The sequence below is a fragment of the Streptomyces sp. NBC_00076 genome (genome assembly GCF_045041235.1).
Lineage (GTDB): Bacteria > Actinomycetota > Actinomycetes > Streptomycetales > Streptomycetaceae > Streptomyces.
Genome location: NZ_CP108242.1, coordinates 5,595,087 through 5,708,159 on the forward strand (window position 1 = coordinate 5,595,087; position 113,073 = coordinate 5,708,159).

Genomic DNA, 113,073 nt, shown 5'->3' on the forward strand with positions numbered 1-113,073 from the left:
ACGCCCATCAGCCGGGCGAGCAGGGCGTGTTCGAAGTAGGCGGCGTTGTTCGGGCCCGGGGTCAGGACCACGACGCGCGGATCCTGGATGCCGTCGGGCGCGGCGGCGCGCAGGGCGGCGAGCAGCCGGTGGCAGTAGCCGTCGACCGGCAGGACGTGCTGCTCGGCGAAGAGGGAGGGGAAGATCCGGGTCATCGCCCGGCGGTTCTCGATGACGTACGAGACTCCGCTGGGCACCCGCACGTTGTCCTCCAGCACCCGGAAGTCCCCGGCCTCGTCCCGGACGAGATCGATGCCGGCGACATGGATGCGTACGCCGCCCGGCGGCTCGACGCCATGGGCCGCACGGTGGAAGTGGGGGGAGTTGAGGAGCAGCCGCCAGGGCACCACACCGTCCTCGAAGGCGCGGGCGGGACCGTAGGCGTCGGCGAGGTAGGCCTCCAGGGCCCTGACTCTCTGACTCACCCCGCGTTGTATGAGGTCCCACTCCAGGGCGTCGAGGATCCTGGGCACCAGGTCCAGCGGCCAGGGGCGCTCCTCGCCCGCGAAGGCGTAGGTCACGCCCCGGTCGGTGAACGCCCGGGCCATCTGGTCCGCCCGAAATCGGAGTTCACTCGGTTCGATCGGTTGCAGCGCCGCCAGCACCGGCTCATAGGCGGCCCTGACCTCACCCGGCCGCTCGAACATCTCGTCCCACGCGTCGGCCAACGCGTATGCGTCAAATATGTCCGCCATGACCTGACGCTAAGTGCGGTGGGTAACACGCTGATCACTGCTTCGTTTCCGGCAGTTCACGTGCGGAACGAATGGGTCCGAGGGTGCCCGTACAGACGGGTTCGTGGCTTTTGGGTGGGTTCGCGGAGGCGCCGTCAGCTTGTTGCGACGAGCCGGTCGGGGGCCCGGGAATAACAGGTCGAATGGACGCTTTTCGGCGGTCGTGGCGCGGAGAGCCGTGTTGCGGTGCCGGTCCGGTCCGCGCATAGTTGCGCTGCGGAAGACGCTGGAACCGGGGGGTGAACGGGGTGATGGCCGGGCACGCGGCGGAGCAGCATCCACACGGTGCCGACCGTCTGTGCGAGGCCGGGGATCGCGTGTATTCCCGGGCCGTACGGCGGGGCCGGGTGCCGCGCTGCGACGCGGAAGCGGTGCCCTGTCTGCTGGAGCTGGCCCTGCTGCACCCGGACCCCGACGACATGGACTGGCTGGTGCCGACCGCCCCGCAGGAGGTCATGACACGGCTGCTGCGCGGGCTGTACGACGAGGTCAGCACGAGCCAGCGGCGGGTGGGTTCGGCGGTCGCGGCCTTCGAGTGGTACGCCGGTCTCGGCGGCCGGCCACCGCAGGCGACCGCCGCTGAGGGCAGCGCGATCCGGGTCCTGGACGGACTGTCCCGCATCCAGGCCGCGATGGACGAGGCGACCGAGGCGTGCACGAGCGAGGTCCTGAGCGTGCAGCCCGGCGGCATCCGCCCCGAGCACGAGCTGACGGAGGGGCTGCACCGGGCGCTGGCCCTGCGCGGCCGGGGCGTGCGCATGCGCGACCTGTACACCCACGTGGCCCGGCACGGTCAGGGCCTGCTCACCTACCTGGAGCTGATGGGCGGCGCGGTCCAGGCGCGCACGCTGGACGAGGTGATCGAACGCCTCATCCTCTTCGACCGCACGGTCGCCTTCATCCCGGCGAACGCGGACCGCACGCTGGCCCTGGAACTGCGCCACCCGGCCCTCGTCGGCTACCTGGTCACGGTCTTCGAACGCCTCTGGCGGCTGGCGATCCCGCTCACCGCCCCGCTGCCCGACACCGGCATCGAGGGGATCTCCCACCGCGAACAGTCCATCGCGGCCCTGCTGGCGGAGGGCCACCAGGACGCGGTGATCGCGGAACGGCTGGGGATAAGCGTCCGCACCTGCCGGGCCCACATCGCGCGACTGTCGGACACTCTGGGCGCTGCCAGCCGCACCCAACTCGGCGTCCGCATCGCCCAGGTGGGCCTGGACGGCCCGGCGCGGACGGAGGCCACCCGGCTCACTCTGCCCGATCAAGGATCCCGGACTGGGCGATGAGGTAGCCGAGCTGGGCGCGGCTTCCGCTGCCCAGGGCGGAGGCGAGCTTGGCGATGTGGGCGCGGCAGGTGCGCACGTTCATGCCCAGCCGACGGGCGATCGCCTCGTCGACGTGGCCTTCGACGAGAAGCTTGGCGATGGAGTGCTGGATCTCCGTGATGCCGTCGGGAGCGGCCTCGTAGGGGGCGCCGGTGCTCAGCGGGACGGCACGGTCCCACAGGTACTCGAAGACCTTGATCAGATAACGCACGAGGCCGGGGTGGCGAAGCTCCAGAGCGACCTGCTGGTCGTCCCGGGTGGGGATGAAGGCGACGGTCTCGTCGCAGATGATCACCCGTTCCACCAACTCGTCGATGGTGCGGTACTCCGCCTTGCCGGCCGCGAGGTGGGAGGCGTAGGCCAGCTTCTCCTGGCTGTAGCGGGCCGTGTGCTGGTAGAGCGTGCGGATCCGTACGCCTCGTTCGATCAGCGGCCGGTCGCGTTCCATTCCCTGCAGCAGGCTGGCCTCGGACATGCGGTCGCTCGGCTGGACCGTGAGCATCTCCGACCGGCACTGGTCCGTGGCCATGTTGAGCGCCGTGTTGATCCGGTCGCCGCCCTCCAGCACCGTGAGGGAGTCGCTGGTCGTCGTCACCTGAGTGCTGAGGGCCATGAACGGCTCGAAGGCGTCCGAGAGTTGGACGGACCGGCGGCGGCGCTCGCTGATCTCGCGTTCCAGCGGGTTGAGCCGCTGGGCCAGTGCCACCGCCGGGGGCACCGGGCGCAGCAGTTCGGGGTCGTCGGGATCGGGGTGAAGGAGGGCGAACTCCATGAGGCACGGGGCGGTTTCCGCGTCGGTACGGGCGACCCGTCCGACCCGCAGAGCGGTGGCGTAAAGGCGACTGCCTTCCTCGCACAACTCCGTCATCGCATGGGGATGTGTGCCTTTAGTGCGATTCGTTGCCAAATCTCCACCCCCCAGGGTCCTGAACGTGCAGGAACATGATGCATCGATTGTGTGGCCATGACGTGCCCGAATGAGCCATCGTCGTATTCGACGGGGGATAAGGGGACTTTCAAGTGAGGACGAAGCCGACTATGCGTAATAAAATGCTTCGCTCGGTACTTGTCGCCGCCTTCTCCGCCGTCGTGGCCCTAGGAGCGCTGGGTAGCGCGAACGGTGGGAAGGAAGACGTTCGGGCGAACAGCAGCTGGCCGTCGGTGGCCGTGAACGCCGACGTCACGGGCACCACCGGTGAGGCGGGTGCTGTGGCAGAAGAAGCCGGGAGCTGACGTGACCACTCCACCGGACGACCGCTCCTTCCGTCGCGAAATGGCGACCGCCTACCGCTCGGGCTGGCACTTCATCGACCTGGCCACCGCGATCCCCCACGCCGGTGACTCGTTGATGGTGACCGTGTTCGGTGAGCCGGTCGTCGTGACCCGGGACGAGGACGACGAGGACGTACGGGCGTACCGGTGTCTGCGCAAGCCCCGCGGAGCGCCGCAGCCCGTGCGGTGTGCCATCCGGTACGGAATGATCTTCGTGAATCTGGATCAGCGGGATCACCGTCTGGTGGAGCCGGACGTCCCCGACATTCAAACCATCTCAGCCACCCCCCGCAGTGCCTGACGCGATTCCCCCGTCGTAACAGATCGCTCAGGTGCTTCCCCCCGCAGCGGCGTCACCGTGACCTGAACACGGTGACGCCGCTGCAGTTTTCGCGGGACATTTCGGGATCTCGACCCAATCCTGTAGTGGCTGGAACTGGTCGATCATCGGCGGGTTCCTACGCGTCTTTACCGACCGCTCGTGCGCTTTCCATCCGGGGTACCCGTCTCCTGGGCGGGTCCCGTCCGCCCCGCACCTTGAGTGGAATAGACTCAAGTTTGTGTACGCTGCCTGAGTCAGCAAGCTGAGCCGGCGCGCTGAGTCGGCACGGGATGACGCCAGGAGGAGAACGCGAACGTGGACGCCGAGCTGACCAACCGGAGCCGGGACGCGATCAACGCGGCCGGAAACCGCGCCCTGTCCGACGGGCACCCGGACCTCACCCCCGCCCATCTGCTCCTGGCCCTGCTCCAGGGCCAGGAGAACGAGAACATCACCGACCTGCTCGCCGCGGTCGACGCCGACCAGGTGGCCGTACGTTCCGGCGTCGAGCGGGTGCTGGCCGGCCTGCCGAGCGTCACCGGGTCCACCGTCGCGCCCCCGCAGCCCAACCGCGAGCTGCTCGCGGTGATCGCGGACGCCGGCGAGCGGGCCACGGACCTCGGGGACGAGTACCTCTCCACCGAGCACCTGCTCATCGGTATCGCGGCGAAGGGCGGCGCGGCCGGCGACGTACTCTCCGGTCAGGGCGCCACGGCGAAGAAGCTGCTGGAGGCCTTCCGGAAGGCAAGGGGAGGACGCCGGGTGACCACAGCAGACCCCGAGGGCCAGTACAAGGCCCTGGAGAAGTTCGGGACGGATTTCACCGCCGCCGCGCGGGAGGGCAAGCTCGACCCCGTCATCGGGCGGGACCAGGAGATCCGGCGGGTCGTGCAGGTGCTGTCCCGCCGCACCAAGAACAACCCGGTGCTCATCGGCGAGCCCGGCGTCGGCAAGACCGCCGTGGTCGAGGGGCTGGCCCAGCGGATCGTGAAGGGCGACGTGCCCGAGTCCCTCAAGAACAAGCGGCTGGTCGCGCTGGACCTGGGCGCGATGGTGGCGGGGGCGAAGTACCGGGGCGAGTTCGAGGAGCGGCTGAAGACCGTCCTCGCGGAGATCAAGGACTCCGACGGGCAGATCATCACCTTCATCGACGAGCTGCACACCGTGGTCGGCGCGGGCGCCGGCGGGGACTCCGCCATGGACGCGGGCAACATGCTCAAGCCGATGCTGGCCCGCGGTGAGCTGCGCATGGTCGGTGCGACGACCCTCGACGAGTACCGCGAGCGGATCGAGAAGGACCCGGCGCTCGAGCGACGCTTCCAGCAGGTGCTGGTCGCCGAGCCGACCGTCGAGGACACCATCGCGATCCTGCGCGGTCTCAAGGGCCGCTACGAGGCCCACCACAAGGTGCAGATCGCGGACAGCGCGCTGGTCGCCGCGGCCACCCTCTCCGACCGGTACATCACCTCCCGCTTCCTCCCCGACAAGGCCATCGACCTGGTCGACGAGGCGGCCTCCCGCCTGCGCATGGAGATCGACTCCTCGCCCGTCGAGATCGACGAGCTCCAGCGTGCCGTGGACCGGCTGAAGATGGAGGAGCTGGCCATCGGCAAGGAGACCGACCCGGCCTCCCGCGAGCGGCTGGAGAAGCTGCGCCGCGACCTCGCCGACAAGGAGGAGGAACTGCGCGGCCTCACCGCCCGCTGGGACAAGGAGAAGCAGTCCCTCAACCGGGTCGGTGAACTGAAGGAGAAGCTGGACGAGTTGCGCGGCCAGGCCGAACGCGCCCAGCGCGACGGCGACTTCGACACCGCGTCCAAGCTGCTCTACGGCGAGATCCCGTCCCTGGAACGGGACTTGGAGGTCGCCTCGGAGGCCGAGGAGGAGGCGGCCAAGGACACCATGGTCAAGGAGGAGGTCGGCGCCGACGACATCGCCGACACCGTCGCCGCCTGGACCGGCATCCCGGCCGGCCGCCTCCTGGAGGGCGAGACGCAGAAGTTGCTGCGCATGGAGGAGGAGCTCGGCAGGCGGCTGATCGGCCAGGGCGAGGCCGTGCGGGCCGTGTCCGACGCCGTCCGCCGCACCCGCGCCGGCATCGCCGACCCGGACCGCCCGACCGGCTCGTTCCTCTTCCTCGGCCCCACCGGCGTCGGCAAGACCGAACTCGCCAAGGCGCTCGCCGACTTCCTCTTCGACGACGAGCGGGCGATGATCCGCATCGACATGTCGGAGTACGGCGAGAAGCACACCGTGGCCCGCCTGGTCGGCGCCCCGCCCGGCTACATCGGCTACGAGGAGGGCGGCCAGCTGACGGAGGCGGTGCGCCGCCGCCCGTACAGCGTGGTGCTGCTGGACGAGGTGGAGAAGGCCCACCCGGAGGTCTTCGACATCCTCCTCCAGGTGCTGGACGACGGTCGCCTCACCGACGGTCAGGGCCGCACGGTCGACTTCCGCAACACCATCCTGGTGCTGACGTCCAACCTGGGCAGCCATTTCCTGGTGGACCCGATCACCAGCGAGCAGGAGAAGAAGGAACAGGTGCTGGAGGTGGTCCGCGCCTCTTTCAAGCCGGAGTTCCTCAACCGGCTCGACGACCTGGTCGTCTTCTCGGCGCTCTCGAAGGACGAACTGCGCCGGATCGCCCGCCTCCAGGTCGACCGTCTGGCCCAGCGACTCGCCGAGCGCCGGCTGTCCCTGGAGATCACCGACGAGGCCCTCGCCTGGCTCGCCGACGAGGGCAACGACCCCGCCTACGGAGCCCGCCCCCTGCGCCGCCTCGTCCAGACCGCCATCGGCGACCGCCTCGCCAAGGAGATCCTCTCCGGCGAGATCAAGGACGGCGACACGGTCCGGGTGGACGCCTTCGGGGAGGGGCTGATCGTGGGCCCGGCAACGGGGAAGACTCTGTAGTACGTCCGCGGTACGTCCGCACCGACCGGATCCCGTCAGCCGAGGGCTGACAGGCCCCGTCGGGGCTTGCCACCCCCCTCCCCGCATGGGGGAGGATGGCGGGATCCGTACGAAGGGAAAATCACGGTGACCATCGACCCGTCCTCGATTCCGAACTTCGGGGGCCAGCCCGAGCCGCAGCCGCAAGGACCGGCGGGCCCCGTCGTCCCGGATCAGGATCTTGTGAAGCAGCTCCTCGACCAGATGGAGCTCAAGTACGTCGTCGACGACGAGGGTGACCTCGCGGCGCCGTGGGAGCAGTTCCGTACGTACTTCATGTTCCGCGGCGAAGGGGACCAGCAGGTCTTCTCCGTGCGGACGTTCTACGACCGGCCCCACAAGATCGACGAGAAGCCACTGCTGCTGGAGTCCATCGACGACTGGAACCGGCGCACCCTGTGGCCCAAGGTCTACAGCCACACCCACGACGACGGCACCGTCCGCCTCATCGGCGAGGCGCAGATGCTGATCGGCACCGGTGTGAGCCTGGAGCACTTCGTCTCCTCCACGGTCAGCTGGGTACGCGCAGCCATCGAGTTCGACAAGTGGCTCGTGGAGCAGCTGGGCCTGGAGGAGGAGGTCAACGACGCTGAGAAGCCGGAGGACGACGAGGAGTAGTCCTCGGACCGTCGCCGCAACGGTGTCCGGCGAGTGCCACCAGGCACCCGCCGAACGCGGGGGAGAGCCCGGCCAGGGCGCCGACCACCGAGGTCGGGCGCCTGAGCCGGGCTCTCGCCGTTCGCCGGTGAGCCGGCCGCGGAACCTGTCCTGACCGGTCGCACAGACGTACCGCCGGGCTCGGTGAAGCGGCACTGTCCGTCGTATCCTGACCACTCACGGGAAGGAGTCGTCCATGAGCGTCGACGCGATCGTGCACACCGAGTTCCCCAAGGGGTACACGGTCCTGTTCGGAGCTGACGGAAAGGTGATCATGACTCCGCAGAGCGAAGAGCACTCCAGCACGATCAGATCGATGCAGATCGACTCCGCTCTCGCCCTCGGCCGTCACGCGAAGGTCACCTCCGACGTCTACATCGACTTCCCCGCCGACGAGAACTCCGCCCCCGATCTGGCGATCCTTCGCGAGGACGCCCGCCGGGAAGGCAAGCGCTACAGCTTCGAGGACGTCCTGCTGATCTCCGAGGTCGTCTCGACCTCCTCCGCGCGCAAGGACTACGACGACTGCACCGCGAAGTACGGCCGCTACGGAATCCCGATCTACCTGGTCGTGGACCCCTACGCGCAGGAAGTCGTCCTCCACACCGAGCCCACGGCCACCGGTTACATCGCGGCACACACCCACAAGTACGGCACGGGGAAACTCCCCATCCCGCTGGCCGACGGCCGCACCTTCACGCTCGACCTCGACGAACTCCCGCGCCCGGAGCCCGAGGCGGACGCTCGCTGACGAAGGACTGCCGGGGCGGCGTCGTCGGGGGTGAGGGCGTCCCTCCTCTGAGGGGCTGGAACGTCATCCACGGGACGACGGAGGCCGCGACCGGTTGGGAGGCCAGGACGCCTCGACTGTGATCCTGGTGTACGCCTCCCCGAGCCACCCGAAGGACACCGAATTGGTCAACGGCCCAGGGCTCTATTTGCGCAGTGTCTTGAGGCGGCGCACCGCCTCCTCCAGGACTGCTGTCCGCTTGCAGAACGCGAACCGTACGAACGGGGCCCCCTCCTGCCGGTGGTCGTAGAACACCGCGTTCGGCACCGCGACGACCCCGGCCCGCTCCGGCAGCGTGCGGCAGAAGGCGACGCCGTCGCCCTCTGCGGACAGCGCAGTGCCGAGGGGACGGATGTCGGTGGTGACGAAGTACGTGCCCGCGGGCCGGAACACCTTGAAGCCCGCCTCCGCGAGCCCCGTCGCCAGCAGGTCGCGCTTGGCCAGCATGTCCGCGCGGAAGTCGACGAAGTACGAGTCCGGCAGGGCCAGTGCCTCGGCAACCGCGTACTGGAAGGGGCCCGCCGAGACGTACGTCAGGAACTGCTTCGCCGAGCGCACCGCGCCGACCAGCCCCGGAGCGGCCGTCACCCACCCCACCTTCCAGCCCGTGAACGAGAACGTCTTGCCGGCCGAGCTGATCGAGACCGTCCGCTCACGCATCCCCGGGAAGGTCGCCAGCGGCACGTGCTCGGCCTCGTCGAAGACCAGGTGCTCGTACACCTCGTCGGTGATCACGAGCAGATCCCGCTCCACGGCCAGCTCGGCGATCGCGGTCAGCTCCGCACGGGTGAGGACGGTGCCGGTGGGGTTGTGGGGGGTGTTGATCAGCAGCAGGCGGGTGCGGTCGGTGACGGCGGCGCGCAGCTCGTCCAGATCGAGCCGGAAGCTGCCCTCGTGCGCACGCAGGGTGACCGGCACGCGCGTGCCGCCCGCCATGGCGATGCCGGCCGCGTACGAGTCGTAGTACGGCTCCAGGGCGACGACCTCGTCCCCGGGCTCGACCAGGGCGAGCAGCGCGGCGGCGATCGCCTCCGTGGCGCCCGCGGTGACGAGCACCTCGGTGTCCGGGTCGTACGACAGCCCGTACCGCCGCTCCTGGTGAGCGGCGATCGCCGTACGCAGCTCGGGCACGCCCGGGCCGGGCGGGTACTGATTGCCGCGACCGTCCCGCAGCGCCCGTACGGCCGCCTCCCTGACCTCCTCGGGGCCGTCCGTGTCGGGGAAGCCCTGGCCCAGGTTGATCGCCCCGGTGCTCGCTGCCAGGGCGGACATCTCGGCGAAGATCGTCGTCCCGAACTCGGCGAGCCGGCGGTTGAGGAGGGGGCGTGCGCTGGAGGTCATGCCGGTCATCCTGCGCCCAAGCTCTGGAGTTCCTCAACTTACGTTCGGTGAGTGACACCTGCGTTGGGACCCGGCGCACCGTCTCTGAGCAGGGGGAGAGCATCGGCAACTGTCGTCGTCTGTCGCCGTTGGCCGCTCTCGGACGGCCCACAGACGGCCCGGCCCGCTAGTGCTGTGACCACGTAGGTTCGCCGAGTTGGTTGGTCATGGCGGTTGGATGTGCGGTGCTGTTTGGTCCGGAATTTGAGAACGGCCAGCGTGTTCGCGGCGCCTTTCTTGCGGGGGTGACGCCCCACAGGGCGTCGTCGCCGCCCGAACTCGGAGCCGTGACGCCCACGTGCCTACACCGGCGTCGGGCGCGAGATGGTCAGGTAAGTGGCCGTCCCAACTTCGCCGACTGTCGGTTGTGTCCCTTCGTGTCCCACCACTCTTCCAGATGGGCACGGACGAGGTGCACGAGCTGCCGCAGTCGGTCGGGAGGCGGCGCGGGCGAGGTGAGTACGTCCACCCAGGACTTGTCGTCCCAGGGCAGAGCGACCACCCAACGCTCGTCCGGGTGGCCTTCGCGGCCCACAGTCAGCCAGTACGTCAACGTCGCGCTGCGGTCCGGATGGTAGTCGACCGACATCTTGATGACGTCGAAACGGAGCCCGTCAGCGGTGACGTACGAGCGACTCAGGGCCTGATCGGCTGGTGTCTGTTCCTCCACAGGTACAAATTACCTTTCACCTCAGCCCACGCCCCAAAGCGGTGTTTAGCAGCGAGCAGCGCCAGCGGCGGCCGGTTGATCAACCTTGTAGGCCGTCAGGAGGTCGTTGGTCCCGGCCGGGGTACCGATGATGGTGCGGAACTTCTCCACTCGCCCGCGCGGGCACTGAATCGTGTAGGTGGAGTAACCACCGCGGCCATTGGCATCCCCGGAATAGATGGCATTGTCTATCTTCCGGTCCATCGTGCTGTTCCAGCCGTGTCGCGCCTTGATGTGCTTCCAACCCCACGTGCTTGTGCCACAGCGCAGGGTGAAGAACTGGGGCCCTCGGTAGTACTTCTTCAGGACGTAGTTGCGGCTGTGGCTCCTGCACTTGGCGTCAAAGCTGCCGGCCGCTGCTGTGACGGACTCCCCGGAGGCGGAGGACGCGGCGGACGCGGAACCGGCTGCCGGGATCAGCAGGGCTGACATGGCGGCAGCAGCAGACAGCGCTGCCTTGACGGAAGTGTTGAAAAGCATGTGTTCCCCTCTGTTCTCCCCGTGGTCAGCGGGGAGTTGATGTCAAGCGCCTCATTGGCGACGCCGCTGCACCGTTTCATCAGTGACTGCACACCGTCAAACAAATACTTGTCAGATGGGCCGGGTCTGGTCGTTGGCGGGCAAGAGCGCCCCGGACACCGACGGACAGGCCACGGTCGACCTCGACGGCTTCCTCGTGACCGCGCACATTGGACGCAGCGGCGACCTGGAAGAAAGACCTACGCTCATCACCCGCTGACGGCTAGAGACCTTCAAGCGCTGGCGTTACGGCGGCTGAAGGTCTCTGGCGCAGGACTCTCTGTTGTCCAGGTCGTGATCAGCACCCTTGGGGTAGCAACCCTCAGGAGGCGTGTGCACGTTTGGTGGCGATGGCGGCCAGGGTTCCCAGGGCGAGACAACTACTCATCACGGCTGCCATGGGCGCCGGGCTCTGGGTACCGAATAGCCCGACCAGGGGGGATGCGGCCGCGCCTAAGAGGAACTGGCTTCCGCCCAGGAGAGCGGAGGTGGCTCCCGGGGCAGCGCGTCCGCGGCTCTGAGCGACGGTGATCACGGCTGGGAAGAAGATGCCGAATGCGCTGATAGTGATCAACAGGCATAGCCAGGTCAGCTGCGTGGTGCTGCCAGCGGTCGCCTGGATGAGGAGTAGTGTTGCCGCCCCCGTTGTCGCCAGCGTCCCGCTGATGATGAGGAGAGCCTCGGGGGTCCGGCGTTTTGCCAGGTGGCCGTAGGCCAGGCTCCCCGCCATGTTGCCGACGGCGTTGACGCCGTAGACGAGGCTGGAAAGAGCCGGGGAGAGACGGTAGATGTCCTGGAAGACGAAGGTGGTTCCGGCGATATAGGCGAAGACGGCGGCCCCACCGCAGGCGAGGGCCAGCACCGGTGCGAGGATGGCGCGCTGTGCGGCGACCTCTGCGATGGCGCGCAGGCTGGCGGTCATCCCGCCAATGAGGCGGGCGTGGGACGGGTGGGACTCGGGGATCCAGCGCCATACGCCCAGCGACAGGAGTATGCCAATGAGGGCGAGGACGGCGAAGACGTAGCGCCAGGACACCGCGAGCAGCAGGGCGCCTCCGGCTAAGGGGGCCAGGACCGGGGCCGTGGCGGTGATCGCTCCCAGGCGGGAGAAGACCAAGGGGAGTTCACGGTCGTCGTAGAGGTCGGCCACGACAGCGCGGGAGACAACGATCCCGGCCGCTCCCGCGACGCCCTGCCCGACTCGTGCCGTGTTGAGCACCTCAACCGTGGGCGCCAGAGCACACACGACGGAGAAGACAGTGAACAGCACGGATCCGCCGATGAGGACGGGTCGGCGGCCGACCGCATCACTGAGGGGGCCCAGAACGAGTTGCCCGACGATGATTCCGGCCAGGAACCCGGTCAGCGACATTTGCGCGCCGGAAGCATCGGTTGCCAAGGAGCGGGCCAGGTCGGGGAGGGCGGGGACGTACATGTCTGTGGCCAGCGGGCTTGCGCCGCTCAGTCCGGCCAGGACCAGCAACAGCGGGAGCCGTTTCGGAAGTTCGGTGGACGGGCGCTGATGACCGGCTGATGCCTTACCGGTTGAGTGAGTAGTCATAGCGCCGGGGCCGCCCCCTCGACCTGCCCTGACGCCTGCGCCGGCCCCCGGCACCCATCGACGGCCACCTCAGCCTCCGCCACCTGCTCCAGCAGCCCGGCGGCGATCTGCAGCACACCGCGCTCGGCCGGTGACAGGGTCTGACGCAGTGCAGCCGCCAGCCAGGCGTTGCCATCGCGTACGTGCTCCCGCAGCGCCTCCCGCCCCGCTTCCGTGACCTCGATGTTCTGGCGACGGGCATCCACCTCGCTCTTCGAACGGCGAATTCGCCCGTGTTCCTCCAACTCGTTGAGCACCCGGGTCAGTGACTGGGTCTGCAGCCCTTCGATGGCGGCCAGTTCCGACGGGGTCAGTGGGCCGCTGTGCCGAAGGTTGGCGAGCACGGATGCGGCCAGCCGCGTCAAGGAGCGGCTGTTCCCCGGCTGCTCGACGCGTAGCCGGGAAGCCAGGCGGGACACGCCCCACCGCAACGCCTCGGCCAAGACCAGATCCTTCGATGCCTCTTCTGGAACATCAACCATGCTTACCAAGCTAACGCTTACTGCATAGCTCTTCAATCGCTGGACTTTGAGCAGATTTAGTAAGTGCGAGCTTCCCGCCTGGGCGGTCTGTCGACACATGCTGCACCAGATGCATCATCGTGACGGCGGTCACTGCTGGGCGGCACAGAGCATTGGAGGTCGAGCCCGGTCTTGGCTACGAGGCCGTCGATGAGACAGGGGCGGTATTGCATGCTTTTGAGCCGGGTCTTCACCAGCTTGGTGAGTTGGTCGAGGCTCTGTTTGGTGAGGTTGGCTAGCGACCTCTTCAGGAGCGACCACACACCCTCCACCGGGTTGAGCTCGGGCGCGTACGGCGGTAGTTGGTAGACGGTCAGCCATAATCGGGCGGCGATCAGCTCGCGCATGGTGCGGCTGACGTGCGTGTTCAAGTTGTCCCACACCAGCACGATCGGTCCACCGAGTTGCTGGTGGGCGGCGTCCAGCAGACGGGCATAGTCGGTCTCGGTGAAGCCCTTGCAGCGGCCTTTGGCGGGGCCGCGGTCGAGGTGAGTGCGGTAGATCAGCCGTGGCCGGTGGCCGGCTTTGGCGCAGATCAGCGCCGCCATCGAGACACGCTTGGTCCCCGCTGCGGTCACCCGCACCACCGGGGTGTTACCCCGGCGGCCCCAGGTGCGGCCCTTGGGCGGCCTCAGGCCCTGGCCGGCTTCGTCTTCGAAGCAGAGCCAGGCGCCCAAGTCCGCCGCCTTCTTTTTATGACAGGCCACTGCTCGTCCTTCCAGGCGGCGATCTTCGCCTCGTCCCGCTCGGTGGCCCTGCGGGAGGGGACCTGCACGCTCCAGCCGATGCGGTGCAGCAGCAGGTCCAGCCCGGCCAGGGTGTATTCGACGCCGAACTGTCGGCGCACGATCTCGGCGATCCGGGCCAGCGTCCAGCACTGGTCACTCCAACCGGAGGCGGCCGGGCCGACGTCCAACACCGTCTCCAGCACACGCAATTGTCCCGGGTCGAGCTTGCAGCGGGCACCGCCGGGGCCCTTGGAGGCCAGGGCCTGCCGCCCGCCCGAAGACAACGCCCGCCGCCAGCGGTTCGCCGGCATCCGGGTCACCCTGAACCGTCGGGCCACCTCCCGGTCGCTGGCCCCGGCCTCGATCAGGTCAGCAGCTGCGAGTTTCGGACTTGCTCACGCCGAGACCGTTCCTTGGCAGTCAATCCACCACCATCGGGATATCTCATTCCTCCGGCATAGCGCGGCACACGACAGCCGTCACGACCCGGCGTAACCCGAACTGTTAAAGATCTCTAGTAGGGCGGTAGGTACATTGTGTGACATAGCTGTTACATGGGTTATGTCATTTTTGCCATCGATCTGGAAAAGATGTCTTCCTGTCGCCTAAGGGGAGGGCGGCTCGGCTGGAAGAGGGGGGAGATCTATGGGCGGAACGGACGGTGGGAAGGCCGGAACAGACGGCGGGAAAGTGCCAGCGTGGGTGAGCGCCGTGAGCGCGGCGGTGGCTACCCTCGTGGCCATCGCGGCACTGTATTTGTCGTGGCCTGACGACGAGACACTGCCCGAGTGTGGAGAACAGTCGGGGTACGACGTGACGCTCCGTCCTAGCACGCAGACCGTGCAGGACGTGGGGACGGTGACTGGGGAGATGGAATGCCGACGGCAGGAATCGCAGCACCTCATGTGGATCGGTCGAACATCCATCAAGGACGCTAACGGCAGTCATCCGAACTTTTACACCAAGGGACCCCTCGACGAGCCGGGCCAGTACAGCGAGACCGTGGAGCTGGCGCGCTGGCCCAAGGGCACCAAAATGGAAGTGGCGGTGTACGTCATGGACGATGCCGCGTACAAGGAGTTGCTGGACCGCAAGGGTTCGGATGGCGCGGTCCCGAACTACCTGCCTCCCGGCGTGCGACCCATCTCCAACAAGGCCTATGTCATCAAGGCAAGCTAGGTAGACGCTGGTCGCGTCACTTGTCGTCCAGCTTGTCGGATCACTTGCCGCGAGCGTGCCTGCCGCGCCATCGACTCTGCGTTTCAGCGCATCTTCGGGGTAGATCACGGCCCACAGACGGCCCAGTGAGGTGCGGACGGCCCCTGAACTGCCCTTCTGTGCAGGTCAGGGGTCGTCGCCCCGAGAGAAGCCTCTGAAGTTCCTCAACTCTGCTTTGGCTCGTGTGACGGAGGGGCATCTCCTCGGCACGCACCCAGCGAGGCGCCCACGGGGGGTCGCTTCGGGGGAATCGGAAGGAGGGTGGAGCCATGGTCATCGGCATCATCCTGGCGGTTTTCTGCATCGTCCTGATCGGCGCGTTCCGCGCCGCGGCCGGCAACCGCCGGCGGAGCGCGGTGCGCGCGGGAGGGCGTGGCGGCCGGGTCCGCCGGTCGTCGGGGAGCGGGTCCGACCGCAGCTGGTGGGCCGCGGGCGGCGCGTCGTTCGGTGACAGCGGCTCGGGCTCCTCCGACGGGGGGTCGTCGGGCGGGCACCACGGCGGCCACTCCTGCGGAGGCGGGTCGTCCTGCGGAGGCGGCTCGTCCTGCGGGGGCGGCGGCGGGGGCGGATGCGGGGGAGGCGGCGGCTGAGGCGGGCAACCGCTTCCGGGAGGCAGCTGACACGGGGCAGCTGAGCTCCCGGCGGGGGAAGCGGGTACGCCACCGAGTCCCCCGGCCGTCGTCACCCACCGCACACCGCGTCACTCATTCCATACGCCCGCCGGGCAGCGCGCCCGGCGGGCGTAGCACTGCTCCGGCGTACGCTCCCGCCGCCTCGGCGCACGCCGGGGCTGAACAGTTGAGCTGTGGAGCCCTCTGAGGGATGGAAACCCCACGAAGTTGGGTAAAAACACTGTGGCGGCGCCACAGTTCATGATTCCCTCTTACACGCCGACGCGGCCCTCGGACCCCACGCGGACCCCTCCCTGACACTCCGACTGGGCCGACCGGGCCGAATCCCCGGTGTCGACCGGGGTGCGTCGTACCCACACCTCCCTTTCTTTGCGTGCTAGCGGAGCCGATCCATGCTCACGACCCTGAACACCTCCTACACCGACACATGCGCGGCCGACCTCGCCTGGACCCTGGGGCGCGAGCCACTTCCCGCACTGGCCACGCTCGACCTCGAACTGGCCGGGTCCAAGCTCCAGTTGCGACTCCTCGGCGCGTCCCACCAGGTGCTTCTGGAAGAGGCGCGGGGCAGCTGCTCGGAGACCGTGGCATGCATCCCGGGCAGCAGCACACCCCTCCCGCTGGGCGTGGCCAAGCGCGTCGGCGAATGGGAGTACGAGTTCGCCGCCCGCGTGGAGCTCCTCTCGCCGAGCCAGTTCGCGGCGCGCGCCCAGGAGTTGCTGGCCCTGGTCGCCGACCACCCGGGCGGCCTCGCGGGCGTCTTCCCGGGCAGCCCGCACGCCTTCACCGCGCTGCTGGCCCACCGCCACGAGGGACAGGTGCACTGGCGTACCTGGCACGCGTATCCGCAGGACGGGCAGTTGGTGGCCACGCGGACGAAGGTCGGCGCCCGGGTGACGGCGGCTCAGCCCGGCCGACGGGAGGCGTGTCTCAGCCCGTCCGGCTTCTGAGAGCACGGCTGTTCAGGCCGTCACGCCGTGCGGCGGCCGAACGGCACGGGGCCCGGGTGCCCACGGCGGGGTCCGGCGGCGGCCTTCCACCGGGGCGCCGACTCGGACGTCCACATGGGCGCCCACTCAAACACCGGGCGCCCGATCGACCCAAAGTTCCACACGTGTGGGTGACGAAGCGTGCCGTTGCCGTGACGTAACGTCGCAGCGTGATCGAACCGCACGCGCCCGCCCCGCCCGGCACCACGCCGCCCAGGGCAGGCCCTGCGCGGCTGCCCGTCCGCCCTGACACGGGCAGGTTCTTCGTCCTCGCCTGCGTCTTCGTCTGTGCGGCCTGCGGGCTCGTGTACGAACTCGAACTCGTCGCCCTGGCCTCTTATCTGATCGGCGACTCGGTCACCCAGGCCTCGGTCGTCCTGTCCGTGATGGTCTTCGCGATGGGCATCGGCTCGCTCGCCGCGAAGCGTCTGCGCTGGCACGCGGCGGCCGCGTTCGGCGCACTGGAGGCCGCGCTCGCCCTCGTCGGCGGATGCAGCGCGATGGCCCTGTACGCGGTGTTCGCCTGGACCGGCGCCTGGGGCGGCCTGTGGGCCGGCGGCCCGCGCTGCCTCCTGGTCGCCTTCTCCCTCGCCATCGGCGTGCTGATCGGCGCCGAGGTCCCCCTCCTGATGGAGCTGATCCAACGCATCCGCCGCCAGGACGCGGGCGGCGCGGTCGCGGACCTGTTCGCCGCGGACTACGTGGGTGCCCTCGTCGGCGGCCTGGCCTTCCCCTTCCTGCTGCTGCCGCTTCTGGGCCAGCTGACCGGTGCCCTGCTCACCGGCACGGTCAACGCGGTCGCCGGCGCCGTGCTCGTCCTCGGCCTGTTCCGCCGCGACCTGACCCGCCGGGCCCGCTGTCTGCTCCTGGCGGCCAACCTCGCCGTGCTCGCCCTCCTCGCCACGGCCGCCGTACTCGTCGACGACTTCGAACGGGCCGCACGACAGGCGGTGTACGGCGACGACGTACGGGTGGCGATGCAGACGGACATCCAGGAGGTCGTCCTCACCGGCGGCACCGACGGCCGGCCCGTCGGCCTCTTCCTCGACGGCCGGCTCCGGGTCAGCGGCCGGGACGAGCACCGCTACCACGAGGCGCTGGTCCAGCCCGCGATGAACGGCCCCCACGCGCGCGTGCTGGTCCTCGGCGGCGGCGACGGACTGGCCGCGCGGGAGGCGCTGCGCCACCCGGACGTGCGCACCGTCGACATCGTCGAGATCGACGAGGCCGTCGTACGGCTGGCCCGTCAGGACCCGGCGCTGGCGGAACTCAACGGCCATGTGTACGGCGACGCGCGCGTCCACGTGAACACGGCGGACGCCTTCGGCTGGCTGCGCCGGGCGCCCTCGGCCGCGTACGACGTGGTGATCGCGGACCTGCCCGACCCGGGCATCACCGCGAGCACCAAGCTGTACTCGCGGGAGTTCTACGACCTCGTTCGCCGCGTCCTGGCGGACGACGGCCGGCTGGCGGTGCACGCCGGGCCGGTCGCCTCCCGCCGGCGCGTGTTCTGGACGGTGGACACGACGATCCGGGCGGCCGGACTGCGCACCGCGCCCTACCGCGTCGGCGGCCGCGACTCCGGCTTCACCGCGGGCCCCGACCGCACGGCCGGCCCGGAACGGGCCCCGCGGGACTGGGGCTTCGTCCTCGCGTCCGCCGCGTCCCGACCGCCCCTGCGGCTCGCCCCGGACGGACCGCGCCCGCGCACGCTGACCCAGGCGTCCCTGACGGCGGACGCGCGGGCGGCGGCCGGGACGAGGATCCAGGGGCTGCCGGTGTCGACGCTGGTACATCCGCGGTACTGACACCACGGGTAACGCGTGGTCACTTCGCGCGGTCACTTTCGACCAACCAAGGTGCACGACGGCGCCCACTGGGTAGAGTCCGCTGATATGGAGCATGAGGTGTTCGTTCCGGTTCCGGCCGAGCGGCTCAGGAAGGCACTGGCCGACCCCGCGCGAGTCGCCCGGGCGGTTCCGGGGCTCCAGCAGGACGCCGGCGCCGAACCCGGCACTGGACGGCTGAAGGTGCGCGTCGGCAGCCACTCCATCACCTACCGCGGCTCGGTGCGGATCTCCGGGCGGGACGACGGTTCGTACGCCGTCGAGGGCGACGCGACCGAGGCCCGCGGCACCGGCGCGGTGAAGCTGACGCTCACGATCTTCGTCCGGGACACGGACGGTGGCTCCACGGCGACCTTCGAAGGAACCGCCTCCGCGGACGGCCGGGTCACGGAACTGCCGCCGGAAGCGGTGGCCTCGGCCGCCACCCGTCTGCTCAGCAGGTTCGCGGAGAACCTGGGAGCCGTGGAGAGCCCGGGGACCGCGGCGGAGGGAGAGCGGGAGACGCCGAAGGGGCAGGGGCCTGAGGAGTCGCAGCTCGCGGAGCCTCCCACGCCTCCGACCCCTCCCACCCCTCCCGAGCCCCCGACGCCTCCCGAGTCGTCCCCCGCCTTCGAGGCCGAGGCCCCTGGGTCGTCCCTCCCCGAGCGCTTCGAGGACGCCGGTGGACCGCCCGCCGAGGCCGCGCACGCGCGTCGGACGATGATCGGTCGCAGTGCGGAGGAGGTCGACCACGCGCCGCCGCGGGGCCGCTACGCCCCCGTCCCGGCCCCGCAGACGATCTCCCCCAACCAGACGCTCCGCTGGGCCGCGCCGGCGGCCGCGGTGGCGCTGGCCTCGGCCATCGTCGTCACCAGAGCGCTGCGCAAACGCCGGTGACCGCCCCCTTGATCACCCCAGTAGGGTCGTCCCGTGAGCAACGAAGACATCACGCTGACCGCGGGTGACGCGGAAGTGACCGTGCGGCCGGGCAATGGCGGCCGGATCGGAGGGCTCCGGGTCGACGGAGTCGAGCTCCTGAGGCAGGGCGACCGCTTCGGCTGCTTCCCGATGGTTCCCTGGTGCGGCCGGACCAGGGAGGGCAGGTTCCGGGACGGCGGGTCCGTCCACCAGATGCCGCTCAACTCCCCGCCGCACGCCATCCACGGCACCGCCCGCGACGGTGCCTGGCGCACCGCCCGCGTCACCGGGGACGAGGCGGTCATCACGTACGACCTGGTCGAGCCGTGGCCCTACCCGGGCCGGGTCACGCAGGTGGTCGGCCTCACCGGGGACGCGCTGACGCTGACCATGTCGGTGGAGACGTACGGCTCCTCCTTCCCGGCCCAGATCGGCTGGCACCCGTGGTTCAACCGGAACCTGGGACAGGAGGACGTACGGATCGACTTCAGCCCCGACTGGCAGGAGGAGCGCGGCGACGACCACCTGCCCACCGGCACCCGTCTCGACCCGAAGCCCGGCCCCTGGGACGACTGCTTCGGGATGCCGGGAGGCGTCGACGTCACGCTGACCTGGCCCGAGCGGCTGGAGCTGAAGGTCACCAGCCCCGAACAGTGGGTCGTCGTGTACGACGAGCAGGAGGCGGCCGTGTGCGTGGAGCCGCAGACCGGGCCGCCCGACGGACTGAACACTCTTCCCCGGCTGGTCACGCCGCTGGAGCCGCTCGAAGCCACCACCACGTGGACTTGGCGTCGCCTCTAAGCTGACAGGCATGACTGACGTTCGCGGCGAGCTGCTGCAGCAGATCAAGGACAAGGCCGTCGTGCACGGCAAGGTGACCCTGTCGTCGGGTCTCGAGGCCGACTACTACGTCGACCTGCGGCGCATCACCCTCGACGGCGAGGCCGCCCCGCTGGTGGGGCAGGTGCTGCTCGACGTGACCGCCGACCTGGAGTTCGACGCGGTGGGCGGGCTGACCATGGGCGCCGACCCCGTCGCCGGCGCCATGCTGCACGCGGCCGCCGCCCGCGGCCGGAAGCTGGACGCCTTCGTCGTGCGGAAGGCGGCCAAGGCGCACGGCCTGCAGCGACGGGTGGAGGGTCCGGACATCGTGGGCCGCCGGGTCCTGGTCGTCGAGGACACCTCCACCACCGGCGGCTCCCCGCTCGCCGCCGTCGAGGCCGTGCGCGAGGCGGGTGCCGAGGTCGTCGCCGTCGCGACCATCGTCGACCGGGCGACCGGCGCCGCCGAGAAGATCCAGCAGGGTGCGGGCGTCCCGTACCTCTTCGCCTACTCCAAGGACGAGTTGGGCCTGGACTGAGTTGTCCACAGGTGCCGGGTTATCCACACCTTGGACACCAGGGAGGGCCCAACGGGTCAAGTCTGGAAAGATGGGGCCGACGATGACGTCACCCCCAAGGTCTAGGTCAGGGCCGTAGTACGCAGAACGCCAACCCGCACATACCAAGGAGCGGACAGATGCCCATCGCAACCCCCGAGGTCTACAACGAGATGCTCGACCGGGCGAAGGCAGGCAAGTTCGCCTACCCGGCCATCAACGTGACCTCGACCCAGACCCTGCACGCTGCCCTGCGCGGCTTCGCGGAGGCCGAGAGCGACGGCATCATCCAGATCTCCACGGGTGGCGCCGAGTTCCTGGGCGGTCAGTACAGCAAGGACATGGTGACGGGCTCGGTCGCGCTCGCCGAGTTCGCGCACATCGTCGCCGAGAAGTACCCGGTCACCGTCGCCCTGCACACGGACCACTGCCCCAAGGACAAGCTCGACACGTACGTCCGCCCGCTGATCGCGATCTCCGAGAAGCGTGTCCAGGCCGGTCTGGGCCCGCTGTTCCAGTCCCACATGTGGGACGGTTCCGCGGAGACCCTGGCGGACAACCTGACCATCGCGCAGGAGCTGCTCGAGAAGGCCCGCGCCGCCAGGATCATCCTCGAGGTGGAGATCACCCCGACCGGCGGCGAGGAGGACGGCGTCTCGCACGAGATCAACGACTCCCTGTACACGACGGTCGACGACGCGGTGCGTACGGTCGAGGCGCTGGGCCTGGGCGAGAAGGGCCGCTACCTGCTGGCCGCCTCCTTCGGCAACGTCCACGGCGTGTACAAGCCGGGCAACGTGGTGCTGCGTCCCGAGCTTCTGAAGCAGCTGAACGACGGCGTGGCCGCGAAGTACGGCAAGCCGGCCGACTCCCAGCCCTTCGACTTCGTCTTCCACGGCGGCTCCGGTTCCTCGGAGGCGGAGATCGCGACCGCGCTGGAGAACGGCGTCGTCAAGATGAACATCGACACCGACACCCAGTACGCCTTCACACGTCCGGTCGCGGACCACATGTTCCGCAACTACGACGGCGTCCTGAAGGTCGACGGCGAGGTCGGCTCCAAGAAGACCTACGACCCGCGCACCTGGGGCAAGCTGGCCGAGGCGGGCATGGCCGCGCGTGTCGTCGAGGCCACGCGGAACCTGCGCTCGGCGGGCACGAAGATCAAGTAGCCCCTTCTTTTACGGCGGCTTGAGGTGGGCCCGGTGCCATGGCACCGGGCTCGCTGTATACCTGGGGCATGCCCGATGTCCGGCTGGCCTCCCCGCAGGGCAAGTGGATCCTGCTCACCACCGTCCTCGGCTCCAGCATGGCCCTGCTGGACTCGACCGTCGTCAACGTCGCGCTGCCGCGCATCGGCCGTGACCTCGACGCGGACCTCGCCGCCCTCCAGTGGACGGTCAACGCGTACACGCTGACGCTGGCCAGCCTGATCCTGCTCGGCGGCTCCCTGGGCGACCGCCTCGGCCGCCGCAAGGTCTTCGTCGTCGGCGTCGTCTGGTTCGCCGCGGCCTCCCTGCTGTGCGGCATCGCCCCGAACGCCGGTGTGCTGGTCGCCGCCCGTGCCCTGCAAGGGGTCGGAGGCGCGCTCCTCACCCCCGGCTCCCTCGCCCTCATCCAGGCCTCCTTCCATCCCGACGACCGGGGGCGGGCCGTCGGCCTGTGGTCGGGGTTCGGCGGGGTCGGGGCGGCCGTCGGACCCTTCGTGGGCGGCTGGCTGGTCGACGGCCCGGGCTGGCGGTGGGTGTTCCTGCTCAACGTCCCGCTGGCGCTGCTGTGCGCGCCGATCGCCGTCCGGCACGTTCCGGAGTCCACGGACAGCCGTACCCACGGCCGCTTCGACGTGCTCGGCGCGGTCCTCGGCGCGGCGGCGCTCGCGCTGGTCACGTACGCGCTGATCGAGGCCCGCTCGGGAACCCTCGTCGTCGTCGTGTCGGCCGTCGCCGGTCTGGCCGCCGCGGTGGCCTTCGTGTACGTCGAGAAGCGCCGCCCCGATCCGATGATGCCGCTCGACATCTTCGCGTCCCGCCAGTTCACCGCGGTCAACCTGGTCACGCTGTGCGTGTACGCGGCCTTCGGCGGGTTCTTCTTCCTCGCCGCGCTCCAGCTCCAGGTGGCAGTCGGCTACTCGGCCCTCGGCGCCGGTACCGCCCTGCTGCCGACGACCGCCATGATGCTGCTGCTGTCCGCGCGCTCCGGTGAGCTGGCGCACCGGATCGGGCCGCGGATTCCGCTGACGGTGGGACCGCTGCTGTGCGCCGCCGGGATGTTGCTGATGCTGCGGGTCGGGCCGGGGGCGTCCTACGTCACCGATGTGCTGCCCGCGCTGCTGGTGCTGGGGCTGGGGATGGTGGCCCTGGTGGCTCCGCTGACGGCGACCGTCCTCGGGTCCGTGTCCACCGCGCGGGCCGGGCTGGCCAGCGGCATCAACAACGCGGCGGCCCGGGCGGCGGGGCTGATCGCGGTGGCCGCGCTGCCGCTGATCACCGGAATGGGCGAGGAGGCGTACCGGTCACCGGCGGCCTTCGACGCCGCGTTCGGGCGGTCCATGGTGGTGTGCGCGGTGGTGCTGGTGGCCGGGGCCGCGGTGGCCTTCGCGACGGTACGCAAGCCTCCGCCGGGCTGCCGGACGCCGGAGTGCCTGACACACGGGTCCGTGCTGGCACCGCCGCTGGAGGGGGAGCGGGCTCGGGGGCGTCTGTCCTGACCGGGGACAGGGCTGCGGGCTGTCGCGCCCCGGATGGAGGAGACTTGTCCCATGTCCATTCACGAGAACCTTCTCGGGGGCCCGCCCCCGACCCACCTCCCCGACGACCCGGAACCGCGGGAGCTGCTCGCCGGCGGTACCGCGCCCGCCGATGTCGCCGCGAAGTACCCGACCTCCTCACTGGCCTGGGCCCAGCTGGCCGACGAGGCCTTCGAGCGGGGCAGCGTCGTGGAGTCGTACGCCTACGCCCGTACGGGCTACCACCGCGGCCTGGACTCGCTGCGCCGAAGCGGCTGGAAGGGTCACGGTCCGGTCCCCTGGGAGCACGAGCCGAACCGTGGCTTCCTGCGCGCCCTGCACGCCCTCGCCCGCGCCGCGCAGGCGATCGGCGAGCAGGAGGAGTACGAGCGCTGCTCCCAGTTCCTGAAGGACTCCTCCCCGGCGGCCGCCCAGACCCTGGGCTGAGTCGTCCCTCCCTCCGGGCCCGCCTGTGTGATCAGGCGGGCCTTGCCTTTTCCGGGGACCATCGAAGAAGATGCCCGGCGGGGACCGGGGCCCCCGTGTCGGTAACGGCAGGGGCGGACCGCTACCCGGAGTACACATCAGGAGACAGCGATGTCCCACGAGGCTCACGAAACGCAGGAGCCCGAGACCCCGCATCTCGACTTCCACGGCACGACCCCGTACGAGGACTACGTACAGGCGGACGTGCTCACCCACCTCCAGCACCCCCTCTCCGACGATCCCGGAGAGATGGTCTTCCTGGTCACCACTCAGGTGATGGAGCTGTGGTTCACCGTCATCGTCCACGAGTGGGAGACCGCGGCGCGCGCCCTGCGCGAGGACGACGTTCCCGTGGCGGTCGCCGCGCTGAAGCGTTCCGTACGGGAGCTGGAGGCGCTGAACGCCTCCTGGAGGCCGCTCGGACAGCTCACCCCGGCCCAGTTCAACGCGTACCGCAGCGCGCTGGGCGAGGGCTCCGGCTTCCAGTCCGCGATGTACCGCCGGATGGAGTTCCTGCTCGGCGACAAGTCCGCCTCCATGCTGGTCCCGCACCGGGGCGCGCCGCGTGTGCACGCGGAGCTGGAGAAGGCGCTGCACGAGCCGAGCCTGTACGACGAGGTCCTGCGGCTGCTGGCCCGGCGCGGGCATGCCGTGCCGGGGGCGGTACTGGAACGTGACGTCTCGCGGCGGTACGAGCCGTCCGACGAGGTCGAGGCCGTCTGGACGGCCCTGTACTCCGGCGACGAGAGCGACGAACTCGCCCGCCTCGGCGAGGCGTTGACCGACGTGGCCGAACTGGTGTGGCGCTGGCGCAACGACCACCTGGTCGCCACCCGCCGCGCGATGGGCTCCAAGGCCGGCACGGGCGGCTCCGCCGGGGTCGCCTGGCTGGAGAAGCGCGCCCGGAAGAACGTCTTCCCGGAGCTGTGGACGGCGCGCTCCCATGTCTGAAACAGCATCTGAACTCGCTTTCAAGGCACGCGAGTTGGACGCCGGTGACGAGCTGGCGGGAGTGCGTGCGCGGTTCGTCCTGGACGAGGCCGTGTACCTGGACGGGAACTCGCTCGGCGCGCTGCCGGCTGCCGTCCCCGGGCGCGTCGAGGATGTCGTACGGCGCCAGTGGGGCGAGCTGCGCATCCGTTCCTGGGAGGAGAGCGGCTGGTGGACCGCGCCCGAGCGGATCGGCGACCGGATCGCCCCGCTGATCGGCGCGGCGACCGGGCAGATCGTGGTGGGCGACTCCACAAGTGTCAACGTTTTCAAGGCACTTGTGGGCGCGGTACGGCTGGCGCGGCTCGCCGGAGGTGAGGCACGCGACGAGATCGTCGTCGACGCGACGACGTTCCCCACCGACGGGTACATCGCAGGATCGGCGGCCCGGATGACGGGCTGCGCCCTGCGCCCGGTGACGCCGGCGGAGGTCCCCGGGGCGCTGGGCGACCGGACCGCCGCCGTGCTGCTGAACCACGTCGACTACCGCACCGGCCGGCTGCACGACCTGCCCGGTCTGACGGCCGCCGTGCACGCGGCGGGCGCGATCGCCGTCTGGGACCTGTGCCACAGCGCGGGCGCCCTCCCGGTCGGGCTCGACGAGCACGGCGTCGACCTGGCGGTCGGCTGCACCTACAAGTACCTGAACGGCGGCCCCGGTTCACCGGCGTACCTGTACGTGCGCGACGAACTGCAGGACCGTTTCGACTCCCCGCTGCCCGGCTGGAACTCGCACGCCGACCCCTTCGGCATGCGGCCGGACTACACCCCGGCCGCCGGCGCCCCGCGCGGTCGCGTCGGCACGCCCGACATCCTCTCCATGCTCGCCCTGGAGGCGGCCCTGGAGGTGTGGGACGGCGTCTCGATCGAGAGCGTCCGCACCAAGTCCCTCGCGCTGACGGACCTCTTCCTGGAGTGCGTGGCCCAGTACGTTCCGGCCGGCCGCGTGGAGTCGCTGACGCCGGTACCCCACGCGGAGCGGGGCAGCCAGGTCGCGCTGCGCTGCGCGGATGCCGGCCAGGTCATGGAGCGGCTGATCGAGCAGGGCGTCGTCGGAGACTTCCGGCACCCGGACGTCCTGCGCTTCGGGTTCACACCGTTGTACGTCGGATTCGCGGATGTGGAACGGGCGGCGGGGGTGCTTGCGGGGATCCTGCGGGGTGGGGGCGGCTGACGGTGACGGGGTGGTCGGGTAGCGGGCTGACGGGGTGGTCGGGTAGCGGGCTGACGGTGACGGGGGTGGTGCGCGAGGTGGGGCCGGTCGAAGCGCTGTTCGGCTCACCGAGCGTGACATCCCCTGGTCCGTGCACGTCATGGGCCTGATACCGTCCCCGCCAACGGCCGAAATCCCTCCTGGGGATCTTGCCCGGTCCGTCAAATCCGTTACGCCGCTGAGAGGTTGGAGCATGCCGGACGACGCCGCAGCTCGCGATGGAGTAGCTGCCCGTGCCGCTGCCGAAGAGGAGTCGGCCTTCTCGCACCCGGCGGTCGACCCCGACACCACCGCCGCGTACGGCGATCACCCCGACCAGGTGATCGACTTCTACGCCCCGCACGAGGGGGTGGGCCCGGGCGGTCCCGCGCCGCTGGTCGTCGTGCTGCACGGAGGCGCCTGGCGGGCACCGTACGACCGCCGCCACATCTCCCCGTTCGCGGGCTACCTGGCGCGTCGGGGCTTCGGGGTGGCGAGCGTGGAGTACCGGCGCGGGGGTGCGGGTGAGGAGCAGCAGGGCGGCGGTGCGGGTGAGAGCCCGAGCGGCGGTGTCAGTGGGGGCGGGTCCGGGCCGGTCGCGGGACGCTGGCCGGACACCTTCGACGATGTCGCCGCCGCGCTGGACGCGCTGCCCGCCCTCACCCGTTCGTCCCTCCCGCAGGCCGACCCGCGCCGCATGGTGGTCACCGGCCACTCCGCGGGCGGCCACCTCGCCCTGTGGGTGGCGGCCAGGCATCTGCTGCCCGCCGACGCCCCGTGGCGCATCGACCGGCCGTCCCCGCTGCGGGGCGTGGTCGCCCTCGCCCCGATCGCGGACTTCGCGGTCGCGGAGAAGCTGGACGTGTGCGGTGGCGCCTGCCGTCAACTGCTGGGCGGCGACGAGGGGTTCACCGAACGCCGGCCCTACGCCGACCCGGCGCTCCTGCTCCCGACGGGCATCGCGACGACCATCGTCCAGGGCCGCGCGGACGGGGTCGTCCCGGAGGCGGTCGCCGAGGCGTACGCGGACGCGGCGGCGAAGGCGGGCGAGGTGGTGGGCGTAACGCTCCTGGAGGACGTCGGCCACTTCCCGCTGATCGACCCGGTGGCCGACGCGTGCGCGGTGGTGGGGGAGGAGATCGCGCAGTTGGCGTGGTGACCTGTACGGCGCCCGTGGCCGGCCCTTCGGCACGATCGAGGCCGTGAGGTTCCCGCTGTCCCCGACCCGCCCCGGTCGTACCCGTAGTACTTGAGAGCTACAGCGCAGGTGAGCTCCCTGGCGTGACGCGGACGACGAGCACGGATCCGTAACTTCCCTTCCATACAAGCCCGGTGACCGGGCGGGATGGAAGGAAGCCGACGGTGGGGCTTGAGGCGGGGGCAGGGGTACGGGCATGGGCAGGGGCAGCAGACGGGGGCGGAGGCAGAGCGGGGGAGGGACCGGCCGGGGGCGAGCAGCGCAGGGGCGCTGGAAGTGACGGGCCGCGCCAGGGAGCACGAAGCGGCGGGCCGCGCCGCGGACTTGGCGGGCGTCGTGTTCCTGGCGGGCGCCGCGCGCAGAGGTGGCGTCGTGCGCTGAGGTGGCGCCGTGCGCAGAGGTGGCGTCGTGGTCTTCTCGCCGTTCTCGTCACCGCGGCCGTCGTGGTTCCCCTCTCCGCCGCCGCCCGACCGGAGATCCCCGCGCCGGCCCCCGTCGTCCTGGCCCCGGTGACGGCGGCCACGCTGGACGAGGCGTACGCGGCGAACCGGGCCAACGCCGAGGAGGCGTCCCGGATGGCCGACGCGCACGGTGACCGGGCGCGTGCGGCGACGGACCGTGCGATGGCCGCGCCCTCCCGTCATTTCCTCATCTTCGACGGCCGTGGCTCCGGTCGTACGGCGGAGGTCCTCGGTGACCTGGCCCACGCCGACCGTGTCGCCGTCCTGGTCCCCGGCTCCGACACCTCACTCGACACATACGACCGCTTCCGCGCGACGGCGACCCACCTGTGGACGGAACTGAACCGGCGGGGCGGGAAGATCACGGCTACCGGAGCCGGGACCGGAGGGGCAGGGGCCGGCGCGAGCGTCGACACCCACTCCGATCCCAACCTCCGCACCGCGGTCGTGGCCTGGCTCGGCTACGAGACGCCGGCCACCATCAGCGCCACCGTCGCCACCAGCGGTCGTGCCGAGCAGGCCGCCCCGCCGCTGCGGGAGTTCATACGGCAACTGCGCGGCATCGTCGGCGAGAAGGCCCGGCTCTCCCTGCTGTGCCACTCGTACGGCTCGGTCGTCTGCGGGCGTGCCGCCGCCGGCCTGGACGTGGACGACATCGCCCTGGTCGGAAGCCCCGGCACCGGCGCCGACACCGCCACCGCCCTGCACACCCGGGCCCGCGTGTGGGCGGCCCGCGGTTCCGACGACTGGGTGGGCGAGGTGCCGCACGTCAAGGCCGACCTGTTCGGCACGACCGTCGGCTTCGGCACCGACCCGATATCCCCGACCTTCGGGGCCCGGGTCTTCGCCGCCGGCGACGGCGGCCACAGCGACTACTTCGCACCGGGCTCGGTCTCGCTGACCAACCTGGCCCGGATCGTCCTAGGCGAGACCTCGGAGGTCACCCGTGCGTGAGACGAAGACCCCGCACCGCGTGTGGGCGGGCATACGACAGGGCGCCGACCGAGTCGACGCCGCCACCCCAGCCGAGCGGGACCGCGCGGTCGACGCGCTGCGTGCCCTCGCGATCCTCGGCGTGGTCCTCGGCCACTGGCTGGTGACCGCCCTGGTCGCCGACGGCGGTCGACTGCGCACCGCGAGCCCGCTCCAGCACATGCCCTGGCTGGCCCCGATCTCCTGGGCCTTCCAGACACTCGCCGTGTTCTTCCTGGTGGGCGGTCATGTGGCGACCCGCGGCTACACCTCGGCCCGCGCCCGCGGCACGACCTACCGAGGGTGGCTGGCGGCCCGGCTGTCCCGGCTGTTCAGACCGGTGGCGGCCGTCCTCACCCTGTGGACGGTGACGGCGACGACCCTCCTGCTGACGGGCGCCGAGTTCGCGACGGTGCGCACGCTGGTCAAGCTGGCGCTGTCCCCCTTGTGGTTCCTGTTGGTCTTCGCCGTCCTGACGGCGGCGACCCCGCTCCTGCTCCGACTCAACCCTCTCTGGCCGCTGGCCGTCGTTCTCCATGTGGACCTTCTGCGCTTCGGTCTGGGCGGCCCGTCCTGGCTCGGCTGGGTGAACGTGGCGGCGGGCTGGCTGGTGCCCTACACCCTGGGCGCGGCCTGGACGCGGGGCGAGTTGGACGGTCGCCGCGCGGGCGTGCTGCTGCTGACGGGCGGCGCGGTGACGACGGCACTGCTGGTCGCGTTCGCCGGCTACCCGGCGTCGATGGTCGGCGTCCCCGGCGCCGGGGTCTCCAACCTGAACCCGCCGACGCTGGCCGTGGTCACCTTCGGGCTCGCTCAGTGCGGCCTGGCCCTGCTCCTGCGGGACCGGCTGCGCCGGACGACGCGACGCCCGCTGGTCTGGGGGGCGGTGGCGTTGGTCAACCTCTCCGCGATGACGATCTTCCTCTGGCATCAGACGGCCCTGATGGCCACCACGGCCACCGGACTCCTGGCGGGCCACTTGCCCGGCCTGCACACCGTCCCCGACGGGCTGGACTGGGTGGCGGCCCGCCTGGCCTGGCTCCCGGTCCTCACCCTGGCGCTGGCCGTCTGCTGGGCGGCCTTTCGCTCCCACGAACAGGGGCCCCGACGCACTTCCGGCCGCCGCTCCCGAGTCGTCCGCGTCCACCGAGGCCCCCACTCCAGGGCAGCGAAGGCGGCACGCGGTGCCTAGGGTTGCCGACGTGATGAAAACGGGGGCCCAGCACGTGATCGTGAGCCGTGTCTTGCGCTGGCTGCGGGTGCTGCGCCAGGACCTGTGGACGGTCCGGGCGAATCCTCTGCCCCCGTCCGTATGGCTGCGTTGGCTGCCGCATGGTGTGGTGTGCCTGGCCGCGTTCGGCATCGGGCTCGGTGACATGGCCCAGCTCCAGGACAACGGACAGCTGGGCTCGGGGGTCGCCGTCCTGATCGGCGCCGGGCAGGGCGTCGCGACGGCATTCGCGCTGTGGCGGCCCATCCCGGCGTGGTGGCTGTCGATCGCGGCCACCGTGACGGGAGCCGTCGCGGTGCACAGCCGGCTGGGCGCGCAGGCGGGGGAGCACTTCACCTGGCCCTGGACCGGGGCCGGGATCGTCGCGCACCTGTTCGTGCTGCTGCTGCTCTCGCTGCGGGTGCGCACCCGGGTGTCCGCCGAGGCGCTGGCGCTGACCACACTGGTCACCTACGTCCTCCAGGGCATGTGGGGCGCCCCGACCCACTCCTCCACGGGGGTGGTCGCGGTCTGTCTGTCCGTGGTCGTCGTGGTTCTCGGCATCGCCCTGCGGGGCCGCCGCGAGGCACGCGCGGAACTCGGCCGGCAGACCACGATGACCGCCGAGGAACGGGCGCGGCGCACACTGCTGGAGGAGCGCAACCGTATCGCTCGCGAACTGCACGACGTGGTGGCCCACCACATGTCGGTCATCTCGATCCAGGCGCAGGTCGCCCCGCACCTCGTCGAGAACCCGCCGGACGAACTCAAGGAGAACCTCGCCGGCATCCGGCAGAACGCTCTGGAGGCGCTGACCGAGCTGCGCCGGGTCCTGGGTGTGCTGCGCGCGGAGCACCCCGACCGGCCGGCCTTGCCCGACCAGGCCGGCACCGGCGCCGCCCCGCACGCCCCGCAGCCCACCCTCGACCGGCTGCCCGCGCTCGTGGAGAACACCCGGGCCGCCGGTCTGACCGTGACCCTGAAGGTCATCGGCAAACGGCGATCCCTGCCGCCCGGCGTGGAGTTGTCGGTGTACCGGATCGTTCAGGAGGCGCTGAGCAACGTACTGCGCCACGCGCCCGGCGCGACCGCCCGCGTCCAACTCGACTACGGAGCGAACGGCGTGGCCGTGAGCGTGGTCAACTCGCGGCCCACGAGGCCCGCGCCGCCGTCGCCGGGTACCGGGCACGGGCTGCTCGGCATGCGGGAGCGGGCCGTCATGCTCGGCGGTGCCGTGTTCGCGCACCCCAACGAGAACGACGGCGGTTACACGGTGTCCGCGTTCATCCCGGTGGCCGTCCTCGCCGACGGCCTGACCTACGCTCGTCGGACGCCCGACGCGACGGGTGCCTTGACCGGCGACACACAGGGCCACGTCGTGTACGTGGACCCGGCCACCGATCCGAAGGGCGACACCGCATGACGAGCGGCACCATCCGCGTACTGATCGCCGACGACCAGCAGATGGTCCGGCAGGGCTTCACGGTGCTGCTCAACACCCAGCCCGACATCGAGGTGATCGGCCAGGCGGTGGACGGTCTGGACGCGATCGCCCAGGTCGCCGAACTCGTCCCGGACGTCGTCCTCATGGACATCCGCATGCCGGAACTCGGCGGCATCGAGGCCACCCGCCGGATCACCGACGAACGGCCCGACATCAAGGTGCTGGTGCTCACCACCTTCGACCTCGACGAGTACGTGTACGAGGCGCTCAGAGCCGGGGCGTCCGGGTTCCTGCTGAAGGACGCGTCCGCGGACCAGCTCGCCGAGGCGGTGCGGGTGGTGGCGGCCGGCGACGCGCTGCTCGCGCCGGGCATCACCCGGCGGCTGATCGCCGAGTTCTCCCGCCTGGGCGACCGTCCTCGCACCCCGCTCAAGGAACGTGTCGGCGGTCTGACCGAACGGGAGACGGAGGTGCTGGCGCTGATCGCGCAGGGCCTGTCGAACGCGGAGATCGCCGAGCGTCTCGTCGTCGCCGAGCAGACGGTGAAGACGCACGTGGGCCGCATCCTGGTGAAGCTGGGCCTGCGCGACCGCACCCAGGCGGCGGTGTTCGCGTACGAGTCGGGACTGGTGCGTCCGGCCGGGTACTGAATGACCTGCGCCGACCACCGAACTGGCCCTGGCGGAAGGCGCCTCGCTCCTGCGGCCCGGAGTCGCCGGTATCCGTACCGGCGGGGCCGCCGGTATCCGTAGTACCTGAGAGGGATGCCGAAGGACCCCTCTCACTGGTGACGACCGCGGCCTTGTCCTCCACCTACCGTTCTGTATGTGACCGAGACGACCCAGACGCACTCCACGCCGCAGGGCGGAACCAGAGCGCGCAGCCCTGAGTACCGGCTGGCCGCGGACGCCCTGCGCGGCCTGCGACAGGAACTGTTCACCGACGCCTTCGCCTATGACCCGCTGCCCCGGATGCGCGTCGACGGCCCTGTGACCAGGCGGCTGCCGGGCCGACTGCGGGACTGGGCGGCCTGGACCCCGCACGCCGTGGTGGCGTTCGCCGGACTGCTGGTGGCGATCATCGCCGCGTCCGCCTCCGCGGCCGACGGCAGCGGAGGCCTCGGTTGGCTGACCGCGCTGATGGCCCTGTTCCCGGTTCTGCTGGTGCTGCTGCGTCCGACCGGCGCGTTCTGGATCTCGATGGCGGCCACCCCGTTCATCGCGGTGCTGGGCAACAGCTACGACGACTGGCCGTGGCCGACCGGCAGCTTCGCCTCCCACCTGGTCGTCCTGACGGTCGCGGCCGTCCGGACCGGGCCCCGCACGGCGGCCTGGATGTGGATCATGAGCGGGGTCTACGGCATAGGGTCGGAGTCCATCCTCGGTGCGGGCCACTACTCCTCGAACACCGGGCCCATGCTGGTCGTCTCCGCTCTGCTCCTGCTCGTCGTCGCCGTCTGGCATGTACGGCGGACGGCCGAGAAGGAGGTGACGGCCCAGCAGACGGTGACCGAGCACGAGCGTTCCCGCCGCACCCTGCTGGAGGAGCGCACGACGATCGCCCGCGAACTGCACGACGTGGTCGCGCACCACATGTCCGTCGTCGCCATCCAGGCGGAGGCCGCCCCCTACCGGGTGGAGAACCCGCCACCGGAGCTGGAGCGCGCCTTCGCCACGATCAGGGAGAACGCGGTGGCGGCCCTCACCGAACTACGTCGGGTCCTGGGCGTGGTCCGCGCCGAGGACTACGAGGCCCCGGATGCCCCGCAACCCACCCTCGCCGACCTGGACGCGCTGCTCGCCAATGTGCGGGACACGGGCCTCAGCGTCGACAAGACGGTGACCGGAGCGGTGCGCGAGCTGCCGCAGGGCGTGGAGCTGTCGGCTTACCGGATCGTGCAGGAGGCGCTGAGCAACAGCTTGCGGCACGCGCCGGGGGCCGGCGCCAGGGTGGAGATCGGGTACGTCCTGGGTGGGCTGGGGCTGCGGATAGTCAACGGCCCGCCGCCCGAGCCTTCCCTGGTGAAGCCTTCTCCCGGAGCGGGGCACGGCATCACCGGTATGCGGGAGCGGGTCTCCATGCTGAACGGCGAGATGACGGCGGGCCCGGTGGAGGACGGGGGCTATGAGGTCGCGGTGTTCCTGCCGGTGACCGCGGTGAGCGAGGGTGACGTATGACCATCCGGGTCCTGATCGCGGACGATCAGATGATGGTGCGCGAGGGCTTCTCGGTTCTGCTGAACGCGATGCCGGACATCGAGGTCGTCGGCGAGGCGGTCAATGGACGGGAGGCGGTTGACCGGGTCCGTGAACTCGCCCCGGACGTGGTGCTGATGGACATCCGCATGCCCGAGCTGAACGGCATCGAGGCCACCCGGGAGATCGTCGCCGCGGACGGCGCGTCGAAGGTGCTGGTGCTGACCACCTTCGACCTGGACGAGTACGTGTACCAGGCGCTCAGGGCGGGAGCCTCCGGCTTCCTCCTCAAGGACGCCTCGGCCCGTCAACTCGCCGATGGGGTACGGGTGGTGGCGTCCGGGGAGGCCCTGCTGGCGCCCTCGGTGACCAGGCGGCTGATCACCGAGTTCTCCAAGCTGTCCACCGCCCAGCGCCTCGCGCCCTCCGCGCAGGCGTCCTACGGGGACCTGACCGAACGGGAGACGGAGGTGCTGGTGCTGATCGCGCAGGGCCTGTCGAACTCGGAGATAGCCGAACGGCTGGTGGTCGCCGACTCGACGATCAAGACGCATGTGAGCCGGATCCTGGTGAAGCTGGGCCTGCGGGACCGCACCCAGGCGGCGGTGTTCGCGTACGAGGCCAGGCTGGTCACGCCGGGCTGACGAGGCCGCGCCGCCGGTGGGACCCGGCCCCGCCGCCACGGGGACACCCCTGGTCAGACGGTGGGGCGGCGGGCTAGCGTCCGGGCATGGCAGCTGTTTCTGACCTCGCGTTCGACCCCTGGGACCCGGCGTTCGTCGCCCACCCGTACCCGGCGTACGCCGAGCTGCGTGAGCGTGGCCGCGTGCTGCGGTACGAGCCCACCGACCAGTGGCTGGTGTCGCACCACGCGGACGTCTCGGCGTTGTTGCGGGACCGTCGGCTGGGGCGGACGTATCAGCACCGGTTCACGCACGAGGACTTCGGGCGGACGGCGCCGCCTCCGGAGCACGAGCCGTTCCACACGCTCAACGACCACGGAATGCTCGACCTGGAGCCGCCGGACCACACCCGGATCCGGCGTCTGGTGTCGAAGGCGTTCACCCCGCGCACGGTGGAGCGGCTGCGGCCGTATGTGCACGGTCTGGCCGGTGAGTTGGTGTCCGCGCTGGTGGAGGCGGGCGGCGGTGACCTGCTGACGGATGTGGCGGAGCCGCTGCCGGTCGCGGTGATCGCGGAGATGCTGGGGATCCCGGAGGCGGACCGGGCGCCGCTGCGGCCCTGGTCGGCGGACATCTGCGGGATGTACGAGCTGAACCCGTCGCAGGAGACGGCGGAAAGGGCGGTCAGGGCGTCCGTCGAGTTCTCGGACTACCTCCGGGAACTGATCGCCGCCCGCCGCAAGGAGCCCGGCGACGACCTCATCTCGGGCCTGATCGCGGCGCACGACGAGGGCGACCGTCTCACCGAGCAGGAGATGATCTCCACCGCCGTGCTGCTTCTGAACGCCGGCCACGAGGCGACGGTCAACGCCACGGTGAACGGCTGGTGGGCCCTGTTCCGCAACCCCGACCAGCTCGCCGCCCTCCGCGCCGACCACTCCCTGGTGCCGTCCGCCGTGGAGGAGCTGATGCGTTACGACACCCCGCTCCAGCTCTTCGAACGCTGGGTGCTGGACGACATCGAGATCGACGGCACGGTGATCCCCCGGGGCGCCGAGATCGCCATGCTCTTCGGGTCCGCCAACCACGACCCGGCGGTCTTCCGGGACCCCGAGCGGCTCGATCTGACCCGGGAGGACAACCCGCACATCTCCTTCAGCGCGGGCATCCACTACTGCATCGGCGCGCCCCTGGCCCGTATCGAGCTCGCGGCCTCCATGACGGCACTCCTGGAGAAGGCCCCCACGCTGAGTCTGGCGGCGGAGCCGTCGCGGAAGCCGAACTTCGTGATCCGGGGGCTGGAGGGACTACCGGTGATCGTCTGAGACGTCCCGTCTGCCGACCAGCGCCCGTGTGAACAGGGCGTAGACGAGGGCGGGCAGGACGGCTCCCGTGAGGAACACCAGGGGGAGCTCGGTGAACAGGACACTCAAGTCCATGCCCTCGTTCTCAAAGCCTTTGCCCAGGTGGATCCGGGTGCGGGCGGAGGAGAGCCACCACAGTGTGGCCGCCAACGCGCCCACCATCGACAACAGACAGCCACCGCACGTCACGGCATTCCGGTTCATGTCCAGGAGGACGCATGCCGCCACTGCCCGGTTCGCACGTCAGTCCACCGCAGCAGGAACGCATCCCCGGATCTCTCCCCCTCACCCCCCCACCTCCCCCTCACGTCGTGACGTCGCGCCGTCGAAGTCCCGCCAGTCCCGCCGCCGTCAAAGCGGCCGCCAGCAGCAGAAGGACCAGTACCGGGCCCCACTCCATCTCCCCGCCCGGCAGCTTCGGGAGGTGGCCGAACGGGGAGAGGTCCAGGACCGTTTGCGGAACGTCCAGCGCGGGACCGACCCAGCCGATCAGCAGTACCGCCCCGGCCACACCCCAGGCCGCCATCGCAGCCCGGGGCGCCACTCCGTGCAGCAGCACCGCCAGACCGCCGACCACCCAGACACCGGCCACCTGCACGAGGCAGGCGCCCAGGACCGGCCCGGCGTCCTTGCCGTAGCCGAGGGCGAAGCCCAGTCCGGCGAGCAGCATGATCAGTACGGCTCCGCCGAAGGCGATCACCAGGTGGCCGGCGGCCCACCGCAGCCGCCCCACCGCGTTCGCCAGCACCGGTTCCGCGCGCCCGGAGGTCTCCTCGCCGTGCAGTCGGAGAACGGAGGCGACGACGTAGAGCGCGGCGATCAGGCCGAGCATGCCGATCATCGCCGACAGGAAGGCGTCCGTCAGGCCGGCCTGTCCGCCCATCCGCTCGATGATCTCGCGGGCGTTGTCGTTGTCGCCGACGAGGTCGGCCGCGCCCTGCGTCATGCCGCCGTAGACCAGGCCGGCGAGGAAGAAGCCGATGCTCCAGCCGAGCACACTGCCCCGCTGCAGCCGCCAGGCCAGCGCCGCCGCCGAACCCAGGCGACCGGCCGCCGGTCCCGGCCGGGTGGGCAGGAAGCTCATGCCGACGTCGCGCCGCCCGGCGAGCGCGTACGCCACCGTCGCCTGTCCGGCGGCCGCCGTCACGAACAGGAGCAGTACCCACCAGCGTTCGTCCGCGTACGGCCGTAGGTTCTCCAGCCAGCCGAGGGGGGACAGCCAGGTCAGCACCGAGGAGCCGTCGTCGGTGGCCGAGTCGCCCGCCGCGCGCAGCACGAAGGCGGCGCCGAGGACCGCCGCGGTCAGTCCGCGGGCGAGCCGAGCGCTCTCCGTGAGCTGCGCGACGATCGCCGCCATCGTCGCGAAGACCATGCCGACGCCCGCGATCCCGATCCCGAGCGCCAGCGCGCCGGTGGTTCCGTGGGCGGCCAGGCCCGCCGCGACCAGCAGTGCCACCAGCGCGTCGGCGACCGCAGCCGCCAGCAGGGCCGCGGTGAGGGAGGCCCGACGGCCCACCATGCCCGAGGCCACCAGCTCCTGACGGCCGCTCTCCTCCTCGTCCCGGGTGTGCCGGACGACGACGAGCAGGCTCGTCACGGCGGCCAGCGCACCCGCGTACACGCCGACCCGCCAGGCGGTCAGCGCACCGATCGAGTCGCCGAAGACCGGGCCGATCATCGCGCGCAGCGAGGAGTTGGTCGACATCTGCGTGAGCAGGTCGGCGCGTTCGGCGGGGGTGGCGTAGAGGCCCTCCAGGGTGTTCGGCATGGAGAGGACCATGAGCGCGTTCACCGCCACCCAGACCGGGATCATCGCGCGGTCGCGACGCAGCGCGAAACGCAACAGGGCGCCGGTTCCGGCCAGTTGGCGTGAGCCGGTGGTCCGGGAGCGGGTGCTCCCTGAGTCGGTGGACTGTGGCCCGGAGGGGTGGGGGCCGGAGGGTTGTGCGCCGGTGGCGGTCGCGGTCATCGCGCCACCCCCTGAGCGACCGCGTCCTGAGCGACCGCGTCCTGTGCGGCCACGTCCTCCTGGTAGTGACGCAGGAACAGCTCCTCCAGCGTCGGCGGTGTCGACGTCAGCGACCGCACGCCGGACTCGCTGAGCGAGCGCAGCACGGCGTCGAGTTTGTCGGTGTCCACCTGGAGGCGGACCCGGCAGCCCCTGCCCCCTTCCGTCGACTGGGTGGCGAGGTCGTGGACGCCCGGCAGCCCCGCCAACCCGTCGGGCGTGCCCGCGAGTTCGGCGGTCACGCTGGTGCGGGTGAGGTGGCGCAGCTCGGCCAGCGAGCCGGTCTCGACGGTCTGTCCCCTGCGGATGATGCTCACCCGGTCGCAGAGTTCCTCGACCTCGCTCAGGATGTGCGAGGAGAGCAGGATGGTGCGGCCGCGGTCCCGTTCCTCCTCCACGCACCGCTGGAAGACCTCCTCCATCAGCGGGTCCAGACCGGAGGTCGGCTCGTCCAGGATCAGCAGGTCGACGTCCGAGGCGAACGCGGCGACCAGGGCGACCTTCTGCCGGTTGCCCTTCGAGTACGTTCGGCCCTTCTTCGTCGGGTCCAGCTCGAACCGCTCGACCAGCTCGGCGCGGCGCCCGGCGTCGAGGCCGCCGCGCAGCCTGCCGTAGAGGTCGATGACCTCGCCGCCGGAGAGGTTGCGCCACAGCGTCACATCGCCGGGGACGTACGCGATCCGGCGGTGCACCTCCACCGCGTCCGCCCACGGGTCGCGGCCGAGGATCTGCGCGGCGCCCGAGTCGGCGCGCAGCAGTCCGAGCAGGACGCGGATGGTGGTGGACTTGCCCGCCCCGTTCGGGCCGAGGAAACCGTGGACCTCGCCGGACTCGACGTCCAGGTCGAGGCCGTCGAGAGCGTGCGTCCCGCCGAACGACTTGTGCAGCCCGGAGACGCTGATTGCCTTCGTCATGTTTCAGAACGTACGCTTCCTTCAGAAATTTGTGAAGTTAAGGAAGCGTAGAAAGCCCGCATAGGATGAACGCATGACGGAATCAGCCGGGGCCGGGCGGGACACGGAGGCCGTGTCGCGGTTCGTCGAGTCGTTCGCGGCGCAACTCGTCGAGGCGGGGATGCAGCGCATGGCCGCTCGGGTCTTCGCCGCCCTGCTCGCCTCCGACGAGGGCGTGATGACCTCCGCCGAGCTCGGTGAACAGCTGAAGATCAGCCCCGCCGCGGTGTCCGGGGCGGTGCGCTACCTGGCGCAGACGCACATGGTGTCGCGCGAGCGGGAGCCCGGCTCGCGCCGGGAGCGCTACCGGGTGCACGGCGACCAGTGGTACGAGGCCCTGACCAACCGTGAGGCGGTCCTCAAGCGGTGGGAGGGCGCCCTGCGCGAGGGCGTCACCAGCCTCGGCGCACAGACCCCCGCGGGCCGCCGGATGGCCGAGACGCTCGCCTTCTTCGAGTTCCTCGACGGCGAGGTCTCGGCCATGATGGAACGCTGGCGCGCCCACCGGGACCGCACCTTCGGCGCTTCCTGACACCTGCCGCGGCATTGATGCTCCTTCGGCGCTCCCCAGTGTCCGCCGCGGCCCTAACGCTCCTTCGTCTCCTCCAGAACCGTCCGCCCCAGCAGGGCGTACCGGGAGGGGTCCCGCCGCTTCAGGTACTGCGCGTACCCGATTCCCGTCGCGGCGACCAGGGCGACCAGCCACGGAGTCGCCTTCAGGACCAGGGAGCCGGACTCCGAGCCGGCCGCCACACCCATGTTGGACACCAGCAGCACCACCACCGCGAGCATCGCGACGCCCCCGATGAGCGGGGCGGTGAACGTCCTGAACCAGTGCCGGCTCTCGGGGTGGTGGGAGCGGAAGTACGCCAGCACCGCGAAGGAGCACACGGCCTGGACGACCAGGATCGCCATGGTGCCGAGGATGGCGAGAAGGACGTACAGGCCCGCGTACGGGTCCTTGCCCGCGATCCAGAACGCCGCGATCAGTACGGCGCTCACGATGGTCTGGACGAGGCCCGCGATGTGCGGGGAGCCGTGCCGGGCGTGGGTGCGGCCGATGGTGTTCTTCAGGGACGGCAGGACACCCTCGCGGCCCAGCGCGTACATGTAGCGGGCCGCGCAGTTGTGGAAGGCCATGCCGCAGGCCAGCGAGCCGCTGATCATCAGCCACTGCATGACGACGACCGCCCAGTGGCCGACGTACTGTTCGGTGGGGTTGAAGAACATCGCGAGGGGGTTCGCGGAGGAGGCGGCGGCGACGGCCTCCTTCTCGCCGTTGCCGGTGATGGCCATCCAGGAGACGAAGACGTAGAAGACACCGACGCCCAGGACGGAGATCATGGTGGCCTTGGGGATGATCTTCTTCGGGTCGCGGGACTCCTCGCCGTACATCGCGGTCGACTCGAAGCCGACCCACGACCAGAAGGCGAAGAACAGGCCGAGGCCGGCGCTCGTGCCCTGGAAGGCGTTGACCGGGTTGACCGGGCCGAAAGTGAAGCCGTCCGGGCCGCCGCCGTGCAGGGCGACCGAGACCGCCATCGCCGCGAGGATCGTCACCTCGGTGGCCAGGAGCACGACGAGCAGCTTCTCGGCGACCGAGACGCCGAACCAGGTGCCCATCGCGTTGACGGCGAGCATCAGGATCGCGAACACCCACCACGGGATGTGCAGTCCCGTCTGGTCCTTGAGGGTCGTCGTCGCGAAGGTCGAGAAGATGCCGATGAGGGCGGGCTCGAAGACGACGTACGCGAAGGTCGCGAGGAGTCCGGAGGCGAGGCCGACCGTGCGGCCCAGGCCGTAGGAGATGAAGCCGTAGAAGGCTCCGGTGGAGGTGATGTGCTTCGCCATCGAGGTGAAACCGACGGAAAAGATTGCCAGGACGACCATTGCGACGAGATAGCTCGCCGGGGCGCCGATGCCGTTGCCGGACGACACCATGAAGGGCACGTTCCCGGTCATCGCGGTGATCGGCGCTGCGGTCGCGACGGCCATGAAGACCACGCCGAGCAGGCCGATGGCGTTGGGTTTGAGGCGATGGACGGTTTCCTCGCCGGCGGTGCCCGCCTCCGGGGCGACGCCCTCCTGTACTGCCATCGGGTGGCCCCTTCCTGGTTGCCTTGATCGCGCTCCGCGCACTGCCGATGGAGTGGAACTCTGTGGCCCGAATGAGTCGGTCAAGGGTGTCGGCGCGTTAAATGTTTGTCAACCAGACCTTTAGAAATCTGGCGGCAACACGCGGCTCGTACGGTCACCGCCATGAGCGTCTACACCTCCACCCTCAACGGCGAGCGCCATCGCTTCGACTCCCTCGCCCGGCTGCTCGCCGCCGCGAGCCCCGAGCGCTCCGGCGACCGGCTGGCCGGCCTCGCCGCGTCGTCGGCGCGGGAGCGGGTCGCCGCGCGCTGGGCGCTGGCCGAGGTGCCGCTCACGGCGTTCCTCACCGAGCCGGTCGTCCCGTACGAGACCGACGAGGTGACCCGGCTGATCCTCGACACCCACGACCCCTTCGCCTTCGCACCGGTGGCCGGGATGACGGTCGGGGAGCTGCGGGAGTGGCTGCTGTCGGAGGCGGCGGACGCGCGGGCGCTGGCCGCGCTGGCGCCCGGGCTGACGCCGGAGATGACGGCCGCGGTGTCCAAGCTGATGGGGAACGCGGATCTGGTGGCCGTGGCGCGCAAGGTGAGCGTGGTGACGGCGTTCCGGTCGACCATCGGCCTGCCGGGGCGCCTCGCGACCCGCCTCCAGCCGAACCACCCCACCGACGACCCCGCGGGCGTGGCGGCGGCGTTGCTGGACGGACTGCTGCTGGGTTCCGGCGACGCGGTGATCGGCATCAACCCGGCGACCGACAGCCCGAAGGCCGTACGGGACCTGCTGGAACTGCTCGACGGGGTGATCACCCGGTACGGCATCCCGACCCAGTCGTGCGTCCTGAGCCATGTGACGACGAGCGTGGACCTCATGGCCCGCGGAGCCCCCGTCGACCTGGTCTTCCAGTCCATCGCGGGGACACAGGCGGCGAACGCGTCCTTCGGGGTCACGCTGGGGCTGCTCGACGAGGCGTACGAGGCGGCCCTTTCGCTCGGGCGGGGCACGGTCGGCCAGAACGTCATGTACTTCGAGACCGGGCAGGGCAGCGCCCTGTCGGCGGACGCGCACCACGGGGTGGACCAGCAGACGGTGGAGGCCAGGGCGTACGCCGTCGCCCGGCGGTATCAGCCGCTGCTGGTCAACACGGTCGTCGGGTTCATCGGCCCCGAGTACCTCTACGACGGCCGGCAGATCCTCCGCGCCGCCCTGGAGGACCACTTCTGCGGCAAGCTGCTCGGCCTGCCGATGGGCCTCGACATCTGCTACACCAACCACGCGGACGCCGATGACGACGACGTGGCGACCATGCTGACCATGCTGGGCGTCGCGGGCGCCTCGTTCGTGATCTGCACACCGGGCGGCGACGACATCATGCTCAACTACCAGTCGGCCTCGTACCACGACGCGTTGTACCTGCGGGAGGTGCTGGGCCTGCGCCCGGCACCGGAGTTCGAGGCCTGGCTGGAATCGATCGGGCTGCTGGACGAACGGGGAGCGATCCGGGACGTGTCCGGTACGGCGGGGGCGCATCCGCTGACGGCGATCGGAAGGGAACTGGCGGCATGACCCAACCACCCGCTCGCACCGACGACCTGGCCCTCTGGTCGGCCCTGCGCCGCCACACCCAGGCCCGCATCGGCCTCGGCCGGGCGGGCTCGGGAATGCCGACCCGGCACCGGCTGGAACTCCAGGCCGCGCACGCGGCGGCCCGCGACGCCGTGCACTCGCCGTTCGACCCGGACCTGATCGCCGCGGGGCTCGCCGGTGTGCCGACGGTACGGGTCCGCAGTGCCGCCCCCGACCGGCTGACCTACCTCCAGCGCCCCGACCTGGGCCGCCGGCTGCACCCGACCGACCGCGCGCATCTTCCGACGGGGGCGTGGGACGTGGTGTTCGTGATCGCGGACGGGCTGTCGAGCCGGGCGGTGCACGAGCACGCGGCGGCGGTGGTACGGGCGACGACCGCCGTGCTGCCGCCCGGCACCGGGGTGGCCCCGGTCGTCCTGGCCGAGCAGGCCCGCGTGGCCCTCGGCGACGACGTCGCGCACGCCATGGGCGCCGCGTCCGTGGTGGTCCTGGTCGGCGAACGCCCCGGCATGTCGGCGGCGGACTCCCTGGGCGCGTACCTCACCTACGGCCCGAAGCCCGGCGAGACGACCGACGCCGCCCGCAACTGCCTCTCCAACATCCGCCCCCCGAGGGGCCTGGCGTACGAGACGGCGGCACTGAAGCTGGCCGCCCTGTTGCGCGGGGCGCGGGAGCTGGGGCGCAGCGGGGTGGACCTGAAGGACGAGGCGGACGCGCTGCCCGGGTAGTCACACCGGTACGTGCACGCCGACCGGGAGGACACCACACGGCACGGGCGCGAACCTCTACGTCAGTCGCCCGGGCGCCGCACGGCACTTGGTTGCCCGCCCCTCACCTCTCCGGCACCCTCGTGGCCGGACGGCCCCGCCACCGGCCCTGGTAGCCGGACGGCCCCGCCACCGGTCCTCGACGAGGGCGCGGGCGCGAACCTGCACGTCAGTCGCCCGGGCGTCGCACGGCACCTGGGTGCCCGCGCCTCACCTCTCCGGCAACGTGAGCCTCAGTCACCTCTCCGGCAACGTGAGCCCCAGCGCGCCCTCCCACACCGTCCACGTCCGCCTCCGTACCGGACCCGCGACCGTCGCGTCCGCGCGGTACCGGAAATCCGCCCCCGAGACGGTCACCCGGCGCCCCCGGGCCAGCAGGGGGGACGCCTCCGCGCCGACCGACGCCGGACGGACCTCCACCGCCGCGGCTCCGGAACCGCCCGGGGTCACGGAGACCGCCTCCACCGGCTGGTCGAGGTCGACGAGCATCTCGCCGTCCACCTCGACGCGCAGTCGTGAGGGGCCGGGGCCGGGATCGAGAGGGGCGGGGCGCAGCGGCCGGACCGGTACCAGGGTGCGTACGAGCGACTGGCAGGTCCGCAGCCAGGGACGTGCGGTCACCCCCGCGGCCACCGCCGCATCCAGCCCCGTGTCCGCCTCCGCGGCCTGGTGCGAGACCACCGGCGGTATGCGCAGCGCGCCCAGCACCACCCCGTCGCTGTCGTCCACCAGCAGGTCCAGCCGCCGCTCGGTCCCGTCGAGCACGGCCCGCGCCGCCGCCACCGCTCCGGTGGGCAGGCCCAGGGAGCGGGCCAGTGACAGCACGCCGCCCACCGGCACCACGGACAGCGCGCAGTCCGTCAGCTCCCGTCGCCGGTGCAGAAGGGACACCGCCCGGATCAGCGAGAGGTCGTCCCCTATGACCACCGGCCGCCGCGATCCGCGCCGAGTGAGCACCCGGGCGAATTCCTCCGGCCCCTCCGGCAAACACACCTTCATACTCGCCGAACCCGCGCTGAGCACGTCTTTCGCGATCCGTACGGACTCTCCGTCCATCCTCCGGGCGACCGGATCGATGACCACCAGCAGCTGGTCGGACGTCGCGAAAGTCGCCACCTCGGTCCTGCCTCGCTTCCTCGGGTAGCATCTTGGTGCAAGAGCCCCTTGCGCTATTGCGCCAGGGGCTTCGTCTATTCCGGGGCATCCGGTCCGACGGGTTGCGGCCAACGAAGGTCGCCGGTGTACGAGGCAACCGTGCCGCGTACCCCCTGACCCTGGACATGCCCCGCCCGGAAGGGGTGTACGCGCGTGCCCGCACTTGTGCTGCTCGGTGCTCAGTGGGGTGACGAAGGCAAGGGAAAGGCGACCGACCTGCTCGGTGGCTCGGTGGACTATGTGGTGCGCTACCAGGGCGGCAACAACGCCGGCCACACGGTAGTCGTGGGCGATCAGAAGTACGCCCTCCACCTCCTCCCTTCCGGAATCCTCTCGCCGGGGTGCACCCCGGTCATCGGTAACGGAGTCGTCGTCGACCCGTCGGTCCTGTTCTCCGAGCTGAACGGACTGAACGCTCGCGGCGTCGACACGTCGAAGCTCCTCATCAGCGGAAACGCGCACATCATCACGCCGTACAACGTGACGGTGGACAAGGTGACGGAACGCTTCCTCGGCAAGCGGAAGATCGGCACCACCGGTCGGGGTATCGGCCCGACCTACGCCGACAAGATCAACCGCGTCGGTATCCGCGTACAGGATCTCTACGACGAGTCGATCCTCACCCAGAAGGTGGAGGCGGCTCTCGACGTCAAGAACCAGATCCTCACAAAGCTCTACAACCGGCGCGCGATCGCCGTCGACCAGGTGGTCGAGGAGCTGCTGACGTACGCCGAGAAGCTCGCGCCGTACGTCGCCGACACGGTCCTGGTGCTCAACCAGGCCCTTGAGCAGGACAAGGTCGTGCTCTTCGAGGGCGGCCAGGGCACGCTCCTCGACATCGACCACGGCACGTACCCCTTCGTCACCTCCAGCAACCCCACCGCGGGTGGTGCCTGCACGGGCGCCGGCGTCGGCCCGACGAAGATCAGCCGGGTCATCGGCATCCTGAAGGCGTACACGACCCGCGTCGGCGCGGGCCCCTTCCCGACGGAGCTGTTCGACGAGGACGGCGAGGCGCTGCGCCGCATCGGCGGCGAGAAGGGCGTGACCACCGGCCGTGACCGCCGCTGCGGCTGGTTCGACGCGGTGATCGCCCGCTACGCCACCCGCGTGAACGGCCTGACGGACTTCTTCCTCACCAAGCTGGACGTCCTGACCGGCTGGGAGCAGATCCCGGTCTGCGTGGCGTACGAGATCGACGGCAAGCGCGTCGAGGAACTCCCGTACTCGCAGAGCGACTTCCACCACGCGAAGCCGATATACGAGACCCTCCCGGGCTGGTCCGAGGACATCACCAAGGCGAAGTCCTTCTCCGACCTGCCGAAGAACGCCCAGAACTACGTCAAGGCGCTGGAGGACATGTCCGGCGCCCCGATCTCCGCGATCGGCGTGGGCCCGGGCCGGGACGAGACGATCGAGGTCAACTCGTTCATCTAGGCCGCGACGGCTTCCGAACACGCCTGTGCCCTGGCCGCTGACGTCGGCCAGGGCACTGGTGCTTTGTAGGGCCGACGTGAGGTCAGCTGTCCTTGGTGCCTGGAAGCCCGTGGTGTCGAGGAGGCAGTTGAATGGTGCCGGGATGTCGATTTTCTCGCCCGACCCCCTCACCGCAGGTACCTCGGGCCACCCTGACAAGTCTCAGGTTCACGTGCCGGTCCCCGTGCCCTTCACTGAGGTCAGCAACGCACACCGCAACCTCACGGGGGCACCAGTGAACCGCAGGAAGAGCATCCTCACCGCCGGCCTGGCCACCACGGTCTCGGCGCTGGCCCTGACCGTCGGCGCCGTGGCCGTCCCGGCCCAGGCCGCGTCGGCCGGAGCCCAGGGAACCGTCGACTGTGAGGGCTGGGTGCACAACAACAACCCGGACCACGGCATCGCCGGCTGCCAGAACAACACCGACCACAACGTCACCTTCCGTGCCGAGATCGTCTGCGGCTGGGCCCCCGACGTCTCCGGCCAGTGGGTGACGCTGTCCCCGGGCCAGTACAGCGAGTCCTCCGGCGTCTGCGCGATCTACAGCACGGGCGTCGGCAGCGTGGGCTGGACCATCCAGTAACGGCGGATCATCCCGCGCACTCCGCCCGGTGGGCCTCGGCCCACCGGGCGGAGTGGCGTCGCCGCGAGGGGCGCCGACCCGGCCCGATTCGCTGTAACTACCAAGGAGAAAAGCCGCATACAGGCATATCCTTGGACCGTGCATCAACGTGTGCCGACCAGAAGAAGGTGAGTGTGATGCGCGTACTGCTCAAGGCGCAGATGGACACGGAGAAGGCGAACGAGGCCATCCGCAACGGCACCCTGGGGAAACTGATCCAGGAGTCGGTGGAACAGATCAAGCCCGAGTCGGCCTACTTCACCACCGACAACGGCGAACGCACCGCGTACTTCGTCTTCGACATGCAGGACAGCTTCCAGATGCCGGTGCTCAGCGAACCGTTCTTCCTCAACCTGGGTGCCAAGATCACCTACACCCCGGTGATGAACCTCGAGGACGTGCAGAAGGGCCTCTCCCAGCTGGGGCGCTGATCCTCGGCTGAAGCCTCACCTGAAGTCCTCGACTGAAGTCCTCACCTGAAGTGAAGCCTTCAGCTGAAGATGATCATCGACCCCTGTGCCAGGCTCCGCGTCGCCGCCGCGTGCAGTCCGAGCCAGACGTGGCGCTCCCGGGCGAAGGGGCTGGGGTCGTAGGGAGCCGGTACCGCGGGCTCCTCCAACTCCGTGGGGGCGGCGGGCGGTTCGGGCGCCGCCGGGGGGTTGGCCGGGTCGATGCCGATGCTCTGGGCCACCAGTTCCAGCTCCCGCAACAGGGTCTGGGCGGAGCCCAACGGGCCGCCGGCCGCGAGGAGTTCGTCGTTGGCGAGGGGGTGCGGGAAGTCGACGGGGACGTACGCGCCCGCGTGGTCGTAGTGCCAGACCAGGTGCGACTGCTGGGCCGTCGTCTCGAACATCTCCAGCAACTGCTCGTAGTCACCGCCCAGTTCGTCCACCGGAGTCACCGGCAGCCCGCAGACCTGGAGCAGGTAGGCGCGGCGCAGGAAGTGCAGGGCGTCGTAGTCGAACCCGGCCACCGGGGCGACGTCGCCGGACAGGCCCGGCATGTACTGGTACACCGGCACCGGCGGCAGTCCGGCCTCGGCGAGCACCTTGTTGTATTGCGCGAGTTCCTCGGCGAACGGGTTGTCCGGGGTGTGGCACAACACGTCGACGAGCGGCACCAGCCACAGGTCACAGGCCAAAAGACAGCTCCTTCGTTACTCGCGGCGAACGGTGGTGGTCGCACGGTGGTCAAGGCAGGGTAATCGGTGCGGCGCACGGTCGGCTCCTTCCGCGCGGTTCCAGGCCTGCCCAGCCCCGCCCCGCTCGGCTCGTGCACGTTCCATACCCGGACCCGCCCGGCTCACCCCGGGGCGGCGCGGGTCGGCGAATTCCCGCCTGCGCGGAAGCTTGGCACGGCCCGGGCAACCGCACCGGGCACGCGGCCGGGGAGCCCGGCCCGGGCATCTGCTTCTGCCCTGGCCCGACCCTCTGCCCTGGCCGGACCCTCAGCCCTGCCCCAACCGCTCGACCAGGTTCAAGGCGTGCGTGTTGTTCGCGGCCACGATCGTCCGGGCGGTCTTGGTGTCGCGGTCGGCGAGGGCGGCGACGAGTTCGCTGTGCCCGGACCACAGCCGGCCGCGCAGATCGGTCACCCGGCGCAGGTGCTGCACGGTGCACACCCAGCTCTGCACGCGTAGCCGGTGCAGGAAGTCGGCGAGATAGGGGTTGCCGAAGAGGATGCTCAGCTCACGCCAGAAGCGCAGGTCGTAGCCGATCAGGATGGTGAGGTCACCGGCGTCGGCGGCGCGCCGTGCCTCCTCGCCCCGCCGCCGTACGCCCGCGACGGCGGCCGCGGTGCGGGGGTCGCCCTGCTCCCCGTACCCCTGGTGGCCGCCGTCGAGCGCCTGGAACATCCCGTCGGTGACCAGGCTGCGGGCCTCGAGCATCCCGCGGAAGTCCTCGACCGTGTACTCGTGCACCCGGAAGCCCCGGTGCTGGTCGGCGTCGAGGAGCCCCTGCGCGGAGAGGTCGACCAGCGCCTCACGGACGGGGGTGGCGGAGACGCCGTACTGCTCGGCGATCTCCTTCACCGTGAACTCCTGCCCCGCCTGCAGTCTCCCGGCCAGCACCTCGTCGCGAAGCGCGTCGGCGATCTGCTGCCGCAGGGTGCTGCGGGTCACGGTGCCGTTGCCGCTGCTGGCGGGCATGGTCAGGGCGTCTCCCTCGTCGCGTTCTGGTGGCGTGCTCGTACATGTCTACGAACTCGCCACCATACGCGTTCGGGTCGCCGAGATACTTGGTACTTACACCTCGGCCGTCCGCAGCAGCTCCGTCACCTGGTCGTGTACTCGTCCGCCACCGTCAGCGCGGCGTCCAGTACCGCCAGCCCCTCCTTCAGCTCCGCCTCGCTCACGTTGCACGGTGGCACCACATGGGTCCGGTTCATGTTGATGAACGGCCACAGCCCCTGCTTCTTCGCGGCGGCCCCGAACGCGGCCATGGCGGCGTTCGCCTCGCCCGCCGCGTTGTACGCGACGAGCGGCTCCCGGGTCTCCCGGTCGCGCACCAGCTCCACGGCCCAGAACATGCCGACGCCGCGCACCTCGCCCACCGACGGATGCCGCTCGGCCAGCTCGCGCAGCGCGGGCCCGACGACGTCCTTCCCGAGCCTGGCCGCGTTCTCGACGATCCCCTCCTCGGCCATGACGTCGATCGTCGCGACGGCCGCCGCGCACGCCAGCGGGTGCCCCGAGTACGTCAGCCCGCCCGGGTAGGGCCGCTTGGCGAAGGTCTCCGCGATCGCCCCGGAGATGGCCACCCCGCCCAGGGGCACGTACCCGGAGTTCACGCCCTTCGCGAAGGTCATCAGGTCCGGTACGACGTCGAACAGGTCGGCCGCGAACCACTCACCGGTCCGCCCGAACCCGGCCATGACCTCGTCCAGGATGAAGACGATCCCGTACTTGTCGCAGATCTCACGGACACCGGCGAGGTAACCCGGCGGCGGGATCATGATCCCGGCCGTTCCCGGAATCGTCTCCAGGATGATCGCGGCGACCGTGCCCGGCCCCTCGAAGGCGATCGTCGTCTCCAGGTGTTCGAGCGCCCGCGCGCACTCCTGCTCCTCGGTCTCGGCGTAGAAGCGGGAGCGGTACAGGTAGGGCGCCCAGAAGTGCACGACTCCGGCCGTGCCGCTGTCCGACGCCCAGCGGCGCGGGTCGCCGGTGAGGTTCACGGCCTGCTCGGTGCCGCCGTGGTACGAGCGGTACGTCGACAGCACCTTCCTGCGGCCCGTGTGCAGCCGGGCCATGCGCACCGCGTGCTCGACGGCGTCCGCGCCGGCGTTGGTGAAGAAGATCTTGTCCAGGTCCCCCGGCGTCCGCTCGGCGATCAGCCGCGCCGCCTCCGACCGCGCCTCGATCGCGAACGCGGGCGCGAACGTGGTCAGGCTCGCCGCCTGCTCCTGGATCGCGGCGACGACCTTCGGGTGCTGGTAGCCGATGTTCGTGTAGACGAGCCCGCTGGAGAAGTCCAGATACCGCTTGCCGTCGTAGTCCCAGAAGTACGACCCCTCCGCACCGGCGACGGCGAGCGGGTCGATGAGCTCCTGCGCGGACCAGGAGTGGAACACATGGGCACGGTCCGCGGCCTTCACGCCGGCGCCGACCTCGGGGTTTGGCTGAGGGGTCATGCGCCCGAGAATAGATGTCCGCGATGCGGAAGCGGTATCGGCGTCCTGTCTGCGGTACGGGGCGATCCACGACAGGTTGTCGAAGACCGACCCTATTGACAGCCTGCTGTCGAAGTGACAGTGTGTTGTCATCCGGGGTCGACGGGATGGCCGAGAAGGCCACGACGACCGGGACGGTCCGAGGAGGCAGCCATGAGCCGCAAACCCGTACATCTCGCCGTGTACGACACGCTCGCCGACTGGGAGACGGGACACGCGACGGCGTATCTCGCCCGCGCCGGATACGAGATCCGGACCGTGGGGCCGGGTCGTGAGCCGGTGACATCGATCGGGGGGCTGCGTATCCAGCCCTCGTGCGCCCTGGACGACGTACGTCCGCAGGACAGCGCCCTGTTGATCCTGCCGGGCGCCGACCTCTGGGACACGTCCGCCGACCTCGCCCCCTTCGCCCGCAAGGCCCGCGCCTTCCTGGACGCCGGCGTGCCCGTGGCCGCGATCTGCGGGGCGACCGCCGGGCTCGCGCGGGAGGGCCTGCTCGACGACCGCGACCACACCGGCGCGGTCTCCTTCTACCTGGCCGCGACCGGATACGCCGGCGGCGAGCGGTACGTGGACGCGGACGCCGTGAGCGACCGCGGCCTGATCACCGCCGGGCCCACCGAGCCCGTCGCCTTCGCCCGGGAGATCTTCCGGCTCCTCGGGGTGTACGAGGGCGAGGTGCTGGACGCCTGGTACCGGCTGTTCCACGACTCCGACGCGCAGGCGTACGCCGTACTGGAGAAGGCGGCCGCCCGATGAGCCGTGAGCGTCAGGACCTGCTCAGCCGCAGCGCACTCGGGGTGTTCCGGCTGAACGGCCAGTTCCTCACCGTCGCCGAGGAGCTGGCGAGGCCCGCCGGTCTGACCGCCGCCTGGTGGCAGGTGCTCGGCGCGGTGCTGCACGAGCCGCTGTCCGTCGCCGGGATCGCCCGGGCCATGGGCATCACCCGGCAGAGCGTGCAGCGCGTCGCCGATCTGCTGGTGGAGCGGGGGCTGGCCGAGTACCGGCCGAACCCCGCCCACCGCCGCGCCAAGCTGCTGGCACCCACCGAGGAGGGACGGGCGGCCGTCGCCCGCGTCGGCCCGGGGCACGCGGCCTTCGCCGACCGGCTGGCCGAGGCGTACGGCGACGAGGCCGAACTCGCGGACGCCGTACGGATGCTGGAACGGCTGTCCAAGGTGCTCGAACAGATGGGCTCGCCTGTTACGGAACCGTAGACAACGCCCAGCTCATCGCGGGGTGGGGCCGCACTATCCTCGATCTGTTGCTCACGTGCGGGGCGGGGGAAGGCGGCGCAACGATGGAGAATCTGGGGCCCGGGGATCCACAACGGATCGGTGCGTACCGGTTGTTGGCGCGGCTCGGTGCCGGCGGGATGGGGCAGGTGTACCTCGCCAGGTCCGACCGCGGGCGGACGGTCGCCGTCAAACTCGTACGGGAGGAACTGGCCGCGCAGGACGAGTTCCGGGCGCGGTTCCGGCAGGAGGTGCAGGCCGCGCGGCAGGTCGGCGGGTACTGGACGGCGCCCGTGCTGGACGCGGACACCGAGGCCGCGGTGCCGTGGGTCGCCACGGGGTACGTCGCCGGGCCCAGCCTCCAGCAGATCGTCGGCCACGACCACGGCGCCCTGCCCGAACGCACGGTCCGTATCCTCGCGGCCGGGCTCGCCCACGCGCTGGGGGACATCCACGCGGCCGGGATCGTCCACCGCGACCTCAAGCCGTCCAACGTGCTGATCACGATCGACGGTCCGCGGGTCATCGACTTCGGCATCGCGCGCGCCTTGGAGACGGTCACCGACGGCGGGCTCACCCGCACCGGCGCGCTCGTAGGCTCGCCGGGCTTCATGGCCCCGGAACAGGTGCGGGGCGACCGGATCACCCCGGCCTGCGACGTGTTCTGCCTCGGTTCGGTCCTCGCCTACGCCGCCACCGGCAAACTCCCCTTCGGTACGGCCAACAGCGGGGTCCACGCCCTGATGTTCCGCATCGCGCAGGAGGACCCCGACCTGACGGGCGTCCCCGAGGGCATCGCCGACCTCGTCCGCGACTGCCTGCGCAAGGACCCGGGGACGCGCCCGACACTGGCCCAGGTCCTGGATCGCACGGGCGCGGAGGACACCGTCGCGGGCGGCCGGTCGAAGGACCCATGGCTGCCGAGTGCGCTGGTCGCCCAACTGGGGCGGCACGCGGTGCGGTTGCTGGATACGGAGGACCCGGAGGGGGAGGGGGGTGCCGGGGCTGGTGCCGGTTCCGCTGCGAGGCCGGGTTCGGGTTCGGCTCCGGACGCCGAGGTGCCACCCGAGCACGGCGTCGCCGCCGACTCCTCTCCCTCCGCTCCGTCCGCGCCCGCGAACCAGGCCCCGGCCTCCGCTCCCGCCCCCGTCGCGCAGGCGGGTCCGCCCGTGCCGGGGCAGCCGGGCGACGGGGCGCGGATGGACCAACGGATGGACCACCTGCCGACAGCCGTCGGAGGCCGGAACGTACAGCCGCCCCCGCCAGGAAGTCCCGCCGGCCCGGGAGGCCAGGGAGGCCCGAACGCCGCCCCGGGAAGCGCCCCCGCCCACCCCGGCTACGGCTACCCGCAACAACACCCGCAGCCCTCGGCGTACGGCTATCCGCACCACCCCGGCGCGCCGGGAGCCTGGGCCGGCGCCCCCGGCGCCCCCGGCGCCCCCGGCACGCCCGGCGCCCCCGGCACGCCCGGCGCGACACCGCCGTACCACCAGTACGGCGGCCTCGGCCAGACCCCGCCCTACGGCGCGCCGCCCACCGCTCACACCCCGCCCTACGGCCCCGCCGCCCCCCAGGACCCCCGCAGCACCTCGCGCTCCACCGCCGTACTCGTCCTGGTCGCCCTGGTCGTCGCGCTGGCGGCCGGCGGCTCGGTCTACGCGCTGATGAACGGCGGCGGCGACGATCAGGCAGGCGGCACGACCGGCCCCTCGGCGACGGCTCCCACCAGCCCGGGCGGCCAGGCCACGACCGGACAGCCGGCCCCCGGCCCCTCCCAGCCCGCCACCTCCGCACCCTCGTCGGACGGCACGATCCCGGCCGGTTACCTCGGCACCTGGGCCGCGACGATCGAGAACGCCGACGGGCTGCACACCCGCGAAATGACGCTCCAACAGGGCGGCACGGGCGACCCGGTGCTCTCCCTCGTCGCCGACGGCCCCACCGCGAACGGCACCTACCACTGCGTGTTCCAGGCCGACCTGGCCGAAGCTCCGGGCGCGGGCGGCACGTTGCGGATCGGTCCGTCCACGGTCACCACCGGCGAGCCGCGGTCCTCCTGTTCACCGGGCGCGGCGAGCGAGATCAGCCTGCTGCCGGAGGGCACGCTCCAACGCACGAACGCCGGCACGGACAAGAAACTGACGTACACCCGCCAATGACCGGGCGCCGTCCCCCGCAAACAAACGTCTCCCCGACTCACGTACGTAGCTAAGGACGTCCCACACCGCTTGCGGGGTGGCGTCGATGTCAATAACGGCGGTGAGGACCGGCTTCACTTCTGGCTGGCGCGGGAGGGAGGGACGGGGGTTCGGCGAGCGGGTGGTCTACCGGTGGCCGGTGGGGCCGGGGACTGGCGTGGAGCGCAGTCCACGGCGGTCAGAGCGTCACGTCCGGCGCGGCCCTGCGGGAGGGGGTGCTGTTGGTGCTGGTGGCCGTGGTCTCCTGCAGGCCGTGGTCGATGAAGTCGATCATCCAGGTGAAGCTGTCGTCGATGTCGGTGGCGAACTGGAACCCGCCGGCTACTTCCAGGGATGCGTATCCGTGCAGGACGGTGCGCAGCATCCGCAGTGCGTGGATCTGCTGGTCGGGGTCGATCTGGTAGCCGTGCAGCATGGCCGCCCAGGAGTCGACCACCCGGTTGAGGGCGTCGATGAGGGGGTCGTCGGGTCCGGTCGGGCGGGCGGCGTTGGCTGCGGCGTATCGGCCGTGGTGGTCCTTGACGAACGTCCGCATCGCCTGTGCGCCGCGGGCCAGGGCCTCGGTGCCGGAACGACCCTGAATGGCGTCGCGGATGGCGTCGGCGCACTGGTTCATGGCCAGGATGGCGATCCGGTGGGCGAGGTCGCTCTGGCCGGTGACGTGCTTGTACAGCGAGGGGGTCCTGACCCCGAGCCGTTCGGCGACCAGGCCCATGCCGAGCTGGTCGAACCCGACCTCGTCGACCAAGGCGGCGGCGGCTTCGGTGACCGCCGCGGCGGTGAGCCCGGCCCTAGGCACCGGCAGCCGCCTTGGCCAGGAACGGCAGGGCCAGCGCGAGGACCTGGTCGGGGGTCTGGGCGTGCGGGTAGTGGCCGGCGCCGTCGATCACGGCCAGCTCGCCGAGGCCGGCGGGCAGGTCGGCGATGATCTTCTCCCCTTCGGCGCGGGGGTCGGCCCAGTCGGGGTCCAGGCTGCCTTCGACGATCAGCACCGGGCAGGTGACGTGGGCGAGCTGGGCGCCGGCGTCGGTGGGCTTGGACTTGCACATGTCCTGCAGGGCCTTCATCCGGCCGGGCTCACTCAGCGTGGCCTCAATGCGGGCCAGTTCGCTGTTCCAGTCGGCGGGCTTGGCCGGGTAGGCCACGTCGAGGTACTTCTTCCAGTCCGCCAGGCGCCCCCGGACGATGACCTGCGCCATCCGCGTGTACCCGGTCCGGAAGCGCTTGACCCGGATCAGCCCGCCCAGGTCGACCGGCTGCGCACGGGTGAACGGAGCCAGCTCGATCACTCCGCTGATCACGTCGGGCGCAGTGGCGGCCGCGATGGTCGCGGCGCCGCCGCTGATCGACTGCCCGATGATCACGGCCGGGCCGCCGAGGTGACGCACGACGGCGACCAGATCTCCGGCGATGTCGGTGCGGCTGTAACCGTCCCAGCCGAGGCTGGACTCACCGCACCCGCGGATGTCGACGTTCGCGACCCGGTAACCGGCGGCCACCAGACCGGGAACGAGGAAGCGGTAGGAGTGCCGGCTGTCGCCGATACCGTGCGCCAGCACGACCAGGGGACCCTCCCCGGTCACGTCGAAGGCGATGGTGTTCTTGCCGATTCTCAGGTGCTCGGTCATGCCGTCCTCCATCAAAATGGCTAACGTGATTAGCTATAGGCTAGTTAGATTAGCTACAAAGTCAACAGCACACCCGGCCCCGCTCGATCGGGGGCCGGGCATGGGGGCTCAGGGGAACTCGCGGGATGTCGCACACCCCTCCGGCCCCTCTCACTTTCCGACGGTCAGCGGGTCCCGTTCACGGCAAGAGCGCCCGAGCCGGCCGAAGCCGACCCGGGCGTCCAGCCAACACACGTGTACAGACGCCTACTTGACGGCCCGGTAGGCCCGGTGGATCGTCTGCTTCAGGGTGTTGCCGGCCGCGTCCGTGAGCGCCACGCGCAGAGAGACCGTGCCCGCCTCCGCCGGGTGGCGCAGGTCGAGGCGCTTGCCGTCGACAGCCTTCGCCGGGTGCCAGGTCCGGCCGTCGTCGTACGAGACGGAGAAGGCCAACTTGCGGGCGGTGCGCGCGGTGGCCGCGCCCTCGACCGTGAACGGGACAGAGAAACGCGTACCCGCCTTGGCCGTGCTCTCCGTGGACAGCCGGGGCGTGAAGCGGACCACCGACAGCGGCAGCCGCTGCCCGACACCGGTGACGTGCGCGGAGGTGAAGGTCCACTCGGCGGTGACCCGGGTGCTGACCGAGGACAGCGTGGTGGGGCGGGAGACGTCCGTGGTGAGACGGAACGAGCGCTTGGCAGCGGGGAGTTCGTACGAGACGCCGGTCAGCGGCGTGTCCACGGCGAAGACCCGCGTGCCGCCCGCGTACAGGGTGCTCCTGGCCTTGCTGTAGCGGGAGTCGCCCACATGGCCGGCGCCGTCGGAGAACAGGGGAAGGTGGGCCAGGAGGGTGTCACCGATACGGACCGCGCCGGGACGGTCCTCGCCGTCCGTCAACGGGCCGGTGAGGTGCGGGCCGAAGACGCCGGTGTTGAAGCGCTCGGTGTACTGCCTGCCCGCGCTGTACGAACGGGGCTTCGCGACCCACTGGCCGGCCTCCCACACCGGTTCGCCGTCCGCGTCCTTGCCGCCGTCCTGCGAGACGGAGTACCGCCACCGCACGCCCGGCAGGACGTACTCGGTGAAGGCGCCCGGCAGCGAGCGCGTGTCGGGGTAGAAGTCGAACGACGAGCCGCCGGGAGTCATCGGCGCGGCGACGAGCGACGCCGTCTTGCCCCTGGCGGGCGCACCGGCGGCGAGCGTGACCTTGGCGAACTGTCCGCGCTTCGGGTTCGCGGTGAAGCCCGACAGATCGCCGGTACGGTTCCAGACCGGCCGGTAGTGCGTACTGCCGTGCGTCCAGGTGCCGTTGTACTGCGCGAACGCCTCGCCCGCCGGCAGCCGGGCGCCGAACTGACCGACGCGCAGCCTGCCGAAGTCGCCCATGAGGTACGTGGAGATGCTCCGGTTCCCGCCGATGTCGAACCCGTAGTTGAGGGTGGCGTCGGTGTGCTTGGCCCTGCTGTCCGGCACGGTGATACGGACCGGCGTGGCCTTGCGGGCGTCCATCACGAGGGTGGTGTCACGGGTGAGCGAGAACTTCGGGTTGAGGAGAAGGGCCAGCTCCCCGGATTTCGCGTCGGGGGTCGCGCCCGTGTCGATACGGTCTTCGAGGCTGTAACGGCCCCTGGGCAGCCGTACGGTGAACTCGCCGTCCCTGTCGTCGGAGAAGTCCCGCCAGATCTCGTTGTCCAGGCCCTGCACCCCGGTCTCGGAACGGATGGCGGGCTTGCCCTTCAGGTCGAGGTGCTTGACCGTCAGGTCGTACGACTCGACCTCGCGGTGTACGCCGATGCCGGTCCGTACGGTCGTCCCCGCTCCGTCCGTCGCGGTGACCGCGCCGCCGAAGGAACCGTCGGCCGTGCCCGCGCCGCTGTCGGCGGTGACCTGGGCGGTCGCGGTGGCGCCCGCCGGGACGGTGAGCTGCTTCGGCGAGACCTCGAACATGCCCTCGGCGGCCGGCTTTCCGTCCTCGCCGTACGCCTCGGTGGTCAGGTCGAGGGTGAGGGGGCGGTCGCCGTCGTTGCGATAGGTGATCGTTTCGGTGGTCGGCCGGTCGTCGGTGTGCGGCCACTGCTGGGCGGGGAAGGCAAGGGTGGCGGGGGTCGTGGTGAGCTGCTGGTCGAGGGCGCGGGTGAGGTCCGTACGGCCCGTGCCCTGCGCGAACGCCGAGACGCCGGGGGTGGGTTTGGCGGACGCGGTGAGGGCGGCCTTGATGCGCTCACCGGTCCAGTCGGGGTGGCGCTGGGCGAGGATCGCGGCGGCGCCCGCGACATGCGGGGTCGCCATCGACGTACCGCTCATCGAGACGTAGCCGTCGGCGGCCGGGTCGCCCTCCGTGCCCTCGGCGGCCTTCGCGGCGACGATGTCGACGCCGGGGGCGGTGAGGTCGGGCTTGAGGGCGCCGTCCGCCGTCGGGCCCCGGCTGGAGAAGTCGGCCATCGCGTCGGTGCGGTCCACCGCGCCGACGGTGAGCGCGGCGGTGGCGCTGCCCGGCGATCCGACGGTGGCGGCGTCGGGGCCCTCGTTGCCGGCGGCGATCACGAAGAGGGCGCCGGAGGAGGCGGACAGCTCGTTCACCGCCTGTTCGAGGGGGTCGTCGCCGGGGCTGTCGGGGCTGCCGAGGCTGAGGTTGATCACCTTGGCGCCCTGCGCGATCGCCCACTGCGCACCGGCGATGATGCCGGAGTCCTCGCCGAAGCCGGTGTCGTCGAGCACCTTGCCGCTGATCAGCCGGGCGCCCGGCGCGACCCCCTTGTACTTGCCCCCGGAGTGCGCGCCGGACCCCGCGACCGTCGACGCCACATGCGTGCCGTGGCCCACCCGGTCGACCGTGTCCGCCGCCTCGGAGAAGTTCTTCGCCGCATCGATACGGCCCTTCAGATCCGGATGCGTGTCGTCGACCCCGGTGTCCAGCACGGCGACCTTGATGCCCGTCCCGTCGTACCCGGCCGTCCAGGCCTCGGGGGCGCCGATCTGTGCGGTGCTCCGGTCGAGGGCCGCCTCGACCTTCCCATCGAGCCAGATCTTCTCGACCCTGTCGGCGGCGGCCGATCTCGCCCGCGCCGTCCCGCCGCTGCCGGTGAGCGTCTTCCACAGGTCGGCGCCCTCGGACTTACGGGCCTTCAGCGCGTCCCCGTTGACGCTGGGCAGGTCCCGGCTGACCCGGGCTCCGGCGGCGGACAGCGCGCTCGGCGCGAGGGTGCGGCCCTTGGCGTACGTCACGATCAGCGGGAGGTCGGGGCGGGCCGCGTCGTCGTAACCCCACTTGACCAGCTGCGTCACGTCGAACAGCCGCCGGTCGGCGGTGCCGTTCGCGAGGAGCCGCTCGGCGTCACGCGGGACGACGTAGGTGCGGTCGGCGTTCCGCGCTATTCGGAAGGTGGTGCCTTCCCTGCCCTTGGCGGGCCGCACATCGGTGACCTGTCCGGTGGCGTCCAGGGTGACCCGGTCGCCGGTGACGAGGGTGACTGTCCTGGCCTTGCCGAGGGCGCCGGCCGTACCTGCCGTACCGCTGTCGAACTGTGCGGCCCCGGATTCCGGGGCGGCGACGAGCAGGGCCGCGGTAAGGGCGGCGGCGACGAGCGCGGCGAGAGCGGAAGCCTCACTCGCGCGCCTCTTACGGTGATTCAAGGCATGCCTTTCTCTCCGGACTTCCGGGCATGGCGAAGCAGCCCGGCGTACGGGACAAAGAAACAGAGGGGGAAGAGGCGCCCCTTCGAGAAGGGGCGCGGGGCGTACGGAGTCGGACGGGCCGACTCAGGCGAGCCGACTCAGACGAGCCGCTTACGGCCCCAGAAGAAGAGGAACGCCACGACAACGGCCGTCAGGGCGAACAGAATCGACGCGCCGAACCACTGCATACCGCTCATCTGCGACATCGGGAGGTACTCCACCGACCAGCCCACGACATCGGCCTTGTCCAGGCACGCCTGCCGTGCCGCGTCGGTCTGCGATCCCGAACAGGTGCCGAATCCCACCAGATCCCCGCTGCCAGTGACAAACGAGTAGTCGATCTCGTAGGCGCCGCGGGGGAGCGACGGGGACCCGTTCTCGCCCATGACACCCTTGTTCGTCGTGATCGTGACAGCGTTGCCGAGCGACACGATGGAGTAGGACCAGACGACCTGGACGGCCACGGTGAACCCGAAGGTGACGACCATGGCCATCAGCGTGCGGCGCAGCACCACACCGATCGCGACCCCGCCGAACACGGAGAAGAGGGTGAGAGCGACGGGCACCGGGCCCGTGTTGTTGAAGGCCTCGCCGGACATCCAGTCCATGACCGTGACCTCGGACTTGACGGGGTTCCACCACCAGCCGAACACCGCCGACAACACGCCCGTGCTCACCACGACCACCAGTCCGGCCAGCGCCAGCTTCGTCGCGAGCCAGCGGGTCCGGCTCATGGACTGGGCGGCGACCAGCTTGGCGGTGCCGTTCTCCAGGTCGCCCGCGATGAGCGGGGCGCCGAGGAAGACACCGAGCAGGATGGGTATCGCCTGGAGACCCATGGAGACGAAGGAGAACGCGTCGTTGTACTGCTGGAACTTGCCGCCCGCCTCGTCGAGGCTCTTGCCGGGATAGCCGTAGCCGTCGAGGAAGTCGACCAGCTGGCCGCGCTGGTAGACGATCCAGGCCACGGAGAGCGCGGTGGCGGCGAGGATCGTCCAGAACGCGGCCCGGTGCTGGCGCCAGACCAGCCAGGTCATACCGCTGAGTCGGGGGCGCCGGGTGGCCTCCGTGGTGGTCCCGTTCATGGTCCCGTTCTTGCCGTCGCTCGTGGAGCCGGTCGAGGTGCTGGTCGAGCTGCGAGTGAAGGTGCTCATGCCGCCACCGCCCCGGTACCGAACCCCTGGCCGTGGACCTGGGCGGTGGGGGTGATCAGCGGTGGTGCGTCGGGTGAGCGGAGATAGGCGAGCAGGAGTTCCTCCATGTTCGGGGCGTTCACGTCCCAGGGGCCGGTGACCGGGCCTTCGGGGCGGATGAGGGCGGTGAACTGCCGTCCGCTGGTCCGGGACTCGACGAGGGTGTGGTGCCCGAGGGCGAGGGCGGGAGGCATGCCGTCACCCTCCTTGGCGCCCGTGACCAGGGTGTGCACGGACATCAGCTCGTCCACGTCACCGGCGAGGCGCACTCCGCCGCCGGAGACGACGACGAGGAAGTCGCACACGTTCTCCAGTTCGGCGAGGACGTGGGTGGACATCAGCACGGTGGTTCCGCGCTCGGCGGCCTCGGCGAGGAGGGTGCCCATGATCTCGTGGCGCACGACCGGGTCGAGGTCCGACATCGGCTCGTCGAGCATCAGCAGGTCGGGGCGCTTTCCGAAGGCGAGGGCGATGGCGACGCGGGTGCGCTGGCCTCCTGAGAGGGTGCTGACCTTCGCGTCGAAGGGCACGTTGCCCGCGCGGATGATGTCCTCGGCGGCGCGCTGGTCCCAGCCGGGGTTCAGCTCCCGGCCCAGACGCAGGGTCTCCGCCACGGTGAAGCGGCGGAACAGGGGCTTCTCCTGGGCGAGGAACGCCGTGCGCCGACCGGACTCCACCGAGCCCGGAGCCTCACCGAACAGGCTGATCGAGCCGTTCGTCGGCTGCAGGACATGGGCCGCGATGCTCAGCAGCGTGGTCTTGCCCGCCCCGTTGGGTCCCACCAGGCCGCAGATCCGTCCCGCCGGGAGCCGGAAGGAGCAGTCCCGCAACGCCCAGCCCCGCCGGTAGCGCATCCCCAGCCCGTACGCCTCAAGCGCCGGCTCCCCCGCGTACATACCTTCACTCACCTGTGCTCCTGGTTGTCGTGGCCCCCGTGGACCCCGTTGTCGTGGATCCCGCTGCCGCCACGTTCCCGGCGGCGTACTGCTTCTCCATCGCCGACGCGACCAGCGCGGCCACGTCCTCCTGCTCCAGACCGGCCCCGGCCGCCTTCGACATCCACGCCACCAGCTCCGCGTACAGCGGCGAGTCGGTGCCCGTCTCGGGGCGGCCCAGCGTGCGGCGTACGAAGGTGCCCTGGCCCGGTCGCGGTTCGACCAGGCCCTCGCGCTCCAGCTCGCGGTACGCCTTGAGGGTGGTGTTCGGGTTGACCGTGCTGGTCGCGGCGACCTCCTTGGCGGTGGGCAGCCGGTCACCCGGCACGAGTACGCCCAGCCGGAGGGCCTGCTTGGTCTGCTGCACGATCTGCTGGAAGGCGGGGACCCCGCTCCGCCTGTCGATGCGGTACTCCACGATCACCACCATCATTCCACTACTTGATTAGTGGAATGATGATGGAGGGATGCGAGGGCGGTTGTCAATGCCGACCGGGGGCGAGGAGAAGCGGGTGGGAGGTAGGCTGACCGTCTTTTTTTGGGTCATCAGCGGACAGGGAACAAGGCGTGTCCAGCAAGGGACGCCTGATGGTGGCCGGTCTGACGATGGCCCTCATGGCCAGGCTCGGCGCATGCGGAAGCGGCCACCGTCACCGGACTCCGCGACGCCGTCACGTCCACCACGGGCTCCCGGAAGTTCGAGATCGTCCGCAGCGGCACCGAGACGTACCCCCGGGTGATCCGCCAGGAGCGCTGGTGCGTGAGTCTGAACGACGTGGGCGGCGACACCTCCAGGGGCGCCGTCTGGTACCGGGTCACCCACGCGACCTACGCCGAGGCCGCCGCCACGGACCGGCTCGACCCCCTGAAGTTCACGCCGGAGGCCACCGACTGCGTCCAGTGACGTCCCGTTCCCCTCCAAAAGCTACTGGCAGGTTACTTGTCACCTGGTTCGCCGCTCGTTAACGGCACCCCTCGTTGAACGTCCGGCGAACTTCCGCCCACCAAACCGGAATTGGCGCGCGCACGGCCGTACGGTGACCCCACGATTCGGCTCCGGGGAGTAGCGGGGGCACCCACGGTGGAGTTTCTGAGCGCAGAGAACGTCGTCGCTGTGGGCACCGCGCTGCTCGGTATCGCCGCGTCCGGTGTCATGGTCTGGTACGAACGCCGGGTGCCGCGCCGCAAGCGCGTCGGCTACCGCGTCCAGATGGACAACCCGATAGGCGATGACGTCCGTATGGGCCGGGCCAACGTCCGCTTGGGCGTGTTCGACGAGGCGCCGGGCATGTCGAACGCGACCCTCGTGCTGCTGCGCATCGAGAACGACGGCTCGCAGGGCATCGACCGCGACGACTACACGAGCCCCGAAGTCCACGGCCTCACCGTCGTGTTCACCGACCGGACGGTCCGTGGTGTCTCGGTCACCCAGCCGTCCGACACCGATCACCTCATGGACCACTTCACTCCCACGAGGGGCTTCGGCTACGACGGCAACACGCTGCGCGTCCCGCGCGTCCCCCTCAACCGGGGCGACCACTTCAAGCTGCTCGTGATGCTCTCCGGCGGTGACGTGGGCAGCGAGATCCGGCTCAGTGGCGGCATCCGGGAGGGCGAGGTCCACCCCAACCGCAGCGCGACGCCCGATGAGAAGCCGCCCCTGTTCAGCCGGGCGGCTCGCCTGATCACCATCATGCTGACGGCCAGCGTCCTCACCCTCGCCACGATCGTCGTCACGCGTGACGACACCCGCCCCCCGATCGGCTGTGCGACCGGCTCGCTGACCCTCACCGGCTCGACGGCGTTCGCACCCGTGCTGGCTGAGGTGGCGAAGAGGTACGAGGGGGACTGCGAGGGCGCGGCCATCGAGGTGGATCCGCACGGGTCGACGGCGGGCGTACGGGAGTTGGCGGCGGCCGGCACCAAACCGGGGGCCAAGGGGTCGCCGCCGGTCGTGGCCCTGTCGGACGGCGCTAAGCCGAGCGGCTTGCCGGAGCTGCGCGAGACGCGGGTGGCGGTGTCGGTGTTCGCGCTGGTGGTCAACGACGACGTACGCCTGACGAACCTGTCGACGCGGGACGCACGACGCCTCTACCGGGGCGAGATCAGGAACTGGCGACAGCTGGGCGGCCCCGACCTGCCCGTGCACATGGTCAGCCGGGACGCCAACTCCGGGACGAGACAGGTGTTTCAACGTCGGGTGCTGGGACGGGGCGAGATCGCGAACTCGTCCGTGGACTGCGTCCACAAGGACGACGCCACCGCGCCCGTCATCCGCTGCGAACTCGACTCCACGGACCAGGTCCTGACCACCGTCGCCGGACTGCCCGGCGCGATCGGCTACAGCGAACTCAACGCGGCCACCCGCTCGAAGGGTCTCCACCTGCTCCGCCTCGACGGCCACACCCCGTCCGTGGACGCCATCGAGCACGGGACGAACCCCTACCTGTACCGCGAGATCGAGTACGCCTACACCTATGGCCGCCCCCCGGCCGATTCCCTGGCCTCCAGTGTCCTGACCTACCTCGCCCGGGGAAACGGCCAGGACGTGATCCGCGTCCACGGCCACATCCCGTGCTCGACCCCGGAGGGCCTGCACATCTGCGCGGACGACTAGCGGATCACCCCGGCGCCGCTCACCCCCGCGCCGCTCACCTCGGCTCTGGCGGTCGCTGGCGAGGCATGTTCGGCCGGGCGCCGGCCCCCGGCGGCGAGGGGAAACGCCCGGTTCCCCCCGCACCCGCGTCCTGTCGCTGCCCCGCGACCCCCGATGACTGGATCCCCAACGGCGCCGTCCCCGTCCGGAACTCCACGATCCAGTCCGCCGTCTCCGCCCGCACCAACTCCGTCACGTCCTCGGAGAACCGCCGCAATACCCCGAGGCACCGATCCGCCGCCTCGCTCGCCGTCCCGTCCGCCGGGCCCAGAACCTCACGCACGCTCTCCGAGGCCCAGTCGAACTGCAGAGCCTGAAGCCGTCGCTGCACGGCCTGAGCCGTGGCCACGTCCCTCACCCACCCGGACGTCACCCCGAAGAACCGGTCCCCGGCGACGCAGGCCACCCCCACCAGCAACGCCAGATACCCCCAGGGCGCCACCTCGCCCACCACACCCGTCATGTCCAGCAGCGGCAACGCCGCCCCCGCCACCGCGCCCCCCGCCGCGCCCACCCGCAGCGCCCGCGCCCCCCGCCGCTTCCACACCCGGTCCGCGAGATACCACGACGCCGTCTCCAGCGCCCCCCGCTCCACCCACCGGTACAGCTCGTCCAGCCGTATGGCGGGCTCGCCCCAGTCGCCGAGCGGAAACACCCTCCCCGTCAGATCGCCCGCCCGCAGCTCGGCCGCCCCCTCACCCCGACCGTCCTTAGGCGGACCCTCGGGCTGCATCTCCGGCTGACCCACCCGGCACTCCCTACCTGATCCCGGCCGATCACGCTACGTGACGGCTGATGCTGATGTGCCGCACCCTTACTACCGCCCGAGGGTGGCGATGGGCCGGGTTTCGTCTCTTTTCCGCCCAGAAGTGGGTCTTGGCCAGGTATAGGACTCACAGTCGACTCACTCGAAAGAGTGCTGGGGCGACGGCCGGACAGACCACGTAGGCTCGTGCTGAACGGGAAAATGCGTACCGACCAAGGAGAGCCGATCGTGATCCCCGGTGGTGGCCAGCCCAACATGCAGCAGCTGCTGCAGCAGGCCCAGAAGATGCAGCAGGACCTGGCGAACGCCCAGGAGGAACTGGCGCGGGTCGAGGTCGAGGGCCAGGCCGGCGGCGGTCTGGTGACGGCGACGGTCACCGGCTCCGGCGAGCTGCGCGCGCTGAAGATCGACCCCAAGGCGGTGGACCCCGAGGACACCGATACCCTCGCCGACCTCGTCGTCGCGGCCGTCCAGGCGGCGAACGAGAACGCGCAGACCCTCCAGCAGCAGAAGCTCGGCCCGCTGGCCCAGGGCCTCGGCGGCGGCAGCGGAATCCCGGGCCTGCCGTTCTGATCCCCTGCCCGTCTTACTAAGACGGGCATCGGCCAACTACCGTACGCACAGAAGGACCCTCAACAAGCAGGGAAGGAAGGGCAGTCCGTTGTACGAAGGCGTGGTCCAGGACCTCATCGACGAGTTGGGGCGGTTGCCCGGCGTCGGTCCCAAGAGCGCGCAGCGGATCGCCTTCCACATCCTGCAGGCGGAACCGACCGACGTACGGCGTCTCGCGCAGTGCCTGATGGAGGTCAAGGCGAAGGTCCGCTTCTGCGCGACCTGCGGCAACGTCGCGCAGGAGGAACTGTGCAACATCTGCCGCGACACCCGCCGCGACCTCTCGGTGATCTGCGTGGTGGAGGAGCCGAAGGACGTCGTCGCCATCGAGCGCACGCGTGAGTTCCGGGGCAAGTACCACGTCCTGGGCGGCGCGATCAGCCCGATCGAGGGCGTCGGTCCCGACGACCTCCGCATCAGGGAACTCCTGGCGCGTCTGGCGGACGGCACGGTCACGGAGCTGATCCTGGCCACCGACCCGAATCTCGAAGGCGAGGCGACGGCCACGTACCTCGCCCGCATGATCAAGCCCATGGGCCTCAAGGTCACCCGCCTGGCCAGCGGCCTCCCGGTGGGCGGCGACCTGGAATACGCGGACGAGGTGACCCTCGGCCGCGCCTTCGAGGGGAGACGACTCCTAGATGTCTGACGCCACGCTGCACGCGACGAGCCAGAATCCCGACGACTTCGCGGTCCAGATCGCGGACCAGGTGGGGAGCTTCCTGGTGGCTGTCACGGAGGTCGCGAAGGGCGACGAGCCGGATTCGGCTGTCCCCTTCCTCCTCCTGGAGGTCTCTCAGCTCCTCCTGGCCGGCGGCCGCCTGGGCGCCCACGAGGACATCGTCCCCGACGAGCGCTACGAGCCCGACCTGGGCCCGGAGCCGGACGTGGACGATCTCCGCGAGAACCTCGCCCGCCTCCTGGAGCCGATCGACGTCTACTCCGAGGTCTTCGACCCCTACGAACCTCGCAAGGCGCCTGTCCCGGCCCGTATCTCCGACGACCTGGCCGTCGTCATGGCCGACCTCCGCCACGGCATGGCCCATTACCGCGCGGGCCGCACCACGGAGGCCCTGTGGTGGTGGCAGTTCTCCTACTTCTCCAACTGGGGCACCACGGCCTCGGCCACCCTGCGCGCCCTCCAGTCGGTGGTGGCCCACGTCCGCCTGAACCAGCCCTTGGACGCCCTTGACGGCCTGGACACGGACCAGGACGTGGGCGACGAGACCCTGGAGTTCGAGGCGGGCAGGGTGATGGCGGAGGAGATCGGCGGGCCGCTGGGGATGCGGCCGGTGAAGTAGCGCCTCACAGGGCTGCCAGCAGGACCTCCGGATCGACGTGCGGGGCGCTCGGCGTCGGCTCGCTGCACCAGCGCAGCGGCCAGGTGTTGCCGTCCAGCGCCGGGATCCCGACGTAGGTGAGAGTGCGGTCACCTCGGCCGCCGAACCGCTGCACACCCAGCGGCCGGCTGTGCCTGCGCAGAGCGGATGGTGGATCAGCCATGAGTGACCAGCTGATGTGGTTCAAGTCGAGCTACAGCGATTCCGAGGGCGGCAACTGCGTGGAAGTCGCTCTCGAATGGTTCAAGTCGAGCCACAGCGACTCGGAAGCCGGCGCCTGTCTCGAAGTCGCGTTCTCCACCCGTATCCACATCCGCGACAGCAAGACCCCCACCGGCCCCGAACTCCGCCTCCCCGCCCCCGCCTGGACGGCGTTCATCTCCGCCGTTTCCGCAGGTCGCCCCGGAGCTTGAGCCTCGGGCTCCGAGCTCTGAAAGCGCTCTGGGTTCGCGCCGAACAAGCAAAAAGATCGGCCCCGGTCGGTGCGCCAGCACCGGCTCCGGGGCCTGACCCCGTGGCCAAAACCCGTGACGACCAGCGGGACCGCCCCCGTGGGATCGGCTCAGGAGATCTGGACGGCCGCGCCCGAGACCCCGATCCCGCTGCCCGCTTCCCGCGGCACCGTCACCGTGATGGTGCTGGGGCGTCCCATGTCCACTCCCTGATGGACCGTCACTGTGGCGGGGAGCGGCACGAGTTCGAGCTCGCGCAGGTATCCCCCGAACGCGGCGGCCGCGGCGCCGGTGGCCGGGTCCTCGACGACGCCGCCGGGAGGGAAGGGGTTGCGGGCGTGGAACACGGTCGGTGACTCCCGCCAGAGCAGGTCGACGGTGGTCCAGTCGTGGCGGCTCATGAGCGCGGACAGTGCGGTCATGTCGTAGGCCAGGTCGGCCAGCCGGGCGCGGCTGGTGGTCGCGATCACCGGATGCCAGGCGCCGGCGTAGGCCACGCGGGGCGGCAGCGCCGGGTCGAGGTCCTCGGGGGACCAGCGCAGGGCCGCCAGCAGCTCGGCTAGGTCCGCTTCGGCGAGGGGGATGGATCGGGGTGCCACGCTCACCAGGGAGGCCGTCATGGAGCCGTCCTCGGCCTGGGCGGTGGAGACGGTGACCTCGCCTGCCCTGGTCCGCAGCCGCAGGGTGCCGACACCGTGCCGCTGGGCGTGGGCGACCGCTGTCGCGATCGTGGCGTGGCCGCAGAACGGCACCTCGGCGAGCGGGCTGAAGTACCGCGTGTCCAGGGAGCCGTCGTCGCGCGGAACGACGAACGCCGTCTCGGAGTAACCCACGTCCGCCGCCGTCTTGAGCATCGTCGCGTCGTCGATTCCGGTGGCGTCGAGGACCACACCCGCCGGGTTGCCGCCCGAGGGGTCGGTGGTGAAGGCCACGTAGCGCAATACGTCCATCGACAGACCGTATCCGAACAGACGTGCTTGCGAGGGCTGATGGTGTAGCTCCCTACACCTCCGGTTCGGGAGAGCACGCCCTCGTGACGGCGGCCGCGAGACGGGATCGTTGATCTCGCAAGCCAGACGAAGCAACTCAAGCCGGCTAGGCAAGACAGCAACTCAAGCCAGCAAGGCAAGCCGTCACGGCAGACGCCCTCACCGAAGGAATTCCCCATGAAGTCGCTCCTCGCCTCCAAGCCCGCCCTCTGGTTCCTCTTCCTGTTCAACCTGGCCGTCGCCGCGGTCGCCCCCTTCGTCGTCGACGGCGACCAGGGCGTCATGACCGCCGTCGGCATGGGCGTCGTCTCCCTCGGTGCCGGTGTCGGTCTGCTGCGGGGGCGGAAGCCTGTCACTGCGTGAGTAAACGGCTACGCACCGCACTTTGGATGCGTCTTGTCTCGGCGCTGTACGTCGGCTGCATGGGCGCTAACCAGCGGAAAGCGAGTCTGGAGTCACTCCACACCGCAGCGAACGCGGAGGGAGCAGGGCCCGCCTCGAACCGCAGGAGACAGCGATGACCCGTCGTTTCATGACCAAGCGCGCAGCCGTCGTCACCGCCACCGCCCTGGTCGCGGTCGGCACCGTCACCGCGGGTGTCAGCCTGGCGGGCCAGAAGGCTCCGGCGAAGCCCACCACGAAGCAGGTCGCCTCGCTGTTCGACGGCTGGAACGCCGCCCTGCAGACCCGGGACCCGCAGAAGGTGGCCGACCTGTACGCGAAGGACGCGGTCCTCCTGCCCACCGTCTCCAACCAGGTCAGGACGGACCGCGCCGGAATCGTCGACTACTTCGAGCACTTCCTCCAGAACAAGCCGGTCGGTCAGAAGGTCCAGACGGTCGTCAAGGTCATCGACAGGGACTCCGTGATCGACACCGGTGTGTACGAGTTCACGCTCACCGACCACGACACCGGCGAGAAGCGCGTCGTCAAGGCCCGCTACACGTACGCCTACGAGAAGATCGACGGCCAGTGGAAGATCATCAATCACCACTCCTCGGCGATGCCCGAGGACTGACCCTCAGCCGCCGCTCCTGGGCGCCGCCCGCAGGCGGATCTCCACGCACAGCCCGCCGCCGGGAGCGTCCCGGAGCGTCACGGTCCCGCCGTCGTCGGTCAGCAGCTGCTTGACGACGGCGAGGCCCAGCCCGGAGCCGGACCGGCCGGTCAGACCCCGGCCGCGCCAGAAGCGGTCGAAGGCACGGGGCTTCTCGGCGTCCGACATGCCGGGGCCCTCGTCGAGCACCGACAGCACCACCTCGTCACCCTGTGACTGAGCCCGCACAGTGATCGTGCCGCCGTCCGGCGACACCTCCAGGGCGTTCGAAAGCACGTTGTCCAGCACCTGGTCCAGAGCTCCGGGGCTGGCCAACACCAGCGGCCGGCCGTCGATACTCCCCCTGAGCGCGACGGTGACTCCGCGCTCGTCGGCGGCCGGCCTCCACACCGTCAGACGCTCGTCCACGATGTCCAGCAGGGGCAGCGGCTCCGCCGCGGTCACCTTCGCCTCGGCCCGCGCCAGCACCAACAGTCCGTTGACCAGCCGGCTCATCCGGACCACCTCGGCGGTCGCCTGCTCCACGTCCTCCCGTACGAACTCGTCGTCCACACCGTCCGCGATGTTGTCCAGCGACAGCCGCAACGCCGTGAGAGGGGTGCGGAGTTGGTGGGAGGCGTCCGCCACGAAGATCCGCTGCGAGGCGACCAGCGTGTCCAGGCGCTCCGCACCCTGGTTGAGGGTGCGTGCCAGCGTCTGCGTCTCCGGCGGGCCCGTCACCGGCGAGCGCGCCGTCAGGTCGCCGTCGCTGAACTTGCTCGCCATGTCGTTGAGTTCACGCAGCGGGCGGGTGATCCGGCCGGCGGCGAACGCGCCGATCGCGGCCGCCGCCGCAAGCACCAGCACGGCCAGGCCCGCCCTGAAGCCCCAGATCTGCCAGAGCCGGGAGGTCATGTCCCCGGTCGCGTACTCGATCCGTACCGCGCCCACGACGGGACCCCGGCCGGACGCCCCGTCGGCCGTCGGCTGGTGCGCGGGGACGGTGACCACCAGGTGATCGCCCCAGATGAAGTCGGAGCCCCAGTCGGTCGTGGTGGCGTCGTCCCGCAGCGCCCGGCTCAGGGCCTCGTCCGCCGCGGGCTTCGGCAGTTTCGGGGCGCAGCCGCTGGTGACGGTCACCTGGACCGTGCCGGGTGTCTCACGGTCGTACGCCTTGGCCACCTGCTCCAGCGCGTCGCACGAGATCCGGTCGCCGTTGGCCAGCAGCAGCGCCATGGTGGCGGCCTCACGCCCGACGGACACCCCGGTGTCGTCCCGCAGCTGTTTGGTGAGGGTGAAGGCGACCGGGACCGTGAACAGGAAGATGGCGACCGCGACGAGCAGGATGTAGCTGCGGATGAGCTGGCGGTTCACGGGACCCCGCCGGCCTCACCGCCGCCGGTGGCGATCTCCAGCCGGAAGCCGACCCCGCGGACCGCCTCGATCGTGATCGCGCCCTCCAGCTTCCGCCGCAGCGCCGCCACGTGCACGTCCAGTGTCTTCGTCGGGCCGAACCAGTTCGCGTCCCAGACGGCTTCCATGATCTGCTCGCGCGACATCAGCGCGCCCGGTTCCTCGGTGAGGAAGGCCAGCAGGTCGTACTCCTTGGGCGTCAGCGCCACCTCCTCGCCGTCCAGCCGGACCCGGGCCGCCTTGCGGTCGACGGTCAGCCGGGAGCCGTACCGGTCGGGCCCGGGCGCGTCGCCACCGCCCGCGGAGGACCCCGCGCGGGGCTGCGTGCGGCGCATCACGGCGCGTATTCGCGCGATGACCTCCCGGACACCGAACGGCTTGGACACGTAGTCGTCGGCGCCGAGCTCCAGCCCCACCACCCGGTCCGTCTCGTCGCTGCGCGCGCTGATCACGATGATCGGCACGTCGCCGCGCTCGCGCAGCGCCTTGCAGACGTCGAGGCCGTCCGTGTCGGGCAGGCCGAGATCGAGAAGGACGACGTCGTAGGGCTCCGGGTGGGCCAGCGCGGCCGCGCCCGTGGTGACCCAGTCGACCTCGAACCCATAGCGGGTCAGGCCGCGTCGCAGGGACTGGGCGACGGGCTCGTCGTCTTCCACGAGAAGTACGTGCACAGCCGAACCATAGTGCTTGAAACTTAATTCACGATCTTCCCCTGTGATGCTTGGCACTTTTTCGAGGGCCCCGATCTGGGCATGCGCTGACCTGGGCGTCGAAGTCTCAGCATGCGATACCGCGGAGGCGTTTTTCGGGCGCTCGATAGAATGAGCCGACCGCAGTACATATGCGTATGTGTGGACTGCGGATACACAGACTGATGGAGCGAGGAGCGCACGTGGGCCTTGTCGTGCAGAAGTACGGAGGCTCCTCCGTAGCCGATGCCGAGGGCATCAAGCGCGTCGCCAAGCGAATCGTGGAAGCGAAGCAGAACGGCCACCAGGTGGTCGTCGTCGTTTCCGCGATGGGCGACACGACGGACGAGCTGATCGATCTCGCCGAGCAGGTATCTCCGATGCCTACCGGCCGTGAGTTCGACATGCTGCTGACCGCCGGAGAGCGGATCTCCATGGCCCTGTTGGCGATGGCGATCAAAAACCTGGGCCACAGCGCCCAGAGCTTCACCGGCAGCCAGGCCGGCGTCATCACCGACTCGGTCCACAACAAAGCGCGGATCATCGACGTCACGCCCGGCCGGATCCGGACCGCGCTGGACGAGGGCAACATCGCCATCGTCGCCGGTTTCCAGGGCGTCAGCCAGGACAAGAAGGACATCACCACGCTCGGCCGCGGTGGTTCCGACACCACGGCCGTCGCGCTCGCCGCCGCCCTCGACGCCGAGGTGTGCGAGATCTACACCGACGTCGACGGCGTGTTCACCGCGGACCCGCGGGTGGTGAAGAAGGCGAAGAAGATCGACTGGATCTCCTTCGAGGACATGCTGGAGCTCGCCGCCTCCGGGTCGAAGGTGCTGCTTCACCGGTGTGTGGAGTACGCGCGCCGCTACAACATCCCGATCCACGTCCGCTCGTCCTTCAGCGGACTGCGGGGCACGTGGGTCAGCAGTGAGCCGATCGAGCAAGGGGACAAGCAGGTGGAGCAGGCCATCATCTCCGGTGTCGCGCACGACACCTCCGAGGCCAAGGTCACGGTCGTCGGTGTGCCGGACAAGCCGGGCGAGGCCGCCGCGATCTTCCGTGCGATCTCCGACGCCGAGATCAACATCGACATGATCGTGCAGAACGTGTCCGCCGCCTCCACCGGCCTGACGGACATCTCCTTCACGCTGCCGAAGACCGAGGGCCGCAAGGCCATCGACGCCCTGGAGCGGAACAAGAGCGGCATCGGCTTCGACTCGCTGCGCTACGACGACCAGATCGGCAAGATCTCCCTCGTCGGCGCCGGGATGAAGACCAACCCGGGCGTCACCGCCTCCTTCTTCGAGGCGCTGTCCGACGCGGGCGTGAACATCGAGCTGATCTCGACCTCCGAGATCCGTATCTCGGTGGTCACCCGCGCCGACGACGTGAACGAGGCCGTCCGGGCGGTGCACAGTGCCTTCGGGCTCGACTCCGACAGCGACGAGGCCGTCGTCTACGGGGGCACCGGACGCTGATGGCAGGGACGGGATCCGGCCGATCCGGACGACCGACGCTCGCGGTCGTGGGAGCGACCGGAGCCGTCGGCTCGGTCATGCTCCAGATCCTTTCGCAGCACGCGGACATCTGGGGCGAGATCCGACTGATCGCCTCCCCGCGCTCGGCCGGCCGCAAGCTGGCCCTGCGCGGTGAGCAGGTCGAGGTGGTGGCGCTCACCGAGGACGCCTTCGACGGGGTCGACGTCGCCATGTTCGACGTCCCCGACGAGGTCGCCGCCCGGTGGGCGCCGATCGCCGCCGCCAGGGGCGCGGTGGTGGTGGACAACTCGGGCGCCTTCCGGATGGACCCGGAGGTGCCCCTGGTCGTGCCCGAGGTCAATCCGCACGCGGTCCGCGTCAGGCCGCGGGGCATCATCGCGAACCCCAACTGCACGACCCTCTCCATGATCGTGGCCATGGGCGCGCTGCACGCCGAATTCGGGCTGCGCGAGATGGTCGTCTCCTCGTACCAGGCGGTGAGCGGGGCCGGCCGGGCAGGCGTGGAGACCCTGCGCCAGCAGTTGTCCCTGGTCGCCGGCACGGAGCTGGGGACCAGCCCCGGGGACGTGCGGCGGGCCGTCGGCGACAACACCGGGCCGTTCTCCGAGCCGGTCGCGCTGAACGTCGTACCGTGGGCCGGGTCGCTGCGCGAGGACGGCTGGTCCTCCGAGGAGATGAAGGTGCGTGACGAGTCGCGCAAGATCCTCGGACTGCCCAGGCTGCCGGTCGCGGTGACCTGCGTGCGGGTGCCGGTCGTCACCACGCACTCCCTGACCGTCCATGCCCGCTTCGAGGGCGAGGTCACCGTCGGCAAGGCGCGGGAGATCCTCGCCACGGCCCCCGGGGTGGTTCTCTTCGACGATCCGGCGGCGGGGGAGTTCCCCACGCCCGCCGACGTCGTGGGTACGGATCCGACCTGGGTGGGTCGGGTACGCAGGGCGCTGGACGATCCGACCGCGCTCGAACTCTTCGTGTGCGGGGACAACCTGCGCAAGGGCGCGGCCCTCAACACCGCGCAGATCGCCGAGCTGGTCGCGACCGAGTTCGGCTGAGGTCGGCTGAGCTCGGTTCGGTTCGGCGACCGCTCGGCTCAGTTCGGCCGGGTTCGGTCCTGTTCAATCGGGTTCCTCATCGTTCAGGAGAGTCCGGCCGATTTGGATCTGTTCGAATCGTTTCGGTCCGGATTCGGGTGACGAAAGCGCCTTCCCGGACGCTTGGTGTTACGAGCGACACGTGCTGCTGCACGGCATTACTGCCGGAAAAGTCCTGGCTGAAACCGCATTCATTTGTAGGATCTGTGTATGACATGTGGTGCGGACGTTGGTCCGGACCACTTGAACCGAGCCCGCTCGGCGTTCGAAGATTTGGCTCCCCGCCCTCCGCAACCGCGCGGAGGGCGGGGAGCGTCTTTGCGGACGCCCTTCAGTGGGCGCGGGAGCGTTTTACGGGGCGTGGGGACGCCCCGGTCATTCAGGACACAGGGGAAGAGCGGGTAGGGCATGAGCGCGTTTGACGCACGGTCAGTTGTGCTGCCTGACAGAAGACCGTCGGTCTCGTACAACCCTGATGGGGTGAAGCGTGTCCAACAGGCGTGGCAGAAGTACTCGACTTCATTGCGGTCCCGCGCGGCTCGGCTCTCCGGCCGCCCCGTGCGGCCCTACGACCCCGCATGGCCGGCACGTCCGGTGGTCTGCCGGTGATCGCGCCCATGCCCGCAGCGCGACCCACCCGCATACCGAACCAGCGCGACGGTGCCGAGTACGCCGAGGACACGGTGGCGGCCGGAACCACCGTCGACCACCTCACCGAGACCTACCGCGCGCACTACCGCTCACTGCTGGGCCTCGCGGCGCTCCTCCTCGACGACACCGCTTCCTGCGAGGACGTCGTCCAGGAGGCGTTCATCCGCGTCCACTCCGCACGCAAACGCGTCCGTGACCCGGAGAAGACGCTCGCGTACCTGCGTCAGACGGTCGTCAATCTCTCCCGCTCCGCCCTGCGCCGCCGCATCCTCGGCCTGAAGCTGCTCTCCAAGCCGATGCCGGACATGGCGAGCGCCGAGGAGGGGGCCTACGACCTGCTGGAGCGCGACTCCCTGATCAAGGCGATGAAGGGCCTGCAGCGCCGCCAGCGCGAGGTCCTGGTCCTTCGCTACTTCGCGGACATGACCGAGGCGCAGGTCGCCGAGACGCTCGGGATATCGCTGGGCTCCGTCAAGGCGTACGGCTCGCGCGGCATCGCGGCCCTGCGGGTCGCCATGGAGGCCCCGGCATGAGCCGCGACCACGACGGGCGGCGTCATCTGCACGTCACCCACGAGCACGAGCCGTACGAGTGGCACGAGCCGACAGACCGGCCGGGCAACCAAGAGCCGAAGCAATCGCACGCTGGGAACGGAACTGTGAACGACGGCCCCGACGACCAGAGCCCCACCGGGCTCGACTCGGAAGAGCTGGTACTGCGCAGGTTGCTGCACCAGGCGGTCCAGGAGGTCGAGCCGCGCGACGGCACGCTGGACCACCTGCGCAAGGCGGTGCCCGCCCGACGGGCCCGCAAGCGGCAGGCCGTCGTCGGCATGGCGGCCGCCGCGCTCTTCATCGGCACCGCCATCCCGGCCCTGTGGCACGTCTCCACCTCCAACGGCCTCAGCGCCGACCCCTCCATCGCCGGACACGGCTCGCAGGCTCAGGGCGGTGCCGGTCAGGGCAAGGACCCGGACGGCGGAGAGAGCACCTCCGGCGGGTCCGCGGGCAGGACCGAGGACAAGGGCAAGCCCGCGGAGAAGGAAAGCGGCAAGAGCAAGGCCCCCGGCAGCGCCTCCGGATCGAGTACCGGCTCAGGCACCCCGCCCACCAGTGCGGCGGGCGCCTCGGTGTGCACGCCCACCGAGATCGGCTCGCCCACCCAGACGGTCAACGCCCCCGACTCCGTCGGCGCGGTCTACGGCACCTTCCGCTTCACCAACGTCTCCGGCGCCGGCTGTACGGTCAGCGGGCCGGGCACGGTGGCTCCGACCCCGCAGGGGGCCGCGGACGCCACCAAGATCAGCACGGTCCGGCATGTCGCCGGGGACGCGGCGGCCGCCCTGCCCGACCCGTCCCTGGAGGCCGCCTCACTGCTCCTCCAGCCGGGTTCCTCGTACGAGGTGCAGTTCGCCTGGGTGCCCTCGGAGACCTGTCCCACGACCGGCGGTGACACCACCGGCGGCGAGACGGGCAACCCGACACCCGACCCGTCGCCCACGGACGGCACCACCACGGACGGCGGCACCACCACGACCGGCGATCCCGGCACCTCGGCCCAGCTGCTCACGGAGGACGCCACGGTCGACGGCAGCGTGACCGTCACCAACACGGCGGAGGGCGGCGCACCGTCGGTCTCGGCGGTCGTGTCCAACGCGTGCGCGGGCACGGTGTACTGGACGGGCGTACTGGCCGGGGCCTAGGGCTGTAGAGACACCGTGCGTCGGTGCCGGCCCCTGGCCGGTCAGGGGCCGGCGCCTCGCCGGGGGTGCGGCCTCGGGCATTGAGGTCGCTCGCGGGCACCGGCCCGAAGTCAGACGGCCACCCGCTCCTGGTCCCCGTCCGGTTCCGGCACCAGGCCCAGCTCCGCGTCCCGCAGGAACTCCACCTCGCGCCGCAGCAGCCGGAACCACATGAACACCACGAACCCGGCGAAGACGAACCACTCCCCGGTGTACCCCAGGTTCTGGAACGCCTTCAGGTCCAGCCCCGAATCCGCGGGCGCCGCAGCCGGCACGGCCGTCATCCCGGAGTCCGCCCGGGCCAGCGTGACCCAGGCGTCGTAGACGTCGTACGGCACCAGGTTCACCAACGACGCCGCGCTGATCGCCGCGGTCTGCCCCGCCGGGAGACCTCCCTGTGCGCTGACCCCGTTGTCCCCGGGCGTCTCGGACGCCTGGAGGGCCCCGGTGACGGTGACCTCACCGCGCGGCGCGGCCGGCACCTTCGCCTGGTCGGGAGAGCCCGGCAGCCATCCCCGGACGACGGGCATTGCCTTGCCGCCGTCGACGCGCAGCAACGTCAGGACGTAGTAGCCGTCGCGGTCGTCCAGCTCACGGTCCGGGATGAGCAGCTGCTTGCCGTAGTGCCCGGTCGCGGTGACCTGTCGGCCGGAGGTCGCCTTGTCCACCGGCAGCATCTCGGACAGTGGACGGGCAGCCTCACGCCCACTGGTCGCGGCCTGTGTCTCGGCGCTGCGCCCTTCCTGCATCCGGTCCTCGAAGCGGCTCAGCTGCCACGACCCCATGAAGACGCAGAAGGGGATGGCGAGCAGCACGAAGACGTTGATCCCCCACCAACGGGGCGTCAGCAGAAACCGGTACACGCCTTCCAAGGTACGGGGCTCCCCGGCCGGCCAGGGTCGCGGGGTCGCTGCCGGGCCCGCCGCCGACCGGGAAAGTGAGGGCTTCGGAAGAGCCCGGTCCAAGTTGTCCACAGGCTGGGGGTCTGGTCGGCGCGTTGTCGGTCGGGGCGGGCAGTATGGGGTCATGACTGAGAGCAACGGGTCCGCCTCACCCGAGCGGAACGAGGACATGCCGGACATGCCGGACTGGGAGAAGCGCTTCCGGGCGCCTCGGGTGTCGCTGCCCGACTGGGCGGAGGACGCGCCGGACCGCTCCCTGTTCGTGTCGAACGCGACGGGGACCTACGAGTTGTACGCCTGGGACCGATCGACGGGTGAGCAACGCCAGGTGACCGACCGGCCGAACGGCACGACGGACGGCGTGCTCTCCCCGGACGGCCGGTGGGTGTGGTGGTTCGACGACAAGGACGGCGACGAGTTCGGGGTCTGGCGCCGCCAGCCCTTCGAAGGCGGGGCGGACGACCTCGCCACGCCGGGCCTGGAGGCGTCGTACCCGGCGGGGCTGGCCCTCGCCCGGGACGGCCGTACCGCGGTCGTGGGCCGCTCCACCGACGAGGACGGCACGACGATCCATGTCTCCCGCCTCGGCGAGCAGCCGGTGCAGATCTACCGCCACCGCGAGTCGGCGGGCGTCGGCGACCTCTCGCACGACGGCTCACTGATCGCCGTCGAGCACACCGAGCACGGCGACGCGATGCACTCGGCGCTGCGCGTCCTGCGCCCCGACGGCACACCGGTCGCCGACCTCGACGACACCAAGGGCGGCACGGAGGAACTCGGCCTGGAGGTCCTCGGCTTCGCTCCGGTGGACGGCGACACCAGGCTGTTGATCGGCCACCAGCGCCGGGGCCGCTGGGAGCCCCTGGTGTGGGACGTGGCAACCGGCGAGGAGACCGACCTCGCCCTGGACCTGCCCGGTGACGTGGGCGCCGAGTGGTACCCGGACGGCTCCGGCCTGCTGATCGCGCACAGCTTCGAGGCCCGCAGCGAGCTCTTCCGCTACGACCTGGCGACCCGGGAGCGGATCAAGGTCCCGACCCCGCCGGGCACCGTCTCCGGGGCGACGGCCCGCCCGGACGGCAGCGTGGAGTACCTCTGGTCCTCGGCCGCCGAACCGCCGACGGTCCGCTCGACGACGGGTCGGTCCGTCCTGGACCCGCCCGGCATGAAATCCCCGGGATCCGTCGCCGTGGAGGACGTGTGGGTGGAGGGCCCCGGCGGTCGCATCCACGCCCTGGTCCAGAAACCGGCGGGCACCAGCGGCCCGCTGCCCACGGTCTTCGACATCCACGGCGGCCCCACCTGGCACGACAGCGACGCCTTCGCGGCCGCCCCGGCGGCCTGGGTCGACCACGGGTACGCGGTGGTCCGCGTCAACTACCGCGGCTCCACGGGCTACGGCCGCGCCTGGACCGACGCTCTCAAGCAACGGGTCGGCCTGATCGAGCTGGAGGACATCGCGGCGGTCCGGGAATGGGCGATCACCTCGGGCCTGGCCGACCCCGACCGCCTCGTCCTCACCGGCGGCTCCTGGGGCGGCTACCTCACCCTGCTCGGCCTCGGCGTCCAGCCCGACGCGTGGACGCTGGGCATCGCGGCGGTCCCGGTCGCCGACTACGTCGCGGCGTACCACGACGAGATGGAAGCCCTGAAGGCCATGGACCGCACCCTGCTGGGCGGCACCCCGGAGGAGGTCCCGGAGCGCTTCGAGGCGTCCTCACCCCTGACCTACGTCGACCAGGTCAAGGCCCCCGTCTACATCTCGGCCGGCGTCAACGACCCCCGCTGCCCCATCCGCCAGATCGACAACTACGTCAAGCGCCTGGAGGCCAGAGGCGCGGTACACGAGGTGTACCGCTACGACGCGGGACACGGTTCCCTGGTGGTGGACGAGCGCATCAAGCAGGTGAGACTGGAACTGGACTTCGCGGCACGGCACTTGGCGGGCTAGGTCCTGTCGGAGAGACGACCCCGCAATGGTGCGGCAGGGCGAGGGGCAGAGCGGGCGGCCACGGCCTGCTCGGTCTGCTTCTCGTCCTGGCCGGCCACTTGAGTCGGGCGGGGGGTGGGTGCGGCGCTCCTATGTGCCCGCCCGCTCCCGGCTCCGCCGCCCCAGCAACTCCGCCAGCCCCCGACGGGTGGCGGCGAGGACAACCCGGTCCGAGCCCCGCAGGACATACGTGTCCGGCAGATCCCACACCAGCCCCGAGCCCCCCGAGGGCCGTACGTCGTCATACGCCTCCTCCGCGGCCGGCTCCTCCCGTCGGCCGTCGGAGGCGCCGGTGTCCAAAGCCAGCACCCGCCAGGACCCGGCCCGGAACGCCTCCCCGACCGTCTTCCCCTCCAACTGCGGGTGCCCGCCCACCTCCACCGCCGCGAACAACAGCACCCGCCGCTCGACCGGGATCGCTCCCAGGATCTGGCGCCCCATCATCGCCCCGGCGAACGCGGGCGCCGCCAGGTGCGACACACTCCGGCTCCGCGTGGACGCCGCCGGGTGCGCCGCCCGCAGGGTGCGGTACACGGCGGTCGCGAAGTCGTCGTCGTACAGCCGAAGGACGACCCGCAGATCGGGCCGTACGGATCGGGCGTACAGCACGGCCTCCAGGTTCGTGGTGTCCGCGCTGGTCACCGCGAGCAGGGTCTGCGCGCGGTGGACCTTGGCGGATTCCAGGACGCCCTCCTGGGTGACGTCCCCGAGGATCACCGGCACCCGTAGGCGTCGTGCCGTCGCGAGCCCGCGTGCCTCGGGATCGGATTCGACGCACACCACGGGGATGTTCAGCTCACGCAGCCGCATCAGCACCCGCGTGCCGACCTTGCCGAGTCCGAGCAGCACGACATGCCCGCTGAGCCCACGCGGCGGCTTGCGCAACGCGGACGCGGTCCGGAAGGTGCCCAGCGCTTCGAGCACCGCGGCCAGCAGCACCGGCAGGAGCAGCAACCCGACCAGACCGGAGAGGAGTTGAAGGATCTGCCGTCCGGTCGCCGCCCCGATGGCGGGGTCGTCGATGGCGAAGAGATCGAGCAAGGTCAGATAGAACGCGGCCAGTGGATGCATGTTGGGCGTGACCAGCCACAACGCCACCGCAAGCGCGATCACGCACCCCACCGAACCCGCCAGCGACCACCGCAGCCGACGCGAGAACAACGAGGAGAACGGCGGCACGATCCCGCGCCCCGCCGGCAGCGCCGGCCCGGAGTACGAGACCTGTTCCAGAACGACGGTCCCGCGCCCGGTCGCGGCCCGTACCGTCTCCGCGTCCGGCAGCAGTTGGGGCCCCTGGTCGTCGCCGCTGTCGGAACCGTCCGCGCCCGCCGGATCGTTGCCGGCCGCGGACAGCAGCGCGAGGGTGGCCAGCCCCGGGTCGGCCACCCGGCCGGGCCCCGGCGGCGGCCGTTCCACCGCACGCAGCAGCAGCCCGTCGGTCTGGACGACCTTGCTGGTGCCGACGATCGCGGAGGCCGCCAGCGCGGGCGCGGCCGTGTCGGCGTCGGACATGACGGTCGTGGAGGCGTCGAACACCGCCGCCGGTCCGGTCGTACCGCCCGTCGCCAACGCCGCCGCCTGGTCGAGGAGTTCCTCGATGTGCTGGCCGAGTCGCCGGTTGTACAGCCGCAGTACCAGCCGCAGGCGGGGGTTGAGGCGGCGGGCGGTGAGGGCGGCGCGGATGTTGGTCTCGTCGTCGTCGTACACGAGCGCGAGGGCCGCCGCCCGGTCCACGCCCGCCTCGGCGAGGACGGCCTCGGCCGGCTCGGCGGCCTCCACCACCCGGGCTTCGGGGGCGGGCGGGTCGGAGGCGCCGTTGCCACCGCCCCGGTTGACGGCCGCGTTCACCACCCGGTCGAGCAGCGCCGACGCCGTGCGGGCCCGTCCGACGACCGGGGGCCGTACGCTGCGTTCGGAGGGCGGAACGACGAGCGTGACCCGCTCGCCGTACACCTCGCGCAGTTCGGCGGCCAGTCGGTGCGCGAGCCCGTCGTCGCCGCACACCACCATGTGCGCGCCGGCGTCACCGGGCGGACTCTGATTCGGAACGGTTGCCACAAGGGGCAAGACTGCCTGAACGGGACGAGTGGTTCCAGCACGGGTCGGCACGTGGTGCACGCACGCGGTGCCCGCACACAGTGAACGACCGCTCCTCGTCAGCCGTACTGAAGGGGAGGTAACCAGCGCCCTTCCGCACCACCGGAGGTACCTCGGCCGTGGCCGTCACCAAAGCAGCCCCGCGGGACAGCGGGGCGGACATCGGTCGGGCGCCGGACACAGAGGGCCCGCGCCGCCTCAACTCGCCGCTCGCGCTCACCCTGTTGCTCATCCTCCTGGTGCTGGCGCAGGGCCCGATCCGGCGGGCGCTGTCCGACCCGGTGATGCAGAGCTGGATGACCGTGTTCGTCGCGGTGATCGTGCAGGCGCTGCCCTTCCTGGTGCTGGGGGTGCTGCTGTCGGCGGCCATCGCGGTGTTCGTCCCGCCGTCCTTCTTCGCCCGCGCGCTGCCGAAACGGCCCGCGCTGGCGGTCCCGGTGGCGGGCATGGCCGGCGCGGTGCTGCCCGGCTGCGAGTGCGCGTCCGTACCGGTGGCCGGGGCGCTGGTACGCCGGGGCGTCACCCCGGCCGCCGCGCTCGCGTTCCTGCTGTCCGCCCCGGCGATCAACCCGATCGTGCTGACGGCGACCGCCGTCGCCTTCCCGAACGACCCCGAGATGGTCCTCGCCCGTTTCGTCGCGAGCCTGCTGGTGGCCTGCGCGATGGGCTGGCTGTGGCAGCGCGTCGGCCGCGCCGACTGGCTGCGCCCCCCGGCTCGCGCGGCCTACGACGGCCAGAGCAAGGGGGCTGCGTTCTGGGGCTCGGTCCGCCATGACGTGATGCACGCCGGGGGCTTCCTGGTGGTCGGCGCGATGGCCGCGGCCACCCTCAAGGCGGTCGTCCCGGAGGAGTGGCTGCGCATGGCGGCCGGCAACCCGGTGGTCTCCGTGCTCGCCCTCGCGGTACTGGCCGTGCTGCTGTCGATCTGCTCGGAGGCGGACGCGTTCGTGGCCGCCTCGCTGTCGCAGTTCTCGCTCACCGCGCGGCTGGCGTTCCTGGTCGTCGGCCCGATGGTCGACCTGAAGCTGTTCGCGATGCAGGCGGGCACCTTCGGCCGCGGCTTCGCCCTGCGGTTCGCGCCCACCACCTTCGTCCTGGGGGTCACCGTGGCGGTCCTGACCGGGGCGGCGATCCTGTGAACCGCCAGGCACAGGCGGCGGTCCTGTTCCTGCTCGGCGCGGCCCTCCTGCACGCGGGCCTCACCGACCTCTACCTGCGCTACGTCAAGGCCGGCCTGCGCCCGATGCTGCTGGCCTCCGGCGTCGTACTGATCGCGGCGGCCCTGGCGACCGTCTGGTACGAGTGGCGGGCGAAGAAGGATGCCCACGCGGACCACCAGGCGGACCACGCGGAGCCCGCAGAGCACGCAGGTCACACCCACCGCGAACCCCGTGTCTCCTGGCTGCTCGTCCTCCCGCTGCTCGCCCTGATCCTGGTCGCGCCGCCGGCCCTCGGCTCCTACAGCGCCCTGCGTGCCGGTACGGCCCTGCAACAGCCGTACGGCTACGCGGATCTCCCCGTCGGCGGCACCCTGCGCCTGAGCCTCGTCGACTACGCGGGCCGCGCGATCTACGACCGCGGCCGTTCCCTGGAGGGCCGGCAGATCAAGGTCACCGGCTTCGTCGCGCTGGACCACTCCGGCTCCCCCTACCTGGTCCGCATGGCCCTCAACTGCTGTGCCGCCGACGCGCAGCCGGTGAAGATCGGCCTGACCGGCCGGATCCCCCCGGTTCTGCAACCGGACACCTGGCTCGAGGTCACCGGCACCTACACCGCCCGCCGCACCAAGGACCCGGTCAACCACGGCCCGATCCCGTATCTCGACGTCACGGCCGCCAGGCCGGTCCCGACACCGCAGGACCCGTACGACGAGAGCTGGAACAACTGACGGGCGCCTGAGCTCTCAGTCCCTCAGTCCCCAAGCTCGTCAGTCCTCGTCGGTCCCGTCCTCGGCTTCCTCTTCGCCGCCCTTGTCTTTGCCGGTGTTCGGCTCAGGCGGTTGCTTCTCGCCCTTCTCCCCTCCCTCCGGGGACGCGATGGGGGAGGGCACTGTGGGAGAGGGCGCGGTGGGGAAGGACGCTGTGGGGGAGGGCACGGTGGCGGAAGGCTCGGATGCGTCGGGCAGTGCGGCCTCCGTGGCCGGGGCGGCGCTCGGCGTCGAGGCCGGCGTGACGGCGGGGGCCGTCGTGTCCGGGGTGTCGTCGGCCGGGGTATCCGCGGTACTGCGGCCCGGCGCGAACCAGAGCATGCCGGCGACCATCGCGGCCAGGAACACCACCGCCCCCGCGATCAGCCCGCCCGTTCTCGACCGCCGCGGGCGCCGGTCCGCCCGTCGGGTGGCCGCCGGCAGCGCGTACGTCGTAGGGGGCCCGGTCTCCGCGCGGAACCCTCGCGCGGGGCCGCCCGTAGCAGGGGATGCGGCAGGCGTAGGCGTGCGCGTGCGCGTGTGCCTCGGTCCCGGCGTCGGCATCCGCGTGGGCGCGGGTTCGGGCAGTGGTTCGGACCGCCCCTGCCACGCCCCGCCGCCGAACCACTCGGCGACCTGCTGTGCGGTCGGCCGGTCCGCGGGCTGCTTGGCGAGCAGCCCGAGGAGGTAGTTCTCGAAGGCGGGCGGGATCAGCACGCCCAGTTGGCGGGGCGGTACAGGGGCGTTGTCGAGGTGCTGGTGCAGGATCGCGACCGCGGTGTCGGCCTGGAACGGCGGGCGTCCGGTGAGGAGTTGGTACAGCACACAGCCCAGCGCGTACACGTCGCAGGCCGGTCCGGCGGGTCGGCCGAGGGCCCGCTCGGGGGCGAGATAGAGGCTGGTACCGACGATCTGCCCGGTGGTGGTGAGCGCGCCGGACGGGTCGTCGACGAAGCGGGCGATGCCGAAGTCACCGATCTTCAGGGTGCCTTCGGCGTCCTGTAACAGGTTGGCGGGCTTGATGTCGCGGTGCACGATGCCCTGCTGATGGGCTGCGGCGAGCCCGTCGGCGGCCTGGGTGGCGATCCGGGCCACCTGCTCGGCGGGCAGCGGTCCGCCCTTGCTGAGACGGCCGGCGAGGCTGTCGCCCTCGACCAGTTCCATCACGAGGAAGAGGCGTCCGTCGAACTCGCCGAAGTCGTACACCCCCACCACGTACGGGTGGTTGAGCCGCCCGGCGGTCTGGGCCTCCAGCCGGAAGCGGGAGGTGGCCGTGGGGTCGGAGTCGTGGGGGAGGAGCAGCTTGACGGCCACCGTCCTGCCGAGGGTCTCGTCGTAGCCCCGCCAGACCTCTCCCATCGCACCGCGACCGATGGGATCCTGCAGCCGGTATCGGCCCGCAATCAGCACCTGTTCGTCATCCTCATGCCGTAAGACGTGTCGATGGCCGCAGGCCGAACTCACCGCGCTACGTGGGGTGGTGGTCGTGGGGGGTGCCGCAGCCGCCTCAGCGTACCGGCTGCCGGGGCCTCGTCATGACCGTCGACTCTGGAGATCTGACGACCCGTCAGATATGGTCGCCCCGCCGGTCCGTGCCGGGCGGTGCCTAGTCGAAGGGGTGAGTGCCATGGAGACCCGACCCGAGTGCGCGCGACCGCAGGGGACCCCCCGCTGGGTCGCGCTGTTCTACCGACCGGACAAGGCCTCCTGGCAGGTGGGCGCGGAGTCGCCCGACCGCTCACCTGTCCTCTACGCGCTGGGCGAGATGACCCAGACCCTCCGGGCCCGCGGTGACGAGGTGACCGTCGCGCTGTGGGGCCCGAAGGACGAGGACTGGCACCGCTACGACGCCTCCGCCACGCCTGTCACTTCGGCCACTTCGGCCACTTCGGCCACTTCGGCCACTTCGGTCACGACGCCCGAGCCGGCCTCCGCCGCCGAGGAAACCGAGGAAACCGAGGAAACCGAGGAGGAGGTCCCCAAGAAGGAACCCACCAAGCTCGCCGAGCGCATGGACGACCGTCGGCACCAGGCACTCATGGCGGGCCTGAGCAAGGCGGGCCTCTACGATCTCGCGCCGGACGACGTGACAGCCGTACGGACCCTCGTCGACCGACTGGACGAGACCACGGTCCGCACCCTCGCCAACTGGCTCGCCACCGCGGCGGAGCGCTAGTGCCTGTCGCCTTTCCGAAGCGGCTGCGGGACGGGCTCCGCGGGGCACGGAAAGGCCCGACCGCTGGCGACGGGGGATGCACCAGCGATCGGGCTATGGCCAACACTAACAACGCCGCATGTCCGTCGGGAGCCGACTCCTGACCCGTACCGAGAAGTTGTGATCGGGATCACGTACCGCACGGGGGATCGTACGAGAGGCGTGGCAGGTACTCGTGCCACTTCTCCGGCGTCAGTACCCCCCGCGTGGACGAGCAGATACGGCGAATGGCCTCGTCGGTGTCCAGGTCCCAGAGCCGGACGGTGTCGGTCCCGCTCGACACTCCGAGCATGTGGCTCTTCGGACCGAAGGACAGGAAACTGCCGGTCTTGGCGTTCGGACTCATCGACTGGCCGATGGGAGAGGCGTCGGAGGGGCGGGCGACGTTCCAGAGCCGGACCGTGTTGTCGTTGCCGCCGCTGGCCAGGGTGCGGTCGTCCTGGCTGAACGTCAGCGAGACGACCGCTTCGGTGTGGCCGGTGAGGGGGGAACCCAGCCGGGTCGCCTTCCGGGGGTCGGTGACGTCCCAGAGCCGAACCGTGCCGTCGTCGCTGCCGCTGGCCACCGTACGGCCGTCCGGACTGTAGGCGAGCACGTTGATGGGGCCGAGGTGCCCCCGGAGAGGCGCGCCGAGGCGGGCCGCATGACGGGGGTCGGCGACGTTCCACAGCCGGACGGTGCCGTCCGCGCCGGCGCTGGCCAGCGAGCGACTGTCCGGGCTGAAGACGAGGGAGTTGACGTAGCCCGTGTGACCGGAGAGAGGCTTGCCGAGCGGACGCGGACGGGACGGGTCGCTGACGTTCCACAGCTGAATGGTGCGTTCGTCATGGGCGGTTGCCAGCGTGCGCCCGTCGGGACTGAAGGCCAGCGCGGCCACGATCCGTGTCCGCAGCGCGAGGGGCGGACCGTAGGAGACCGGCCGAGCCGGGTCGGTGACGTTCCACAGCCGCACCGAGCGCCGTCCGGTCTGCACCGCGAGTGTGCGGCCATCGGGGGAGAAGGCCGGCACACGCGCCTCACCCTCCCCGGGCTTGAAGGGTTCGCCCAGCAACACGGGCCGGTTGGGATTCCCCACGTTCCACAACCGGATCTTTCCGTCGAGCGCGACCGTGACGAGCACCTGCCCGTCCGGGCGGAACGCTCCGACGCCGCCGACCATGTCCGATGTCGGTATCGACCACAGGCGGACGGTGTTGTCACCACTCCCGGTGGCGAGGGTCCGGCCGTCGGGGCTGAAGTCCAGGGCGTACATCTCGCCGTTGCTCCCCGCGAGCGGCTCGCCGACCTGCGAGGGGTATGCCGGATCGGTGACGTTCCACAGGCTCGCCGTACTGTCCTCGCTGGCGGCGGCGAGCGTGGTTCCGTCGGGGCTGAACGCCACGGACCAGATGGGACCGGTGTGGCCGGTGAGCGGCGTGCCGAGCGGCGCCGCGTGCCGGGGGTCGGCGACGTTCCACAGCCGGACGGTGTTGTCCGCGCCGCCGCTGGCGAGGGTCCGGCCGTCCGGGCTGAACGCCACGGAGTGCACCAGGTCGGTGTGGCCCCTCAGCACCCTGTCGATCGGCACCGGATGACGCGGATCGGCCGTGTCCCACAGCCTGATCGCGTCGTCGTCGCCACCGGCGGCCAACGTCCGGCCGTCCGGGCTGAACGCCACGGTGCGCACGGCGTCGGTGGGACTGGTCAGCGCGCCGAGCGCCTTCGGCCGGCTCGGGTGGCCCACATTCCACAGGCGTACGGTCTGATCGTCGCCGGCGGAGGCCAGAGTCCGCCCGTCCGGACTGAAGGCGATCAGGTAGATCGTGCCGTCATGGCCGGTCAGGGGTGCGCCGAGCGGCTTCGGATGACTGGGGTCCCCTACGTCCCACAGCCGTATGGTGCCGTCGTCGGAGGCGCCGGCGAGGGTGTTGCCGTCCGGGCTGAAGACCGCGCTGCTCACCCAACTCGTGTGGCCGGTGAGCGGCTTGCCCAGCGGCTCGGGTCGGGTCGGCTCGCTCACGTCCCACAGCCGTATGGTGCGGTCGTTGCTGGCGGTGGCCAGGGTCCGCCCGTTCGGACTGAACGAGGTGAGGTAGACGGCGCCGGTGTGGCCGGGCATCGGTGTGGCCAGCGGCGCGTTCACGATCGAGATCAGCCGGTTGTTCGTGTCCTCGTCGTCGGGCCGCAGGTCGTGTGCCACCAGGTCGAGCTGGGCGGACAGCGACGGATCGGTGTACTGGACACGGTCGGCCTCGGCGACCACCTGCTCGAACACCGCCTCGTCGCGCTGCTGCCAGGCGACCACCGCCGCGCCCACGGCCAGCATGGCCAGCACGACCAGCGCCGACACCGCGCCGCGGCTGATCCACACGGTCCGCCGGCGCAGCCTGACCGAAGCGGCCAGGAAGTCCACCGCGCTGCGGGTCAGGAAGGTGTCACCGGCGGTCTTCGCCCAGCTCTGTGCCTGCTCCAGACGTGAACCCCGGTAGAGCAGCGACGTGTCACGGTCGGATTCCTCCCAGGACCGGCCGTCCTCCTCCAGCCGCTGGCGCAACAGGTGGTCGCCGCGGTCCTCGTCGATCCACTCGCGCAGGCGCGGCCAGGCGTGCAGCAGCGCCTCATGGGTGATCTCGACGGTCTCCGCGTCCAGCGTCACCAGCCGGGCCCGCACCAGCGCTTCGAGCGACTCCTCCGTCTTGCCGGGGTCCGTCGACTCCTTGGCCAGCTGCCGCCGCGTGCCGCGCCGCCGGGTGGCCTGGGTGTCCTCGCCGAGCCGGACCAGCCGCAGCAGCAGCAGCCGCGCGGCCGTCCGGGCCGCCGGGTCCAGCCCCGACCAGGCCCGCTCGGCGGTCGCGGCCACCGCGCCCTGGATCCCGCCCGCCGCGCGATACCCGGCCAGCGTCAGCCGCCCCGCCTTGCGCCGCTGCCAGGTGGCGAGCAGCGCGTGAGACAGCAGCGGCAGCGCCCCCACGTGGTGCGCCCCGCGCGGTCCGTCGGCGCTCACCTCCCGCACGATCAGCTCCGCCAGCCCCGGCTCCAGCTCCAGCCCCACCGCCTTGGCCGGCCCGGTCACCGACTCCCGCAACTCCGTGGCGGTGAGGGGGCCGAGCACCATGTGGCGGTGCTGGAGCGCGTCGGCCAGTTCGGGATGTCCGAGGCACTGCTCGTAGAAGTCGGCACGGATCCCGAGGACCACGAGCACGGGGGCCGGGCCGGTGCCGGGCGCGTCCGGACCGGCGGGTGCTCCCGGTCCGGCGGGCGTGGACGAGGAGGGCACGGGCGCCGAGGGCGTGGACGCGGCGGGCATGGACGCGGCGTGCAGGACCTGGACGAAAGCCTGCCGTTCGACCTCGTCGGAGCAGAGGGTGAACGCCTCCTCGAACTGGTCCACGATGACGACGGGACGCCCACCGGACGGCGCCTCACGCCGCGCCCACCAGGCGAACGCCTCCTGCACCGAGCCGGCGAACGCAGGGGACTGAGCCGTGTCGAAGTCGACGCCGGTCAGTTCGGGAACCCGGCGGATCAGCTCCTTGAGCGGATCGGCACCCGGGACGAGCTGGAGCACGGGACGAGCCGGACCACTCTCGCCGCTGAGCGCCCCGTTCCGCACCGCGGTCACCAGACCGGCGTTCAACAGGGACGACTTCCCGGCCCCCGACGCACCCACGAGCATCACCAGACCACCGGTCGGCTCGGCCGCGCGCAGCTGCGCGACGAGTGCCTGAGTGCTCCGTTCCCGCCCGAAGAACCACCCGGCGTCCTGCTGCCGGTAGGAGGCCAGCCCCCGATACGGACACACCCCACCGGCCAGGGACGAGGCGTGACCCCGGGCCGACGACTCCTCGCCCGTCTCGGTCTCCGTCTCGGTCTCGGCGGCGGGACGGTCACCGACCGGATCGGCCACCGCCCGTTCCCACAGCCGCTGCCACTGCCCCAGGTCGTACAGCCCGTTGGACACCGGGGCGGGGCGCGCCCGCCGTGCCTGGGGTATGAGGACGTGCAGCACCGCGGCGAGAGCGGGGAACTGGGCCGGCACGTTCTTGGCCCGCCGCCAGTCACTGATCCGCTGGGCCGACACCCGCACGGGCCGCCCCCGCTCGTCGACCCGCCGCAGCCGTACGACCGCCTCGGCGACGCTCTTGAGGGGAGGGTTGCCGGCCTCCTTGTACAACAGCGCGAGACGCTCCGCGAAGGCCGTGCGTGCCCCTGAGTCGGAACTCAAGGTCCCACCCCTTACTTCTCCCGCGCTTGAATATCCGGACCGGAAAACTCACCTTATACGTCTGACCTGCGCTTATGTATCCGGAGGGGTACCGGAACCTACTCGCGTGGAGCCGCGACTGGCAGGATCACCCCGTAACAACGCGGCAACCGGACGTCACCAGGACAGGCCATCAGCTCAGCGCTCGGAGAGACCCCCCACGGCTTGGCGCGTTCCCCGTCGGCACCCGCCGCGGTCACGGGACAGCACCGCCGGTCTCCTCACCCGGGCCCGAGGGATCCACCAAGATCCGCCACAGGTCCCCGATCCACGCCCGCCCGGCGCGGATGGACGCGTCCGCACTGTCCGGCACCGGTCCCCACGAGGGGAGGGACCGGCGCCGGGCGACGCGTTGTGTCGACCGGCGCCGGGCGACGCGTTGTGCCCCCGTGATCCGTTCGGAGTCATTCCCGAGTCATTCCCGACCGGCCCCGAACAACGCGCAGACCCGGCGTCCGTTTCCGGAAGCCGGGTCTGACGTGCGTTTCACCTGCCGGTATGCGGACCGCCGTGGCCCCTAGAGACGGAGCATCCGCTGTGTGACCTCCCGGTACTGCCTCAGCGCGAGGCGGAGTTCCGCGGACTGCGTCTCGGGATCCCGGTCCTGCCAGCCCTCACGCAAAAGCCGCCGCTGTTCCGCGAGGGCGTCGGCGAGCAGGGCAGCGGCTTCGTCGAAGGCTCCCTCGGCCTTCTCCAGCGCCTCACGAGGGGTGTCGGCGAAGGCGTTGGTGGCGTGTCCGAGACGCTGAAGGATCTTGTCCCGCTCACCGGGCGGGAACAGCGTCTCCGGTCCGGGGGCGCGCCGTTCGTCGCGTCCCGAGGTCTTGCCCGCGGGCTGTTGAGCACGCGTCTGGTCGTACATCTTCAATGCCGCCTTCCTGTACGTCATGCCTGTACGTCATGCCGGACGTTGACTGGCGGCAGGGGGCCGAGCCATGCCGCCAGTCAACGTCCGGCAGGGCCCGGTGTCAACGCGCCGATCGGTGACGGTCGCGGAGAGTGGGTGACCGCGGCCTGATGGCCGGCGGCGGAGGCTGGTGTCCTAGGCGGTCGCGGTCTCGGTGAACTGGTTCGTGTCGAAGAGCTGGTTGATGTGTCCGCCGAGTGCGGACCAGTGCTGTCCGGAGAGGTCGGCGGCGGCGCGGGCGTCGCCGCCGGCGCAGACCTCCACGAGTCGGTCGTGATGCTCGATGGTGTTGCGGCCACCGAGCAGCGTGGAGAACTTGCGGTAGAGGATCCGGTGGATCTGGGGATGGAGCTGCTCGACGATCCGGCTGAGCACGGGATTGTCCGCGGCGGTGATGGGGACGGCGTGGAAGCGGTCGTCGGCGGCGAGCGCGGCCGTGGTGTCGTTGGCGGCGACGGCGCGTTCGAAGTCGCGGTTGGCCTCGCGCATCTGCCGCAGATCCTGCTCGGTCATGACCGGTACGGCGGTCTCGACGGCGAGCTGGTCGAGGGAGCGCAGAACGGCGAGGGTCTTCTCGACGTCACGGCGGTTGAGGGTGGTGACGCGGGTGTAGACGCCGGGCTTCGCCTCGACCAGACCGATGTCGGCGAGCCGGGCGAGCGCCTCGCGCACCGGGGTGCGGCTGAGCCCGAGACGCTCGGCGAGCTCGCTGTCCTTCACCTTCTCCCCGGGGACCAGTTCGCCGAGCACGATGGAGTCGCGCAGGCGGTCGAAGACCTCGTCACTGAGGAGGCGGCGGGAGACAGGACTGTCGAGTGACATATTGCGTACAGTACATCGCTTCCTCGTGACGGTTCTTCACATCGGCTGCTTCACCTCGCCTGCTTCGCATCGCCCGCTTCACATCGGTTTCTTCGCTCGCCCTGTTCGGCTCTGCTCCGGCCGTCGCCCTGGCCCGGCGGACCAGGGCCTGGGCCAGGACGAGCGCCGGGTCGACGAGGGGGACGTCCACGGCGTCGGCCGGCAGGCCGAGGGGGATTTCCGTGCAGCCTGCGATGATCGCTTGCGCGCCCTGCTCGGTCAGGCGTCGTGCGGCGCGCGCCAGAAGCGCGGTCGTCCTGTCGTCGTGGGTGCCCGCCTTCACGGCGTGGATGGCGGTCATGACCTCGTTGTTCTGGCTGGTGGGGTCGGGCAGGGCGAGGCGGACGCCGTGGCGGTCGAGCCATTCCTGGTACAGGCCCGCGTGGACGGTGCCGGTGGTGGCCAGCAGCCCGGCGGTGCGGACGGCCGGCCGCAGGGTGGTGAGATGGCGGGCGACCTCTCCGATCATGTGGACGATCGGCAGGCCGACGTGGTCGGCGATGCGCGGCACGAAGGCGTGCGCGGTGTTGCAGGGGATGGCGATGACGGTGGCGCCCGCCTCGCGCAGCACCCGGCTGCCGTTGAGGAGCCAGGGGGTGGGGTCGGGGCCGTTGCCGAGGAGGGCCTCGGTGCGGTCGGGGATCGTGGGGTCGGACCAGATGACCGTCCTGAGGTGGTCCTGGTCGTTGTGGCCCGGAGTCATCGACACCAGCTTGGCGTAGAAGTCGGCGGTGGCCGCCGGTCCCATGCCGCCCAGGATGCCGATGATCTCCGTGGTGCGACGCGGATCGATCGGACCGGTCACTGTGCCGGGTCCTTCTGGAGGGTGCGTCCGAGCGGTGACTCGGGGCTGGGGACGGCGGTCTGCTCGGTGCCGTCGCTGTGCGCGGCCGCCTCGTCGTCGGTGTCGCGGGCGGTCTTGTCGGCGTCGCGTCCGGTCTCGCTGGGGCGGCCGTGCTTGGCCTCGCGGCGTTTCTCGGAGCTGTCGACGACGGCGGCGGCGAGCGAGTTGCCGACGACGTTCACGCCGGTACGGGCCATGTCGACGATGAAGTCCACGCCGAGGAGGAGGGCGATGCCCTCGGCGGGCAGACCGATGCTGTTGCCGGCGGCGATGAGGACGACGATGGAGGCGGAGCCGACCCCGGCCATGCCCTTGGAGAGGATGACGAGCACGCCGACCATGAGGAGCAGGGCGGGCAGGGAGGTGTCGGCGCCGTACGCGTTGGCGAGGAAGACCAGGGCGGCGGCCTGGTACAGGACGGAGCCGTCGGTGTTGAAGGAGTAGCCGAGAGGGACGACGAACGAGGTCGTCGACCGACTGAGCCCGAAGGCCTCCAGCTTGACCATGAGCGGGGCCAGGACGGACTCGGAACTGCGGGTGACGAAGGCGATTCCCGCCAGGTTGGCGATCGACTTCAGCAGCTCGACGTAGCGGATGCGGTAGATCGCGGCGATGAGCGGGAACAGCACGCCGACCACGATGGCCAGGCCCGCGTAGACGACGGCGATGAAGCCCGCGAGGCTGCGGAGGTTGCCGAAGCCGTAATAGGCGACGTCGTAGGAGATGAATCCGAGCACGCCCAGGGGCGCGACACGGATGACGTAGCCGACGACCTTGAACATCACCGCGGCGACCGACTCCAGTACGGAGGCGAAGGGTTCGGCCTTCTCCCCGATCGAGGCCATGGCCACGCCCACGAGCAGGGCGAAGGTGATGGCGCCGAGCAGGTTGCCCTCGCCGAACGCGGCGAAGATGTTCTTCGGTACGGCGTGCAGGACCAGCTCGTGGAAGTCGATGCCCTGGTTCAGGCCTTCCAGGTCCTTGGCGTCGGTCCCGTGGACGGGGGCGCCCTTGCCGATGCCGGTGAACTTGGCCAGGCCCACCGCGATCAGCAGGACGACGGTGGTGACGAGCTCGAAGTAGAGGATGGCCTTGCCGGCGATCCGGCCGACCTTCTTGACCGACTCCATGCGGGCGATGCCCAGCACGATGAGCGGGAACACCAGCGGCAGGACGACGACCTGCACCAGGTTGAGGAAGACGTCGCCGAGGATCTTCATCTGCTCGCCGGCACTCGGCGCGAGGGTGCCGATCAGGGCTCCCAGGCCGACGGCGATGATCGACTGCACGCCGATCGGCGTCCGCAGACCTCGCCGCAGACCTCGCCGCAGGAGTCCCGGCCGAGGCCCCGAGCGAGTGTCCGCGCTGCTGCCTGCGCTGCTTTCTGCGCTGGTGTTCGGGGTGTGTGATGCGTTCACTGGTGCCTCCTCGCGGCTCCAATATATTGCGCTCTGCGTATTGGGCGGTAACACTGGCCTCGCGGCGGTGACCTGTCAAGGGGTCCCGCACCGCCGTACCGGTCGGCGGCACATCGGCTGAAACCGACGGCGATGACGAGAGGCGCAGGTGGCACAGGTGACGCAGACGGAGCAGATGCCGCAGATAGACCAGACGGCGCAGACAGCACAAACGGAGATGGCGCAGACGGCACGAACGGAGATGGCGCAGACGGCACCACACGCCACGCGCGTCGAGCACGATCTGGTGGGAGACAAGGAGGTCCCGGCCGCCGCCTACTACGGCGTGCACACGGTGCGGGCCGTGGAGAACTTCGCGATCACCGGGTCGACCATCGCCCGGTTCCCCGACCTGATCGCCTCGCTGGCCGCGGTCAAACAGGCCGCCGCGACCGCCAACCGCGACCTCGGCCTGCTGCCCCCGGACATCGCCGGGGCGATCGTCAGCGCCTGCCAGGAGATCCGCGGTGGACGACTCGCCGACCAGTTCGTCGTCGACCCCGTCCAAGGCGGCGCCGGCACCTCGACGAACATGAACGCCAACGAGGTCATCGCCAACCGGGCCCTGGAGATCCTCGGCCACCCGCGCGGCTTCTACGAGGTCGTCCACCCGCTCGACCACGTCAACCTGGGCCAGAGCACCAACGACGTCTATCCCACCGCGGTCCGCCTCGCCCTCGTCGCCTCACTGCGCCGGCTCTGCGACTCCCTGCGGGCCCTGGCCGACAGCTTCTCCGCCAAGGCGGCGGAGTTCAGCGACGTACTGAAGATGGGCCGCACCCAGCTCCAGGACGCCGTCCCCATGACGCTCGGCCAGGAGTTCACCACCTACGCCGTCATGATCGAAGAGGACCGGCAACGCCTCACCGAGGCCGCCGCCCTGCTGTTGGAGTCCAACCTCGGCGGCACCGCGATCGGCACCGGCATCAACGGCCACCCCCGCTACGCCGAACTGGCCTGCGCCCATCTCGCCGAGATCAGCGGCGAACCCGTCCAGCCCGCGGGCGACTTCATCGAGGCCACCCAGGACTGCGGCGCCTTCGTCCAGCTGTCCGGGGTCCTCAAGCGGGTCGCCGTGAAGCTCTCCAAGACCTGCAACGACCTGCGCCTGACCTCGTCGGGCCCCACCACCGGACTGGGCGAGATCAACCTGCCGCCGGTACAGGCCGGTTCGTCGATCATGCCCGGCAAGGTCAACCCGGTCATCCCCGAAGTCGTCAACCAGGTCGCCTTCGAGGTCATCGGCAACGACCTGACCGTCACGATGGCCGCCGAAGCGGGCCAGCTCCAGCTCAACGCCTTCGAACCCGTCATCGCCTACAGCCTGTTGCGCTCCCTCACACACCTGCGCGCCGCCTGCGACACCCTCGCCACCCGCTGCGTGCCCGGCATCACCGCCAACCGCGACCACCTCCACGACAGCGTCCACCGTTCCATCGGACTGGTCACCGCACTGGCACCCCACATCGGCTACGCCGCCAGCACCACCCTCGCCCGCCAGGCCCTCGCCACCGGCCGCCCCGTCAAGGACCTCGCCGCCGAAGCCGGCCTCCTCACCCCCGAGCAACTCGACACACTCCTGCGCCCCGAATCCCTCACGGGCCAGGCCTCGCGGCCGACCGAGGCGACCTCCTGACTCGCCCACCCTGGGTACCGTACGAACGGCGTCAGGACGGCCACGTGCGCTCGATGCGGTCGTGCCGTACGGCGTAGGCCGCCGGACCGCCCTTCTCGACGGCCCGGTGGATCGCGTCACGGCGTGCGACGAGTCTTTCGACCATCTCGAAGCTGCGAAGCTGCTGGTTGTCCAGATAGAACAGCACCGCCTCGCGCTCCAGCACGGGCCGGATCTCCAGGTCCCGGGTCTTGATCCGCCCGTCCTTCGACAACGGGACCCAGGAACGGTCGAGTCCGTGAGTGATCCACTCCTCGTCAGGAACGTCCTGCCCGTCGTCCGGGAAGACGTCCCCGATGCGGTGAACAGTCCACCCGCAGGCTCTCAGCCCCTCGGCGACACGGCGGCCGAGGTTCCGGTCGAGGAAGAACTCAGGCGGCAAGATGCACCACTGCTCGGCAGAGGGCATCCACCTGCTCAGGTGTCATGTCGTAGTCGTACGCGATGTCCTCGACGGACTCCCCGGCCTCCCACAGATCGGTGATGGCCTTGACCGAGACCCGGTTGGCGGCCACCACGGGCAGACCGTGACCGAACCTCGGGTCGATCACGACGGGCACGGAGTCCGGGTACTGCCTCAGCCGCAGGCTGGAGGGGAAGTCGTCGCCCGGCTCCCAGGTCAGGTAGCGGAGATAGTCGGAGACCACTTCCTCGATGGGGACCTGGCCGTCGCGGGCTCTGCGGAGGTCTCCCCAACCGTGCTCGATGAAGATGTCCACGCCGTCCGTCGCGATCCGCTTGGACACGAGCCCGTACGGGGAGTCGAAGGCGTCCCGCACGGCGGCCGCGGCCTCCCTGATCTCGCTCATGCGGAGCCCCAGGGAGCGCAGGGAACGAAGGACGTGAGCCTCGGCGACCGCGATGAACGGTACCGAAGGCTGCCCCTTCCGTACCGGATCCACCTGGTGGACCAGAGGCGCTCCCGCGGCCTTGCCCTTCAGCCACGAGGCGAGGGTCGACTGCGGAATCTCAAGGTAGGAGGCGGTCTCCGTGGGCGTCAGAAGCCCGTCCTGGAACCTGTCGACCATGCCCCACCTCCCCTTGATGCCCTTGCTGATGCCGGGTTTCGCATCGTTGCACATCAAGCCTCCCACCCGAGGTCCGACCGCACACCCGCCCACCGGCTCAGCCGGCCGCACGGAGACGGTCCCCCGATCGGCAGTCGCGGCAGTGGCCGGGTACGGGGGCGCGGAAGGCCCGCTCGCAGCCGTCGCAGGTCTGGAAGGGCAGGACAGTCGCCGGACGGTCCCCCTGGTACTCCGACGGAAGTGGCGCGGGCAGGGGGAGGGGCGTCTCTCTCAGGCGGAAGGCGAGGATCCCCGCGGGGCGAACAAGCAAGCGGGCGGGGAGCCGCGCGGTGAGCAGCTCGGTGATCTGGGACGCTTCGACACCCGCCGCGAGCCACTGGGTGACGGCCGGTGCCAGGCGGGCAGCCTCCTGAGCGGACAGGATCAGGCGCGGATCGACCCGGCGCAGCGCGGTGAGTACGGCGACGGCCTGGGGGTCGGCGTCAACGAGCGAGATCGGCTGTTCCGCCTCGGACTGCGCGAGTGCGTGCACTGTTTCTCGCGCGGGCGCGGGCGCGGGCGCGGGCGCGGGCGTCGCTGCGGCGCGCTGCTTTCGGGGCCGGCGTGGCTTCGGCGGCTCGGGAGGACCGCTCGGGTCGGAGGGAGTGTCCGGGTCCGGGTCCCGGTCCGGGCCCCCGCCGGGGACGTCGTAGAAGTACGTCCGGGTACGGATCTGTCCGGTCGACAGTCGCTCGCGGCGGCGTTCCAGGTAACCGGCCGCTTCAAGTTCCCTGAGCGCCCGCGAGATGAGGATCTCGCCCTCGGTGAAGTGCCCGCACAGGGCGGCGATGCTCACGGGAGTGCCGGTGGGAAGGGAGAGGATGTACACCGCGACGCCGACCGTGACCGCGCTGCCGCGTCGCTGGGCGAGGGCGTTGGAGATCACGGTGAAGTCGGCTGTCAGCCGGGTGCGTACGTGGATCACGCCGGTAGTCGGAGCTCCGGCGTCGGCGCGCAGGCGCGCGTTAGACTGCGAGTCAGCCATCGGGAAGGGTTTCGCTTCCTGATCGGTCAGGCCCTCGATCGGGATTGCCGTCCCGGCCGGGGGCCGTATCTGTTTGCGGTTGTCGCGGCGAACGTAACCGCCCGTATCCCGCGCCTGCAAGCCGGTCACCCGGACGGGTGACGCGAGGCTTCACGGCCGGGGAGGGTGGGTGGGCGGGTAGTTCTTTCCCCGGTTCTTAAAGGAGGTCAGCGGCCCGCCGGACCCTCGCGGACAAGGATCCGGCGGACCCGGAGGGCGGGCCATGACCGGGACCTGGTCGGCTCAGAGGCGGTGCTGGCCGGCCTTCAACTGGCTTACGAACGCTGCCCAGGAAACGGCGTCGAAGGTCAGAGCGGGACCGTGCGGGGCCTTGCTGTCACGGACGGGGACGGCTCCCTGGAACCCGACGGCCACCTCGACGCAGTCGCCCCCCGCTTGATTGCTGTAGCTGCTCTTGCGCCACGCGGCGCCGTTCAGATCGGGACGGGATGCTCGTACCACGGTAGTCGCCCTCCATCACGGACCGGATCATGTCGAGCGACATGAGCGGAGGCAGGGCCGCTGCCCGGAGCCGATCGTAAATCACCTTGTAGCGACTGACGTTGGTCGGTTCTTCGATGAGTTGGCCGTAGTCCGCGCCCTCTGTGTAGGCCACCTCTGAGCCGTCCGGGAGGGTCAGGACGGTCAGCGAGCCGCCCATCGCCTCATGCCCGCCCTGGTCGAACGGCAGTACTTGCAGGGTGATGTGACGCTCTGCCGCCGCATCGAGCAGTCGCTCCAACTGCTTCCGCGTCACCGCATGGCCGCCGATCGGACGTTTGAGCACCGCCTCGTCCAGGACGACCCACAGTTCAGGCCGGTCGGGCGATCCGAGTCGTTCCTGCCGCCCCATTCGGGCTGTGAGCCGCTCCTCCAGCTGCTCTTCACCCTCGAGCAACGCGTCCAGGCTGAGGACCTCCCGTGCATAGTCCTCCGTCTGTAAAAGGCCGGGCACCACGTGGGCGGCGTACTGCTGGATGGTCACCGCCCGTTCCGAGTACTCCATGAACTTCCGCGACCAGTCCGGGAACGTCTCCCGGTACACGTACGGCCACAACTCGACCAGCAGATTGTCCGCACCGAGGACGGCGTCGAGCGCCCGTGCGAGTTCCAGCGTGGGTTTCGCCCCGGAGGCCCGCTCGATCTGCGTGATCCTGGTGCTGACCACGTGTGTCTTCCGGCCGACGTCCTCCTGGGTCATTCCGGCCGCCGTACGGAGTCTGCGCACCCGCGATCCGAACAGCGCCGCCATCGACGTACTGGGGTCAATTCCGTTGGCCAAGGCGTCACTTCCGTTGCTTACGAACCGAAAGATAAGGCTGCGTCACCTTTTGAGACTAGGCCTGTCTGCCGATTCTTGAGTACGGAACGTGACGGCTCGTGCACAACGCGGGACGTCCCAGGACTCGACAGGCAAGGACGGTCACGCTGTGCTGACAGGAACGACCAGTTCGGGCGAAGGCCCTCGCACGAGCACCGAACCCCTGGCCTTCACGGCCCAGTTCGCCTCCTCACCCCGGGGCGCCAGGCTCGCGAGACGCCTCGCCGTGCGGCACATGGAGGAGTGGGGGCACCCGCCGGAGTCGGACGCGTCGTGCGCGGTCGCCCTGGTCGTCGGCGAACTCGCCGCGAACGCCGTACAGCACGGTCGCGTACCGGGGCACGACTTCCGTCTGGGTCTCGGCCTCGACGAGACGGCGGGCCTGGTCCGTATCGAGGTCGCCGACGCCGCCGCCGCGAAACAGCCGCCCGCGGTTCCGCCCACGTCGTACCCCGACGGCGAGTCCGGTCGCGGCCTGCTCCTGGTGGACGTCCTGGCCGTGCGCTGGGGCTGGATGCCCCGCCACCCCGTGGGCAAGACGGTCTGGGCGGAGGTGCAGACCGTTACTTCAACGGGTCTGAATATCTTTTGAGCTTCGACGACCCCACCAGTACGAAACAACGCCCGCCGGTCCAGACGGTCTCTTCGAGGTGGCCGGGCCCACCCCCGTGGAACCCGGCCACCCGCCTGGGGGGAATCGGTCATGCCCCCAGAAACTCGGAGACACCTGATCGCAGCAGAGGAACACTCTGGTGCGAGAGACTCCCGTAAGAACGTACACCGTGGTTGCGGGCGATCGTCAACTAGAGTTGATGGAGAGTCACCACTTTCCGCAGCCATCACGCACCAGAGTGAACGCGGGGGCGATCATGACAAGGACGTACCGGACGTGACAGACGACGAGCCGCGCACCTTCGCGCAGTTGCTGGACTACCTGTTCAAAGAGGTCCACCCGGAAAGTCGCGGCCCCTACACGTACGCCGAGGTCGCCGAGGGCATCCGGGAGGCTTCGGGAGGTGAGGGCAAGGGGCTGACCGCGAGCGCGATCCAGCAACTGCGCACCGGCACCAAGAAGAACCCCACGATGCACACGATCAAGGCTCTCGCCGACTTCTTCGGCGTGCCCGCCGGCTACTTCGTCGACGAGGAGGCCGCCCATCGCACCCGGGCGGAGATCGCCGTCCTCGCCGCCATGCGGGACCGGAACGTCCGCACCGTCGCCCTGCGCGCCAACGGTCTGAGCACGGAGACCCTCCAGATGGTGACGGCGGTGATCGAGCAGGCCCGGATCCTGGAGGGCCTCCCGGGCGATAGCACGTCGAACACCCTCAACCTGGACGACTAGCAGCCGCCATATCCGGCCATCCGGCCAGAGGGCGGAGATCCTCTTGGACCGGCCCGGGCATTCGCCTAAACTTTCGAGCGATTCGGTGCCGGGGATTCCGGATCGCACTCCGGCCGTACGGGGTCACACCTTCACAGGTCAGACCCGAGCAACGTCAGGACCGGACATGGACCTTGAGCGGCTTCGTCGCGAGTGCGAGGAGCGCGTGGACGCGCTCGGGCTGCCCCACCGCTTCAACACCCGGGACCTCTGTGACGCCGTGGCGGAGAAGCGCGGCCGTCCCGTCATCCTCAGGCCCCTGAACACGCTCGGCGCGATCGACGCACCGTGCGGAATCCGCCTGGAGACGCCCGCCGCGGACCTCCTCTTCTACGAGGAGGGAACGTCCGCTCTGCACCAGAACCACATACTCGCGCACGAGATCAGTCACATCGTCTGCGACCACCCCGGCAGCCTGGAGCTGGACGCCGACACCTTGCGTGCCATCGGCTTCAACCCCACCCTCGTCCGGCGTATGCACGGACGCACGAGCTACTCCACGGACGACGAGCGCGAGGCCGAGATGATGGCCACCGTCATCCGCCAGCACATCTACCGCGGACGTGAACTTCCCCCCAGCGAGCCCGAGAAGGGCGCCGAGCGCTGGGAGGCACTGTTCGCCAAACCGACCAGGAAGGGCCGTCGGCACCGATGATCGACCTGTTGTTCTCGGGGGTGGCCATCGTGCTGTTCCTCGCCGCCGGTTACTGGGTCCGTGGGAGGGGCGGCCACAGACCCACCGGCACCTGGGCCATGGCCGCACTGCTGGTGTCCTTCGCTCTCGCCTTCTCCTCGTACGTGTCGTTCGTGGACAACGCCGTCGAAAGCGTCGTCCCCGACGGCGGCCGCCTCCTCAGCAACTCGTTCACGCTGGCCGCCGCGACCTCCGTCCTGGCGTTCATGTTCCAGCTCAACCTGGAGCCCGACGAGGCCCGACGAAGCATCCGGCTGCGGGTGCTCTACCTCGGGATCTCCGTCGCCGGCATGGCGGTCCTGTTCACCGCCAGCCATATGAACGACGACTCCCCCCAGCTGTACGCGCTCTACGTGCTGATCTACATCACGAATCTCGGGGTCACCGCGAAGGACTTCTGCAAGCAGACCTGGAAACAGTCCACCCACTCGCGGCGCAGGAGCCAGCGCATCGGCCTGCGCGTCACTGCCGTCGGCTGCCTCTTCGCCCTGCTGTACGCCGCGTACAAAGTGGTCGGCCTGGTGTCCATCGGGCTCGAACTGGGCCTCCTCCCGCACGGCGTCCGTTGCTCGACGCCCGTCAGCCCGGTCCGCTGCGTCTTCAGCGTGACAGCGCCCGCCCTGGCCGTACTCCTCATCACCCTGGGTCTCACCCTCCCGGCGGTCGTCTGGCCGTTCAGCCAGTTCCTGCGCCGCCGATGGGAGTCACGGTCCTTCGCCGCGCTCGCCCCGCTGTGGGAGGACATCTCCGGCGCGACACCCGAAGTCGTGTTGGGCTCCGGCGTGTTCCACGAGAAGGAGCACGCCGACGACTCCGATTTCTTCCTCCACCGTCGGGTGATCGAGATCAACGACGGCGGGCTCGCCCTTCGCCCCCACCGTTCCCCGCGAGTCCAGGAGACCGCCGAGCGGGCCGTCGCCGCACGCGGCCTGGCAGGAACCCCGGAAGGAGACGCGATCGTGGAGGCCGCGATCCTGCGAGCCGCCGTACACGCGAAGAAGACCGGGAGCGAACCCCAGACAGAGGCCGCACCGCCGGCCCCGAGGACCGCCTCGCGGGCGGGCAACCTCCGCGCCGAGACCGAGTGGCTGCTTCTCGTCGCCCACGCCTACGCGCGGGACGAGACCTTGCGTACCGTCACTGACGAACTGGCACCCTCGGGAACGGAACCGCAAGCATGACCGACCCCTTGCAGGACCCGCGGTTCTTCGCCGACCCCTACCCGACCTACGCCCGGCTGCGGAACGCGGCGCCGGTGCAGAAGGTGCCCACCGGTTCAGGAGGGCGCTACAGCTACCTGGTCACGGGCCACGCGGAGGCGCGGGAGGCATTCGCCGATCCTCGGCTGTCGAAGAACACCGTGCGGTTCTTCGCCGGCCGGCCGTCGCAGCGCGATCTCCATCCGGCCATCTCCCAGAACATGCTCGCCACCGACCCTCCGGAGCACGCACGGCTGCGGTCTCTGGTGACGAAGGCGTTCACCACCGGTGCCGTCGCGCGGTTGCGTCCCTCCATCGAAGGCCTGGTCGACGACCTGCTCGACGCCTGGCCGGACCACGGAACGGTGGACCTCGTCGCGAGCCTCGCGGTACCGCTACCGGTCACCGTCATCTGCGAGATGCTCGGGGTACCCGAATCCGACCGTCCACTCGTGCACACGTGGTCGAGTGATCTGTTCGCCGCCGGAGACCCCCGGCGCATCGACGCCGCCTCCCATGCCATCGGCGACTACATGACGGACCTGGTCGCCGCCCGCCGCGGCTCGCCCGGCGAGAGTCTGCTCGACGACCTCATCGCCGTACGCGACGGCCAGGACCGGCTGACCGAGGACGAACTCGTATCGCTGGCCGTGCTCCTGCTCGTGGCGGGCCACGAGACCACCACCAACTTCATCGGCAACGCGGCGCTGGCCCTTCTGCAACACCCGGATTCCCTGGCTAAGTTGAGGGCCGAGCCGGAGCGCCTCGGGAGCGCGCTGGACGAGTTGCTGCGGTTCGACTCGCCCGTCGGGATCGCCACGTTCCGCTACAGCACGGAGGAACTCACCCTCGGGGGAACCGTGATCCCCGCAGGCGTCCCGGTACTCATCGCTCCCGGCGCGGCCAACCGCGACGCCGACCGCTTCCCCGCACCGGACCACCTCGACCTCGACCGTGACGCCACCGGCCACCTCGCCTTCGGCCACGGTATTCACAGATGCCTGGGAGCACCCCTGGCGCGAGCCGAAGCCGAACTCGCACTCCGGGCGGTCATGTCCCGCTTCCCCGACGTCCGGCTGGCTGTTCCCGCCGAGGAACTGGAGTGGCGGCACACGCGGTTGATGCGCGGCCTCGCATCCCTGCCGCTGACTCTGTGACGACGAGGGCACCAGAAGCCTGGGGCCTGGCTGTCCTGGCCGAAATGTGACATCCAAGGCCTAGGCTCTCCGGCATGGCGAAGCGCAAGGTGCAGCGGCGGGCCCGGAAGATTCTGGGCGAGGATCCCGTCGCTCTGGTCTGGTGCGAGATCGGCAAGCCGATTCCCGTACCTCCCAAGGCGGTTCACCGCGCGGCGGGCAAAGGACGACTGAAGCCGGGACATCCGTGGCTGCTGTACGTCGGCGGTGTCGTGTTCTTCTTCATCGTCGTACCGATGATGCTCGTCGACAAACTCGGTGATGTGCTGGGCGGGCAGCCTGCCTCCGGCGAGGGAAACTCCACCCGCCGCGCCACCCCAAGCGGCCGCCCTGCCAACGACCCGACCAGCGCCGTCTTCGACGGTGACTGGAACCTGACCGCAGGACAGTTGTTGTTGCGCTGGTACGGCCACTCGCCCAACCCCAAACGCCTGGTGCTGCTGGCTCGCGACCGCGTCTGCCTGGCCGCCTCCCCGCGCCGCACCATGTCACCCACCAAAGCAGACGACTTCCGGACCTTCGCGGAGTTCTCCTCCGGTGAGGCCCGCATCGAGGCCGAGCCGGGCCAGCCGCGAGGCTACGCCACCTTCAGGCTCCGCTTCCCCGACGGCTCCTGGCTGGAACTCGCCCGCCTGGCCGAGCCGGACGACGCGGACCACTTCCTGCGCACGGTCAGCGCCTGACCTGCTCCGCCGGTCAGCGGACGCGGGTGAGTCCTCGCCTGATCCCGTAACCCGCCGCCGCGTCACTGTGCGTGACATAGATGGAACATAGAGGTGGCACGAAGACTGGACGGGCAGGCATTCACCGCTTCGATGGGATGACATGAACCCGAAAAGACGCAACGTCACTTTCCTGGTCACGACGTTCCTGGCCGCCTCCGCGGTCACCGGCATGGCGACCTCGGCTCAGGCCGCCCCACAGGCGTGCACCTACCAGGCCGCCCACCTGCCGGTACCTGAGGGGGTCGAGTCCGGAAGCGTGACGGCGACGGGCGGGGCCGGTGTGTATGCGGGGGAGGTCCAGTTCCCCGGGGACGACGCGCTGGAGCACGCCGTCCTGTGGACCAACGGCAAGCTGACCGACCTGGGGCCCGCCGCCGGCGCCGACTACGACCTGTACATCAGCGACGTGAACAGCGCGGGCACCGTGGTGGGTCACGGTGCGAAGATCACCAGCGTGGTGGAGGGCTGGCCGAACGTGTCGTGGTTCCCGGTCCGTTCCCGCGACGGGAAACTGGAGCAGCTTCCGGTACCCGCCGGCTCCCACGACCTCCAGACGCGCGCGGTCACGGAGAACGGGGACATCTACGGCGACGGCTACGGAGCCGACCCGAACTACCGTGAGGTCTACATGTGGCCGGCGGCCCGGCCCGGCACCGTGGTCAAGCTGTCCGGCTTCCCCAAGGGCAGCAGGGTCGAGGGCGTCGACACCGACGGCACGGTGGCGGTCACCGCCGAGGACGACGCCAAGGGCACCTGGCGGCCGTACCTGTGGAAGAACGGCACGGCGAAGCAGCTGCCGATACCGGCCGGCGCGGCGCACGCCCAGGTCACCGGGATCTCGAACGGCAATGTCATCGGTGATGCCCTGACCTCCAGCTTCGCCCGGTCCGCCGTCGTGTGGAACAAGGACGGCAAGGCGACGGCCCTGCCCAACGGCCAGGGCACCAGTGCCATCAACAGCCAGGGGCTGATCCTCGGCAGCAACAAGAGGCTGGTCGCCAGTCTGTGGCAGATGACCGCCAGTGTGGGTGCCGCCCCGAGCGACGGTGAGCTGACCGCGCTCGCCGACGACGGGTCGCTGGCGGGCGCGAAGGCCCGTCCGGGTGCGGACTATCCGCGGTTCCCCGCCGTCTGGCGTTGCGGCTGATCCGCACCGCCGCAGTCCGCGCGGGGTCCGGCCGGCACGGCCGGGCCCCGCGCTGCTTCGTGGCGGGAGACGCCCCAGTGCTCCTGTCGTCCTGAGGGCGTCCGGTCCGTGGTCATCCGCGGCCCGGACGCCCTTCGGCGTTATCGCGAGCGAGTCCATTGCATGTGCCTACTCTGCGAGGCAGTTGACAGCTCGTCATGGCACCTGCAAGGATTTGTTTGCAGATAGAGGAGGGGCATGAAGCTTTCCGAAGTGACGGGTGACCGGCTGGTGCAGATCCTGGCCACGCTCGCCAACCCGCACCGGATGCGCATCCTGGCTGCCCTGACGGGCGGTCAGGACTACGTGAGCCGGCTGGCGCGCGAACTGGGGATCAGTCGTGCGCTGCTCCAGGTCCACCTGCGCAAGCTGGAAGCGGCAGGTCTGGTCACCTCGAGGCTCGTGCTCTCCGAGGACGGCAAAGCCATGAAGTACTACGACATCGAGCCGTTCTCGCTGCACCTCACGCCCGAGGCTCTCGCAGCCGCCGCGCTCTCACTCACCGCTGACCAAAGTCAAGGAGACCCTCAATGAGCCCTGTGCAACTGGCCTCGGCCGACAGCGACGGCATGATCTGGTCCTTCGGGTCCATGGGATTCATCGTGGTGTGCGCGATGCTCGTGATCTGGCCGACCATCGCGGTCTGGCGGGCCAAGTCCGTGATGTCCAGGGAGAGCGACTACAAGGGCATCGCCGAGAAGGCGGTGATGGCCCAGCAGGACATGGAGCGCGAGCTGGTCGAGGTGCGCCTCCAGCTCAACGACATGAGCGACCGGGTGAAGTCCGTCGAGCGGGTACTCAAGGACGTCTAGTGACACGGCATCACCCCGCTTGCCGTCCGTAGGGGCTCGGTCCGCAGCCCCGTATCCCACCCACCCCCGCTGGAAGGACAACTGCCATGCTCCGGAACGCCGTGACGACCCCCATTCCGACGGCCGCCCTGACGGTGGCCGACGAACCGGCAACCGGGCCCGCACCGCTCCCGGCGGGCGGGGTCCGCCCGCCCAGGGCCGGTGGTGACCTGGTGCTGGCGAACAGCGGCATAGTGGTCCGCCTGGTGGCGGACCCGGTCTCCCAGGGCCCGGCGACGCTGGTGCTGCTGGCGAACGACGAGCCGCTGGCGCTGACCCCGGCCCGGGTCGGCTCCGGGCGCGTACTGGCCGGCGCCCTGCACGGCAGGCGGGGCGAGCGGTCGTGGTCGCTGGCCTGGGGGCGGCTGTGCGCCGGCGAGTTCAGCGTCTGTGCCGAGTTCGTCGGCGAGGCCCGGGGCGGCGCCACGCGCACAGTTCTGGCCACGCGCCTCGGTCCCGACTTCTGGCTCGCCGAGACGGCGGGAAGCTACCGCGGGGTCACCGTCACGACCGCGGAGAGTCGGCTCCACAGCGAGCTGTGGCCGGTGCCCCAGGCGCCTCACGCGCTCTGAGACGCACCTGAGATCACATTGGCATCGTCCTGTCATTGCAGGAGGCTGACAGCCTGAGCGGCTGACAGTTCCGCGCCAGGACGGCAGGATTCTGACTGACGGGGGAGTCCTGGTAGTTCGCGCGTTTGATTGACCGTTTCTGAACGGTCTTTGAGCGGAACTGATCTAAATCGGGACCATCCCTCGACATGACCTGATGTGCCTCACCTCAGGTGGGGTTTGGGGGGAGTCCTGGATGTCCAAAGGCGTGACGAGATCGTCGTTCGCCGTCATCTCCGGCGCGCGGGTGCAGCACCCACCGCGCGGCCAGGAGAAGAGAATCGTCGAACTGGTCGAGGAGACCCACCGGCCGCACCGTGCCGGGCAGAGCGTCAACCCTCCGTCCAGCTTCCCGCGCTCCCAGGACCGCCCCACCTCCCACGACGCCGGATACCCCTGCGCCCGTCCGGAAAGCTCCATCGGCAGCGCCCTGGACCTCGCCCCCTCCCGCCGAACAGCCCGCCGGCCAACGGGACTTCGTGCATGTCCACCTGTTTCAGGTGCTGACGGGCGAGGCCGTCCTGCCCGACGGCCGGCCCCTGGTCTTCTCCCTGTTCGGTCTCGGCGGCCTCGGCCTCGTGGCCGACGGTTCGTGTACGAGGAGATCCGGCGACGCGGCGAACTGGCCGTCGTGGACGGCTCCTTCCACGAGCTGCACCGCTACGGGCGCGACTGAGCCGGCCAGACCGAACAACTTCCGCGCCGACGACGCACGGCCACCACGCCGTTCCCGTCGTCCACGGCCCTGCGACAGGTGTCCCCCACCGCCTGCCGCCCACGGCTTTTGAAGCCCGCTGAGCGACAACCCACCCCACCGGGACGGTTCGCGCTCCACAGGCCAGTACGCACCAAGCCACAGCAGGCGGGCGTCCTCAGTGGGGATGCACCCCCTCTTTCGCATGCATTCAGAGGGAGAACATGAGATTCCTGGTTCTGGGTTCGGTCGAAGCATGGACGACTCCCCGTCACAAGATCGCGCTCAGCGGGTCCAAGCTGCGAACCGCCCTCGCCGCGCTGGTCCTCGCGCGCGGCAGGGTCGTCCCCGACTCCCGGCTGTCCGCCCTGCTGTGGGGCGAGGCCCCGCCCGCGACATCGGCCGCGCAGATACAGACGTACATGTCGCGGCTGCGGCAACTGCTCGGCGACCAGGCCGAGGTGGTCCGTCAGCGCCCCGGCTACCTGCTGCGGGTTCCGGACGGTACGGGGGAGGCGGGCACCTGGGACACGGACGTGGCCGAGTTCGAGCACTTCGCCGCGCTCGGCCGTGACGCGCTGGCCGGGGGCGACGCCGACAACGCCGCGCTGCTGTTGCGCAAGGCGCTGGCGGTCTGGCGCGGGCCGGTGCTGGGCGGAGTGACCGACTACCTGGCCGAGGCTGAGCGGGGCCGGCTGGAGGAGATGCGCCTGACCGTCCTCGAGCGCCGGATCGAGGCCGACTTCACTCTCGGGCGGCACGCCGAACTCGTCTCCGAGCTGACCGGCCTGGCCGCCTCCTACCCTCTCCGCGAGCATCTGTGCGGCCAGCTCATGACCGCTCTGTACCGGTGCGGGCGGCAGGCGGAGGCACTCACCGTGTATCAGGGCTGCCGCCGGACCCTGGCCGACGAACTGGGCATCGATCCCACCCCATCGCTGCAGCGGCTGCACCAGTCGATCCTCGTCGCCGCCCCCGTCCTGGCAACGCCCGCCCCGGCGGCCACCCGCGCCGAGCAACCCCGGCCGGCACCCGCGTCGCCCGCGGAACTGCCGCCCGCGCTGTGGGACTTCATCGGCCGGGAGCCGGAGATCATACGGCTGAGGACCCAGCTCGCCGGCCGGCAGCGCGCCGGGACCCCGGCCGTGGGCGTCGTCGTCGGCATGCCGGGCGTGGGCAAGACCTCGCTCGCGCTGCACGTCGCGCACCAGCTCGTCGACGAATATCCCGACGGCCAGCTCTGGGTGGACCTGCGCGGCACCTCGGTGACGCCGCTGGACCCCGCCGACGCGCTCGCCGACCTGCTGCGGGCGCTGGGCGTCGACAGCCGGGACATCCCGGCCGGCCTCGCCGAACGCACCCGGCTGTACCGCAGCACGCTCGCCGACCGGCGCTGCCTGATCGTGCTGGACGACGCCGCGGGTGCCCGGCAGGTGCGGCCGCTGGTGCCCGCCGCTCCCGGCTGCGGTGTCCTGGTCACCGGGCGCACCCAGCTGAGCGCCTTGGAAGGCGTACGTCCTCTCCTGCTCGGCACCTTCACCCGGTCCGAGGCGGCCGCGCTGTTGTGCAGCACGGTCGGCGAGGAACGGATCGGGGCCGACCCGGAGTCGGCCGAGGAACTGGCGGATGCCTGCGGGGGGCTGCCGCTGGCGCTACGGATCGCCGGATCGCGGCTGGCCGCCCGGCCGCACTGGACGCCGCGCGGGCTGGCCGACCGGCTCACCGACCCGCGGCGCGGTCTGGACGAGTTGTGCCTCGCCGATCTGGGGGTGCGCGACGTCCTGGCGGCCAGCTACCGCCTGCTGACCGAACCCGCCCGGCGCGCGCTGTGCCTGCTGGCCCGGCCGGACATCCCCGCCTTCAGCGCCCGTACGGCGTCGCTGCTGCTCGACCTGCCCCTGGACCAGGCGCAGGATGTGGTGGAACTGCTGGTCGACGATCACTTGTTGCAGCCCGTCGACGGCGAGTACCGCGGCTACCGCATGCACCGGCTGGTCCGGGCCTTCGGCCTGGAGCAGGCGACGCGCGGCGAGACGGGCCGGGACCAGCACACGCCCCTCGACCGGACCGGCCGACCGCGACTGGTCAGCGGACGCGGCGAAGTGGCCTGACCCCGCACTCCGCCGGCGGAAATCGGGCCTCCGGGAAGGGGGGACGGTCACCTTCTCCGGGCCGCCGGTGTCCGCGTCGACGGCCGTAGGGGCCGCCGGGCAGCCGCAGTCGGAGGCCGGGCTTCCGCTGGAGGGGTGCGCGTTCAGGAGCCGATGGTGACGTCCCCGCCGCCGGACTTGGCGGTCACCTTGTGCGCGGAGGCGGGGTCCGTCTTGACGGTCACCTTCTCCGAGCCGCCCTCGGCGTCGGCGTCGACGGCGTAGGGGCCGCCGGGCAGCCGCAGGCTGAGATCGCCGCCGTCGGTGCGTACGTCGGCGGTGTCGGGCGCGGCGGAGAACGCGGCGTCCGCGTCGCCGCCGGCGGTGTCGACGGTGAGATTCCCGGCCAGGGTGGTGACCTGGACGTCGCCGCCCTCGGAGGCAAGGGTCACGGCCAGTTTCCGGGGCACCTCCAGCCGGTACGACACCTCGCAGGGCGAGGAGTCCGACGAGCAGCCCTCGGTCTTCAGGCTGAGCGTGGAGCCGCTCACCGCGTGCTCGGTCGCCGGCTTGCCACCCGAGTAACGGAACTTCTCGGTCACCTGTACGGTCGTCCGGTCGCTGCCGACCAGCTCGATGAGACCGCCGTTGCTCTTGACGTTCAGTGCCGAGACGGACTCCTTCACTGTGTAGGAGTTGCTCTCGGAGGTCTCATCGTCCGTCATGCAACCGGAGAGAAGCGCCATGAGCGTCAGGGCTGCTGCGGCGTGAGCCTTGGTCTTCACGGTGGTGTTTCCTTTGCCTTTGGGTGACGTGGCGCGCGGAGGGCCGAAAGCCCCCAGTCGACAAGTCTGCTGACACCTCGAAGGGCTGTCAGGCGACCTCGATGGCAGGAGGCTGCGGTGGCAGCATGTTGCCGCCGCGGGCGCCCCCGGCCCGCCCCTTCGGCCGTACCCGGTGTGCCATGGTGATGCGGTGCCCCGGCTGACGGCCCGGGCTGCCGCGTCCGGCGTCCGGACGCCAGGACACCCACACCGAGGCGGCTGTGCCGGGTGTGCGCGGACCGACCGGGGGCCGGGACACATGGATGATCGTAGGGGTCGGGCCTGCCCGCGGCCTGCGGCGAAGCCCTCGCCATGGAAGCGCGATAGGTGCGGCATAGAGGCGCCCCGCACGCTGGTCGCGGTCAGCCGGCGGCACGCGGAAGACAGCGACGGGCCCCGGGACAACACGATTCAGCAGCGGAGGGCACCCGACATGGGCCGTCCCGTGCTCAACGGAATTCTGGCGGCCATAGGGGAAACCCCGTTGGTGGAGCTGGGAAAGGTCTTCCCTGGACTGGGCTCCAGGGTCTTCGCCAAGATTGAGAGGTTCAACCCGGGAGGAAGCGTCAAGGACCGGTCGGCCCTGGGCATGTTGCTCCGCAGGATCCAGGACGGCCAACTCGTCCCGGGGCGCTCGGTCGTGATCGAGTCGAGTTCCGGCAACCTGGCCGTCGGCATCGCCCAGATCTGCCGGTACTACGGACTCGACTTCATCTGCGTCGTCGACGCCAAGACCACACAGCAGAACCTGGCGCTCCTGCGCGCGTACGGAGCAAAGTTCGAAGTGGTCATGACGCCGGACCCGAAGACGGGCGAGTACCTCGCGGCACGTCTGGAGCGGGTGCGGGAACTGGTGGCGACCGTGCCGGGTGCCTACTGGCCCAACCAGTACTCCAACCCGCTGAACCCGCAGGCCCACCGGGAGACGATGAGGGAGATCGTCGAGACGCTGGACGGGAAGGTCGACTACCTGTTCGCCGCGGTCAGCACCTTCGGCACTCTGCGCGGTTGCTCGGAGTACCTGCGCGAACAGGGACTCGACACCACCGTCGTCGCGGTCGACGCCGTGGGCAGCAGGATCTTCGGACAGCAGGGCGCACCCAGGCTCATCCCGGGCCACGGAGCGTCCGTGCCACCGGCGCTCCTGGACCCGGACGCCGCCGACCACGTGGTCCATGTGACCGACATCGACTGCGTGGTGGCCTGCCGCCGGCTCGTCCTGACCGAGGCGGTGCTCGCCGGAGGATCCTCCGGCGCGACCGTGGCGGCTCTGGAGAAGTTCACCGGCCGCATCCCTCCCGGCTCCAACTGTGTCCTGATCTTCCCGGACGGGGGCGACCGATACCTGGACACCATCTACTCCGACCAGTGGGTCAGTTCGTCCTTCGGTGAGATCTCCCACCTGTGGAAGCAGCAGAAGGGCAGCGACAGCTGAACCCCTGCGCCTCCCACGGTCCGCCGGCTCCCCGCACACCGCACCGGCGGACCCTCAGGCGTGTCGCGCGCCCCGCGCGGTACTTGAAGGAATCGAACGAGAAGGGAGAGCCGCTCGTGCCCTCCAACGGTGAGCCGGCTGCCCCCACCAACCCGCTGCCTCCTGGACGGGGACAGCCCGAACCCCTGATCGAGAGAGTGGCCGCCTGGTCGGCACGCCGGCGCAAGGCCGCGCTGTTCGGCTGGCTCGCCTTCGTCGTGCTCACCTTCGCGGTGGGTGCGGCCGTAGGCGGCAAGGGGCCGCAGAACCACGACCCGGGAGAGTCGGGCCGGGCCCAGGTCATGATCGAGGAGGCGGGTGACGACACCCGGCCGCCCAGCGAGAACATCCTCGTCCAGGCCGGCGACGACTCCCCCGGCTTCCGCGATGACACCGCGCTCCAGAAGGCGGTCCAGGACGTGGGCAGCACGCTGCGCGGCCTGACCGGCAAGGTGTCGGACGTGGTGGTGCCGACGCCCGCCGAACCCGGCGGCCTGGTCTCCGCCGACGGCCGTTCCGTGCTCGTGACCTTCTCGCTCGCCGGACCCGGCCACGGCTGGGACAACGCGGCCGAGGTGGTCGAGCAGGCCCAGCAGAAGGTCGGGCAAGTCGCCGACCGGCACCAAGGTCTGACGATCGTCCAGGCCGGCGATGCCAGCGTCGACTTCGCCGTCGAGCAGGCCACCGCCGAGGACTTCGCCACCGCCGAGATGACCTCCGTCCCGCTGACGCTGGTCATCCTCCTCGTGGTCTTCGGCGCGCTGATCGCGGCGGGCATCCCGTTGCTGCTCGCCGTGACCGCCGTCCTCGCCTCCATGGGGCTGTTGACCCTGGCCGCCAACTGGCTCCCGGTGAACGACACCGCGTCCTCGGTGGTCCTCCTCATCGGCATGGCCGTCGGCGTCGACTACACCCTGTTCTATCTCCGCAGGGAGCGTGAGGAACGGCTGGCCGGACGCGACACCGCGCAGGCCCTGCGGATCACCGCGGCCACCTCCGGGCGGGCCGTGGTCGTCTCCGGGCTGACCGTCGCCGTCTCCATGGCGGGACTCTTCCTCACCGGCATCGACACCTTCACCGGCATGGCTGTCGGCAGCATCGCCGTGGTGCTGCTCGCGGTGGTGGGCTCGCTGACCGCGCTGCCCGCCGTCCTGTCCATGCTCGGCTCCAAGGTGGACGGCCTGCGCCTGCCCTGGATCGGCCGACGCCGCGCCGAGGCGCGCAGCTCCCGGGCCTGGACGGCGGTCGTGGCCCAGGTCGTGCGGCGGCCGGTGGTCTGGGGCGGGGCGGCGGTCGTCGCCCTGGTGTTGGCCGCGCTGCCCGCCGCCGGCATGCGGCTGGCCGACCCCTCACTCCAGGAGCGGTTCCCCGACAGCGTGCCGGAGATCTCCCACCTGGTCGCCATCCAGGAGGCGTTCCCCGGAAAGCCGGCCCCGGCACAGGTGGTCGTCACCGGATCCGCCGTCGGCACCGGTGCCTTCGACGAGGCCGTCACCGCCCTGCACGAGCAGGTGTCCCGCAGCGACGGGGCGCTGGCCGAACCGGTCAGGACCGCGAAGATCGGGGACGGCGGGACCGTCGTCGTCACCGTTCCGCTGGCAGGTACCGGCAACGACGCCGAGTCCCAGAAGGCGCTGGAGCTGCTGCGGGACACGGCACTGCCGCGCAGCCTCGGCGAGGTCGACGGACTGCGCTACGCCGTCACCGGGCAGACCGCCGGCCCGGCCGACATGGCGGCCGCGCTGGACAGCCGTACGCCGGTCGTCTTCGGGTTCGTCCTGATCTTCGCGTTCCTGCTGCTGGTCTCGGCGTTCCGGTCGCTGGCGATCCCGCTGGTGTCCATCGCGCTGAACGTACTGTCCATCGGCGCCGCGTACGGAGTCGTCACGCTGATCTTCCAGGACGGCCACCTCAGCGGACTGCTGGGCTTTGAGTCGTACGGCGGGATCATCAGCTGGCTCCCGCTGTTCATGTTCGTGATCCTGTTCGGCCTGTCGATGGACTACCACGTCTTCATCATCAGCCGGATCAGGGAACTGCGCATGGACGGTGCCGACACGAACACGGCCGTGACCCGGGGCATCGGCGGCAGCGCCGGCGTCGTCACCAGCGCCGCCGTGGTCATGATCGCGGTGTTCTCGATCTTCGC

At 70.6% G+C, this 113,073-nt stretch carries 107 protein-coding genes and 1 pseudogene (2 of these 108 running past the window's edge); 65 read left to right on the forward strand and 43 right to left on the reverse strand.

Going from position 1 to position 113,073, the window contains the following annotated elements:
• A protein-coding gene (locus OHA64_RS25485; protein ID WP_405616858.1) for a circularly permuted type 2 ATP-grasp protein crosses the window boundary here: on the reverse strand, positions 1–734 show its start. It extends 811 nt beyond the left edge of the window; only the first 734 of its 1,545 coding nucleotides appear in the window; its start codon is at positions 732–734; its stop codon lies beyond the left edge, outside the window.
• A 290-nt stretch (positions 735–1,024) separates the two neighbouring features.
• Here OHA64_RS25485 and OHA64_RS25490 point away from each other — a divergent pair, with 290 nt between their 5' ends.
• On the forward strand, positions 1,025–2,062 hold the full coding sequence (locus tag OHA64_RS25490; RefSeq protein WP_405624101.1) for a LuxR C-terminal-related transcriptional regulator: 1,038 nt from the start codon (positions 1,025–1,027) through the stop codon (positions 2,060–2,062).
• Here OHA64_RS25490 and OHA64_RS25495 read toward each other — a convergent pair.
• Positions 2,025–2,969, reverse strand: coding sequence for a helix-turn-helix transcriptional regulator (locus OHA64_RS25495; protein WP_405616861.1), 945 nt, complete (start codon positions 2,967–2,969; stop codon positions 2,025–2,027). The two genes, OHA64_RS25490 and OHA64_RS25495, sit on opposite strands and share 38 nt — an antisense overlap.
• Before the next feature lie 405 nt (positions 2,970–3,374).
• On the opposite strand from OHA64_RS25495, the gene OHA64_RS25500 reads away from it, so the two are divergent.
• The 4 genes from OHA64_RS25500 (at position 3,375) to OHA64_RS25515 (ending at position 8,055) form a co-directional block, all read left to right on the forward strand.
• The gene (locus OHA64_RS25500; protein ID WP_405624103.1) at positions 3,375–3,674 is read left to right on the forward strand and encodes a (2Fe-2S)-binding protein; all 300 of its coding nucleotides are present in this window, start codon (positions 3,375–3,377) and stop codon (positions 3,672–3,674) included.
• Between the two features lie 336 nt (positions 3,675–4,010).
• Entirely contained in the window at positions 4,011–6,608 is a 2,598-nt protein-coding gene (clpB, locus tag OHA64_RS25505; RefSeq protein WP_405616863.1) for an ATP-dependent chaperone ClpB, read from the forward strand.
• Between the two features lie 126 nt (positions 6,609–6,734).
• Positions 6,735–7,265, forward strand: coding sequence for a YbjN domain-containing protein (locus OHA64_RS25510; RefSeq protein WP_405616865.1), 531 nt, complete (start codon positions 6,735–6,737; stop codon positions 7,263–7,265).
• Positions 7,266–7,500: 235 nt separating this feature from the next.
• Positions 7,501–8,055 (forward strand): Uma2 family endonuclease, encoded by a 555-nt coding sequence (locus OHA64_RS25515; protein WP_405616867.1) that lies wholly within the window; start codon positions 7,501–7,503, stop codon positions 8,053–8,055.
• A gap of 183 nt (positions 8,056–8,238) precedes the next feature.
• Here OHA64_RS25515 and OHA64_RS25520 read toward each other — a convergent pair whose 3' ends face one another.
• From OHA64_RS25520 to OHA64_RS25530, 3 genes are all read right to left on the reverse strand, one after another.
• Positions 8,239–9,444 carry a pyridoxal phosphate-dependent aminotransferase gene (locus OHA64_RS25520; RefSeq protein ID WP_405616869.1) on the reverse strand — a complete coding sequence of 402 codons (1,206 nt, stop codon included), beginning with the start codon at positions 9,442–9,444 and terminating at the stop codon, positions 8,239–8,241.
• 358 nt (positions 9,445–9,802) lie between these two features.
• Positions 9,803–10,144 (reverse strand): hypothetical protein, encoded by a 342-nt coding sequence (locus OHA64_RS25525; RefSeq protein WP_405616871.1) that lies wholly within the window; start codon positions 10,142–10,144, stop codon positions 9,803–9,805.
• A gap of 45 nt (positions 10,145–10,189) precedes the next feature.
• Complete coding sequence (locus OHA64_RS25530; RefSeq protein ID WP_405616873.1) at positions 10,190–10,663, reverse strand: hypothetical protein; 474 nt, start codon at positions 10,661–10,663, stop codon at positions 10,190–10,192.
• 121 nt (positions 10,664–10,784) lie between these two features.
• On the opposite strand from OHA64_RS25530, the pseudogene OHA64_RS25535 reads away from it, so the two are divergent.
• A pseudogene (locus tag OHA64_RS25535) lies at positions 10,785–10,927 on the forward strand (IS1380 family transposase); the annotation flags it as partial.
• A gap of 97 nt (positions 10,928–11,024) precedes the next feature.
• On the opposite strand, the gene OHA64_RS25540 reads toward OHA64_RS25535, so the two are convergent.
• From OHA64_RS25540 to OHA64_RS25555, 4 genes are read right to left on the reverse strand one after another with little or no spacing between them, the layout of a single operon-like run.
• Positions 11,025–12,263, reverse strand: coding sequence for a multidrug effflux MFS transporter (locus OHA64_RS25540; protein ID WP_405616875.1), 1,239 nt, complete (start codon positions 12,261–12,263; stop codon positions 11,025–11,027).
• Positions 12,260–12,784 carry a MarR family winged helix-turn-helix transcriptional regulator gene (locus OHA64_RS25545; RefSeq protein WP_405616877.1) on the reverse strand — a complete coding sequence of 175 codons (525 nt, stop codon included), beginning with the start codon at positions 12,782–12,784 and terminating at the stop codon, positions 12,260–12,262. Before OHA64_RS25545 ends, OHA64_RS25540 begins: the two co-directional genes overlap by 4 nt.
• 56 nt (positions 12,785–12,840) lie before the next feature.
• Positions 12,841–13,500 (reverse strand): transposase, encoded by a 660-nt coding sequence (locus tag OHA64_RS25550; RefSeq protein WP_405616879.1) that lies wholly within the window; start codon positions 13,498–13,500, stop codon positions 12,841–12,843.
• Positions 13,455–13,862, reverse strand: a complete 408-nt coding sequence (locus tag OHA64_RS25555; RefSeq protein WP_405616881.1) for a winged helix-turn-helix domain-containing protein — start codon at positions 13,860–13,862, stop codon at positions 13,455–13,457. Before OHA64_RS25555 ends, OHA64_RS25550 begins: the two co-directional genes overlap by 46 nt.
• Positions 13,863–14,262: 400 nt before the next feature.
• On the opposite strand from OHA64_RS25555, the gene OHA64_RS25560 reads away from it, so the two are divergent.
• From OHA64_RS25560 to OHA64_RS25655, 20 genes are all read left to right on the forward strand, one after another.
• Positions 14,263–14,730: a hypothetical protein gene (locus OHA64_RS25560; RefSeq protein WP_405616883.1), complete on the forward strand. Its 468-nt coding sequence runs from the start codon at positions 14,263–14,265 to the stop codon at positions 14,728–14,730.
• Positions 14,731–15,038: 308 nt separating this feature from the next.
• Positions 15,039–15,359, forward strand: coding sequence for a hypothetical protein (locus tag OHA64_RS25565; RefSeq protein ID WP_405616885.1), 321 nt, complete (start codon positions 15,039–15,041; stop codon positions 15,357–15,359).
• Positions 15,360–15,793: 434 nt separating this feature from the next.
• Positions 15,794–16,351 carry a DUF2617 family protein gene (locus OHA64_RS25570; RefSeq protein WP_405616887.1) on the forward strand — a complete coding sequence of 186 codons (558 nt, stop codon included), beginning with the start codon at positions 15,794–15,796 and terminating at the stop codon, positions 16,349–16,351.
• Between the two features lie 209 nt (positions 16,352–16,560).
• Positions 16,561–18,198 (forward strand): polyamine aminopropyltransferase, encoded by a 1,638-nt coding sequence (locus tag OHA64_RS25575; protein ID WP_405616889.1) that lies wholly within the window; start codon positions 16,561–16,563, stop codon positions 18,196–18,198.
• Between the two features lie 87 nt (positions 18,199–18,285).
• Positions 18,286–19,113 (forward strand): SRPBCC domain-containing protein, encoded by an 828-nt coding sequence (locus tag OHA64_RS25580; protein WP_405616892.1) that lies wholly within the window; start codon positions 18,286–18,288, stop codon positions 19,111–19,113.
• A 33-nt stretch (positions 19,114–19,146) separates the two neighbouring features.
• On the forward strand, positions 19,147–19,935 hold the full coding sequence (locus tag OHA64_RS25585) for an aldose 1-epimerase (protein WP_405616894.1): 789 nt from the start codon (positions 19,147–19,149) through the stop codon (positions 19,933–19,935).
• A gap of 10 nt (positions 19,936–19,945) precedes the next feature.
• Positions 19,946–20,494, forward strand: a complete 549-nt coding sequence (pyrE, locus tag OHA64_RS25590) for an orotate phosphoribosyltransferase (protein ID WP_405616896.1) — start codon at positions 19,946–19,948, stop codon at positions 20,492–20,494.
• 158 nt (positions 20,495–20,652) lie between these two features.
• Positions 20,653–21,684 carry a class II fructose-bisphosphate aldolase gene (gene fbaA, locus OHA64_RS25595; RefSeq protein WP_405616898.1) on the forward strand — a complete coding sequence of 344 codons (1,032 nt, stop codon included), beginning with the start codon at positions 20,653–20,655 and terminating at the stop codon, positions 21,682–21,684.
• Between the two features lie 68 nt (positions 21,685–21,752).
• Positions 21,753–23,219 carry an MFS transporter gene (locus OHA64_RS25600; protein WP_405616900.1) on the forward strand — a complete coding sequence of 489 codons (1,467 nt, stop codon included), beginning with the start codon at positions 21,753–21,755 and terminating at the stop codon, positions 23,217–23,219.
• A 51-nt stretch (positions 23,220–23,270) separates the two neighbouring features.
• A complete protein-coding gene (locus tag OHA64_RS25605) occupies positions 23,271–23,684 on the forward strand; it encodes a DUF3151 domain-containing protein (RefSeq protein WP_405616902.1) in 414 nt (137 codons plus the stop codon).
• Between the two features lie 150 nt (positions 23,685–23,834).
• Positions 23,835–24,674, forward strand: a complete 840-nt coding sequence (locus OHA64_RS25610) for a tryptophan 2,3-dioxygenase family protein (RefSeq protein WP_405616904.1) — start codon at positions 23,835–23,837, stop codon at positions 24,672–24,674.
• Positions 24,667–25,887 (forward strand): kynureninase, encoded by a 1,221-nt coding sequence (gene kynU / locus OHA64_RS25615; RefSeq protein ID WP_405616906.1) that lies wholly within the window; start codon positions 24,667–24,669, stop codon positions 25,885–25,887. The genes OHA64_RS25610 and kynU overlap by 8 nt, the downstream gene beginning before the upstream one ends.
• A 232-nt stretch (positions 25,888–26,119) precedes the next feature.
• Complete coding sequence (locus OHA64_RS25620) at positions 26,120–27,064, forward strand: alpha/beta hydrolase (RefSeq protein WP_405616908.1); 945 nt, start codon at positions 26,120–26,122, stop codon at positions 27,062–27,064.
• 416 nt (positions 27,065–27,480) lie between these two features.
• The gene (locus OHA64_RS25625; RefSeq protein ID WP_405624104.1) at positions 27,481–28,518 is read left to right on the forward strand and encodes an alpha/beta hydrolase; all 1,038 of its coding nucleotides are present in this window, start codon (positions 27,481–27,483) and stop codon (positions 28,516–28,518) included.
• The gene (locus OHA64_RS25630; RefSeq protein WP_405616910.1) at positions 28,511–29,728 is read left to right on the forward strand and encodes an acyltransferase; all 1,218 of its coding nucleotides are present in this window, start codon (positions 28,511–28,513) and stop codon (positions 29,726–29,728) included. The genes OHA64_RS25625 and OHA64_RS25630 overlap by 8 nt, the downstream gene beginning before the upstream one ends.
• Before the next feature lie 13 nt (positions 29,729–29,741).
• The gene (locus OHA64_RS25635; RefSeq protein ID WP_405624106.1) at positions 29,742–31,169 is read left to right on the forward strand and encodes a sensor histidine kinase; all 1,428 of its coding nucleotides are present in this window, start codon (positions 29,742–29,744) and stop codon (positions 31,167–31,169) included.
• Entirely contained in the window at positions 31,166–31,840 is a 675-nt protein-coding gene (locus OHA64_RS25640; RefSeq protein ID WP_405616912.1) for a response regulator, read from the forward strand. Before OHA64_RS25635 ends, OHA64_RS25640 begins: the two co-directional genes overlap by 4 nt.
• A gap of 177 nt (positions 31,841–32,017) precedes the next feature.
• Positions 32,018–33,367 (forward strand): sensor histidine kinase, encoded by a 1,350-nt coding sequence (locus OHA64_RS25645; RefSeq protein ID WP_405616914.1) that lies wholly within the window; start codon positions 32,018–32,020, stop codon positions 33,365–33,367.
• Positions 33,364–34,029, forward strand: a complete 666-nt coding sequence (locus OHA64_RS25650) for a response regulator (RefSeq protein WP_405616916.1) — start codon at positions 33,364–33,366, stop codon at positions 34,027–34,029. The genes OHA64_RS25645 and OHA64_RS25650 overlap by 4 nt, the downstream gene beginning before the upstream one ends.
• 86 nt (positions 34,030–34,115) lie before the next feature.
• Positions 34,116–35,333, forward strand: a complete 1,218-nt coding sequence (locus tag OHA64_RS25655) for a cytochrome P450 (RefSeq protein WP_405616918.1) — start codon at positions 34,116–34,118, stop codon at positions 35,331–35,333.
• Here the strand turns inward: OHA64_RS25655 and OHA64_RS25660 are convergent.
• The 3 genes from OHA64_RS25660 to OHA64_RS25670 form a co-directional block, all read right to left on the reverse strand.
• The gene (locus OHA64_RS25660) at positions 35,316–35,576 is read right to left on the reverse strand and encodes a hypothetical protein (RefSeq protein ID WP_405616920.1); all 261 of its coding nucleotides are present in this window, start codon (positions 35,574–35,576) and stop codon (positions 35,316–35,318) included. The two genes, OHA64_RS25655 and OHA64_RS25660, sit on opposite strands and share 18 nt — an antisense overlap.
• A 100-nt stretch (positions 35,577–35,676) precedes the next feature.
• Positions 35,677–37,341: an ABC transporter permease gene (locus OHA64_RS25665; protein ID WP_405616922.1), complete on the reverse strand. Its 1,665-nt coding sequence runs from the start codon at positions 37,339–37,341 to the stop codon at positions 35,677–35,679.
• Positions 37,338–38,294 (reverse strand): ATP-binding cassette domain-containing protein, encoded by a 957-nt coding sequence (locus OHA64_RS25670; protein ID WP_405616924.1) that lies wholly within the window; start codon positions 38,292–38,294, stop codon positions 37,338–37,340. Before OHA64_RS25670 ends, OHA64_RS25665 begins: the two co-directional genes overlap by 4 nt.
• A gap of 73 nt (positions 38,295–38,367) precedes the next feature.
• On the opposite strand from OHA64_RS25670, the gene OHA64_RS25675 reads away from it, so the two are divergent.
• Positions 38,368–38,865: a GbsR/MarR family transcriptional regulator gene (locus OHA64_RS25675; protein ID WP_405616926.1), complete on the forward strand. Its 498-nt coding sequence runs from the start codon at positions 38,368–38,370 to the stop codon at positions 38,863–38,865.
• 53 nt (positions 38,866–38,918) lie between these two features.
• Here the strand turns inward: OHA64_RS25675 and OHA64_RS25680 are convergent, their stop codons facing one another.
• Positions 38,919–40,430 carry an APC family permease gene (locus tag OHA64_RS25680; RefSeq protein WP_405616928.1) on the reverse strand — a complete coding sequence of 504 codons (1,512 nt, stop codon included), beginning with the start codon at positions 40,428–40,430 and terminating at the stop codon, positions 38,919–38,921.
• A gap of 162 nt (positions 40,431–40,592) precedes the next feature.
• On the opposite strand from OHA64_RS25680, the gene OHA64_RS25685 reads away from it, so the two are divergent.
• Entirely contained in the window at positions 40,593–41,993 is a 1,401-nt protein-coding gene (locus OHA64_RS25685) for an ethanolamine ammonia-lyase subunit EutB (protein ID WP_405616930.1), read from the forward strand.
• On the forward strand, positions 41,990–42,742 hold the full coding sequence (gene eutC, locus OHA64_RS25690) for an ethanolamine ammonia-lyase subunit EutC (protein WP_405616932.1): 753 nt from the start codon (positions 41,990–41,992) through the stop codon (positions 42,740–42,742). The genes OHA64_RS25685 and eutC overlap by 4 nt, the downstream gene beginning before the upstream one ends.
• Before the next feature lie 276 nt (positions 42,743–43,018).
• Here the strand turns inward: eutC and OHA64_RS25695 are convergent, their stop codons facing one another.
• Entirely contained in the window at positions 43,019–43,897 is an 879-nt protein-coding gene (locus OHA64_RS25695; protein ID WP_405616934.1) for a diacylglycerol kinase family protein, read from the reverse strand.
• Positions 43,898–44,089: 192 nt separating this feature from the next.
• Here OHA64_RS25695 and OHA64_RS25700 point away from each other — a divergent pair, with 192 nt between their 5' ends.
• From OHA64_RS25700 to OHA64_RS25710, 3 genes are all read left to right on the forward strand, one after another.
• Complete coding sequence (locus OHA64_RS25700) at positions 44,090–45,373, forward strand: adenylosuccinate synthase (protein ID WP_405616936.1); 1,284 nt, start codon at positions 44,090–44,092, stop codon at positions 45,371–45,373.
• A gap of 274 nt (positions 45,374–45,647) precedes the next feature.
• Complete coding sequence (locus OHA64_RS25705) at positions 45,648–45,995, forward strand: hypothetical protein (RefSeq protein ID WP_405616938.1); 348 nt, start codon at positions 45,648–45,650, stop codon at positions 45,993–45,995.
• A 176-nt stretch (positions 45,996–46,171) separates the two neighbouring features.
• Entirely contained in the window at positions 46,172–46,465 is a 294-nt protein-coding gene (locus OHA64_RS25710; RefSeq protein WP_405616940.1) for a hypothetical protein, read from the forward strand.
• A gap of 59 nt (positions 46,466–46,524) precedes the next feature.
• Here OHA64_RS25710 and OHA64_RS25715 read toward each other — a convergent pair whose 3' ends face one another.
• The 3 genes from OHA64_RS25715 to OHA64_RS25725 form a co-directional block, all read right to left on the reverse strand.
• A complete protein-coding gene (locus OHA64_RS25715) occupies positions 46,525–47,175 on the reverse strand; it encodes a hypothetical protein (RefSeq protein ID WP_405616942.1) in 651 nt (216 codons plus the stop codon).
• A 306-nt stretch (positions 47,176–47,481) separates the two neighbouring features.
• Positions 47,482–48,183, reverse strand: coding sequence for a GntR family transcriptional regulator (locus tag OHA64_RS25720; protein ID WP_405616944.1), 702 nt, complete (start codon positions 48,181–48,183; stop codon positions 47,482–47,484).
• Positions 48,184–48,308: 125 nt separating this feature from the next.
• The gene (locus tag OHA64_RS25725; RefSeq protein ID WP_405616946.1) at positions 48,309–49,667 is read right to left on the reverse strand and encodes an aspartate aminotransferase family protein; all 1,359 of its coding nucleotides are present in this window, start codon (positions 49,665–49,667) and stop codon (positions 48,309–48,311) included.
• 192 nt (positions 49,668–49,859) lie between these two features.
• Between OHA64_RS25725 and OHA64_RS25730 the strand changes: the two genes are divergently transcribed.
• From OHA64_RS25730 to OHA64_RS25740, 3 genes are all read left to right on the forward strand, one after another.
• Positions 49,860–50,465, forward strand: a complete 606-nt coding sequence (locus tag OHA64_RS25730; RefSeq protein ID WP_405616948.1) for a type 1 glutamine amidotransferase family protein — start codon at positions 49,860–49,862, stop codon at positions 50,463–50,465.
• Positions 50,462–50,923 carry a MarR family winged helix-turn-helix transcriptional regulator gene (locus OHA64_RS25735; protein WP_405616950.1) on the forward strand — a complete coding sequence of 154 codons (462 nt, stop codon included), beginning with the start codon at positions 50,462–50,464 and terminating at the stop codon, positions 50,921–50,923. Before OHA64_RS25730 ends, OHA64_RS25735 begins: the two co-directional genes overlap by 4 nt.
• An 83-nt stretch (positions 50,924–51,006) precedes the next feature.
• Positions 51,007–53,100: a protein kinase domain-containing protein gene (locus OHA64_RS25740; RefSeq protein ID WP_405616952.1), complete on the forward strand. Its 2,094-nt coding sequence runs from the start codon at positions 51,007–51,009 to the stop codon at positions 53,098–53,100.
• 217 nt (positions 53,101–53,317) lie between these two features.
• Here the strand turns inward: OHA64_RS25740 and OHA64_RS25745 are convergent, their stop codons facing one another.
• The 6 genes from OHA64_RS25745 to OHA64_RS25770 all read right to left on the reverse strand — a co-directional run bounded on the left by OHA64_RS25745 (position 53,318) and on the right by OHA64_RS25770 (position 60,982).
• Positions 53,318–53,938, reverse strand: a complete 621-nt coding sequence (locus tag OHA64_RS25745) for a TetR-like C-terminal domain-containing protein (protein WP_405616954.1) — start codon at positions 53,936–53,938, stop codon at positions 53,318–53,320.
• Entirely contained in the window at positions 53,931–54,767 is an 837-nt protein-coding gene (locus OHA64_RS25750) for an alpha/beta fold hydrolase (protein WP_405616956.1), read from the reverse strand. Before OHA64_RS25750 ends, OHA64_RS25745 begins: the two co-directional genes overlap by 8 nt.
• A 246-nt stretch (positions 54,768–55,013) precedes the next feature.
• On the reverse strand, positions 55,014–58,379 hold the full coding sequence (locus OHA64_RS25755) for a S8 family peptidase (RefSeq protein ID WP_405616958.1): 3,366 nt from the start codon (positions 58,377–58,379) through the stop codon (positions 55,014–55,016).
• Positions 58,380–58,519: 140 nt separating this feature from the next.
• Complete coding sequence (locus OHA64_RS25760) at positions 58,520–59,575, reverse strand: ABC transporter (protein ID WP_405616960.1); 1,056 nt, start codon at positions 59,573–59,575, stop codon at positions 58,520–58,522.
• Entirely contained in the window at positions 59,572–60,510 is a 939-nt protein-coding gene (locus tag OHA64_RS25765) for an ABC transporter ATP-binding protein (RefSeq protein ID WP_405624108.1), read from the reverse strand. Before OHA64_RS25765 ends, OHA64_RS25760 begins: the two co-directional genes overlap by 4 nt.
• A 4-nt stretch (positions 60,511–60,514) precedes the next feature.
• Positions 60,515–60,982, reverse strand: a complete 468-nt coding sequence (locus OHA64_RS25770) for a GntR family transcriptional regulator (RefSeq protein ID WP_405616962.1) — start codon at positions 60,980–60,982, stop codon at positions 60,515–60,517.
• Between the two features lie 327 nt (positions 60,983–61,309).
• Between OHA64_RS25770 and OHA64_RS25775 the strand changes: the two genes are divergently transcribed.
• Both OHA64_RS25775 and OHA64_RS25780 read left to right on the forward strand, forming a co-directional pair.
• On the forward strand, positions 61,310–61,453 hold the full coding sequence (locus OHA64_RS25775; protein ID WP_405616964.1) for a hypothetical protein: 144 nt from the start codon (positions 61,310–61,312) through the stop codon (positions 61,451–61,453).
• Positions 61,454–61,630: 177 nt separating this feature from the next.
• Positions 61,631–63,166, forward strand: coding sequence for a substrate-binding domain-containing protein (locus OHA64_RS25780; protein ID WP_405616966.1), 1,536 nt, complete (start codon positions 61,631–61,633; stop codon positions 63,164–63,166).
• A gap of 34 nt (positions 63,167–63,200) precedes the next feature.
• On the opposite strand, the gene OHA64_RS25785 is transcribed toward OHA64_RS25780, so the two are convergent.
• Complete coding sequence (locus OHA64_RS25785) at positions 63,201–63,953, reverse strand: SLATT domain-containing protein (RefSeq protein WP_405616968.1); 753 nt, start codon at positions 63,951–63,953, stop codon at positions 63,201–63,203.
• 246 nt (positions 63,954–64,199) lie between these two features.
• On the opposite strand from OHA64_RS25785, the gene OHA64_RS25790 reads away from it, so the two are divergent.
• The 3 genes from OHA64_RS25790 (at position 64,200) to OHA64_RS25800 (ending at position 65,884) form a co-directional block, all read left to right on the forward strand.
• Positions 64,200–64,544: a YbaB/EbfC family nucleoid-associated protein gene (locus OHA64_RS25790; RefSeq protein ID WP_405616970.1), complete on the forward strand. Its 345-nt coding sequence runs from the start codon at positions 64,200–64,202 to the stop codon at positions 64,542–64,544.
• 88 nt (positions 64,545–64,632) lie between these two features.
• Positions 64,633–65,232 (forward strand): recombination mediator RecR, encoded by a 600-nt coding sequence (gene recR / locus OHA64_RS25795; protein ID WP_020124031.1) that lies wholly within the window; start codon positions 64,633–64,635, stop codon positions 65,230–65,232.
• Positions 65,225–65,884, forward strand: coding sequence for a DUF5063 domain-containing protein (locus OHA64_RS25800; RefSeq protein WP_405616972.1), 660 nt, complete (start codon positions 65,225–65,227; stop codon positions 65,882–65,884). The genes recR and OHA64_RS25800 overlap by 8 nt, the downstream gene beginning before the upstream one ends.
• Before the next feature lie 4 nt (positions 65,885–65,888).
• Here OHA64_RS25800 and OHA64_RS25805 read toward each other — a convergent pair whose 3' ends face one another.
• The gene (locus OHA64_RS25805; RefSeq protein WP_405616974.1) at positions 65,889–66,086 is read right to left on the reverse strand and encodes a hypothetical protein; all 198 of its coding nucleotides are present in this window, start codon (positions 66,084–66,086) and stop codon (positions 65,889–65,891) included.
• Here OHA64_RS25805 and OHA64_RS25810 point away from each other — a divergent pair.
• Positions 66,085–66,336, forward strand: a complete 252-nt coding sequence (locus OHA64_RS25810; protein WP_405616976.1) for a DUF397 domain-containing protein — start codon at positions 66,085–66,087, stop codon at positions 66,334–66,336. The two genes, OHA64_RS25805 and OHA64_RS25810, sit on opposite strands and share 2 nt — an antisense overlap.
• 149 nt (positions 66,337–66,485) lie before the next feature.
• Here OHA64_RS25810 and OHA64_RS25815 read toward each other — a convergent pair whose 3' ends face one another.
• Complete coding sequence (locus tag OHA64_RS25815) at positions 66,486–67,325, reverse strand: PhzF family phenazine biosynthesis protein (protein ID WP_405616978.1); 840 nt, start codon at positions 67,323–67,325, stop codon at positions 66,486–66,488.
• Positions 67,326–67,541: 216 nt separating this feature from the next.
• Between OHA64_RS25815 and OHA64_RS25820 the strand changes: the two genes are divergently transcribed.
• Complete coding sequence (locus OHA64_RS25820) at positions 67,542–67,727, forward strand: hypothetical protein (protein ID WP_405616980.1); 186 nt, start codon at positions 67,542–67,544, stop codon at positions 67,725–67,727.
• Positions 67,728–67,881: 154 nt separating this feature from the next.
• Positions 67,882–68,382 (forward strand): SgcJ/EcaC family oxidoreductase, encoded by a 501-nt coding sequence (locus OHA64_RS25825; RefSeq protein WP_405616982.1) that lies wholly within the window; start codon positions 67,882–67,884, stop codon positions 68,380–68,382.
• 3 nt (positions 68,383–68,385) lie between these two features.
• On the opposite strand, the gene OHA64_RS25830 is transcribed toward OHA64_RS25825, so the two are convergent.
• Positions 68,386–69,774 (reverse strand): sensor histidine kinase, encoded by a 1,389-nt coding sequence (locus OHA64_RS25830; RefSeq protein WP_405616984.1) that lies wholly within the window; start codon positions 69,772–69,774, stop codon positions 68,386–68,388.
• Complete coding sequence (locus tag OHA64_RS25835) at positions 69,771–70,484, reverse strand: response regulator transcription factor (protein WP_405616986.1); 714 nt, start codon at positions 70,482–70,484, stop codon at positions 69,771–69,773. The genes OHA64_RS25830 and OHA64_RS25835 overlap by 4 nt, the downstream gene beginning before the upstream one ends.
• A 221-nt stretch (positions 70,485–70,705) precedes the next feature.
• On the opposite strand from OHA64_RS25835, the gene OHA64_RS25840 reads away from it, so the two are divergent.
• The 4 genes from OHA64_RS25840 (at position 70,706) to OHA64_RS25855 (ending at position 75,448) form a co-directional block, all read left to right on the forward strand.
• Positions 70,706–71,983, forward strand: a complete 1,278-nt coding sequence (locus OHA64_RS25840; protein WP_405616989.1) for an aspartate kinase — start codon at positions 70,706–70,708, stop codon at positions 71,981–71,983.
• Positions 71,983–73,056 (forward strand): aspartate-semialdehyde dehydrogenase, encoded by a 1,074-nt coding sequence (locus OHA64_RS25845; RefSeq protein ID WP_405616991.1) that lies wholly within the window; start codon positions 71,983–71,985, stop codon positions 73,054–73,056. The genes OHA64_RS25840 and OHA64_RS25845 overlap by 1 nt, the downstream gene beginning before the upstream one ends.
• 617 nt (positions 73,057–73,673) lie before the next feature.
• The gene (locus OHA64_RS25850) at positions 73,674–74,279 is read left to right on the forward strand and encodes a SigE family RNA polymerase sigma factor (protein WP_405616993.1); all 606 of its coding nucleotides are present in this window, start codon (positions 73,674–73,676) and stop codon (positions 74,277–74,279) included.
• Positions 74,276–75,448, forward strand: a complete 1,173-nt coding sequence (locus tag OHA64_RS25855) for a hypothetical protein (protein ID WP_405616995.1) — start codon at positions 74,276–74,278, stop codon at positions 75,446–75,448. Before OHA64_RS25850 ends, OHA64_RS25855 begins: the two co-directional genes overlap by 4 nt.
• 110 nt (positions 75,449–75,558) lie before the next feature.
• On the opposite strand, the gene OHA64_RS25860 is transcribed toward OHA64_RS25855, so the two are convergent.
• The gene (locus OHA64_RS25860) at positions 75,559–76,350 is read right to left on the reverse strand and encodes an SURF1 family protein (protein WP_405616997.1); all 792 of its coding nucleotides are present in this window, start codon (positions 76,348–76,350) and stop codon (positions 75,559–75,561) included.
• Positions 76,351–76,513: 163 nt separating this feature from the next.
• Between OHA64_RS25860 and OHA64_RS25865 the strand changes: the two genes are divergently transcribed.
• Positions 76,514–78,340 carry a prolyl oligopeptidase family serine peptidase gene (locus OHA64_RS25865; protein ID WP_405616999.1) on the forward strand — a complete coding sequence of 609 codons (1,827 nt, stop codon included), beginning with the start codon at positions 76,514–76,516 and terminating at the stop codon, positions 78,338–78,340.
• Positions 78,341–78,469: 129 nt separating this feature from the next.
• Here the strand turns inward: OHA64_RS25865 and OHA64_RS25870 are convergent, their stop codons facing one another.
• Positions 78,470–80,389 carry an NAD-binding protein gene (locus tag OHA64_RS25870; protein ID WP_405624110.1) on the reverse strand — a complete coding sequence of 640 codons (1,920 nt, stop codon included), beginning with the start codon at positions 80,387–80,389 and terminating at the stop codon, positions 78,470–78,472.
• Between the two features lie 206 nt (positions 80,390–80,595).
• On the opposite strand from OHA64_RS25870, the gene OHA64_RS25875 reads away from it, so the two are divergent.
• On the forward strand, positions 80,596–81,615 hold the full coding sequence (locus OHA64_RS25875) for a permease (RefSeq protein WP_405617001.1): 1,020 nt from the start codon (positions 80,596–80,598) through the stop codon (positions 81,613–81,615).
• Positions 81,612–82,364 carry a TIGR03943 family putative permease subunit gene (locus tag OHA64_RS25880; protein WP_405617003.1) on the forward strand — a complete coding sequence of 251 codons (753 nt, stop codon included), beginning with the start codon at positions 81,612–81,614 and terminating at the stop codon, positions 82,362–82,364. The genes OHA64_RS25875 and OHA64_RS25880 overlap by 4 nt, the downstream gene beginning before the upstream one ends.
• 39 nt (positions 82,365–82,403) lie before the next feature.
• On the opposite strand, the gene OHA64_RS25885 is transcribed toward OHA64_RS25880, so the two are convergent.
• Positions 82,404–83,792 carry a protein kinase domain-containing protein gene (locus OHA64_RS25885; protein WP_405617005.1) on the reverse strand — a complete coding sequence of 463 codons (1,389 nt, stop codon included), beginning with the start codon at positions 83,790–83,792 and terminating at the stop codon, positions 82,404–82,406.
• Positions 83,793–84,009: 217 nt separating this feature from the next.
• Here OHA64_RS25885 and OHA64_RS25890 point away from each other — a divergent pair, with 217 nt between their 5' ends.
• On the forward strand, positions 84,010–84,558 hold the full coding sequence (locus OHA64_RS25890) for a hypothetical protein (RefSeq protein ID WP_405617007.1): 549 nt from the start codon (positions 84,010–84,012) through the stop codon (positions 84,556–84,558).
• Positions 84,559–84,727: 169 nt separating this feature from the next.
• Here the strand turns inward: OHA64_RS25890 and OHA64_RS25895 are convergent, their stop codons facing one another.
• The 5 genes from OHA64_RS25895 to OHA64_RS25915 all read right to left on the reverse strand — a co-directional run bounded on the left by OHA64_RS25895 (position 84,728) and on the right by OHA64_RS25915 (position 92,870).
• Complete coding sequence (locus tag OHA64_RS25895; protein ID WP_405617009.1) at positions 84,728–88,801, reverse strand: hypothetical protein; 4,074 nt, start codon at positions 88,799–88,801, stop codon at positions 84,728–84,730.
• A gap of 556 nt (positions 88,802–89,357) precedes the next feature.
• On the reverse strand, positions 89,358–89,702 hold the full coding sequence (locus OHA64_RS25900; RefSeq protein WP_405624112.1) for a hypothetical protein: 345 nt from the start codon (positions 89,700–89,702) through the stop codon (positions 89,358–89,360).
• 180 nt (positions 89,703–89,882) lie between these two features.
• On the reverse strand, positions 89,883–90,569 hold the full coding sequence (locus OHA64_RS25905) for a GntR family transcriptional regulator (RefSeq protein WP_405617011.1): 687 nt from the start codon (positions 90,567–90,569) through the stop codon (positions 89,883–89,885).
• The gene (locus tag OHA64_RS25910) at positions 90,529–91,413 is read right to left on the reverse strand and encodes an aspartate/glutamate racemase family protein (protein WP_405617013.1); all 885 of its coding nucleotides are present in this window, start codon (positions 91,411–91,413) and stop codon (positions 90,529–90,531) included. Before OHA64_RS25910 ends, OHA64_RS25905 begins: the two co-directional genes overlap by 41 nt.
• The gene (locus OHA64_RS25915; protein WP_405617015.1) at positions 91,410–92,870 is read right to left on the reverse strand and encodes a dicarboxylate/amino acid:cation symporter; all 1,461 of its coding nucleotides are present in this window, start codon (positions 92,868–92,870) and stop codon (positions 91,410–91,412) included. The genes OHA64_RS25910 and OHA64_RS25915 overlap by 4 nt, the downstream gene beginning before the upstream one ends.
• 241 nt (positions 92,871–93,111) lie before the next feature.
• On the opposite strand from OHA64_RS25915, the gene OHA64_RS25920 reads away from it, so the two are divergent.
• Complete coding sequence (locus OHA64_RS25920; RefSeq protein WP_405624113.1) at positions 93,112–94,545, forward strand: aspartate ammonia-lyase; 1,434 nt, start codon at positions 93,112–93,114, stop codon at positions 94,543–94,545.
• Positions 94,546–94,576: 31 nt separating this feature from the next.
• On the opposite strand, the gene OHA64_RS25925 is transcribed toward OHA64_RS25920, so the two are convergent.
• From OHA64_RS25925 to OHA64_RS25945, 5 genes are all read right to left on the reverse strand, one after another.
• Positions 94,577–94,966 carry a toxin-antitoxin system, toxin component, PIN family protein gene (locus OHA64_RS25925; protein WP_405617017.1) on the reverse strand — a complete coding sequence of 130 codons (390 nt, stop codon included), beginning with the start codon at positions 94,964–94,966 and terminating at the stop codon, positions 94,577–94,579.
• Positions 94,956–95,612, reverse strand: a complete 657-nt coding sequence (locus tag OHA64_RS25930) for a DUF433 domain-containing protein (protein WP_405624115.1) — start codon at positions 95,610–95,612, stop codon at positions 94,956–94,958. The genes OHA64_RS25925 and OHA64_RS25930 overlap by 11 nt, the downstream gene beginning before the upstream one ends.
• A 97-nt stretch (positions 95,613–95,709) precedes the next feature.
• Positions 95,710–96,636: a hypothetical protein gene (locus tag OHA64_RS25935; protein WP_405617019.1), complete on the reverse strand. Its 927-nt coding sequence runs from the start codon at positions 96,634–96,636 to the stop codon at positions 95,710–95,712.
• Positions 96,637–96,918: 282 nt separating this feature from the next.
• Positions 96,919–97,050, reverse strand: a complete 132-nt coding sequence (locus tag OHA64_RS25940) for a DUF397 domain-containing protein (protein WP_405617021.1) — start codon at positions 97,048–97,050, stop codon at positions 96,919–96,921.
• Positions 97,013–97,927 (reverse strand): Scr1 family TA system antitoxin-like transcriptional regulator, encoded by a 915-nt coding sequence (locus OHA64_RS25945; protein WP_405624117.1) that lies wholly within the window; start codon positions 97,925–97,927, stop codon positions 97,013–97,015. Before OHA64_RS25945 ends, OHA64_RS25940 begins: the two co-directional genes overlap by 38 nt.
• 178 nt (positions 97,928–98,105) lie before the next feature.
• Between OHA64_RS25945 and OHA64_RS25950 the strand changes: the two genes are divergently transcribed.
• The 11 genes from OHA64_RS25950 (at position 98,106) to OHA64_RS26000 (ending at position 108,647) form a co-directional block, all read left to right on the forward strand.
• Positions 98,106–98,588 carry an ATP-binding protein gene (locus OHA64_RS25950; protein WP_405617023.1) on the forward strand — a complete coding sequence of 161 codons (483 nt, stop codon included), beginning with the start codon at positions 98,106–98,108 and terminating at the stop codon, positions 98,586–98,588.
• A gap of 297 nt (positions 98,589–98,885) precedes the next feature.
• Positions 98,886–99,341, forward strand: a complete 456-nt coding sequence (locus tag OHA64_RS25955; protein WP_405617025.1) for a helix-turn-helix domain-containing protein — start codon at positions 98,886–98,888, stop codon at positions 99,339–99,341.
• A 166-nt stretch (positions 99,342–99,507) separates the two neighbouring features.
• Positions 99,508–100,035, forward strand: coding sequence for a regulator component (locus OHA64_RS25960; protein WP_405617027.1), 528 nt, complete (start codon positions 99,508–99,510; stop codon positions 100,033–100,035).
• Positions 100,032–101,255: an MAB_1171c family putative transporter gene (locus tag OHA64_RS25965; RefSeq protein WP_405617029.1), complete on the forward strand. Its 1,224-nt coding sequence runs from the start codon at positions 100,032–100,034 to the stop codon at positions 101,253–101,255. Before OHA64_RS25960 ends, OHA64_RS25965 begins: the two co-directional genes overlap by 4 nt.
• Positions 101,252–102,430: a cytochrome P450 gene (locus OHA64_RS25970; protein WP_405617032.1), complete on the forward strand. Its 1,179-nt coding sequence runs from the start codon at positions 101,252–101,254 to the stop codon at positions 102,428–102,430. The genes OHA64_RS25965 and OHA64_RS25970 overlap by 4 nt, the downstream gene beginning before the upstream one ends.
• Before the next feature lie 74 nt (positions 102,431–102,504).
• Positions 102,505–103,152 (forward strand): hypothetical protein, encoded by a 648-nt coding sequence (locus OHA64_RS25975; protein ID WP_405617034.1) that lies wholly within the window; start codon positions 102,505–102,507, stop codon positions 103,150–103,152.
• A 142-nt stretch (positions 103,153–103,294) separates the two neighbouring features.
• The gene (locus OHA64_RS25980; RefSeq protein WP_405617036.1) at positions 103,295–104,341 is read left to right on the forward strand and encodes a hypothetical protein; all 1,047 of its coding nucleotides are present in this window, start codon (positions 103,295–103,297) and stop codon (positions 104,339–104,341) included.
• 237 nt (positions 104,342–104,578) lie between these two features.
• The gene (locus OHA64_RS25985; protein ID WP_405617038.1) at positions 104,579–104,914 is read left to right on the forward strand and encodes an ArsR/SmtB family transcription factor; all 336 of its coding nucleotides are present in this window, start codon (positions 104,579–104,581) and stop codon (positions 104,912–104,914) included.
• Positions 104,911–105,192, forward strand: coding sequence for a hypothetical protein (locus OHA64_RS25990; RefSeq protein ID WP_405617040.1), 282 nt, complete (start codon positions 104,911–104,913; stop codon positions 105,190–105,192). Before OHA64_RS25985 ends, OHA64_RS25990 begins: the two co-directional genes overlap by 4 nt.
• A gap of 86 nt (positions 105,193–105,278) precedes the next feature.
• A complete protein-coding gene (locus OHA64_RS25995; RefSeq protein ID WP_405617042.1) occupies positions 105,279–105,803 on the forward strand; it encodes a hypothetical protein in 525 nt (174 codons plus the stop codon).
• 957 nt (positions 105,804–106,760) lie between these two features.
• Positions 106,761–108,647, forward strand: coding sequence for a BTAD domain-containing putative transcriptional regulator (locus OHA64_RS26000; protein WP_405617044.1), 1,887 nt, complete (start codon positions 106,761–106,763; stop codon positions 108,645–108,647).
• A gap of 143 nt (positions 108,648–108,790) precedes the next feature.
• On the opposite strand, the gene OHA64_RS26005 is transcribed toward OHA64_RS26000, so the two are convergent.
• Both OHA64_RS26005 and OHA64_RS26010 read right to left on the reverse strand, forming a co-directional pair.
• The gene (locus OHA64_RS26005; protein WP_405617046.1) at positions 108,791–109,411 is read right to left on the reverse strand and encodes a DUF4097 family beta strand repeat-containing protein; all 621 of its coding nucleotides are present in this window, start codon (positions 109,409–109,411) and stop codon (positions 108,791–108,793) included.
• Positions 109,412–109,499: 88 nt separating this feature from the next.
• The gene (locus tag OHA64_RS26010; protein ID WP_405617048.1) at positions 109,500–109,709 is read right to left on the reverse strand and encodes a hypothetical protein; all 210 of its coding nucleotides are present in this window, start codon (positions 109,707–109,709) and stop codon (positions 109,500–109,502) included.
• 174 nt (positions 109,710–109,883) lie between these two features.
• Between OHA64_RS26010 and sbnA the strand changes: the two genes are divergently transcribed.
• Positions 109,884–110,885 carry a 2,3-diaminopropionate biosynthesis protein SbnA gene (gene sbnA / locus OHA64_RS26015; RefSeq protein ID WP_405617050.1) on the forward strand — a complete coding sequence of 334 codons (1,002 nt, stop codon included), beginning with the start codon at positions 109,884–109,886 and terminating at the stop codon, positions 110,883–110,885.
• A 116-nt stretch (positions 110,886–111,001) separates the two neighbouring features.
• A protein-coding gene (locus OHA64_RS26020) for an MMPL family transporter (protein ID WP_405617052.1) crosses the window boundary here: on the forward strand, positions 111,002–113,073 show its 5' portion. 262 nt of this gene lie beyond the right edge of the window; the window shows 2,072 of its 2,334 coding nt (coding positions 1–2,072); the start codon lies at positions 111,002–111,004; the stop codon falls past the right edge of the window.

What these genes read in the sequence shown, in the direction of transcription:
- OHA64_RS25530 (WP_405616873.1), bottom strand. Translation starts at nt 10,663, where the DNA reads ATGCTTTTCAACACTTCCGTCAAGGCAGCGCTGTCTGCTGCTGCCGCC.
- kynU (WP_405616906.1), top strand. Translation starts at nt 24,667, where the DNA reads ATGTCTGAAACAGCATCTGAACTCGCTTTCAAGGCACGCGAGTTGGAC.
- OHA64_RS25545 (WP_405616877.1), bottom strand. Translation starts at nt 12,784, where the DNA reads ATGGTTGATGTTCCAGAAGAGGCATCGAAGGATCTGGTCTTGGCCGAG.
- OHA64_RS25730 (WP_405616948.1), top strand. Translation starts at nt 49,860, where the DNA reads ATGAGCCGCAAACCCGTACATCTCGCCGTGTACGACACGCTCGCCGAC.
- OHA64_RS25765 (WP_405624108.1), bottom strand. Translation starts at nt 60,510, where the DNA reads ATGTACGCGGGGGAGCCGGCGCTTGAGGCGTACGGGCTGGGGATGCGC.
- OHA64_RS25905 (WP_405617011.1), bottom strand. Translation starts at nt 90,569, where the DNA reads ATGTCACTCGACAGTCCTGTCTCCCGCCGCCTCCTCAGTGACGAGGTC.
- OHA64_RS25670 (WP_405616924.1), bottom strand. Translation starts at nt 38,294, where the DNA reads ATGACGAAGGCAATCAGCGTCTCCGGGCTGCACAAGTCGTTCGGCGGG.
- OHA64_RS25735 (WP_405616950.1), top strand. Translation starts at nt 50,462, where the DNA reads ATGAGCCGTGAGCGTCAGGACCTGCTCAGCCGCAGCGCACTCGGGGTG.
- OHA64_RS25650 (WP_405616916.1), top strand. Translation starts at nt 33,364, where the DNA reads ATGACCATCCGGGTCCTGATCGCGGACGATCAGATGATGGTGCGCGAG.
- OHA64_RS25920 (WP_405624113.1), top strand. Translation starts at nt 93,112, where the DNA reads ATGGCGCAGACGGCACCACACGCCACGCGCGTCGAGCACGATCTGGTG.
- pyrE (WP_405616896.1), top strand. Translation starts at nt 19,946, where the DNA reads ATGACTGACGTTCGCGGCGAGCTGCTGCAGCAGATCAAGGACAAGGCC.
- OHA64_RS25635 (WP_405624106.1), top strand. Translation starts at nt 29,742, where the DNA reads ATGAAAACGGGGGCCCAGCACGTGATCGTGAGCCGTGTCTTGCGCTGG.
- OHA64_RS25675 (WP_405616926.1), top strand. Translation starts at nt 38,368, where the DNA reads ATGACGGAATCAGCCGGGGCCGGGCGGGACACGGAGGCCGTGTCGCGG.
- OHA64_RS25815 (WP_405616978.1), bottom strand. Translation starts at nt 67,325, where the DNA reads ATGGACGTATTGCGCTACGTGGCCTTCACCACCGACCCCTCGGGCGGC.
- OHA64_RS25825 (WP_405616982.1), top strand. Translation starts at nt 67,882, where the DNA reads ATGACCCGTCGTTTCATGACCAAGCGCGCAGCCGTCGTCACCGCCACC.
- OHA64_RS25945 (WP_405624117.1), bottom strand. Translation starts at nt 97,927, where the DNA reads ATGGCGGCGCTGTTCGGATCGCGGGTGCGCAGACTCCGTACGGCGGCC.
- OHA64_RS25770 (WP_405616962.1), bottom strand. Translation starts at nt 60,982, where the DNA reads ATGATGGTGGTGATCGTGGAGTACCGCATCGACAGGCGGAGCGGGGTC.
- eutC (WP_405616932.1), top strand. Translation starts at nt 41,990, where the DNA reads ATGACCCAACCACCCGCTCGCACCGACGACCTGGCCCTCTGGTCGGCC.
- OHA64_RS25985 (WP_405617038.1), top strand. Translation starts at nt 104,579, where the DNA reads ATGAAGCTTTCCGAAGTGACGGGTGACCGGCTGGTGCAGATCCTGGCC.
- OHA64_RS25725 (WP_405616946.1), bottom strand. Translation starts at nt 49,667, where the DNA reads ATGACCCCTCAGCCAAACCCCGAGGTCGGCGCCGGCGTGAAGGCCGCG.
- OHA64_RS25710 (WP_405616940.1), top strand. Translation starts at nt 46,172, where the DNA reads ATGCGCGTACTGCTCAAGGCGCAGATGGACACGGAGAAGGCGAACGAG.
- OHA64_RS25850 (WP_405616993.1), top strand. Translation starts at nt 73,674, where the DNA reads ATGGCCGGCACGTCCGGTGGTCTGCCGGTGATCGCGCCCATGCCCGCA.
- OHA64_RS25970 (WP_405617032.1), top strand. Translation starts at nt 101,252, where the DNA reads ATGACCGACCCCTTGCAGGACCCGCGGTTCTTCGCCGACCCCTACCCG.
- OHA64_RS25845 (WP_405616991.1), top strand. Translation starts at nt 71,983, where the DNA reads ATGGCAGGGACGGGATCCGGCCGATCCGGACGACCGACGCTCGCGGTC.
- fbaA (WP_405616898.1), top strand. Translation starts at nt 20,653, where the DNA reads ATGCCCATCGCAACCCCCGAGGTCTACAACGAGATGCTCGACCGGGCG.
- OHA64_RS25870 (WP_405624110.1), bottom strand. Translation starts at nt 80,389, where the DNA reads ATGGTGGTGTGCGGCGACGACGGGCTCGCGCACCGACTGGCCGCCGAA.
- OHA64_RS25565 (WP_405616885.1), top strand. Translation starts at nt 15,039, where the DNA reads ATGGTCATCGGCATCATCCTGGCGGTTTTCTGCATCGTCCTGATCGGC.
- OHA64_RS25495 (WP_405616861.1), bottom strand. Translation starts at nt 2,969, where the DNA reads ATGACGGAGTTGTGCGAGGAAGGCAGTCGCCTTTACGCCACCGCTCTG.
- OHA64_RS25570 (WP_405616887.1), top strand. Translation starts at nt 15,794, where the DNA reads ATGCTCACGACCCTGAACACCTCCTACACCGACACATGCGCGGCCGAC.
- OHA64_RS26000 (WP_405617044.1), top strand. Translation starts at nt 106,761, where the DNA reads ATGAGATTCCTGGTTCTGGGTTCGGTCGAAGCATGGACGACTCCCCGT.
- OHA64_RS25975 (WP_405617034.1), top strand. Translation starts at nt 102,505, where the DNA reads ATGGCGAAGCGCAAGGTGCAGCGGCGGGCCCGGAAGATTCTGGGCGAG.
- OHA64_RS25760 (WP_405616960.1), bottom strand. Translation starts at nt 59,575, where the DNA reads ATGAGCACCTTCACTCGCAGCTCGACCAGCACCTCGACCGGCTCCACG.
- OHA64_RS25655 (WP_405616918.1), top strand. Translation starts at nt 34,116, where the DNA reads ATGGCAGCTGTTTCTGACCTCGCGTTCGACCCCTGGGACCCGGCGTTC.
- OHA64_RS25855 (WP_405616995.1), top strand. Translation starts at nt 74,276, where the DNA reads ATGAGCCGCGACCACGACGGGCGGCGTCATCTGCACGTCACCCACGAG.
- OHA64_RS25900 (WP_405624112.1), bottom strand. Translation starts at nt 89,702, where the DNA reads ATGTACGACCAGACGCGTGCTCAACAGCCCGCGGGCAAGACCTCGGGA.
- OHA64_RS25720 (WP_405616944.1), bottom strand. Translation starts at nt 48,183, where the DNA reads ATGCCCGCCAGCAGCGGCAACGGCACCGTGACCCGCAGCACCCTGCGG.
- OHA64_RS25490 (WP_405624101.1), top strand. Translation starts at nt 1,025, where the DNA reads ATGGCCGGGCACGCGGCGGAGCAGCATCCACACGGTGCCGACCGTCTG.
- OHA64_RS25990 (WP_405617040.1), top strand. Translation starts at nt 104,911, where the DNA reads ATGAGCCCTGTGCAACTGGCCTCGGCCGACAGCGACGGCATGATCTGG.
- OHA64_RS25665 (WP_405616922.1), bottom strand. Translation starts at nt 37,341, where the DNA reads ATGACCGCGACCGCCACCGGCGCACAACCCTCCGGCCCCCACCCCTCC.
- OHA64_RS25555 (WP_405616881.1), bottom strand. Translation starts at nt 13,862, where the DNA reads ATGCCGGCGAACCGCTGGCGGCGGGCGTTGTCTTCGGGCGGGCGGCAG.
- OHA64_RS25520 (WP_405616869.1), bottom strand. Translation starts at nt 9,444, where the DNA reads ATGACCGGCATGACCTCCAGCGCACGCCCCCTCCTCAACCGCCGGCTC.
- OHA64_RS25930 (WP_405624115.1), bottom strand. Translation starts at nt 95,612, where the DNA reads ATGGTCGACAGGTTCCAGGACGGGCTTCTGACGCCCACGGAGACCGCC.
- OHA64_RS25640 (WP_405616912.1), top strand. Translation starts at nt 31,166, where the DNA reads ATGACGAGCGGCACCATCCGCGTACTGATCGCCGACGACCAGCAGATG.
- OHA64_RS25890 (WP_405617007.1), top strand. Translation starts at nt 84,010, where the DNA reads ATGGAGACCCGACCCGAGTGCGCGCGACCGCAGGGGACCCCCCGCTGG.
- OHA64_RS25980 (WP_405617036.1), top strand. Translation starts at nt 103,295, where the DNA reads ATGAACCCGAAAAGACGCAACGTCACTTTCCTGGTCACGACGTTCCTG.
- OHA64_RS25740 (WP_405616952.1), top strand. Translation starts at nt 51,007, where the DNA reads ATGGAGAATCTGGGGCCCGGGGATCCACAACGGATCGGTGCGTACCGG.
- OHA64_RS25605 (WP_405616902.1), top strand. Translation starts at nt 23,271, where the DNA reads ATGTCCATTCACGAGAACCTTCTCGGGGGCCCGCCCCCGACCCACCTC.
- OHA64_RS25515 (WP_405616867.1), top strand. Translation starts at nt 7,501, where the DNA reads ATGAGCGTCGACGCGATCGTGCACACCGAGTTCCCCAAGGGGTACACG.
- OHA64_RS25965 (WP_405617029.1), top strand. Translation starts at nt 100,032, where the DNA reads ATGATCGACCTGTTGTTCTCGGGGGTGGCCATCGTGCTGTTCCTCGCC.
- OHA64_RS25805 (WP_405616974.1), bottom strand. Translation starts at nt 66,086, where the DNA reads ATGGCTGATCCACCATCCGCTCTGCGCAGGCACAGCCGGCCGCTGGGT.
- sbnA (WP_405617050.1), top strand. Translation starts at nt 109,884, where the DNA reads ATGGGCCGTCCCGTGCTCAACGGAATTCTGGCGGCCATAGGGGAAACC.
- OHA64_RS25960 (WP_405617027.1), top strand. Translation starts at nt 99,508, where the DNA reads ATGGACCTTGAGCGGCTTCGTCGCGAGTGCGAGGAGCGCGTGGACGCG.
- OHA64_RS25810 (WP_405616976.1), top strand. Translation starts at nt 66,085, where the DNA reads ATGAGTGACCAGCTGATGTGGTTCAAGTCGAGCTACAGCGATTCCGAG.
- OHA64_RS25540 (WP_405616875.1), bottom strand. Translation starts at nt 12,263, where the DNA reads ATGACTACTCACTCAACCGGTAAGGCATCAGCCGGTCATCAGCGCCCG.
- OHA64_RS25685 (WP_405616930.1), top strand. Translation starts at nt 40,593, where the DNA reads ATGAGCGTCTACACCTCCACCCTCAACGGCGAGCGCCATCGCTTCGAC.
- OHA64_RS25865 (WP_405616999.1), top strand. Translation starts at nt 76,514, where the DNA reads ATGACTGAGAGCAACGGGTCCGCCTCACCCGAGCGGAACGAGGACATG.
- OHA64_RS25660 (WP_405616920.1), bottom strand. Translation starts at nt 35,576, where the DNA reads ATGAACCGGAATGCCGTGACGTGCGGTGGCTGTCTGTTGTCGATGGTG.
- OHA64_RS25680 (WP_405616928.1), bottom strand. Translation starts at nt 40,430, where the DNA reads ATGGCAGTACAGGAGGGCGTCGCCCCGGAGGCGGGCACCGCCGGCGAG.
- OHA64_RS25750 (WP_405616956.1), bottom strand. Translation starts at nt 54,767, where the DNA reads ATGACCGAGCACCTGAGAATCGGCAAGAACACCATCGCCTTCGACGTG.
- OHA64_RS25600 (WP_405616900.1), top strand. Translation starts at nt 21,753, where the DNA reads ATGCCCGATGTCCGGCTGGCCTCCCCGCAGGGCAAGTGGATCCTGCTC.
- OHA64_RS25800 (WP_405616972.1), top strand. Translation starts at nt 65,225, where the DNA reads ATGTCTGACGCCACGCTGCACGCGACGAGCCAGAATCCCGACGACTTC.
- OHA64_RS25500 (WP_405624103.1), top strand. Translation starts at nt 3,375, where the DNA reads ATGGCGACCGCCTACCGCTCGGGCTGGCACTTCATCGACCTGGCCACC.
- OHA64_RS25935 (WP_405617019.1), bottom strand. Translation starts at nt 96,636, where the DNA reads ATGGCTGACTCGCAGTCTAACGCGCGCCTGCGCGCCGACGCCGGAGCT.
- OHA64_RS25820 (WP_405616980.1), top strand. Translation starts at nt 67,542, where the DNA reads ATGAAGTCGCTCCTCGCCTCCAAGCCCGCCCTCTGGTTCCTCTTCCTG.
- OHA64_RS25995 (WP_405617042.1), top strand. Translation starts at nt 105,279, where the DNA reads ATGCTCCGGAACGCCGTGACGACCCCCATTCCGACGGCCGCCCTGACG.
- OHA64_RS25580 (WP_405616892.1), top strand. Translation starts at nt 18,286, where the DNA reads ATGGAGCATGAGGTGTTCGTTCCGGTTCCGGCCGAGCGGCTCAGGAAG.
- OHA64_RS25610 (WP_405616904.1), top strand. Translation starts at nt 23,835, where the DNA reads ATGTCCCACGAGGCTCACGAAACGCAGGAGCCCGAGACCCCGCATCTC.
- OHA64_RS25620 (WP_405616908.1), top strand. Translation starts at nt 26,120, where the DNA reads ATGCCGGACGACGCCGCAGCTCGCGATGGAGTAGCTGCCCGTGCCGCT.